This is a genomic window from Variovorax sp. KBS0712, assembly GCF_006323185.2.
Classification (GTDB): domain Bacteria; phylum Pseudomonadota; class Gammaproteobacteria; order Burkholderiales; family Burkholderiaceae_C; genus Variovorax; species Variovorax boronicumulans.
This window is the reverse complement of the sequence record NZ_VCCD02000001.1, coordinates 1,016,604-1,128,570: the sequence shown is the minus strand read 5'-3', so window position 1 is coordinate 1,128,570 and position 111,967 is coordinate 1,016,604. Positions and strand designations below refer to the sequence as shown.

Here is a 111,967-nt window from a genome sequence, read left to right as displayed (position 1 = left end):
ACCGGCGTGCGCACCGAGGAAACGGTGGCGGTCTGGCGCGAGCTGTTCGCCAATTCGCCGGACACGCGCGGCCTCACCCGCGTCTTCGTGACGCACATGCACCCCGACCACGTCGGCATGGCCGGCTGGCTCACGCGCAAGTTCGGCGTGCGGCTGTGGATGACCCGCTCCGAATACCTCATGTGCCGCGTGATGGTGTCCGACACCGGCCGCGAAGCGCCCGACGACGCCATCGCCTTCTACCGGCGCGCCGGTTGGGGCGAGGCGGCCATCGAGACCTACCGCACGCGCTTCGGCAACTTCGGCAAGCACATCCATCCGCTGCCCGACAGCTTCCGGCGCCTACGCGACGGCGAGGTGCTGCGCATCGGCGCGCACGACTGGCGCGTCGTCACCGGCAACGGCCACTCGCCCGAGCATGCGTGCCTGTACTGCCCCGACCTCAAGGTGCTGATCTCGGGCGACCAGATCCTGCCGCGCATCTCGTCCAACGTGTCGGTCTCGCCCGTCGAACCCGATGCCGACCCGATGGCCGACTGGCTCGCGTCGCTCGCCAAGCTCAAGCGCGAAGTGCCCGACGACGTGCTGGTGCTGCCCTCGCACAACGAGTGCTTCCGCGGCCTGCATGCGCGCATCGACCGGCTGCAGCACGGACAGGAGCGCTCGCTCGACCGCTTGCGCAACGCATTGAAGACGCCGAAGCGCGCCGTCGATGTGTTCACGAGCCTGTTCGCGCGCAGCATCGCCGAATCCGACGTGCCGTTGCTGGGCATGGCGACCGGTGAAAGCCTGGCCTGCCTCAACTACCTGCGCCACCGTGGCGAGATCGCGTGCGACATCGCCGACGACGGCGTGGCCTGGTACCGGTTGACCTCCGCCGCCTGAGCGCCGATCAGACCTCGAGCACGACCTTGCCGATGTGCCCGGCGCGCTCGAGGTAGCGATGGGCCTGCACCACGTCGTCGAGCGCGAAGCTCCGGTCGATGCGCACATGCAGCGAGCCATCGGCAAGGCCCGCATCGATGAAAGCCAGCGCGCGGCCCAATGCAGCCTCGTCGCGTGGCAACCCCATGGTGGCGGCACCCGTGTGCTCCAGCACCTTGTAGACGTGGAAGCGCCAGCTCTTGCGGAACTGCGCCACCACCGGAAATTTGAATTCGGCGCCACCCGACAGGCCGTACAGCACGTACCACCCGCGATGCGCGACCACATCGCCGAGCCGCTCGACCTGCGCGCCGCCCACGCCGTCGTACACCAGGTCGACACCGCAGCCCTCGGTGAGCCTCAACACGCGCTCGACCACGTCTTCGTCGTCCGTCACGACCACATGCGCAGCGCCCGCTTCCCGCAGCGCGTCGCGCTTGGCGACCGTGCGCGTGACCGCGATGGCGGCGATGCCCGCCGCGCGCGCCATCTGCAACGCCGCGATGCCGGTGCCCGATGACGCCCCGGTGACCAGCATGACCTGGCCGCGCTGCAGCCGTGCGATCTCGAACATCGGGAAGTAGCCCGTGAGATACGCCATGTAGGCGCCCGCAGCCTGCGCGGCCGACAGGTTGTCGGGATACCGCACCACGTGCGCGGCCGGAAAGAGGATGCGGTCGCCGTAGGTCGGATACAAGCCCTGGCTCGCCCCCGGCAGCACCGCGACCCGGTCGCCCACGCCCAGCCCTTCGACGCCCTCGCCCACGGCCTCGATGACGCCAGCGGCTTCGTTGCCCAGCCCTGCCGGCAACGTCGCGTCTTCGATGTACAGGTTCTCGCGCCACAAGGCGTCGGCCCGGTTCAGGCCGATGGCCTGCACCGCGATGCGCACTTCGCCAATGCCCGGCGCCGGCACTGCGACCTCTTCGAGCTTCAGCACCTCGGCACCGCCGAATGCGTGGAAGCGAACCATCCTGCTCATGACAACTCTCCTTCTTTTCTTGAATGACCGATGGCTTCAATCTAGAGGCCGCGGCGTCATCAAGGAAATCGATTCGCGGGATAGTCGCTATGCGCGCCATCGATAACGCCAGGACCCCGATGAAACCCATCGAACTCAACCGCATCGACCTGAACCTGCTCACCGTGCTGGCCGCGCTCATGCGCGAGCGCCACGTCAGCCGCGCTGCCGAGCGGCTGAACCTCGGCCAGCCCGCGGTGAGTCATGCGCTCGCGCGACTGCGCGAACTCACCGGCGATCCGCTGCTGGTGCGCCAGGGCCGCGTGATGGAACCGACCGCGCGGGCGCTCGCCCTGATGCAGGGCCTGGGCCCCGCGCTCGCGCAGATCGAGGCCACGTTCCGCGCGCAGGCCGACTTCGAACCGGCGCGCGCCGCGCCGGTGTTCCGCATCGGCCTGACCGACGACCTGCAGATCGCGATGCTGCCCCGCCTGCTGCGCGCCCTGAGCACCGAAGTGCCCGGCGCCAAGCTGGTAACGCTCACCGTCTGCTACCGCAACGCCATGCGCACCCTCGACCAGGGCCGTGTCAGCGCGGTGATGTCCTTCCTGAAAGACCTGCCCGCCGATGCGAAGGTGCGCAAGGTCCGCACCGCGCGCTTTGCCGTGCTGCGCGCCGACACCGCGCCCGGCAGGCTGTCGCTCGACGACTACTGCCGCCGACGCCACCTGCTCGTGACCTATGCCGGCGATCTGTGCGGCACCGTCGACGAAACGCTGGGCGAACTCGGACGCCAGCGCGACGTGCTCTTCTCGGTGCCGCAGTTCGGCAGCCTGCCCGCCGTGCTCGCCGGCACCGACCTGCTGGCCACGGTGCCCGAGCACGTGGCGCTGGCGCTGTCGGCGCAAAGCGGCCTGCGCTGCGAGCCCCTGCCCTTCGACAGCCCGAGCTACCAGTTGCGGATGGCCTGGCGCGCAGTGACCGACAAGGACCCGGCGCAGGCGTGGCTGCGCAAGGCCATGCTGCGCGCCGTCAACGATTAGGATGCAAGTCCACTTCCCTGGAGGACCCCGCATGCCGAGCACCGAGACCCACTTCGAACTGACTGCCAACGACGGCCATCCGGTGGAGGCCCACCGCTGGCAGGGCACCGCGCCGCGCGCCATCGTGCAACTGGCGCATGGCATGGGCGAGCATTCGCTGCGCTACCGGCCGCTGGCCGACGCGCTCACGCAGGCCGGCTACGTCGTCTACGCGAACGAGCACCGCGGCCACGGCCCGGGCGCCGCCGCGCGCGACGAACTCGGCGAGTTCGGCCCGCGCGGATTCGCCGGCCTCGTGGACGACATGGCGCTGCTCAGCCGCCACGCGCGCGCCGAGCACCCCGGGCTGCCGCTGGTCCTCGTCGGCCACAGCATGGGCTCGTTCGCCACGCAGTACTACCTGGTGCGACACAGCGAACTGCTGTCGGGCGCGGTGCTGTCGGGCACCACGGCGCTCGACCTGCTGGGCGGTGCACTGCAAAGCGGCTTCCGGCTCGAAGACATGAACGCCGCGCTGCCCGACGTGCGCACGCCCTTCGACTGGCTCAGCCGCGATCCGGCCCAGGTCGATGCCTACATCGCCGACCCGCTGTGCGGCTTCACCGTGTCGGCCGAAGGCATGGGCTCCATGTTCGCGAACCTCGACGAACTCACGCCCGCCGCGATGCAGACGCGCATCCGGCCCGAGCTGCCGCTGTACCTGTTCACCGGCGACCAGGACCCGGTCAGCAACAAGGCCGAGTGGTTCTATCCACTGGTGCAGCGCTACCGAGACGCCGGCCTGCGCGACGTGTCGTGCCATGTGTTCGGCGGCGCACGCCACGAGACGCTCAACGAGACCAACCGCGACGAAGTCGTGGCCGTGCTGCTGGCCTGGCTCGCGCGCATCGTGCGATGAAGCTCCTCGCCTTCGACGAGAGCCTGGACCAGCGCCACATCCTGCCTTACGACCCGGCGTACGCCGAGGTGTTCGCGCAGGTGCAGCGCCACGTGCAGGCGCAGCTCGAGGGCGTGGAACTCGTGCACATCGGGAGCACGGCCATCGTCGGCTTGCGGGGCAAGCCGATGGTCGACGTCGCGGCGATCACGCTTCATGACGACCTGCGCATGGCTCAGGCGGAATTCGAAGCCCTCGGGTTTCACCGCCGCCCCGTGTGGGTCGACACGGACGAGAAGCCCTACGTCTGCGCATCCGTGCTGCACGGCGGGCGCAGGTTCAACCTCAATCTGCACATCTGCCATCGCGGCGACCCGGTGCACGTGGACTCGCTGGCCTTCATGGAAGTGCTCGACCGGCGCCCGGACCTGCGCCAGAAGTACGAAGAAGCCAAGGACCGCGCCCACGGCATCGACCCGGCCAACCCGCAGGTCTACAACCGGGAAAAGGAAGCGGTGATCCGCGAGATACAGGCCCAGGTCGGGCAGGCGTAGCTTTAGAGGCTCGCCAGTATTCCGGTCGATGTGGCCTCGGCGGCCAGCTTCCCATCGGGGTTGTAGAGCGCCGCTTCGAGGAACGCCACGCGCTTCCCGCGCCGGATCACGCGCCCCTCCACCCGGCCTTCGCCAGGACCGACCTTCTCGTAGAAGCTCACCTTGATCTCCAGGCTGAAGACCGTCTGCGCCTGCTCGGTGTCGTGCATGACCGCATGGGCCATGGCGGCGTCGAGCCAGGCGGTGATGAAGCCGCCCTGGGCGATCGTGCCGTTCGTGTGGCAGTACTCGCGCCGCACGGTGAAGGCGGCCTTCAGCGTCTTGTGCGCGGCGTCCCAGCCGGTCACGTGGAAGTTGCCCATCGATTCGGACAGCGCCTGGCCCGAGCGGATGCGGGCTTCGAGTTCGTCGTTCATTGGTTTCGTTCGCAGCGGGTGAAGCAACGGGCATTCTCAGCCGAAAGCGTGGGGCCATCGGTCATCTCAGAGATAGCGCACCTCCGCCGGCACCTCGAACCAGTTGTTGTGGCGCCCGTCCATGTAGCGCACCGGCGCGGTGGACAGCTCTTCGAGCGTCGCGTCGTCCAGGCAGGAGACGTTCACGCTGACGTATGCGCCGCCGATCTCCGGCACGTTGCCGCGCCCGAAGGACTTGACGCCGCAATGGCGGCAGAACAGGTGCTCGGCGCTGAACGAGCCGAACTGGTAGCTCGACAGGTCGTTCTCGCCCGACAGCAGCGTGAAGTCGTCCGGCTTGACGATGGCGCCCCAGCCGCGCGACTTCATGCAGATCGAGCAGTTGCACTTGCCGGTGCCCGCGGCGAGATCGATGAGCGCCTGGAAGCGCACCTTGCCGCAGTGGCAGCTGCCGTGATAGGTCTTCTTCATGGTCGGTGTCCGTGGAAACGAGTGGAGGAAATCCAAGGCTACGACCCATTACGGACAGATCCTGTCCTCGATCGCAGGCATGATGCAGCCCATGCTGTCCGCTTCCGCCCGCCTGCTTCGCCTGCTCGCGCTGTTCCAGGCCCAGCGCGCCTGGACCGGTGCCGCCCTGGCCGAGCGCCTGGAGATCACCGAGCGCACGCTGCGCCGCGACGTCGACCGGCTGCGCAGCCTCGGCTACACGGTCGACTCCACCTCGGGCGTGGCCGGCGGCTACCGGCTGGGTGCGGGCAGCGCCCTGCCGCCGCTGCTGCTGGAAGACGAGGAAGCCATTGCCGTGGCGCTGGCGCTCGGCCATGCCGGCACGGGCGAAGGCGACATCGGCAACGCCTCGATGCGCGCCCTCGCCAAGCTCGACCAGCTGATGCCGCCGCGCCTGCAGCGCCGCCTGGGCAGCGTGCGCGCCTCGGTGGTGCCGGTGATGCGCAGCAAGTCGGGCGTGCGCGTGAAGGCGGTGTCGATGTTCGCCGAGGCCTGCACCGAGCGGCGCGAACTGCGCTTCGGCTACCAGGACCACCATCAGACCGCCACGGCGCGCACCGTGGAGCCGCATCGCGTGGTGCAGACCGGCCAGCGCTGGTACCTGCTGGCCTGGGACACGGCGCGCCAGGACTGGCGCACCTTCCGTCTCGACCGCATCGTCGATGCCGAACCGACGGGCGCGCGCTTCACCGCGCGCCGCCTGCCGCTGGGCGACGTCGAGGCCTACATGGAACACGCGCTCAAGGTGTCGCCCTACCTGCACCACGCGCGCGTGATCGTGCATGCCCCGCTCGCGACGCTGGAACCGCACCTGGGCTGGGTGGGCGGCGTGCCCGAGGCCCTCGACGCGGACCGCACGCGCGTCGTGACCGGCGCCAGCTCGCTCGATGCGCTGGCCGTGTGGCTGGGCTGCCTGGGCCACGCCATCGAGATCGAGTCGCCTCCCGAACTGGTGCAGCACGTGGCGCGCGTCGCGACACGGCTGGACACCATCGCGCGCCGGCAGGGTACCTCCATCCCCCGTCTATAGGATGGGCTCGCCAGATACCGGCCGATAGGCTTGCGGCACCTGCAACCTCCGAACGGAAACGGATCTGCCCATGCGCCTCGGCCCCGGTCTCGCCTGCGGAAGCCCGCCATGCCCCTGACCGCCACCCAGGTCGCAGTGGTCGAGGACGACAGCGGCATGCGCGAGCGCATCGCCCGCGTGATCGGCGCCGACCCGGCGCTGGCGCTGGCCTTCAGCGCCTCGAACGCGGTCGACATCCTGAACTGGCTCACGGACAACCCGGTCGACGTGCTGCTGGTCGACCTCGGCCTGCCCGACCACCCCGGCCTGCAGGTGATCCGCCAGTGCCGCCGCATGCAGCCGGCCTGCGCGGTGATGGTGCTGACGATCTTCGGCGACGAGACCCACATGGTGCAGGCCTTCGAGGCCGGCGCGCGCGGCTACCTGCTCAAGGACGGCACCGAGGCCGACCTGGCGGCGCACCTGCGCCACCTGGGCGCTGGCGGCTCGCCGCTGCCGCCGGGCATCGCGCGGCAGCTTCTGCGCCGCTGGCAGGCCTCCGACGGCGCGCCCGGGCACCTCTCGTCGCGCGAGGCCGAAGTACTCGACCGGGTGTCTCGTGGTTTCACCTATGCCGAAATCGGCGCGCAGATGGGAGTCTCCGCATCGACGGTTCAAACCCATATCAGAAACATCTACGGCAAGCTGGATGCGCCCCCACCCTCGGAAGCCGTGTTGGCGACCCGTCCTCCAGGCCGGCTTTCCTAGCCGCGTGAGCCGCCCCTTCTTTTCCCGCATGCAAGCCGTGCTGCAACTGCTGCTGTGGCTGGTGCTCGCCGCCCCTTTCGCCCACGCCGCCACCCCGCCGGGCAGCACCGACGTGGACTGGGCCGAAGCCAGCCTCGAACCCGACGGCCTGCCGATGCAGGTGCGGCAGGTGGCGCTGCCCTTTCGCTGGGACCACGAGTTTCCGGGGCGCGGCGGCAAGGCCAGCTACCGCATCGTGCTGCCCCCGGACGCCGCCCGCGCGGACGACGCCCAGGCGCTCCTGATGTCGGGCCTGGGCAACCAGGCCGCCGTGTGGTTCAACGGCGCGCTGGTCGCCAACTACGGCGTGCTCGGCGACCCGGCCTACGACGCCGGCAAGGCCAACCTGCTGATCCCGCTGGCCGCCGCGCTGCGACGCGGCGACGGCCAGCCGCAGGAACTGCTCATCCAGGCCACCATCCAGCGCCAGCGCGGCGGCGGGCTGGCCAGCGTGCTCTACGGCCCCGAGGCCTCCCTGGCCCCGCTGCACCGCTCGCAGCAGAACTGGCGCAACACCTCGGCCATCGTCTACGCCGTGAGCCTGCTGCTGATGGGCGGCCTGGCCGCCGGGCTGTGGCTGCGCCAGCGCGATGCGCTCTACGGCTGCTTCGCGCTGGCCGCGCTCTCGGGCGTGGCCCGCAACCTCGACCGCGTGCTGACCGAAGGGCCCGTGCCCTGGCCGCTGTGGGGCGCCGTGGTGGCGGTCTGCTATGCCTGCCACATCGGGCTGATCGCGCGCTTCGTGCTGCTGGTGCTCGACCGCAACCCGCCCTGGCTGGTGCGCTCCATCTACGGGGCGCTGGCGCTGTCGGTGGTGCTGGCCTGTGCCTCCTTCGCCTTCGCGCTGCCGGCGCTGTGGACCACGGGGCTGGCGATCTTGCAGGTCACGAGCACCATCTGCTTGCCCTACGTGGTGCACGGCGCGCTGGTGGCGCGGCGGCGCATCGCGGGCGTGCTGATGGCGGCGGGCACGCTGGCCATCCTGGCGGGCGCGCACGACCTCCTGCTGGTGCGCATGGGCCTGTTCGGCGGCGCCTACTACACGCTCACCTCGCACGCGATCTTCTTCTTCGTGATGATCCTGGCCGGCCTCGTGGTGGAGCGCTACAGCCGCACCGTGGCCGACTACCGCTCGCTCAACGCCAACCTCGCCGCGCGCGTGGCCGAGCGCGAAGAGCAGCTGCGCGGCGCCTTCGAAACCGTGCGCAAGCAGCAGGAAGAACAGGCCGTGCTGCTGGAGCGCCAGCGCATCATGCGGGAGATCCACGACGGCGTCGGCTCGCAGCTCGTGGGCCTGCTCAACGTGGTGAACCAGCCCGCGCCCGACCGCGACGTGGTCGAGGAGCACGTGAAGCTGGCGCTCGACGAGATGCGCATGGCCGTCGATTCGCTGCAGCCCATGCACGACGACCTGACGACCGTGCTGGCCACGCTGCGCTACCGCCTGCAGCCCCGGCTGGACGCGGCCGGCATCGAGCTGGTGTGGGACGTGGCGCTCATCCCCACGCTCGCGCCCTTTGCCGCACAGGCCGCGCTGCAGCTGCAGCGCATCCTGCTCGAGGCTTTCACCAATGTGCTCAAGCATGCGGGCGCCACGCGCATCGTGATGCATGTGGGTTGGCACGGCGAGCAGACGCCGCCACTGGTGCGCATCGTGCTCACCGACAACGGCCGCGGGCTGCCGGCGAACGAACGCCCCGGTGGCCACGGCCTGGCGAACATGCGTTCGCGGGCGCAGGCCATCGGGGCGCGGCTACAGATCGAGCGGGCCGACGCGCAGGCCGGCGGCACGCGCGTGTCGCTCGACTGGCCCTGCGCGCTGCCCTGAGCGCGCACGCGTCGGTCAGCCCAGGCGCACCGGCACGAAGATCTTGTCCTCGCCGCGCTGGATCAGCAGCGCCACCGACTTGTCGGCCTTGGCCACCGCTTGGCGCACCTGCTCCAGGCTCTTGGCCGGCGTGCCGTTGATGGCCAGCAGCACGTCGCCGGCCTGCACCCCGGCCATCGCCGACGGGCCCGCCACGTCCTCGATCAGCAGACCGCCGTCGACCGAGGCCGCGCGCTGTTCCTGCGGCTGCAGCGGGCGCAGCGCCAGGCCGAGCTTGCCCTGCCCCGCCGTGCTCTCGGCCTTGGCGACCTGGGCCGGCTTGTCGCTGGCATCGCCCAGCTTGGCCTGCAGCTCCTGGCGCTCGCCCTGGCGCCACACTTCGAGCGTGACCTTCTTGCCCGGCGCCTGCTGGCCGATGACCGCCGGCAGGTCACCCGAGGACACGATGGCCTGGCCGTCGACCTTGCGGATCACGTCGCCCGCCTTCAGGCCGGCATGGTCGCCGGGGCCGCCCTTCTCGATGTTCGAGACCAGCGCGCCCTCGGGCTTGTCGAGCTTGAACGAATCGGCGAAGGCCTGGTTCACCTCCTGCACCGCCACGCCCAGGCGCGCATGCGTGGCCTTGCCGGTGGCGACGATCTGGTCCTTCACCTGCACGGCCACGTCGATCGGAATGGCGAACGACACGCCCTGGTAGCCGCCGCTGCGGCTGTAGATTTGCGAGTTGATGCCGACCACCTCGCCGCGCGCATTGAGCAGCGGCCCGCCCGAGTTGCCGGGGTTCACGGCCACGTCGGTCTGGATGAAGGGCACGTAGCTGTCGTCGGGCAGCGAGCGGCCCTTGGCGCTCACCACGCCGGCCGTCACGGTGTTCTCGAAACCGAAGGGCGAGCCGATGGCCAGCACCCATTCACCGACCTTCAGGTCCTTGGTGTTGCCCAGCGCGAGCACCGGCAGGTTCTTGGCGTCGATCTTGAGCACCGCGATGTCGGTCTTGGCATCGGCGCCCAGCACCTTGGCGCGGTACTCGCGGCGGTCGGTCAGCTTGACGGTGACTTCCTTGGCGTCCTTCACCACGTGGGCGTTGGTCATGATGATGCCGCTCGGGTCCACGATGAAGCCCGAGCCCTGCGAGCGCACCGGCACGGCGCGCTGCGGTTGTTGCTGTTGCTGCCCGCGCTGGCCCATCGGCCCCTGGAAGAAGCGGAAGAACTGGAACATCGGATCGTCCGGGTCCATGCCCTGCAGCTGCGACACGGACTCCTCGTCCGAAGCCTTCTCGGTGCCGGTCACGCTGATGTTGACCACGGCCGGGCCGTCGCGCGAGGTGATGGTCGAGAAGTCGGGCAAGGTGACCATCGCGGCCGGTGCGGCCACGGCGGCGGTGGTGGCCGGTGCGCCCACGGCGCGGGCGCTGGTGTAGGCCCCGGCGCCGACGGCACCGATCACGCCGGCGCTGGCCAGCGCGATCACGAGGGCACGGGGGGAAATCAGGGCGGCTTTCATTCTTCGATTCCTTTCAATCCTGCGCCGGAGCGCAAACACGATGAAAGGAATGTCGCGGCCTTGACTTAGGCGTCGCTTAAGCGGAGTTCACTCTTTGGCGGGAGCGAACGTCACCCGCACGCACAGCCCACCGAGGCTCGCGGACTCTTCGAGCGCCACCGTGGCGCCATGCAGATCGGCGATCGACTTCACGATGGCCAGCCCCAGCCCGCTGCCCGGCGCCTGCGGCTCGCCCGAGCGGTAGAAGCGATCGAGCACGCGCGCGCGCTCGGCCTCGAGCAAGCCCGGGCCGCTGTCGTCCACGCGCAGTTCCACCGTGTCGGGGCGCTTCACGAGGCCGACGTCGACCCGCCCGCCCTCGGGCGTGTATTTCACGGCGTTGTCGATCAGGTTGCGCAGCAGCATGCGCAGCGCCTCGGGCTGGCCGCTCACGGTCGCGCCCGCGTCGGCCTGCGCCACGCCGATGTCGATGCGGCGCGCCTGCGCAGCCGCCACCGCATCGGAGATCGCCAGGCGCGCCACCTCGGCCAGGTCGACCGTCTCGGGCCTCGCGCCCGCGGCCACGCTGGCCTCGTGACGGGCCAGCGCCAGCATCTGCTCGACGAGGCGCGTGGCGCGGTCGATGCCGGCCGACAGCCGGCTCACGGCCAGCGTGCGCGCCGCGTCGTCGGGCGCGCGCTGCAGGCCCTGCACCTGCAGCTTCAACGCCGCCAGCGGCGATCGCAGTTCATGCGCGGCATCGGCCACGAAGTGCTTCTGCGCATCGAAGGCATGGCGAACGCGGCCGAAGAGCAGGTTGAGTTCCTGCACCAACGGGCGCACTTCTTCGGGCAGGTTCTCTTCGCTCACGGGCGAGAGGTCGTCGGCCTGCCGCGAGGCCACCTGCCGGCGCACGCGCGCCACGGGCGCCAGCGACAGGCTCACCACCCACCACACGACCAGCATCAGAAGCGGCGCCATCAGCGCCACGGGCACGATGGTGCGCAGCGCAAGCGAGCCCGCCATGTGGCGCCGCGCCGCCATGTCCTGCGCCACCTGGATCACCAGCCCGCGCGTCTGCATCGAGAACACGCGGTAGGTCGTGCCGCGGGCGCGCACGTCGGCAAAGCCCAGCACCGCGAGCTGCGGCAGCGCGGCTTCTTCGGCTGATTCGAAGATTCGCACGCCGTCGACCGTCCACACCTGCACCACGAAATCGAAGTTCTGCTCCGCGCCGCCGAGTCCGCCCACGGCCGCGCTCGGCGGCAGGCCCGCGCGCAGCGACAGCGCCATCTGCTGCATGTGGTAGTCGAAGATGTCGTCAGCCTCCTTCAGCACCGTGCGGTAGGCCACCAGCGCCTGCGCGCCGGCCGCGAGCACGATGGCCGCGAGCAAAAACACCAGCAGCCGCGCGCGCAGCGATCCGGTCCATCGCATTACGCGGCGCATCATGCCTTGGGCACCATGTAGCCGACGCCGCGCACGTTGCGGATCAACTCCGCGCCCAGCTTCTTGCGCAGGCCGTGCACGTAGACCTCGACCGCGTTGCTGCTGATCTCGTCCTTCCAGCCGTAGAGCTTTTCTTCGAGCTGGGCGCGCGAGAGCACCATGCCCGGGCGGGCCAGCAGCGGCTCGAGCACGGCCCATTCACGCGCCGACAGCACCACGGGCTCGCCGCTCACCGCGACCTCGCGCGTGGCGGGGTTGATGCTCACGCCCATGTGCTCGTACACCGGTTCCGCGCGTCCGGATGCGCGCCGCAGCAAGGCGCGGATGCGGGCCAGCAGCTCGTCGAGGTCGTAGGGCTTGAGCACGTAGTCGTCGGCACCGGCGTCGAGGCCTTCGATGCGCTGCTGCACCGAGTCGCGCGCGGTGGCGATCAGCACCGGCATGCGCTGCTTGCGCGCACGCAGGGCGCGCAGCACTTCCAGGCCGTCGCGGCGGGGCACGCCCAGGTCGAGCAGCACGAGGTCGTACTGCTGGGTGCGCAATGCGGATTCGGCGGCGTCGCCGTCCTTCACCCAATCGACGGCGTACTGCTCGGCCCGCAACAGGTCGAGCACGGCCTCGCCGATCATCACGTCGTCTTCGAGAAGCAGGAGTCGCATGGTGGTGTCCGTTTCGGGGATTCGAGGCCGTGCCGGTGCCGAAAGTTCAGCGCGCCTTCGTTCACAGGAGGGAGCGCACCTCGCGCGCCGCCTCGAACAGCAGCGGCAGCATCTCGCGCTGCAGGGTCTCTTCCTGGTAGCGCGTGCCCGACAGCACCACGTTGAGCGCCGCCACCGTGTGGCCCTGCATGTCGCGCAGCGGCACCGCCAGCGCCTGCACGCCGAGCTCGTGCTCCTCGCTGGCGAAGCAGTAGTCGTCCTTGCGCACCTGCGCGATGCGCTGGCGCAGCGCGCGCGCCTGGGTGAGGGTGTGCGGCGTGAGCCGCGCCAGGTGCCGGCCCTTGAGCCACTGCGTGAGCTGCGTGGCGGCCATGGCGGCCAGCAGCACGCGCCCGGTCGAGGTGGCATGGGCCGGCAGGCGCGCACCCAGGTGCAGGCCGTAGGCCAGCACGCGTGTCGGCGTGCCGTAGCTGCCGCTGCGCGCGACGATGACCACCTCTTCGCCGTCGAGCACCACGGCCGAGAACGACTCGCCCGTCTGCGCCGCGAGCCGGTTCAGCGTGGGCTGCAGCGCGCGCGGCAGGCGCGACGAGGCCAGGTAGCTGCCCGAGAAGCGCAGCACCTTCGGCGCCATCCAGAAGTAGCTGCCGTCGGTTTCCAGGTAGCCCAGGTGGGCCAGCGTGAGCAGGTGCCGCCGGGCGGCGGCGCGCGTGAGGCCGGCGCGCTCGGCCGCCAGCGTGGCGTTCAGGCGCTGGCGCTCGGTGTCGAAGCTTTCGAGCACCGCCATGCCCTTGGCGATGCCCTCGATGAAGTCGGCGCGCGCGATGGTCATTCGTCGTCGGGAGTTCGTCGTGGATCGGTCGGCTGAAGAAGTGTTGCGCGATGATCGCGCACGCGTTCGCATGATCGCACAGAGCCTCGCCAGCCGCCGCCCCAACCGGCCGGCCGCGCCCTACGCTTGGCAAAACCCTTTCGGAGACACGAACATGCGCACCCAGGTCGCCATCATCGGCGCAGGCCCCGCCGGCCTTCTGCTCGGCCAGCTGCTGCACAAGGCAGGCATCGACAACATCATCGTGGAGCGCCAGAGCGGCGACTACGTGCTGGGCCGCATCCGCGCCGGCGTGCTCGAACAGGTCACGATGGACCTGCTGGCGCGCGCCGGTGTCGACACCCGCGCCAAGGCCGAAGGCCTGCCGCACGACGGCATCGAGCTGCTGTTCAAGGGCGCACGCCACCGCATCGACATGCACGGCCTCACGGGTGGCAAGCAGGTCACGGTGTACGGCCAGACCGAGGTGACGCGCGACCTGATGGAAGCGCGCACGGCCGAAGGCCTCACGACGATCTACAGCGCAGCCAACGTCAGCCTGCACGACTTCGATTCGGCCAAGCCGCGCGTTCGCTACGACAAAGACGGCCAGACGCACGAGATCGAGTGCGACTTCATCGCCGGCTGCGACGGCTACCACGGCGTGAGCCGCGCCAGCGTGCCGGCCGACGCGGTCCAGACCTACGAGAAGGTCTACCCCTTCGGCTGGCTCGGCGTGCTGGCCGACGTGCCGCCGGTGTCGCACGAACTCATCTACGCCAACACCGAGCGCGGCTTTGCGCTGTGCAGCATGCGCAGCGCCACGCGCTCGCGCTACTACGTGCAGGTGCCGACCGAAGAGAAGGTGGAGAACTGGAGCGACGAGGCCTTCTGGAACGAGCTGCGTGCGCGCCTGGACCCCGAGGCACGCGAACGGCTGGTGACGGGCCCGTCGCTCGAAAAGAGCATTGCGCCGCTGCGCAGCTTCGTGGCCGAGCCGATGCGCTTCGGCTCGCTGTTTCTGGCCGGCGACGCCGCGCACATCGTGCCGCCGACCGGCGCCAAGGGGCTCAACCTTGCGACGGCCGACGTGGGGTACCTGTCGCGCGCCCTGGAGATCTTCTACAACGAAAAATCGGCCTCGGCGCTGGACCGCTACTCCGACCTGTGCCTGCGCCGCGTCTGGAAGGCCGAGCGCTTCTCGTGGTGGTTCACCTCGCTGATGCACCGCTTTCCCGAGACGGGCGCCTTCGGCCAGAAGATCCAGGAAGCCGAGCTCGACTACCTCGTGCATTCGCGCGCGGCGTCGACCGCGCTGGCGGAAAACTACGTGGGGCTGCCGCTCGAAGACTTCTGAGCGGCGGGCGACGTCAGCACCTCGTCGACCCATCGCTGGTCTTCGTCGTAGATCCAGCATTCGCTGAGCCTGCCGTCCTTCACGGCGTAGCGCAGCTGGCGCTCCAGTTCGACCGGGCGCCCCTGGTGCTCGAACTGCTCGACGGCGACGATCAGCCCGAAATGCTCACCGGCCAGCACGTCGCGGATCGCAACCAGCCGGCGGTTCGTGCGCTCCTTCACCTGCTTGAGCACCGCGAGGCAGGCCGCCTTGCCCCGGTGCGTGCCCGCGAGGGGGCTGCGGCCGAAGTAGTGAAAGACGACCTCGTCGTGGTAGCAGTCGACAATGGCCTTGAGGTCGTTGGCGGCCCAGGCCTGCGCGTAGCGCTGCACGACCGTCAGGATCTCGCTCGAAGCCGGTGTTGTCGGCGTGCTCATCGTTCGTCGGCTTTCTCCAGCGTCTTCTTCATCGCGGCGCCGCCCTGCGCCATCATGGGTTCGACGTAGGCCGCAAGCCCGTCGGGCAGCACGTCGGTGATCCAGACGAAGCGCGACCGGCCTTCACCGTGCGCGAACACCTGGGCCGATGCGTGGTGGTGCGTGGCCTTGCCGTCGGTCACGGTGTAGGCCAGCCGGCGGTTCTCTTCGTCGAGGGCCACGAGCAGCTCGCGCGCCACGAGGCCGTTGGCGAAGTGGACGATGCGGGCGCCCTGCCCGTCGAGTTCGCAGCCGGTGAGAAAGCCCGGCGCGAGGCGCGTGTGGACGGCGCCGAAGTCGCGCAGCGCGTCCCACACCTGCGCGGCATCGGCCTCGACGATGAATTCCTTGTAGACGGTGGCCATGGGGTCGATGCCTTTCGTGTCAGGGACAGACGGCCTCGACGTTGTTGCCGTCGGGGTCGATGAGGAAGGCCGCGTAGTAGGTCGGGCTGTAGTCGGCGCGCGGCCCTGCGCCGCCGTTGTCGGTGCCGCCGGCTTTCAAGCCGGCCTTGTGGAAGGCGGCGACGGCCGCGTGGTCGGGCGCGCGGAACGCGATGTGCGTGCCCGGGCCCTTGGCATCTTTCGCGGCATAGAGCCACAGCGTCGGTTCTCCGGCCGGCCCGATGCCGGCGTAGCTTTCGTCGTCGTGGGAGCCCAGCACATGGCCGAGCGGCGCGAGCGCGGCTTCGTAGAAGCGCCGGCTCGCGGCGAGGTCTTTGACTTTCAGTCCGATGTGGTCGTACATGGCGATGACTTCCTGCTTGAAGGGTGGATCAAGCGGTCATCGTGAAGCAGCGCGGCCAGGCGGTCTTGGAAAATCTTGCGGTCGCCCTTGGCAGCAAGCCGGAAACCGCGCGGCGACACGCCGGCCGCGCGGTGGAAGGTGCGCACGAAGTTGCTCAAGTCGGCAAAGCCGGCCTCGAGGGCGACGTCGGTCACGGCAAGGTCGCTGTCCGCCAGCAGGCGGGCCGCGCGGCGCAGCCGGGAGCGCACGAGGTACTGGTGCGGCGTGACGCCCAGCACCTGGGAGAACAGGCGCAGGAAATGGAAGGCGCTCAGGCCCGCCTGGGCGGCCGCGTCTTCCAGGCCGATCTCGCCGGCGGCGTGGGCCTCAATCCACGTCGCGGCCTCGACCGCGCGGCGGCGGTCGCGCGGCGTGGCTGATGGCGGCGGCGCCGCGGGTTTGCCACGCCCCTTCACCACGTCGAGGAAACGGCTGGCGAAGCCCATGCCCAGCTCGTCCAGGCCCACGTCGCTGCCGCCTTCGACCGCGACCTGCGCGAGTTCACCGAGCACCATGAGTTCGGGCAGCGGCGGCAACGCCGAGGCATGCCAGCTGCGCCGATCGGCGCCGATCAGGTCGACGAAGCCCGGCGAGAAGTGGAACGACAGGCACTCGTCGCCACAGGCGAAGTGCTCGTGGGTGCAGACGTAGTCGTCGCCCGGCGCACCGACCAGCACCGCGCCGGCCACCAGCTCGTAGTCGCGGCCGAGCGCGCGGCAGCCGAAGCTGCCCTTGCGCACGTACGAGACCGAGTGCGTCTCGTGCATTTCGGTGAACGGCGCCGCGCCGACGCCCGCGTCGCAGCGGTAGGTCGAGACGCGGATCGCGTCGGTCTGCAGTTCGGTGGTGACGCGCATGATGACTTTCGTCGCCCTTCGATCACCGGCCGGCGGCGCTCAGTCGATCGTCTGCATGGCCTGCCAGACCCGCGACGGGCTCAGCGGCATGTGCAGGCGGGGCGCGCGGGCGCCGAGGCCGTTGCGTGCGAAGGCGTCGGCCACCGCGTTGACGATGGCCGGCGTGGCGCCGATGGTGCCCAGCTCGCCCACGCCCTTCACGCCCAGCGGGTTGTTCTTGCAGGGCGTGGATTCGTCCATTTCCATCTGGAACATGGTGTCGACGATGTCGGCGCGCGGCGCGGCGTAGTCCATGAGGCTGCCGGTGACGGGCTGGCCGGTTTCGCTGTCGTACACCACCTGCTCGTACAGCGCCTGCCCGATGCCCTGCACCGCGCCGCCTTCGAGCTGGCCGCGCACGATCATCGGGTTGACCACGCGGCCCACGTCGTTGACCGAGCTGTAGGCCACGACGCTGATCTCGCCCGTGGGCGGGTCGAGCTCGATCTCGCAGATGTGGCAGCCGTTGGGCCAGCTCGGGCCGGCCACGGTGCTGGTGGAGTCGACGAAGATCTCGCGCCCCGGCTGCTTGGCGGCCAGGGTGAACAGGTCGAGTTCGAGGTCGGTGCCAGCCACGATGAAGGTGCCGCGGCTGTAGACGATGTCGTCGATGGACGCCTCGAACTCCTGCGCCGCGAGTTCGCGCGCCTTGTCGATGGTGCGTTCGGCGCCGATGCGCACGGCCGAACCGCCCGTGAACAGCGACCGCGAGCCGGCGCTGCCGAAGCCGTCGCCCCGGTCGGTGTCGCCGAGCACGACGCGCACCTTCTCGATGGGCACACCGAAGGCATCGACGGCCAGCTGCGCGAGCGAGGTCGCGATGCCCTGCCCCATGGCGTTGACGGCCGAGAACACCTCGATCACGCCGTCGGCCTGCACCGAGACGGTCACGCGCTCTTCGAACACGTTGCCGCCGGTCCATTCGAGAAAGGTGGCGATGCCCAGGCCGCGCTGCTTGCCGCGCGCCGCCGATTCGGCCGCGCGGGCCTCGAAGCCCTGCCAGTCGGCCAGCTGCAGCGCCTGGTCCATCACCGACTCGAACTGGCCGGTGTCGTAGGTCTGCGCCATCGGGTTTTTGTAGGGCATCTGCTCGGGGCGGATGAAGTTGCGCCGGCGCAGCGCGATGCGGTCGATGCCGGTCTGGCGCGCGGCCTCGTCCATCAGGCGCTCGATGGTGAAGATGGCCTCGGGCCGGCCCGCGCCGCGGTAGGCGCCGGTGGGCGCGGTGTTGGTGAGCACCGCCTTGAAATGGAAGTCGATGGTCTGGATGTCGTAGACGCTGGTCTGCACCCACGGGCCAATCAGCAGCTGGATCGCGACGCCGGTGCCGGTGGCGTAGGCGCCCACGTTGGCGAGCGTCTTGATGCGCAGGGCCAGGATCTTGCCGTCGGCGTCGAGCGCCATTTCGGCGCGCGCCTCGATGTCGCGGCCGTGCGCGCTCGAGAGGAACTCTTCGCTGCGGTCGGCCACCCACTTCACGGGCCGGCCCACCTGCAGCGCGGCGTAGGCGACCGCGATGTCCTCGGGGTAGGCGCCGGTCTTCATGCCGAAGCCGCCGCCGACGTCGCCCACGACCACGCGCACTTTTTTTCCTTGGCCAGGCCAATGGCCGCGCAGACCGAATCGCGCACGCCGGAGGGCATCTGGGTGCTCATGCGGATGGTGAGGCGGTCGGTCTTGCTGTCGTGCGTGGCGAGCACGGCGCGCGGCTCGATGGTGAGCGCGACCACGCGCTGGTTGTTCACGTCCAGGGCGATCACGTGGGCGGCGCGCTCGAACGCGGCGGTGGCGGCTTCGCTGCTGCCGTGGCGCATCTCGGCGGCGATGTTGCCCGTGGCCTCCTCGCACAGGAGCGGCGCACCGTCGGCGGTCGCGCCCGGCAGGTCGACCACCATCGGCAGCTCTTCGTAGTCGACCATGACGGCCTCGGCCGCATCGCGCGCCTGCTGCACGGTGTCGGCAATGACGGCCGCCACCGGCTCGCCGACGAAGCGCGCGCGCTCGTGCGCCAGGGCGCGACGCGGCGGGCTGGCGCTGTCGCTGCCGTCCGCGCGCTTGAAGCCGGCGGCGCCGGGCATCGGCTTGACGCCGGCCTCGGCCAGGTCGGCCCCGGTGATCACGCGCAGCACGCCGGGCATGCCGACGGCCGCGGACGTGTCGATGGACACGATGCGCGCATGTGGGTACGGAGAGCGAAGGAAGACGAGGTGCGCCTGCTCGGAGAGCGTGACGTCATCGGTGTAACGGCCGGCGCCTGCGAGCAGGCTTTCGTCCTCGAGGCGGCGCACCGCCTGGCCGCTGCCGAAGCGCGTGGGATTGGGTTCAGTGGTCAACGTGGTCCTCTTGTGCTGATCCCCGGCGCCCTGCACATGCCTGCCGGATCCGCTGTGGTACTGCGAAAGCAAGCTGTGCACTATAGGTTTTTCGACGGGTCTTGTGGGGTTGTCTCGCGTGCCATCGGCGGTGGCACCAGGGCCGCAGCCTTGTGGACTGTTCCCGTGTGAGCGGGATTTTCCCTCAACTGGCTTGCGTTTTCGAGAAGCCGTGTATACCTGCATCCATGCGACAACTGCCTTGGCTCGAACCCGGAGATGCACTGCCCGACCCCGCTTCGGCGTGGGACGAACGGGACCCGGTGCCCGGCCTGCTGGCGGCCGGCGGCTCCCTCGATGTCGATACTCTGATGCAGGCCTACAGCCGCTGCGTCTTCCCCTGGTTCAGCGACGACCAGCCCATCCTGTGGTGGAGCCCCGACCCGCGCATGGTGCTGCGGGTGAACGACTTCCGGCTGCATCGCTCGCTGCGCAAGACCCTGAGCCGCTTTGCCGCGACGCCGGGCTGCGAGCTGCGCATCGATCACGATTTTGGAACGGTGATCCAGGCCTGTTCGCAGTCGGCGCGGGCCGGCCAGTCGGGCACCTGGATCGTGCCGGACATGGTCAAGGCCTATACGCAATTGCACCGCGCGGGGCACGCCCACAGCGTCGAAACCTGGATCGACGGCGAGTTGGCGGGCGGGCTCTACTGCGTGGCGCTGGGCCGGGCCGTGTTCGGCGAGTCGATGTTCACGCGCCGCCCCGACGCCTCGAAGATCGCGCTGGCCGGCCTGGTCGCGCTGTGCCGCCGCGCCGGCATCGCGATGATCGACTGCCAGCAGAACACCGCGCACCTGGCCAGCCTCGGCGCCCGCGAAATGCCGCGCGCGCGCTTCGTCGCGCACGTGGCCCAGGCCCGAAAACAGGAGGGCCCGCAGTGGCAATTCGACCCCGTATACTGGTCCGAACTCCTTTCCGAGCGACCTCCTCTTTCGACGTGACGTGACGTGACGCACCTCAAGGATCTTCCGCTTCACACGCTGCAGTTCTACGCGACGGCGCCCTATCCCTGCAGCTACCTGCCGGATCGCCAGGCCCGCTCGCAGGTGGCCACGCCCAGCCACCTGATCCACAACGACGCCTACTCCGACCTGGTGCTCAGCGGCTTCCGGCGCAGCGGCATGTTCACCTACCGGCCCTATTGCGACGGCTGCCGCGCCTGCATCCCGCTGCGCGTGCTGGCGCACAGCTTCAAGCCGAACCGCAGCCAGCGCCGTACTGCCAAACAGCACGCCGACCTGCAGGCGCGCGTGCTCAAGCTGTGCTTCGTGCCCGAGCACTACCAGCTCTACCTGCGCTACCAGACCGGCCGCCACTCGGGCGGCGGCATGGACCACGACAGCATCGACCAGTACACGCAGTTCCTGCTGCAAAGCCGCGTCAACTCACGGCTGGTCGAGTTTCGCGAAACCCTGCCCGACGGCAGCCCCGGCGCACTGAAGATGGTGTCGATCCTCGACGTGCTGAGCGACGGCATCTCAGCCGTCTACACCTTCTACGAGCCCGAGGACGGTGCCGGCTACGGCACCTACAGCGTGCTGTGGCAGATCGAGCAGGCCCGCAAGCTGGGGCTGCCGCACGTCTACCTGGGCTACTGGATCGAGCGCAGCCCCAAGATGCACTACAAAGCGCGCTTTTCCCCGCACGAAGTGTTGGTGGACGGCCACTGGCAGGCACCGAGCGATTTCACAAGGTAAAATGGCGCACGGTCATCACCGCATTGCGCCATGAGAAAAAACCTATCCGACGTTCCCGCCACTCCCGTCATCCAGGTCATCGAGCGCATGTTCTCGCTGATCGACGTCCTGGCCTCGCGCGAAGAAGCGATCTCGCTGAAGGAAATCAGCGAAAAGACGGGGCTGCACCCGTCGACCACGCACCGCATCCTCAATGACCTCGCGGTCGGCCGTTTCGTCGACCGCCCCGAAGCCGGCAGCTACCGCCTCGGCATGCGCCTGCTGGAGCTGGGCAACCTGGTCAAGGGCCGCCTGAATGTGCGCGACGCGGCACTGGGCCCGATGCGCGAGCTGCACAAGCTCACGCAGCAGCCGGTCAACCTCAGCATGCGCCAGGGCGACGAGATCGTGTACATCGAGCGCGCCTACAGCGAGCGCTCGGGCATGCAGGTGGTGCGCGCCATCGGCGGCCGCGCCGCCCTGCACCTGACTTCGACTGGCAAGCTGTTCCTGGCCGCCGACGATCCGCAGCGCGTGCGCAGCTACGCCACGCGCACCGGCCTGGCCGGCCACACCCGCAACAGCATTACCCAGCTGCCCGCGCTCGAGCGCGAGCTGTCGAAGGCGCGCCAGTACGGCATCGCGCGCGACAACGAAGAACTGGAACTGGGCGTGCGGTGCATGGCCGCCGGCATCTACGACGACCAGGGCAAGCTGGTGGCGGGCCTGTCGATCTCGGCCCCGGCGGATCGCCTCGACGAAGGCTGGCTGCCCAAGCTGCAGGCGACCGCCAACGAAATCTCGGGCGCGCTGGGCTTCAAGGACGGCGTGGCCGCAACGCCTGCGTCGGGCGCGAACGTGACAACGGGCGCCTGAGCGCCCGTTTGCTTTCGACTCTTTCTTCTCTGGTCTTCCCGGCGAGTCAGCCGGTTAGCCCTCCACGAGGGCTGCAGGCAGGCCGCTGAACGGCCTCTCCGCTCAGGTTAGCCAGCGACCTGGAAGCCGCGCGGACCGGAGACAGCGTGCGTGGCCTCGACCCAGCGGCGAACCCGCTCGGCGTCGGCGATGCGGCTGAACTTGCCGGCCGAATCCAGGAACACCATGATCAGCTTGCGCCCGGCCACCTTGGCCTGCATCACGAGGCACTGGCCGGCTTCAGAGATGTAGCCGGTCTTCTGCAGGCCGATGTCCCACTCAGGGCTCTTCACGAGGCGGTTGGTGGTGTTGAACTGCAGCACGCGGTTGCCGACCTCGACCTGGTATTCCGGCGACGTGGACAGCGAACGCACCGTGGCGTCGGAATAGGCTGCGTTGACCAGCAGCGCCAGGTCTTGCGCGCTCGACTGGTTGCGGCTGGACAGGCCCGTGGGCTCCACGTAGCGCGTGTCCTTCATGCCGAGCATGCGGGCCTTGGCGTTCATGATGCTCACGAAGGTCGTGAGACCGCCCGGGTAGGTGCGGCCCAGTGCGTGCGCGGCACGGTTCTCGCTGGACATCAGCGCCAGGTGCAGCAGCTCGCCGCGCGACAGCGTGGTGCCGACGGTCAGGCGCGAACGGCTGCCCTTTTCGGTGTCGACGTCGTCTTGCGTGATGGTGATGAGCTCGTCGTTCGGCAGGTGGGCCTCGCTGATCAGCAGGCCGGTCATGAGCTTGGTGAGCGAAGCGATCGGCAGCACGGCGTGGTCGTTCTTGCTGAACAGCACTTCGTGGGTGTCCTGGTCGATCACCAGGGCGACGCTCGACTTCAGATCGAGCGCGTCGTCGGTGCTGTGCAGGCCGGCCATCTGGCCAAAGGACTGGCGGGCTGGCGTCTCGACGCGCACCACCGAGCGGCGCTGCACGGCGACGACCGTCTTGCCGTTCTTCTTGTGGATGGTGGCCACGACGTTGCGGCCGCCGCGCACGACCTTGTCGGCCTGCTCAGCGCGACCGCCCCGTGCCACCTTGGAAGCAGACGCATTGCGCTGCTTCGTTTCTGCGGGGGCCTTCGCCTTCTTGGCGACGGCGGACTTGGCGGCAGCGGGTTTTTCCTTCTTCGCAGCCTGGGCGCCAGGCAGCAAAAGCGCCGAGGCGCACAGCGCCACGGCGAGGAACTTGAAGGCGGGTAGGAACCGCTGGATGGAAACTCGACGTAGACGGGTTTCAGGCATCAATAAATCTCCAGCGGCAACAAACGAGGACCGCAGTGTATCGAAATCAAAAAAGGCACGCAATATCAGTTACTTGCATCCCCTTCTTCATTCGAATACCAAGGAACGCCTCAAAACCTAACCTTGTGCCGCCACTCTCTCAGCTTGGCTCTGTAACTTGTTGAGCGCACTCAAATAAGCCTTTGCCGAAGCGACCACGATGTCGGGGTCTGCACCCACACCGTTGACCACCCGCCCTGCGTTTTGTAACCGGACTGTAACTTCTCCCTGGCTTTCCGTCGAGCCGCTGATGGCGTTTACAGAGTAAAGAACCATCTCGGCGCCGCTCTTGACATGGGCCTCGATGGCCTTGAGGGACGCATCGACCGGCCCGTTGCCGTCGGATTCGCTGGTGACTTCCTTGCCCTGGATCGTGAACACGATCTTGGCCTGGGGCCGCTCGCCGGTTTCGCTGTGCTGGGAGAGAGAAACGAAAGCAAACTGTTCACCAACGTGCGACAGCTCTTCCGCGCTGACCAGTGCCAGGATGTCCTCGTCGAAAATTTCGGACTTGCGGTCGGCCAGCTCCTTGAAACGCGCGAACGCGGCGTTGACCTCGGTTTCGCTTTCCATCGTCACGCCCAGGTCCTGCAGGCGCTGCTTGAAGGCGTTGCGACCGCTGAGCTTGCCCAGCACGATCTTGTTGGCGGTCCAGCCCACGTCTTCGGCGCGCATGATCTCGTAGGTGTCGCGCGCCTTGAGCACGCCGTCCTGGTGGATGCCCGAGGCGTGTGCGAACGCGTTGGCGCCCACCACGGCCTTGTTGGGCTGCACCACGAAGCCGGTGGTCTGGCTGACCATGCGGCTGGCGGCCACGATGTGCTGGGTGTCGATGTTCAGATCGAGACCGAAGTAGTCCCTGCGCGTCTTCACGGCCATGACCACTTCTTCGAGCGAACAGTTGCCCGCGCGCTCGCCCAGGCCGTTGATCGTGCACTCGACCTGGCGCGCGCCGCCGATCTTCACACCGGCCAGCGAGTTCGCCACGGCCATGCCCAGGTCGTTGTGGCAATGCACCGACCAGATCGCCTTGTCGCTGTTGGGAATGCGCTCGCGCAGCATCTTGATGAAATTGCCGTACAGCTCGGGGATGGCGTAGCCGACGGTGTCGGGCACGTTGATGGTGGTCGCGCCCTCGTTGATCACGGTTTCGAGCACGCGGCACAGAAAGTCGGGGTCGCTGCGGTAGCCGTCTTCGGGGCTGAACTCGACGTCGGCGATCTGGTTGCGCGCGAAGCGCACGGCCAGCTTGGCCTGCTCATGCACCTCGTCGGGCGACATGCGCAGCTTCTTTTCCATGTGCAGCGGCGAGGTCGCGATGAAGGTGTGGATGCGCCCGCGCGCCGCGCCCTTCAGGGCCTCGGCTGCGCGCGCAATGTCGCGGTCGTTGGCACGCGACAGGCCGCACACCGTCGAGTCCTTGATCGCGTTGGCAATGGCCTTCACGGCCTCGAAGTCGCCGTTCGAACTGGCCGGAAAGCCGGCTTCGATGACGTCGACCTTGAGGCGCTCCAGCAGCTTGGCGATACGCAATTTTTCGTCGCGCGTCATCGAGGCGCCGGGCGACTGCTCGCCGTCGCGCAAGGTGGTGTCGAAAATAATGAGTTGGTCGGTCATCGTGGATCTCCTTGGTTCGTTCCCACCTTGCGCGTGCGGCTGGTGCCGGTGCGTCAGGCGACTTCAGCCACCGATTGTGCGCTGCGCGCGCCCCGGCCCCTGGCCCGCTGCACCCCCGATACGATCGCCTTCAGCGAGGCCGAGATCACGTTCGCGTCGATGCCGACGCCGAACAGCGTCTGCGACTCGTCGACGCGCAGCTCGAGGTAGGCCACCGACTTGGCGTCGGCGCCCGCACCGATGGCGTGCTGGTGGTAGTCCATGACGCGCACCGTGTGGCCGGTGGCCTGGCTCAGTGCCTGCGTGAAGGCGTCGATCGGGCCGTTGCCGCGGCCTTCGATGGCGCGCGTTTCACCGTCCCACGGCAGGTCGCCACGCAGCACCACCGTGGCCTCGGCGCCCTCGCCTTCTTCCTGGATCACGCGGTGCTGCAAGGCCTTGGCGGTCTCGATGCCGTATTCGTTCACGAAGATCTGCCAGAGGTCGGCGGCGGTGAGTTCCTTGCCGCCCACGTCCATCACGCGCTGCACGACCTGCATGAATTCCATCTGCAGGCGGCGCGGCATCTCGAGGCCGTACTCGCTCTCGAGCAGGTAGGCCATGCCGCCCTTGCCCGACTGGCTGTTCACGCGGATCACGGCTTCGTAGCTTCGGCCCACGTCCTTCGGATCGATGGGGAGGTACGGAATGTCCCAGATGTCGCCGTCCTTGCGCGCGGCGAACGCCTTCTTGATCGCGTCCTGGTGCGAGCCCGAGAACGAGGTGTAGACGAGGTCACCGACGTACGGATGGCGCGGGTGCACGGGAATCTGGTTGCAGTGCTCGACCGTGGCGCGGATCTCGTCGATGTTCGAGAAGTCGAGTTCGGGCGAGACGCCTTGCGTGTAGAGGTTGAGCGCGACGTTCACGAGGTCGAGGTTGCCGGTGCGCTCGCCGTTGCCGAAGAGGCAGCCTTCGATGCGCTCTGCACCCGCCATCAAAGCCAGTTCGCCGGCCGCCGTGCCGGTGCCGCGGTCGTTGTGCGGGTGCACGCACAGCACGATCGAGTCGCGGCGCGCGAGGTTGCGGTGCATCCACTCGATCATGTCAGCGAAGATGTTCGGCGTGGAATGCTCGACCGTGGTGGGCAGGTTGACGATGCACTTGCGCTCAGGCGTCGGCGCCCAGACTTCGGTGACCGCATCGACCACGCGCTTGGAGAAGACCACGTCGGTGCCCGAGAACATTTCGGGCGAGTACTGGAAGGTCCACTTCGTGTTCGGCTGCTTTGCGGCGAAGTCGTTGAACATGCGGGCGTGGCTGCTCGCGAGTTCGACGATCTGGTCTTCGTCCATGCCGAGCACCACGCGGCGCATCACCGGGGCCACCGCGTTGTAGAGGTGGACGATGGCGCGCGGTGCACCTTGCAAGGCTTCGAAGGTGCGTTCGATGAGGTGGTCGCGCGCCTGCGTGAGCACCTGGATCGTCACGTCGTCGGGAATGCGGTCTTCTTCGATGAGCTTGCGCACGAAGTCGAATTCGACCTGCGACGCCGAGGGAAAGCCGACTTCGATTTCCTTGAAGCCGATGGCCACGAGGGTTTCGAACATGCGCATCTTGCGCGCGATGTCCATGGGTTCGACCAAGGCCTGGTTGCCATCGCGCAGGTCCGTCGACAGCCAGATCGGGGCCTTGGTCAGCACGGCATCGGGCCAGGTGCGGTCCTTGAGACCGATCGGGGCGAATGCGCGGTATTTGGCTTGAGGTTGCTTGAGCATGTCGATTTCTCTGTGATGGTTGGAACTCAACCAGCAACCCCAAAAGACAAACGGCCCGTTGCTGGTGCGAACGGGCCGTGATGAGGGATTAGCGCGTGCGCTACCGTCTCCGCCCGTGAGGGAGGGCTAGTAGGGCCAGCAGCGAAATCTTGGTCATGAGGGTTGCGAATGTAGCACAGCCTTCGCGGGCCTGTGAAGGCCCGGGGCTTCTTCAGTTGTGCAGCCCCCGCTCGTCGGGCTCTTCGGTCGACGTGCTGATCACGCTCACCGGCTGGCCCTTGGCCTTGCGCCACGCGTACACCACGTAGCCGCTCAGGCCATAGGCCACGAAGAGGCTGAACAGCACCGTCGGCGGATGGATGTTGATGACCGCGATGCCCAGCGCAATCAGAACGATCACGACGAAGGGCACGCTCTTCTTCATCTGGATGTCCTTGAAGCTGTAGAACGGCGCGTTGGTCACCATGGTGAGGCCCGCGTACAGCGTGAAGGCGAAGGTGACCCAGGTGATCTGCGTCCACGAGAGGTACAGCACCTCGCCGCCGCGCTTGCCCCATTCGTTCACGAGCCAGATGAAGCCCGCCACCAATGCCGCGGCCGCCGGGGACGGCAGGCCCTGGAACCAGCGCTTGTCGACCACGCCCGTGTTGACGTTGAAGCGCGCGAGCCGCAGCGCGGCGCAGGCGCAGTACACGAAGGCGGCGATCCAGCCCCAGCGTCCGAGGCCCTTGAGCGACCACTCGTAGGCAATGAGCGCGGGCGCGGCGCCGAACGACACCATGTCGGACAGCGAGTCCATCTGCTCGCCGAACGCGCTTTGCGTATTGGTCATGCGGGCCACGCGCCCATCGAGGCTGTCGAGCACCATCGCGGCGAACACGCCGAGCGCGGCCAGGTCGAAGCGCGCGTTCATGGCCATCACGACCGAGTAGAAGCCGCCGAACAACGCCGCCAGCGTGAACAGGTTCGGCAGGATGTAGATGCCCTTGCGACGCTTGCGCGGCTGCGCGTCGTCGGGGACGGTGTCGTCATGCATTGAATTGGCCTCCGTCCCTCGTGGGAACTGCCCGGTCAGCTATCCATTCGATAGCATCTTGGTCTGTGAATCGCATGCTTCGCAGTGTAGTTCAGGGGACCCGTGCACTCCCCTTCAAACAAAAGGGCCACCGCGACGGGTGGCCCTCTGATTTGCGTGCTTCAAAGGCGGCCGAGGCGGCCGCCGCCGGGCCGCCCAAGGCGAGCCGCGCCTCCCCCCTCGGGGGTGGCAAATTACACGCAGCGAAGCGGAGTGAAAAGCCGGGGGCTTTAGTTCCGGGTCTGGTCGACCAGCTTGTTCTTCTTGATCCAGGGCATCATCGCGCGCAGCTTTTCGCCGACGACTTCGATCTGATGCTCAGCGTTCAGGCGACGGCGGCTGATCAGCACCGGCTGGCCGGCAGCGGCTTCGAGCACGAAGCTCTTGGCGTATTCGCCGGTCTGGATGTCCTGCAGGACCTTCTTCATGGCCTTCTTGGTCTCGTCGGTCACGATGCGCGGGCCCGTGACGTACTCGCCGTATTCGGCGTTGTTCGAGATCGAGTAGTTCATGTTGGCGATGCCGCCTTCGTAGATCAGGTCGACGATCAGCTTCAGCTCGTGCAGGCATTCGAAGTACGCCATTTCGGGCGCGTAGCCGGCTTCCACCAGCGTTTCGAAACCAGCCTTGATCAGCTCGACCGTGCCGCCGCACAGAACCGCTTGTTCGCCGAACAGGTCGGTCTCGGTTTCTTCGCGGAAGTTGGTCTCGATGATGCCGGCCTTGCCGCCGCCGTTGGCGGTGGCGTAGCTCAGCGCGAGGTCACGCGCCTTGCCGCTCTTGTCCTGGTGCACCGCGATCAGGTGCGGCACGCCGCCACCTTGCGTGTACGTGCCGCGCACGGTGTGACCCGGAGCCTTGGGAGCGACCATCCACACGTCGAGGTCGGCGCGCGGCTGCACGAAACCGTAGTGCACGTTGAAGCCGTGCGCGAAGACGAGCGAAGCGCCTTCCTTGATGTTCGGGGCCACGTCGTTCTTGTAGACGGCGGCGATCTGCTCGTCGGGCAGCAGGATCATGACGACGTCGGCCGACTTCACGGCGTCAGCGACTTCAGCGACCTGCAGGCCGGCCTTGCCGACCTTGTCCCACGAAGCGCCGCCCTTGCGCAGGCCGACCACGACCTTGACGCCGCTGTCGTTCAGGTTCTGCGCGTGCGCATGACCTTGCGAGCCGTAACCGATGATGGCAACCGTCTTGCCCTTGATGAGGCTCAGGTCCGCGTCCTTGTCGTAATAAACCTTCATGATGTTCTCCAGATAGATATGCGAGTTGCAGTGTGTTGTTGTGCCGTTCGTCCTGAGCCTGTCGAAGGGCTCAATGCAGTCCCCGCTTGCGCGGAGGCTTCGACAAGCTCAGCCCGAACGGGCAACGACTGAGCTCCGAATCATGGTGTCAGACCCGCAGGATGCGCTCGCCGCGCCCGATGCCGCTGGCGCCGGTGCGCACCGTCTCGAGGATGGCGCCGCGGTCGATCGCTTCCAGGAAAGCGTCGTTCTTGCCGTGATCGCCAGTCAGCTCGATGGTGTAGCTCTTGTCGGTCACGTCGATGATGCGGCCACGGAAGATTTCCGCCATGCGCATCATTTCCTCGCGTTCCTTGCCCACCGCGCGCACCTTCACCATCATGAGCTCGCGCTCGGTGTAGGCGCCTTCGGTCAGGTCGACCACCTTCACGACCTCGATGAGGCGGTTCAGGTGCTTGGTGATCTGCTCGATCACGTCGTCCGATCCGTTGGTGACGATGGTCATGCGCGAGAGGCTTGCGTCCTCGGTCGGCGCCACGGTCAGCGATTCGATGTTGTAGCCACGGGCCGAGAACAGGCCCACCACGCGGGAAAGAGCACCTGGCTCGTTTTCCAGCAGCACTGCAATGATGTGTTTCATGTTGGCGTGACTCCTCTTTTCGCCGCCCTCCCCCATGCACGGTAATGCATGGGCTTGGCGGGCAATAGATTCGTCAGTAAAAAGTTGAGCGAACGAACGTTCCGGATCAGAGATCTTCGGAACCCAGCAGCATCTCGGTGATGCCCATGCCGGCCTTGACCATCGGGAACACGTTCTCGGTGGGGTCGGTACGGAAATCCATGAACACCGTACGGTCCTTGAGCTTGCGCGCCTCGCGCAGCGCCGGCTCCACGTCTTGTGGACGCTCGATCAGCATGCCGACGTGGCCATAGGCCTCGGCGAGCTTCACGAAGTTGGGCAGCGCGTCCATGTAGCTGTGGCTGTAGCGGCCGGAGTATTCGATCTCCTGCCACTGGCGCACCATGCCCAGGTAGCGGTTGTTGAGCGAGCAGATCTTGATCGGCGTGTTGTACTGCAGGCAGGTCGACAGCTCCTGGATGCACATCTGCACCGAGCCTTCGCCGGTGATGGTGAACACTTCCGAATCGGGCTTGGCGAGCTTGATGCCCATGGCGTAGGGAATGCCCACGCCCATGGTGCCCAGGCCGCCCGAGTTGATCCAGCGGCGCGGCTCGTCGAAGCGGTAGTACTGGGCGGCCCACATCTGGTGCTGGCCGACGTCCGACGTGATGTACGTGTCGGCGTCCTTGGTCATGTTCCAAAGGGTCTCGACCACGAACTGCGGCTTGATCACGTCCTTGTTGTCGCGGTCGTACTTGAGGCAGTCGCGCGAGCGCCAGCTTTCGATGGTCTTCCACCAGTCGGCCAGCGCACCGGCGTCGGGCTTGGTGGTGCTCTCGCGGATCATCGAGATGAGCTCGGTGAGCACGTCCTTCACGTCGCCGACGATCGGAATGTCGACCTTCACGCGCTTGGAGATGCTCGACGGGTCGATGTCGACGTGGATGATCTTGCGTTCGTTCTGCGCGAAGTGCTTCGGGTTGCCGATCACGCGGTCGTCGAAGCGCGCGCCCACGGCCAGCAGCACGTCGCAGTTCTGCATCGCGTTGTTGGCTTCGATGGTGCCGTGCATGCCCAGCATGCCCAGGAACTTGCGGTCGCTCGCCGGATAGGCGCCCAGGCCCATCAGCGTGTTCGTGACGGGGTACCCCAGCATGTCGACCAGCGTGCGCAACTCGTTCGTGGCATTGCCCAGGAGCACGCCGCCGCCGGTGTAGATGTAGGGGCGCTTGGCCGCCAGCAGCAGTTGCAGCGCCTTGCGGATCTGCCCGCCGTGGCCCTTGCGCACCGGGTTGTACGAGCGCATCTCGACCTTGTCGGGATAGCCGCTGTACGGAATCTTCTTGAAGGACACGTCCTTCGGCACGTCCACCACCACGGGGCCGGGACGGCCGCTGCGTGCGATGTGGAAGGCCTTCTTCATCGTCATGGCCAGATCCTTCGGATCCTTGACGAGGAAGTTGTGCTTGACGATGGGACGCGTGATGCCGACCGTGTCGCATTCCTGGAAGGCGTCCAGGCCGATCGCGGCCGTCGGCACCTGGCCGGAAATGATCACCATCGGGATCGAGTCCATGTACGCCGTCGCGATGCCGGTGACCGCATTGGTCAGGCCGGGACCGGAAGTGACCAGTGCCACGCCGACTTCGCCGGTGGCGCGCGCATAGCCGTCGGCTGCGTGCACGGCGGCCTGTTCGTGGCGCACCAGCACGTGCTGGATGGTGTCCTGCTTGTAGAACGCGTCGTAGATGTAGAGAACCGCGCCGCCCGGGTAGCCCCAGATGTACTGGACGCCTTCGGCCTGCAGTGCCTTGACCAGCACTTCAGCGCCCATGAGTTCTTGCGTGGTGTTGCCGGCGCCAGAGGACGCGGCTGCTGCGGAAGCGAGTTCCGCCTTCGAGATTTCCATGATCAACCTTTGTGTTTTTTCGGGAACGAAAAACCTTGGGTGCCCCTTGCCAGCCCTTGTGGGGCCGCGCCAGGACTTGAGGCCAAAGCCATGAGCGGACTGATGTTCCGCCGGACCGTGACCCGTTTGCCTTTTGACTTGCAAGGCGGATTATGACACTACCGGCGCGTTCAGACTCGCTTCAGGTGCCCTGTCTTGGCACAAAGGCATAATCCGCGGCATAAAAACATGAGCGTTCGCCAAACATCCTCCCCACGCGGCGCGTCCCGCCGCCCCCTCTCATTTGGCTACTGAACACGAACTCTCCGACTTCCTGAAAAACGTCGAACGACGGGCCTTCAAGCGCTCGGTCTATCACGTGCGGGACGAAGAAGCGGCCTTGGACATCGTGCAGGACAGCATGATGAAGCTGGCCCAGCACTACGGCGACAAGCCTGCCGAGGAACTGCCGATGCTGTTCCAGCGCATCCTGTCGAACTGCACGCTCGACTGGTTCCGCCGCCAGAAGACCCGCCGCGCCCTTTTTTCCAACCTGAGTGACTTCGAACCGGCCGACAACGGCGAAGATTTCGACCTGCTGGAGAACTTCGTCTCGCCAACCGACTCCAGAGAATCGGAGAGCGCCGAAGACACCACCCGCCGCAGCCAGGTCTTTCACGAAATCGAAGAACAGATCGCGGCTTTGCCCGGCCGTCAACGCGAGGCTTTCCTGATGCGTTACTGGGAGGAAATGGACGTCGCAGAGACGGCCGCCGCAATGGGCTGCTCCGAGGGCAGCGTCAAAACCCATTGTTCGCGAGCTGTCCACGCTCTGAGCAAGGCGCTCAAGGCCAAGGGAATATCGCTATGAACACTAAGGTTCCAACCTCTCAATCCAACGCTGCAGAAGACCGCTTCGGCCAACGTCTGGCGGCCCGGCTGTCGGACGGCAATCAAGCGTTGCCGCACGACATCAGCGAGCGTCTGCGCGTTGCCCGTTCGCAGGCCGTGGCCGCGCGCAAGCAGGCGCCGCAGCTGCGCACGGCGCCCGTGGCAGTCCAGTCGGGCCACACGGTCACGTTGGGCGGCAGCTGGTGGACCCGCATCGGTTCCGTGGTACCTCTCATCGCCCTGGTGGCCGGCCTGATCACCATCAGCGTGATGCAGGACGACGACCGCGCCAGCGAACTCGCCGAGGTCGACTCGGCCCTGCTGACGGGCGACCTGCCGCCCGCCGCCTACACCGATCCCGGCTTCGCCCAATTCCTGAAGTCCGACAGCGCCTCCGACTGAACACCTTGCCCGACCGAATGCGACGCCGCTCCGTTTCCCGTGCGAAAGCCCTGCTTCCGTTGCGCCCGCTCCCGGCGGGCGCCGTCGTTTGGGCGGGTGCGCTGGCAGCCGCCGCCTTCGGCCTGACGCTGGCCGATGCACAGACGCTGCCCGAAGCCGCCAAGCCCGCCACGCACGCCGCAGCCACCAATGGCGCATCAAGCCCCAAGGCCGTCGCCACGACCAAGCCCCTGTGGAGCGACCTGAGCACCGAGCAGCAGCATGCCCTGAAGCCGCTGGCGTCGCACTGGAACACGCTGAACATCGGGCAAAAGCGCAAATGGCTGGCGCTGTCGCGCAACTACGCGAACATGCCCGCCGACGACCAGGTCACGCTGCACAGCCGCATGATCGAATGGGCAGCGCTGAGCAACCAGCAGCGCGCCCAGGCCCGCCTGAATTTCGCCGAGGTCAAGCGCATCCCCGCCGACGAGCGCAAGCTCAAGTGGGAGCAGTACCAGGCGCTGAGCGAAGAAGAAAAGCGCAAGCTCGCCGAACGCGCCCCGCCCAAGCCGCGGGGTGCCGCCCTGCCGGTGCGTCCGGTCTCTTCGCAGAAGCTCGTGCCCGTGCCGGCCGTCACCCCACCCGGGCAGCACACGCCCCGGATCGTGCCGGCCACGCCCCCCACGCCCGTGCTGCCGCCATCGGCCATCGTGGTGAGTTCGCCGGCGACGCCACCTGCCGCCGCGGAACGCACCGCCGTGCCGGCCAGCACCGTCGTCGCTCCGGCGGCGTCGGCACCGAGCAGCCTCACGCCGCCGCCGGTGCCCGCCGAGGCCCAGGTGCCCGCGCCGTCTGCGGCCACGGCGCCCGCGGCCTCGTCCTCCGCCCCCTGACCGAAGGTTTCGATGGTTTCCAGTTCTCCCGAGGCCTCGGGACCCGGTCAATCGGCCTCGCCCTCTTCATCCAGCCCCAACGCTCCCGCGGTGCCCGGCCTGTGGCGCCGCATGGCCTGCTGGCTCTATGAAGGCATGCTGCTGTTCGCGGTCGTGTTCGTGTCCGGCTGGCTGTTCAGCACGCTGGGCCAGATGCGCGACGCCATGGACGAACGGCGGCACCTGCTGCAGGCCTTCCTCTTCGTGGTGTTCGGCGTCTACTTCGTCTGGTTCTGGGCCAAGGGCCAGACGCTGGCCATGAAGACCTGGAACATCCGCATCGTCGACCGCCACGGCCGCCCCGTCACCCAGGGCCGCGCACTGGCGCGCTACCTGCTGAGCTGGGTCTGGTTCCTGCCGCCGCTGGCCGCCATCGCCCCGTTCAAGCTGTCGGGCGGCGAGTCGACCGTCCTGATCTTCGGCTGGGTCGCCATCTGGGCGCTGCTGGCCCGTTTTCACCCCGAGCGCCAGTTCTGGCACGACGCCTGGGCCGGTACGCGGCTCATCACCTCCAAGCCGATGAGCCGCCAATGAGTGCCCTGCCCGACCCCGCCGTGAACCCGCAGAAGGCCCGCAAGGGCTTCGAGCGCGTCTGGCATGCCACCCTGATCTCGCTGCACGGCCTGCGCGCCGGCTGGAGCGAGCCGGCGTTCCGCCAGGAAGCCATCCTGTCGATGCTGATGATCCCGGCCGCCTTCTGGCTCGGGCGCAGCTGGGTCGAGGTGGCGCTGCTCGCCGGCAGCGCCGTCCTGGTGATGATCGTGGAGCTGCTCAACACGGCGGTGGAAGCCGCCATCGACCGCATCGGCCCCGAATGGCACGACCTCTCCAAGCGCGCGAAGGACATGGGCAGCGCCGCCGTCCTGCTGTCGCTCACGCTGTGCGGAGGCATCTGGGCCGCGGCCCTGTGGCAACGCTTCGTGTCATGAACGGGTCCGCCGCCTGCGGCATGATCGCAGGATGACCCCTGAATTTTCGATTTGCGTGTATTGCGGCTCGCGCCCCGGCGAGCGCCCCGAGTTTTCCCAGGCCGCCCAGGCCGTGGGCCAATGGATCGGCAGCCACGGCGGCCAGCTCGTCTACGGCGGTGGCCGTACCGGCCTGATGGGCACGGTGGCCGAGGCCACCCGCCTGGCCGGCGGCCGCGTCGTCGGCATCATTCCCAAGGCCCTGGTCGACAAGGAACTGGCCAACCCCCTGTGCGACGAGCTGCACGTGGTCGACACCATGCACGAGCGCAAGGCCATGATGGGCGAGCGCGCCGACGCCTTCCTCGCGATGGCGGGCGGCATCGGCACCTTCGAAGAACTGTTCGAGATCTGGACCTGGCGCCAGCTCGGCTACCACGACAAGCCGACCGGCATTCTCAACACCGCCGGCTACTACGACGGCCTGCTGAGCTTCCTGGCGCACAGCGTGCGCGAGGGGTTCATGGGCGAATGGCAGATGGACCTGGTGCGCACCGGCACCGACGTGCCCGAGTTGCTGACCGCGCTGCGCGCCGAAGTCCCCCTGCACCCCCGCGACGACAAATTGTCAGAAAACCTCTGAGCCCCAAAGGCCGCTGGAGCCCCTTCCAGCGAACACCGCGGAACCGGCTTTGCCGGGCCGCAGGTGTTGCCCCCGGTAGGGGGTTGGCGAAGCGACACGAAGTGCGCGAAGCCTGGAGGCGAGCTCTAAACTGCGTTTTCGTTTTCTTCGCCGGTACGGATGCGCACGATGCGCTCCACCTCGGTCACGAAGATCTTGCCGTCGCCGATCTTGCCGGTGCGCGCCGAGCTCACGATGGCCTCGATGCAGCGCTCCACGTCGCTCTCGTTGACGACCACTTCGACCTTCATCTTGGGCAGGAAGTCGACCACGTACTCGGCGCCGCGGTACAGCTCGGTGTGGCCCTTCTGGCGGCCGAAGCCCTTGACCTCGGTCACCGTGAGGCCGGTGACACCCACCTCGGCGAGGGCTTCGCGCACGTCCTCGAGCTTGAAGGGTTTGACGATGGCGGTGATCTGCTTCATGGTTTTTGTGCTCCGGCGGTTTCGTTGAACTTGCTGGTGATAGGGTAACGCCAATCCTTGCCGAAGCTTCGGTGGGTGACCCGGATGCCTACGGGCGCCTGGCGCCGCTTGTATTCGTTGATCCTGATGAGCCGCGCAACCCGCTCGACCACCGCGCGGTCGTAGCCCGCGGCAATGATCTCGTCGATGCCTTCATCGTCCTGCATGTAGCGTGCCAGGATGCCGTCCAGCACGTCGTAGGGCGGCAGGCTGTCCTGGTCGGTCTGGTCGGGGCGCAACTCGGCGCTCGGGGGCCGCGTGATGATGCGCTCGGGAATCGGTGCCACCCCGGTGCCGTACGGATCATGGGCATTGCGCCAGCGCGCCAGCGCGAACACCGTGGTCTTGAGCAGGTCCTTGATGACCGCGAAACCGCCCGCCATGTCGCCGTAGAGCGTGCAGTAACCGGTGGCCATCTCGCTCTTGTTGCCGGTGGTCAGCACGATGGCGCCGAACTTGTTCGACAGCCCCATGAGCAGCGTGCCGCGGATGCGGGCCTGGATGTTCTCCTCGGCCGTGTCTTCCGGCCGGCCCGCGAACTCCCCGGCCAGCGCGGCCTTGAAGGACTCGAAGGTGTGTTTGATCGAAATTTCGTCGTAGCGCACGCCCAGCCGGCCAGCCATGTCGCGCGCGTCGATCCAGCTGATGTCGGCCGTGTAGGGCGACGGCATCATCACCGTGCGGACCTTGCCCTTGCCCAGCGCGTCGACTGCGATCGCGAGCACCAGCGCCGAGTCGATGCCGCCCGACAGCCCCAGGATCGCGCCCGGAAAACCGTTCTTGCCGACGTAGTCGCGCACGCCGAGCACCAGGGCGTCCCACAGCTGCGCCTCGGCGTCGCGCGGCGCGGCAATGGCCGACGGGTCGGCCACGACGGCGACGCCGCCCTGCGCCCCGCGCGCGAGCTCCATGAAGACCAGCTGCTCGCGAAAGCTCTCGGCCTGCGCGGCCAGCGCGCCATCGGCCTGCAGCGCGAACGAGGCGCCGTCGAACACCACCTCGTCCTGCCCGCCCACCAGGTGCGCGTAGACCAGCGGCAGCCCCACGGCGCGTGCACGGTCGGCCATGCGCGCCACGCGCTCGCCTTCCTTGCCCACGTGGTACGGCGAGGCGTTGATCACCGCCAGCACCTCGGCACCGCCGGCGCGCGCCAGCTCGGCCGGCGCGTCGAACCAGGCGTCCTCGCAGATCAGCAGGCCGACCGACACGCCGCCCGCCTCGAACACGCAGGTGCCCTGCCCCGGCGTGAAGTAGCGGCGCTCGTCGAACACCTGGTAGTTCGGCAGCTCGCGCTTGGCGTAGGTTTCGAGGATGCGGCCTTCCTTGATGACGCTGGCCGCGTTGTGGCGCAGCTGCACGGCCACAGATCGGCTGCGCAGACTGCCGCCGCTGGGATGCCCCACCACAACGACCATGTCTTTGAGGTCGGCCAGCGCGGCGGCGATGCCTTTCACGGCATCATCACAGGCTTCGGTGAAGGCGGGACGGAGGAACAGGTCCTCCGCCGCATAGCCGGCAATCGAGAGTTCGGGTGTCAGCAGAAGGCGCGCGCCTTGCGCGTAGGCCTCGCGTGCGGCGCCGACGATCTTCTGCGCATTGCCGACGAGGTCGCCCACCACAAAATTGAGTTGCGCGATGGCGAGCTTGAGCGTCATACAGAAGGAAGAAAAAGGCTTGAACGATTATGTCATTCGGGTTCTGGCGTCGCCGTCGGACATCGACCCGCAAGCCTGGAACGCCCTGCTCGCCGCGCAGCCCGAGCCCTCGCCCTTCATGCGCCACGAATACCTCGCGGCGATGCACGACAGCGGCAGCGCCTCGCCCGAGCGCGGATGGACGCCGCAGTTCATCACGCTGTGGCGCGGCGAGGTGCTCGAAGCCGCCTGCGCGCTCTACCTCAAGGACCATTCCTACGGCGAGTACGTGTTCGACTGGGCCTGGGCCAACGCCTACGAGCAGCACGGGCTGGCCTACTACCCGAAGGCGGTGGTGGCGGCGCCCTTCACGCCCGTGCCCGGCGCCCGGCTGCTGGCACGCGACGCGCCAAGCCGCACGCTGCTGGTGCAGGCGCTGGTGGCAGTCTGCAAGGAACAGGAACTTTCGTCTTTGCATCTGCTGTTCGGCGCCGACGCCGACATCGCCGCGTGCACCGAAGCCGGGCTCATGCGGCGCCATACGGTGCAGTTTCACTGGACGAACGTGGCCCCCACGCTCGGCACTGACGTGTCCTCGCCGCCCCCCGAGGGGGCGCGTTTCGCCTTGGGGCGGCCCGGCGGCGAAACCGAACCCGGCTACACCAACTTCGACGCCTTCCTCGCCAGCCTCTCGCACGACAAGCGCAAGAAGATCCGCCAGGAGCGCCGCAAGGTCGCCGAGGCTGGCGTCAGCTTCCGCTGGTCGCGCGGCACCGACATCGCCGCCGCCGACTGGGATGTCTTCTACCGCTGCTACGAGCGCACCTACCGCGAGCACGGCAACCCGCCCTACCTCACGCGCGATTTCTTCCAGCGCATGGCCGACACGTTGCCCGAGGCGTGGCTGCTGTTCGTGGCGGAGCGCGACGGGCACCCCATCGCGACCAGCCTGATCGCGCTCTCCACCGACGAAGCCCAGCCGCTGGTGGCCTACGGCCGCTACTGGGGCGCGCTGGAGCGCGTCGACTGCCTGCACTTCGAGGCCTGCTACTACCAGCCCATCGCCTGGTGCATCGCACACAACGCGGTGCGCTTCGAAGGCGGCGCGCAGGGCGAGCACAAGATGGCCCGCGCGCTGATGCCGGTGCGCACCACCAGCGCTCACTGGCTCGCGCACCCGTCGTTCGCCGATGCCGTCGAGCGCTTCCTCGAGCGCGAAGGTGCGGGCATCGAGAACTACATGGACCACCTCGGCGAACGCAGCCCGTTCAAGGCGACCTGAGCGGCGCGGGAGCGCCGGGGGCTGCTATAAAGCCGCCCGGCACTCAAACAACCACACACAACACACAGGGAGCACCGATGCCATTCGTCGGACTGGGACTGCACATCCTCATCGCGCTGTACTTCGCCGTGCATGCCATGCGCCACGGCAAGCAGATGTACTGGCTCATCATCCTCTTCAGCTTTCCGCTGCTCGGCAGCATCGTGTACTTCGTGGTCGAGTACCTGCCGGCCTCGCGCATGCAGCGCACCGCGGGCAAGGTGGCGAACGCGGCCATCGGCTTCATCGACCCCGAGCGCGAATACCGCGCCGCCGCCGAGGCCTACGACCTGGCGCCCACGGCGCAGAACAAGCTGCGCCTGGCCAAGGCGGCGCTGGACCGCGGCCAGGCGGCCGATGCCGTCGGGCACTACCGCGACGCGCTGAAAGGCCCCTTCGCTTCCGACCCCGAGCTGCAGTTCGGTCTGGCCAGTGCGCTGATCGCCGAAGGCAGCCCGGCCTCGGCCCGCGAAGCCTCGCAGGCACTGCGGAGCCTGCGTGCCACACGCGACGACTACCGCAAGGACGAGGTTGCCGTGCTGAACGCCCGCGCGCTCGCCGCCGAGGGCCGCACGCCGGAAGCGCGCGAGGCCTTCGAGGCGGCGCTGAGCAGCTACAACACGGTGGAAACGCGCGCCCGCTACATCGCATGGCTGGCGCAGCAAGGCGACACCGCCGGTGCGCAGCGCCATTGGAACGAGCTGCAGCAGGCGGCGCGCCACTGGAACGCGCATGCGCGGGGCGTCAACCGCGAATGGATGCGGCTGGCCGGGGATGCGGTCCGGGGCTGACGGCCCGGAGCATCCAGGCCGTCTTTCAAGCGAAAGAAAAAATTACTTCTTGTACGCGGCGATGCCGTCAAGAACTTCCTTCTTGGCGGCGTCGATGCCTTCCCAGCCCAGCACCTTGACCCACTTGCCGGCTTCCAGGTCCTTGTAGTGCTCGAAGAAGTGGCTGATGGCCTTCAGGCGCATCGGATTCACGTCGTCGACCGACTTCCAGTGGCTGTAAATGGGCAGCACCTTGTCGGTGGGCACGGCCAGCACCTTGCCGTCGACGCCGGCTTCGTCTTCCATCATCAGGATGCCCAGGGGGCGGCAGGGCACGACCACGCCCGGCAGCAGCGGGTACGGGGCGATCACCAGCACGTCGACCGGGTCGCCGTCGCCCGACAGGGTCTGCGGCACGTAGCCGTAGTTGGCCGGGTAGTACATGGCCGTCGTCATGAAGCGGTCCACGAAGATCGCGCCCGATTCCTTGTCGACTTCGTACTTGATCGGGTCGGCGTTCATCGGGATTTCGATCACGACATTGAAGGCGTCGGGGACGTTCTTGCCGGGGGAGACTTTGTCGAAGGACATGACGTTTTTCGAGTAGTTGAAAAGTATGAGACGGATGGGGACAAACCCGGAGTTTACTTTCCGTGTCACGGGCCGGTCGCACGCGTGTGTGTTTTTGCCTGTAAATTGCAAGCGTTGGCCAATCGGCTCCGCACCTTCGGTGCAGTGAGCTTCGAGGAAGCAACGCGGCGGAGAACATGGTCCCGTACGCGTTGCGCGCAGGGCCCAGGCTGTCCGTCTCCACAAGTCACAACGAACGAATGGAGAAGCAAAGCATGAGCGGCAACACCCCCCTGATTCTTGCCATCGTCTGCGGCCTGGTGGCCGTGGGCTACGGTTTCTGGGCCCGAAGTTGGATTCTCGCCAAGGACCCGGGCAACGCCCGGATGCAGGAAATCGCCGCGGCCATCCAGGCCGGCGCCTCGGCCTACCTCGCCAAGCAATACACCACCATCGCGGTGGTCGGCGCGGTGCTCGCGGTGCTCATCGCCCTCTTCCTCGACCTGACCACGGCCGTCGGCTTCGTGGTCGGCGCGGTGCTCTCGGGCGCCTGCGGCTTCATCGGCATGAACGTGTCGGTGCGCGCCAATGTGCGCACGGCACAGGCCGCGACCAAGGGCATCGGCCCGGCGCTCGACGTGGCGTTTCGCGGCGGCGCCATCACCGGCATGCTGGTGGTGGGCCTGGGCCTGCTGGGTGTGACGGGCTTCTACTGGTTCCTCGCCGGCAGCGCGCCGAAGGCGGACCACAGCCTGGCGGCCATCCTCAATCCGCTGATCGGCTTTGCCTTCGGCTCCTCGCTGATCTCGATCTTCGCGCGCCTGGGCGGCGGCATCTTCACCAAGGGCGCTGACGTCGGCGCCGACCTGGTGGGCAAGGTCGAAGCCGGCATTCCGGAAGACGACCCGCGCAACCCGGCCGTGATCGCCGACAACGTGGGCGACAACGTCGGCGACTGCGCCGGCATGGCGGCCGACCTGTTCGAGACCTACGCGGTGACGCTCATCGCCACCATGGTGCTGGGCGCGCTGATGGTCACGGCAGCGCCGCTGGACGCGGTGCTGTACCCGCTCGCGCTGGGCGGCGTGTCGATCATCGCGTCGATCATCGGCTGCTTCTTCGTGAAGGCGTCGCCGGGCATGGTCAACGTGATGCCGGCGCTCTACAAGGGCCTGGCGGTGGCGGGCATCCTGTCGCTGATCGCGTTCTGGTTCGTGACCAGCTGGATCATTCCCGACAACGCCATTGCCGCCAGCGGCAGCCAGCTGAAGCTGTTCGGCGCCTGCTTCGTGGGCCTGGCGCTCACGGCCGCGCTGGTGTGGGTCACCGAGTACTACACGGGCACGCAGTACAAGCCCGTGCAGCACATCGCGCAAGCGTCGACCACCGGCCATGGCACCAACATCATCGCGGGCCTGGGCGTGTCGATGCGTTCGACGGCCTGGCCGGTGATCTTCGTGTGCATCGCGATCCTGGCCTCGTACTCGCTGGCTGGCCTGTACGGCATTGCGGTGGCGGCCACGTCGATGCTGAGCATGGCCGGCATCGTGGTGGCGCTGGACGCCTACGGCCCCATCACCGACAACGCCGGCGGTATTGCCGAGATGAGCGAGCTGCCCGCCAGCGTGCGCGACATCACCGACCCGCTGGACGCGGTGGGCAACACCACCAAGGCCGTGACCAAGGGCTACGCCATCGGCTCGGCCGGCCTGGCCTCGCTGGTTCTCTTTGCCGACTACACCCACAAACTGGAGAGCTTCGGGCTGAACATCAGCTTCAACCTGAGCGACCCGATGGTGATCGTGGGCCTGTTCATCGGCGGCCTGATCCCCTACCTCTTCGGTGCGATGGCCATGGAGGCCGTGGGCCGCGCGGCCGGTGCGGTGGTGGAAGAAGTGCGCCGCCAGTTCCGCGAGATCCCCGGCATCATGGAAGGCACCGGCAAGCCCGAGTACGGCAAGGCCGTGGGCATGCTGACCGGCGCGGCCATCAAGGAAATGATGATCCCCTCGCTGCTGCCGGTGGTGGTGCCGATCCTGGTCGGCCTGGTACTGGGACCGAAGGCGCTGGGCGGCCTGCTGATGGGCACCATCGTCACCGGCCTGTTCGTCGCCATCAGCATGTGCACGGGCGGCGGTGCGTGGGACAACGCCAAGAAGTACATCGAAGACGGCCACCACGGCGGCAAGGGCTCCGAGGCGCACAAGGCGGCGGTCACCGGCGACACCGTGGGCGACCCCTACAAGGACACGGCCGGCCCGGCGGTGAACCCGCTGATCAAGATCATCAACATCGTGGCGCTGCTGATCGTGCCGCTGGTGGTCAAGTTCCACGCCGGTGATGCGGCCGCGGCCGTGCCGACCAAGGTCGAGACGCCGCCTGCAGCCACCGCACCCGCCGCGATGGCACCGGCAGCCACGCCGGCCGCCACCCTCGCCTCGGCGGCCGTCGGAGCCACCGAAGCCGCCGCGGTGAAGGTCGAGAACGGCATCGTGAAGTTCTACTTCGCGAGCGCCAGCGCCGAAGTCGCGCCCAACGCAAAGGAAGCGCTGTCCGATGTCATCAAGGCCGTGCAGAGCGGCAGCACCGTGCTGGTGAGCGGCTACCACGACGCCAGCGGCGACGCCGCCAAGAACGCCGAGCTGGCCAAGCAGCGCGCCATGGCCGTGCGCGACGCCATTAAGGCGGCGGGCGCGCCCGAAGACAAGATCGAACTCGCCAAGCCCGAGCAGTCGCAGGCCGACGGCCCGGCCTCGGAAGCGCGCCGCGTCGAAGTGAAAGTGAAGTCCTGACATGCCCACGCCCGCCCGGCTCGAAGCCTTCATTGCCGCCGTCGAAGGCGGCGCGCATGCGCAGGTCATCGAAGATTTCTACACCGAAGACGCCACCATGCGCGAGAACCAGGCCGAGCCGCGGCGCGGGCGCAGCACGCTGGTCGCGCAGGAAAGCGCCGTGCTCGCACGCACCGAGTCGGTGGCGTCGACCTGCGTGCGGCCGGTGCTGGTGAACGGCGACCACGTCGGCATTCACTGGATCTTCGAGTTCACGTTCAAAGGCGGCGGGCGCATGCGCATGGAAGAGATCGCCTGGCAGCGCTGGGACGGCGAGCGCATCGCCGAAGAACAGTTCTTCTACGACCCGGCGCAGCGCAAGCCGGGCTGAGGATGCCCCGCCTGGACCGCGCGATCCGGGCTGATTTTATGCAACATTTTCGATGTAACATTGAAACTGTCACATGAACGCATCCACCGCCACGTCCGATTCCACCGCTTTGCAGGACCTCTCCATCGAGGCCCTGGCGGCGCGCACGGGCGTCACGGTGCGCAACATCCGCGCCTACACCACGGGCGGCCTGCTGCCGCCGCCGCGGCTGCAGGGCCGGCTCGGCCTGTACGGCCCCGACCACGTCCAACGCCTGGCGCTGATCCGCGAACTGCGCGAACAGGGCTTCGGCATCGAGGCGATCCGCCGCATCTTCACGCGCGCGCCGGCCTCCACCTGGCCCGACCTGCTGGCCGTGGCCCGCTCGGTGTCGGGCAGCCTGTTCGCCGAAGAAACGCCCGTGGTGGTGTCGGCCCAGGCGCTGGCCACCAAGTGGCAGGGCCAGATGACGCCCGCCCTGCTCGGCCGCGCCACCCGCGCGGGCCTCATGCGCGAACTGCCCGACGGCCAGGTGCAGGTGCTGAGCCCGGCGCTGGGCCAGGTCGCCGAGCAGCTGGCCGCGCTCGGCATGCCGCTCGAAGCGGTCATCGGCATGCAGGAAACCATGGTGCGCACGCTGCGCACCGTGGCGCGGCGCTGGCTGCGCACGCTGGCCGACAGCCTGCTCTCCGGCGACACCCTCGATGCCGGCCGCGCCGCGCAGCTGCTCGAGAAAGCACGGCCGCTGGCCACCGGGGCGGTGCAGGCCGCCTTTCCCGTGATCCTGCAGCAGGAGCTCGACGCCCTGCTGCACAAGACCGCCTGATGCCGATGACACGACCTCGCCTCACCCTTCTTCCGTCCCTGCTGCTGTTGCCAGCCTTCCTCGGCGGCGCGGCTTTCGCGCAGCAGCAGGCCCGCGGCGACACCACCTCCACGCTGGCGCTGAGCTTCGACGCCGCGCGCCAGCGCATGGTCGAGCGCTCCGACAAGCTGGCCGCGGCGCGCATCGCCGTCGAGGCCAAGGAACTGCAGAGCGAGGGCGTCAAGCGCCTGGGCGGGCCGGTGGTCAGCATCTCGGGGCTGGCTTATGCGTACAACGCGAACCTGAACCTCGACCTCGACCCGCTCAACCAGAAGCTCGGCCAGATCGGCTCGTCGCTGCCGCCGTCGATCCAGAGCTTCGTCTCGCGCGTGCCGATTCCGCAGCTGCCCAACAGCTACACGCTGAACCGCCACGACACCGGCGCCAACGCCTCGGTGTCGGCCGTGTGGCCCCTCTACCTGGGCGGTGCGACCGACGCGGTGCGCGGCTTCGTCTCGGCGCAGGCGCGCGAGGCCCAGGCAGACGCCGAACAGGCCGGCCACGAGGTCGACACGCTGCTGGTGCAGCGCTACTTCGGCGCCCAGCTCGCGCAGCGCGCCGCCACGCTGCGCCTGCAGGCCGAGCGCACCATCGCCCAGCACGACGCGGCGGCGCAGAAGATGCTCGCCGCCGGCGTCATTTCGCGCGTCGAGCGGCTGCAGGCCAGCGCCGCGTACGAAGAAGCGCGCCGCAACGCCCGCAAGGCCGAGAACGACGCCGCGCTGGCGGGCGTGGCCCTGGCGCGCACGGTGCGCGCCGAAGGCAGCGTCACGCCGCAGACGCCGCTGTTTCTCATCAGCGCGCCGATCGAACCGCTCGGCCACTTCATCGATGCGGCCCTCACGCGGCATCCGGGCCTGGGCAAGGTCGCGGCCAAGAAGGCGCAGGCCGAGCAGCTGCACGAAGGCGAAGAAGCCCTGCGCCGTCCGCAGGTCATCGCCTTCGGCACGCGCGAGATCAAGAGCGGCAACGCCGACTGGGTGGCCGGCCTGGGCGTGCGCTGGACGCTGTACGACTCGGTCGACCGCAACGCGCTGTCGGCCGCCTCGCACAAGCAGGTCGAACAGGCCGAGCGCACCGACCTGCAGGCGCGCAGCGACATCTCGCTGCTGGTCGAACGCAACTGGCGCGCACTGGACAACGCGCGCCGCCAGTACCTCGAGATGAAGGTCTCGGTCGAGCTTGCCCAAGAGGTGGTCAAGCTGCGCACCGCCGGGCTGCGCGAAGGCACCAGCACCACGCTCGACCTGATCGACGCCGAGACCAACCAGGCCAAGGTGCTGACCGAACGCGCGCAGGCCGCCAACGACTACGTGCAGGCGCTCGCGCAGCTGCTCGAGAGCGCGGGCCTGTCCGAGACTTTTTCCGACTACATCGCGCGCGCCGACGTGAAGGTGAACTGACCATGATGAGTGCCAAGACCCGCCGACTGATCGCCATCGCCGCCGCACTGCTCGTGCTGGTGCTGCTCGCCTGGGGCTTCTGGCGCGCCGCGCAGCCGGCCCCCGAGGTGTTCCAGGGCCAGATGGAAGCGCGCGAGACCGACGTGGCCGGCAAGGTCACGGCCCGCATCGCCGAAGTGGCGGTGAAGGAAGGCGACCGCATCCAGGCTGGCGCCCTGCTGGTGCGCATGGACAGCCCCGAGGTGCGCGCCAAGCTGGCGCAGGCCACCGCCGCCGAACAGGCCGCGCAGGCCGTGGCCGACAAGGCGCAGAACGGCGCCCGTCCGCAGGAGATCGAAATGGCGCGCATGCAGTGGCAGCGCGCCGAGACCGCCGCCCAGCTCGCGCAGACGTCGTTCCGACGCGTCGACGGCCTGGCGCGCGACGGCCTCGTGGCCGACCAGAAGCGCGACGAAGCCGAAGCCAACTGGAAGGCCTCGCGCGACGCCGCCGTGGCGGCCAAGGCGCAGTACGACATGGCGCGCACCGGCGCCCGCCCCGAGGACAAGGCCGCTGCCAACGCACAGGCGCGGCAGGTGGCCGGCGTGGTCGCCGAGGTGGAAGCCGCCAAGGCCGAGACCGAGCTGCGCAGCCCGGTCGCCGGCGAAGTGGCCAAGGTGCTCGCCAAGGTCGGCGAACTCTCGCCGCAGGGCGTGGCCGTGGTCACGGTGGTCGACCTGAACGACCAGTGGGTGGTGCTCAACGTGCGCGAAGACCGGCTGGCCCGCTTCGCGCTCGACAAGGAATTCGACGCCCGCCTGCCCGCCCTGCCCGAGGACCGGCGCACCGCCCGCTTCAAGGTCTACTACAGCGGCGTGCTGCCCGACTTCGCCACCTGGCGCGCCACGCGCGGCGGTGCCGGCTTCGACGTGCGCACCTTCGAAGTCCGCGCCCGGCCGCTCAAGCCGATCGAAGGCGCGCGCCCCGGCATGAGCGTTCTGGTCGACTGACGCCGCACCCGCCATGAGCCTGCGCGGCTTTTCCACCGCCAGCGCCCGGCGCGAATTCGCGCTGCTGCGCACGCGTCCATGGGACCTGGCCATGATCTCGTGGGTGCCGCTGCTCGCGGTGTTCCTGATCTGGTGGATCTTCTCGGCCGGCCTGCCCGAGCGCCTGCCGATCGGCGTGCTCGACCAGGACCACTCCGCCCTCTCGCGCCAGCTGGTGCGCTTCCTGGACGCCACGCCGGGCCTGCGCGTGGCGCAGCAGTACGCCGACGAAGGCGAGATGCAGCGCGCGCTCACCAGCGGCGCCGTCGATGCGGCGGTGCAGTTGCCGCGCGAGTTGAGCCGCGACGTCAAGCAGGGCCGCGTCGGGCAGATCGTGTTGTTGCATAACGCGCAGCTGGGCACGCATTCGAGCCTGATCCAGCGCGACGTGCGCACCGCCGTCGCCACGGTGTCGGCCGGCGTCGAGCTCGCGGTGCGCAACAAGCGCGGCGAGTCGATGAAGGCCGCGCGCGTCAGCATGGACCCGGTCAAGGCCAGCATGGTGGCGCTGTTCAACACCTCGACCGACTACGAGCAGTTTCTCGGCGCCGCGCTCATTCCGGCGCTGCTGCACATCCTCGCGATGACGGCCGGCGCCTGGGCCGTGGGCCGCGAGCTGCGCGACCGCAGCCTGGGCGGCTGGCTCGGCGCCGCGCCGCGCTGGCCCGAGGCACTGGCCGCGCTGACGGGCAAGCTGGCGCTGCCGTTCGCGAGCCTGTCGGCGGTGGGCCTGGCCGCCATGCTGTGGATCACGGCCGGCCGCGGCTGGCACCCAGTCGGCTCGGTGGGATGGACGCTGTTCGCGCTGATGGTGTTCCTGGCCCTGTCGATCGCGCTCGGCGCCTTCGTGGCCAGCCTCACGCGCTCGCTGCGCACGGCGTTGTCGGCCACCGGCTTCATCACCGCGCCGGCCTTCGCGTTCGGCGGCGTGGGCTTTCCGCTGGTCGCCATGCCGGTGCTCGCGCAGCTGTGGGCCGGCCTGCTGCCCTACACGCACTACATCCGCGTGCAGATGGAGCAGCTGCAGATGGGCGCGCCCCTGGCCTACTCGGCCGCCACGCCGCTGTGGATGGTGGTGGGCACCGCGGTGCTGCTGGCCGTGTCGGCCACGCTGCTGGTGCGTGCGGCCGCGGCGCCCGAGACGTGGGGAGGCCGCTGATGAGCACGCGCACCCAGGGCTTCGCCGCCGCCTGGCGCGACACCGCCTTCGGCGTGCTGCGCGACAAGGGCGTGCTGCTGATCATGCTGCTCGCGCCCATCATCTACGGCTTCTTCTACCCGTGGCCCTACGGCACGCAGGCCGTCACGCGGGTGCCGGTGGCGGTGGTCGACCAGGACCACAGCGGGCTGTCGCGGCAGATCGCGCGCTTCGCGATGGCCAGCCCGCGGCTGGACGTGCGCATGGTCACGTCCGACGTGCACGAAGCGCAGCAGGCGCTGTGGCGCGGCGAGATCGAGGGCTACGCCCTGCTGCCGCAGGACCTCAAGCGCAACGTGCTGCGCGGTACGCCGGCGGTGGTGAGCATCGAGGGCAACGGCGCCTATGCGCTGCTGAACAAGGCGGTGCTGTACGGCTTCTCGGAGGCGGTGGGCACGGTGTCGGCCGGTGTGGAGATCCGCAAGCTGCAGGCCGGCGGCCAAAGCGCCATTCAGGCGGCACGCAGCCGCAGCCCGCTCAACACGCAGCTGGTGGCGCTGTTCAACCCGACCGAGGGCTACGGCAGCTACGTGGTGCCGGCGGTGGCGCTGCTGATCCTGCAGCAGACGCTGCTGATGGGCGCCGCGATGCTGGCCGGCACCTGGGCCGAGGCCGGCCGGCTGCGCGCGGGCATGGGCGCGTGGCTGGGGCGGCTGGGCGCGCTGTCGGGCTTCGGCGTGCTGAGCGGCCTGTTCTATTTCGGCTGGGTGTTCTTCCTGCAGGACTACCCGCGCGGCGGCAATCCGTTCGCCGCGCTGGTGCTGCTGCTGTTCTACGTGCCGGCGATCTGCGTGCTCGGCCTGCTGCTGGGCTGCTGGTTCCGCGACCGCGAGCGCGCGCTGCAGGTGCTGCTGTTCACTGCGCTGCCGATGGCCTTTCTCTCGGGCTTCTCGTGGCCCGTCGAGGCCCTGCCCGCGCCGCTGCAGGCGCTGCGCTGGCTGTTTCCGAGCACGGCGGGCATCCAGGCCTCGCTGCGGCTCAACCAGATGGGGGCGCCGCTGCACGACGTGCTGCCGTACCTCGGGGCGCTGGCGGCGATGGTGGTCGCGGGGCTGCTCGTGCTGTGGGTCGCGGCCACGCCGCGCAAGGCCGAGCAGGCCTAACGTCGACTGTCGGCCGCGACCGCGCGCACCAGCCGCGTGGCCGGCGCCACCAACTCGCGCAGGTCGCCCACGCGGTCCTGCTCGATGGCCTGCAGCACCAGTTCGTTGATGCCGCCCACCACCGTCATCGCCATCTGGCTGCTCATGTGCGCCGCGGGCACCTCGCCTGAATCGCTGCTGTTGATCGCCACCTGGATGAAGTTGGCGATCTCGCCGTTCACGCGGCGCCGCGCCGCCAGGCCCGGCAGGCCCAACCCGAGGATCTCGACGAACAGTGTACGCAGCAGCACCGGGTCTTGCGCGAGGTAGTCCATGTAGGCGGTCATCGCCTGCTCCACCTGCGTGTGCCAGGGCTGGGCCGGGTCGAAGGCCTCGCTCACGGCCTGCAGGCCGAGCCGGCTGGCCGTTTCGTACAGCGCGATCAGGCACTCGGTCTTGGTGCTGAAGTGCTCGTAGAACGTGCGCCGCGACACGGCCGCCTCGCGCACGATGTCGGCGATGGTGGTGTCGGCGTAGCCCTTGGCCGCCACGGCATGCGCCATGCCCTGGAGCAGCCGCGCGTAGTGCTCGCTGGGCGCGCCTTCGGCGGCGTCGGGCGTGGCGGTTTTGTCGATGGTGGCAGTCATGTGCGATTCATTTTCCTACGCCTTGGTACTTGACAGTACCAGCTCACAATTGCACCATGGCGGCACGCGGTACGGATCTGTACCAACCTTTGTGCCCACGACCTCTGGAATTGCCACCCCATGACCGAACTCGTAGTCCGCCGCCTGCTGATCGACCTGCAACCGCCCTTCTCGCACGACTGGTGCGGCGGCGATGCCTTCTCGACCGCCTTCTTCAACGCCTTGTCGATGAGCTTCCCCTTCGGCGAGCAGTTCTTCATCGACGCCGTACGTGACGCCATGGCCACGCTGCCGCCCGAAGTGCAGGAGCGCCATCGCGCCGACGTGCGCGGCTTCATCGGCCAGGAGGCGACGCACCGGCGCATCCATTCGCTGTTCAACGCGCACCTCGAGCAGCAGGGCCTGGTCGACCGCTGGACCGCGCGCGCCAGCCAGCGCATGGAACTGATGGACGGCGCCGATCCGCGTCACGCGCTGGCCGTGACGGCGGCCACCGAGCACTTCACGGCCATGTTCGCCGAGTGGCTGCTGGCCCGCCCCGAGATCCTCGACGGCGCCGAGCCCCGGCTGCGCACGATGTGGCTCTGGCACAGCGCCGAAGAGCTGGAGCACAAGAGCGTCGCCTTCGACATCTACAAGGCCGCGGGCGGCTCCGACGAATGGCGCACGCGCTGGTTCCGCCGCGTGACGGTGATGTTCCTCGGCGACCTGATGCGCCAGACGGTCGACAACCTGCGGCATGAAAAGCAATTGTGGAAGTGGGCCACCTGGAAGAGCGCCGCGCGCATCCTGCTGGGCCGCGGCGGCCTGCTGCGGGGCAATCTCGCGGGCTGGCGCCAGTACCTGCGCAGCGACTTCCACCCCGACCAGCAGGACAGCAGCCTCTCGGCGCGCTGGCTGGCCGACAACGGCGCGCAGTTCACGCCCGTGGGCGCGCCTGCGGCAACGTCGGCCTGAGTTCGTCAGTAGATGCTGGCGCGGTGCGGGCTCAGCGCGCCCGCCTGCGTCGGCTGCCCGTCGGCGCGCAGCGTGAGGTCGTGCAGCGTGTCGAAGTCCGACGGCGCATCGGGCACGCGCATCACCACTTCGAGTTCGTGCATGGAAGCCACCCAGCGGCCGGCCGGCGATTCGGCCGGTTCGTCGTTGGCGAACACACCGTCGCGGATGTAGAGCGTTTCGCCTTCGGGGCGTTCGCCGTGCAGCTCGATCAGGCGTGCGATCGAGAAGTTGTAGGTCACGAGCTTTTCGCGCGTGCGGCGGTCCTTGCCGCCGCAGTTGAACGAGCCCTCGGCCGCGATCACGATGCAGGAGCCGTCCACCCCACCGTCGATGGCGATCTCGTTGCCCGAGCGCCAGATGGCGTTGGGCAGGCGCACGCGCACCTTGTCGATCACGAGGTCGCGTTGCTTGTTGAGGGCGCCCAGCGGCGGCACCAGCGAGCGCAATTGGCGCAGGCGCTCGGCGAAGTTGTCGTCCATGAGGAATTCGACATGGTGCGTGGCGCTGCCGGACGAGCGCTTGACGACCTGCATGACGACGTGACGTGGCTTGTTCACAGCTCAGGCCCTCCACGCAGAGAAAAATCCACGCCCGCTGCGGGGCACCGATCGCCTTCTTGCTGGATTTGAGTGGTCATCGGCTACAAATTAGAACTTTAGATTAAATGCAATTACTTGCATCATTTGTGTCCAACTGTATATCGATTGCGACCGGGATGGAAGGCAATCGACGACATGCCGATGAGGCCATGTCGCCAACGCGACGCGGCGTCGTGCTAGGCGCTCAGCTCGACGATGCTTCGGCCTCGAGGGCCTCGTCGAGCGCCTTGCACGAAGGCGCGCAGACGGTCTGCGACTTGCCCAGCACCTGGCGCGTGCGCAGCTGCGAACGCACGCGGTGCTTGCCGCACATGAAGCAGGACATCGTGGCCCCGCTGAACGACGCCGAGGCGCGGAACGGCGAGCCCGGCGCCTTCGATTTGTAGCGCAGCCCGTCCGCCACCACTGCCGTTTTCACTTCACCCTTGGCCATGCATCTTGTCCTTGTTCGATTCGTCACCGCGCATGGCGCGGGCAATGGCTTCCCTGGCTGCGCCTTCGGCGGCCAGGGAAACGTCCAGCGCCGAGCGGCAAAGGCCGGCGTGCTGGTAATTCATATTTTCGTAGACCTCGGAGGCGGCCGGATAGGCATCGAGCAACTGCCCCAATTCGGCACCGGGCTCGACGTCTTCGAATTCATGCACCAGGTGCTCGACCACCGAGCGGTACTGCTCGGCACCAACCGGCACGGCGCTGTGCTCAAGCCTCTCCAGCAGTTGAGCCAGCACGTGGGTCACTGCCAGATCGGTCTTGGGAGACGGATTTCGGGTCGTGTTCATGGTTTGCATGTGGGGACAGCATACCCCTATGCAAGGGGCGGGTCGCGCGGAAGTGTCTCTGCCGACATGGCTTCCTGCGCCGCGCGCATGCGTTGGAGCAGGCTGTGAAGCATTTCGGTCGACAGGCCGTGGATCACCAGCCGGTGCCCGGCCCGCAGGGTCGACAGCGGCACCAGCGGATGCTTGTTGTTGACCAGGATCAGGTGCTCCGGCGCGTTCAGGATCGTCGCCGCGTAGATGCCGATGGTTTCGTCCAGTTGCAAGGAGTTGGCGGCACGCCAGAAATCGTTGTCGGTCAGCATCAGCTGGTACAGCGGCGTGAACAGCTCGATGGCGCTTTGCAGGTCGAGAAAATTGAGCTTGCCCTGGGGCATGTCTTCCAGCCGCAACGCCGGCGGCTGGATCATCGAGAAATCGACCTGCTCGGCCTTGCACAGCGCCAGCCCCTTGTCGCGCAGCGCCGTGTTCAGCCGGATCACGAAGTTGAACAGGTTCAGGTCGTGCTTCAGGAACATCTCGTCCTTCAGCGCGTCGATGTCGGCAGGTTCCAGCGGCGACGTGCCCACGGGCGCGGGCGAGTTGCGGCCGATGAAGGCCAGCACCTGCGAGCCCAGGTGAAAGTGCCGCAGGATCAGCCAGTTGGCCTCGGGCGACACGAAGCGCTTGAGCCCCCACGCCAGGAAACGGTGCAGCAGCATCGAGTGCGACCAATTGCGCGGCACGAACACCTTCACGATCTGGATCAGGATGATCGTCAGCCGCGCGATCGGGCGCAGGAACGGCAGCAGGTACTGGCGCGAGGCCGAGCTCGAGTCCGCCAGCCACGCGGCCTTCACGTCGTCGGGCAGCGGCGTGCTCTGGTCGAGGTACAGCGCCAGCCACGGGCTGGGGTCGCGCTCGTCGTGCGCCTGCTTCAGGAATTCAGGGGTTCGATCCATGGGGCATTCGTTCGGTGATGTGCTGGAACTGCATCAGGTACAGCGCCGCCGTATGGCGCGCGGTGTCGGCAATCTGGCGGGCGGCGCGGGCCTGCCCTTCCACGGCCATCACCATCTCGACGGCGGCGAGCCAGCGGTTCAGGTGGTGCTCGTCGTTATGGCCGTGGTACTCAAGGAATCGGAAGGCGTCGGGCGGCAGCTTCAGGCTGGCCTTGAGCAGCGGCAGCAGCGCCGGCACGATGCGCTGGCCCGTGCCTTCGATGATGTAGATCGCGCCCAAAAGGCCGATCGGGTCGCGCGTGGCGGCCAGGCCGTGCAGATAGGCGTTGAGTGCCTCGCCGCCGGGGTTGCGGCGCAGTTCGTCGATCGATTCGACCGTGCCGCCGGCCTTGCGGTAGTCGCTGAAGAGGATGTTGAAGTCGTTCTGCTCCTCGCCCGCGTGCACGTCGATCAGCGACGACAGCATGCGGTACGGCTCGCTCAGCGAGGCGGCGCCTTCGCGCATCCACAGGCTGCCTTCGCGCACCTGCGGCACCCACTGCTCCATCCAGTTCAGGTAGTCGGGCACGGCGAAACGGCGCTCGCGGATCTGGCGGATCAGCGGCGTGCGCCACACGCGCGAGCGGTAGTCGTGCCAGATGGCGGCCAGCTCGGTCAGCAAGGCGCCCAGGCCCTCGGGCGCGGCAGCCGGGTCGTGCGGGGGCGCAATGACGAGGTCGTCGTCGGGCACCACTGCCGCCGCCGCGCGGGGCGCGATCACGACGGGCGCCGCATCGACGGCCTCGACCTCGAGCAGCATGTACGCCGCCATGAAGCGCCCCGACTCCGGCACGTAGCAGAAGATCTGCTCGCCCGGCTTCAGTGCCTTGGTGTGCAGGAACTCCGCCAGCATCACGAGGATCGACGCTGCGCCCGTGTTGCCGCGCCAGGCCAGGTTGCTCCACCAGCGCTCGCGCGGAATCGCCAGGTCGGCCTTGGCCATCAGGTCTTCGACCACCGGGATGAATTTTTCCGACGAGTAGTGGCACAGGAAATGGTCGACCCGCTTCGGATCGACCCAGCCGTCGCGCACCAGGCCCGCGTACTCGTGGATGCCGATGTCGAACAGGTGCGGCAAGAGGCGAATGTCCTGGCGCAGCGACAGCGCGCCGGCCGCCTCGGCCTCGGCCCACGAGCCGAAATCGAGGTGCCCGCGCGCGCGGTCTTCGGTCAGGCCCAGCTGCATGCACACCGGGTAGTCGCCCGAAAAGGCGCGCTGGTGCACCCACTTCAGCTTCAGGCGCAGCCCCGGCTTGCCGGCCAGCGCAGGCGTGCCGTCGGACAGCAGCAGCGCACCCGCGCCATCGGACAGCATCCAGCGCAGGAAGTGCGAGTCGAAGTCGGTCTCGTAGCCGCGCGCGGCGAAGCGCGAGCGCTTGAACAGGCGCGACGGCATTTCGCTCGCCACCGCCAGCGCCGAGCGGTGTGCGCCCAGCTCGATGCCCTGCGCCGCCGTCTGGATCGCCGACACGCCGGCCGCGCAGATGCCGTGCACCGAATGCGTTTCCATCGGCTGCGCCGCCAGCTCGCCCTGGATCATGTTGGCGAAGCCGGGCATCAGCGTGTCACCGCCCGAGGAGCCGCTGGCCAGCAGCGACACGCGCGACAGCTCGGACCCGCCGCGCTGCAGGCAGTCGCGGATCGCGCCGGCCGCCAGCTGCGCGTTGGTGTGGCGCGTCACGCCTTCTTCGTCGATCGCGTAGTGCCGCGTGAGGATGCCGTTCTCGGCCAGGATGCGGCGCTTGATGCGCTCCGACATGCGGTTGAGCGGCGCGATGTACGCGTCCATGCGGTCGTTGGGAACAGGCTCGCCGGGCATGAAGTAGCCGGCGCTTTCGAGGTACACGCGTTGGAATGAAACGGGCATGGGTTCAGGAGATGGGTGAATCGGGAGGCATCAGCGAGCGGCTGCGAAAACGCGGCCACACGGTCCCCAGCACGAAGACGCGCACCATGTACGGCACCAGCCCGCCCTCGTTGAGCGCGGGTGCCACCTGCGCGCGGTAGCGCGTGTGATGCAGGTGCGTGAGCTCGGACCAATGGGCATGCGGGTTCTCGTGGTGTGCGGTGTGCAGGCCGATGTTGAACAGCAAGGGGTTCACCAGCCCCTCGAAATTGCGCGCGTAGTTCAGCTGGCTACCGCGGGTATCGCCGGGTGCCTCCTTGCGCGGCGTCTTGCGGCCGTCGGCGTGCGCGTGCTGCAGGTAGTTGGTGGCCAGCAGCCAGTGCAGGCCGTGCAGTTGCGGCACGATCACGAACAGCAATGCCTTGCGCCAGTCGATCGCCAGCAGCACGCTCCAGCTGGCCAGCCACAGCGCGTACTGCGCCATGCAGTAGCGCCAGGCGCCGCGGTGGTGCCGGTGCAGCCGCGCGAGCCAGCCGAAGAACAGCGGCATCAGCACCCACACGGCCTGGAACGGATGCAGCAGGTAGCCCCACAGATGGTTGGTGTCGCCGCCGAAGCGGTAGGTGCGCGCCACGTCCTTCGGTCCATGGCGATGGCGATGGTGGTTGGCCACATGCGCGGGCCAGAAGACGAAGGTCGGATGGCCCTGCAGCAGCGTGATCCAGAAGTCGGTGAACCGGTTCATGCGCCGCCCGCGCCACATGCGCAGGTGCACGTGGTTGTGGTGGATCACGCCGATGCCGAGCGTGAGGAACAGCATCAGCGCATACAGCACCACCTGGAGGCCGTGCACCCACTGCCACGCCGCCAGCGCGGGCAAGGCGACGAGGTACGCCAGGCTTTGCCAGTCGCGCCAGTGGCGCAGCCGCGGCAGCCGATGGCGCGCGTCAGGCCGTCGTGGCGCCATGCTTCTTTCGAAACGCCTGGAACAGCGGCTCGGCCGCGTCGGCCGCGATGCGCGTGCGGAACAACCGATCCATGAAGGTGAACTGGAAACCGTAGTTGCCGTTGTGCACGGCGTGATGCAGGTGGTGCCGACGGCTCGCGGCGAACCAGTGGCTGTACGACACGCCGGGCACGAAGTCGTAGTTCGAATGCCCGACGCAGTTGAAGAACAGGCTGAACACCGGCACCGACGCCAGCGACCAGAAGCTGAAGTCGTGCAGCACCATCGGCAGCAGGATCACGTTGCCGAGCATCAGCGCCTCGATCGGGTGGAAGCTGTAGGTGGCCCACGGCGTGGTCACGAACGAGCGGTGGTGCGGGCCGTGGAAGCGGCGCAGCCAGCGCGTGTGCAGCAGCCGGTGGTTGAGCCAGAAATGCACGTCGTTCCACACCGCGAGCACGAGGATCTCGATGCCGATGCGACGCCAGCCCGCGTCGGGCTCGAGCCGCGCCCAGCCCAGCTGCAGCAGCCCCCACGGAAACACCATGCCCAGCCCGAAGATCAGCACCGAGATGCCCGACTGCGTGAGCTCGCGCCGCAGCTGGCCGGGCTGCAGCGGCCGCGGATCGAGCGCGCGCCCGATGCCCAGCGCCGGCAGCACCCGCTTCGTGAGCAGCCAGGTGAGCGCGCCGAAACCCAGGTAGATGCCCCCGAAGAACAGCAGGCCCCACAGCATGACCTGCGGGGCCGAAAGAGAAGTGAAGGTCTGCGCCATCCCCCGAGGCTACAACAGCATCTCGGGCACCAGCGGGGAGATCAGGGTGTTGTACAGGCGCTGGAAGAAACCCGACTCGGGTTCCGAGGTGAGGATCACCTCTTTCTCGCCGTCGTTCGTGAGCCATTCGAGCGTGCCGCCCTCCTTCGACAGTCGCAGCCGGTACGAGTTCTGCAGCTTGCTCACATGGATGATGCGCAACATCTCGCGCGCCAGCTGCGGGTTGTCGACCACCACGCCCATCTCGGTGTTCTGGCTGGCCGAACGCGGGTCGAGGTTCATCGAGCCGATGAAGATGCGCGTCTTGTCGATGGCGGCGGTCTTGGCGTGCAGCCGGCCCAGCGAATTGCCGAAGCTGCCGAAGCGCATGCTCGCGGTGGTGCGCTGCGGGCTCAGCTCGTACAGGTCGGCACCGCCTTTCAGCAGGCGCTCGCGGTAGCGCGCGTAGCCGGTGTGCACCAGCGGCTCGTCGTTGGCGGCCAGCGAATTGGTCAGCAGCGTGAGCTTGACCTTGCGCTTGGCCAGGTCCTCGAAGGCCGCCATGCCGCGCTCGCCGGGCACGAGGTAGGGCGAGGTCAGGTCGACCTCGGTCTTGGCGTCGAGCAACAGCGCCCAGACCTTCATGGTCACGCTGGTGGCGATGGCGTCTTCGGCCGTCAGCGTCGTGGGCTTGGAGGGCGGGTCGGCGATGGCACGGGCCTCGCCCCACAGCAGGCCCATGCGGCCGCCGTCGAGCTCTTCGGCGATGGGGCCGTAGCCGAGGATGTCCGAGGGCGGCAGCACGACCTTCGGCGGCGGGCCCGACATGCCGATCTCGGCATCGAAGGTGGCGGCGCCGGCCTCTTTGCGCACGATCTCGGCAATGGGCCAGATCTGGTCGCTGTTCCAGTAGGCGTCGAAGATGCTCTCCAGCTGCGGCACCACCTTGCCGACCACCAGCGCATCCATGTCGATGAAGTTCTGCGCCTCGCTCAGCACGAAGTACTCGTCGGCGATGTTGCGCCCGCCCACCACCGCCATCGCGCCGTCGGCAATGAAAAGCTTGTTGTGCATGCGGTGGTTGAGGCGATGGATGTCGAAGATCGACACCACGAAGCGCGACAGAAACCCGTCGCGCGCACAGCAGAACGGGTTGAACAGGCGCACCGACACATTGGGCGTCTCGGACAGCGCCAGCAACAGCTGCTGGCTCTTCACCGTGTACAGGTCGTCCACCAGCACCCGCACCTTCACGCCGCGTGCCGCCGCCTCGCGCAGCGTGCGCAGCAGCAGCCGGCCGGTGGCGTCGTTCTCGAGCTGGTAGTACTGCACCACCAGCGAGCGCTCGGCGCGCTGCGCGAGCTGCAGGCGCGCGTCGAGCGAGTACACGCCCAGCGGCATCAGCCGGAAGCCCGAATGCTCGCCGGGCGGCGTGGAGGCCGCGGCGATCTTCGCGAGCGCGGTGCCCGGGTCGGCGGCGGCGGCGTGTTCGGCCGGGCGTTCGCGCGCCGGCGGCAGCGAGCCGCACGCGCCGAGCAATGCCAGCAGCACGCCGGCCAGCGCCGTGCGCAGAAGAGATCGGGCCCAGGCGTTCATGGTCGGGTTCCTCTTGTCGTTGTGGATGCCACTGCCCTGATGTACGCCGGTCCTCCCGCGGCGGTTTCAACGGGGCCCATTTGGCGAAGCGTCGTCCTAGAATTCGATTCACTTCGCTTCGGAGTTACATCATGGCCCGATCGCTCCTTTTGCGCACCGCTTTGTGGGCCGCGGCCCTCGCCACCGGGGTACCCCATGCCCACGCCGCACTCGACATCGGCGACCCGGTGCCCAAGTTCACGGCCACGGCCGCGCTCGGCGGCAAGACCTTCCGCTACTCGCTGGCCGAGGCGCTGGCCAAGGGGCCGGTAGTGCTGTACTTCTTTCCGGCGGCCGACTCCAACGACTGCTCCATCGAAGCCCACGCCTTCGCCGAGGCGGTCGACCAGTTCGCCGCGCTGGGCGCCTCGGTGATCGGCGTGTCGGCCGACGACATCGACACGCTGTCCAAGTTCTCGGTCAAGTCGTGCCAGAGCCGCTTTCCGGTGGCCTCCGACCAAGGCAAGACCGTGATCCAGGGTTTCGACGCGCTGATGCAGACCCGGCCCGACTTCGCCAACCGCCTGTCCTACGTGATCGCGACCGACGGCAAGGTCGCCTACTACTACCAGAACCTCAACCCCGAAAAGCATGTCGAGCGCATGCTGAACGCCGTGCGCGCGTTGCCCAAAGCCACCGCGGCGAAGTAAGGCGGGCCGGCCGGGGCGCCACGCACGGGGCGGGCTTCGCGCAAAATCTCGCCCCATGCAGCTCAACTACATCGCCAACGCGGACGTTCCCTCCGCCTCCGGCCGCACCCTCCCCGTCATCGACCCGTCGGACGGCCAGCCTTTCGACGAGATCCAGCGCAGCAACGCCGCCGACATCGACGCCGCCGTGCGCGCCGCGCGCGACTGCTTCGAGGGCGTGTGGCACAAGGTCAGCGCCGCCGACCGCGGCCGCCTGCTCTTCAGGCTCTCGCAGAAGATCGCCGAGCACGTCGACGAGCTCGCGCTCATCGAGCAGCGCGACTGCGGCAAGCCCGTGAAGCAAGCCCGCGCCGACGCGGTGGCGCTGGTGCGCTACTTCGAGTTCTATGCCGGCGCCTGCGACAAGCTGCACGGCGAGACCATTCCCTACCAGGACGGCTACAGCGTCTTCACCTGGCGCGAGCCGCACGGCGTCACGGGCCACATCATTCCGTGGAACTACCCGATGCAGATCTTCGGGCGCAGCGTGGGCGGCGCCCTGGCGGCCGGCAACGTGTGCGTGGTGAAGCCCGCCGAAGACGCCTGCCTCTCGCTGATCCGCGTGGCGCAGCTGGCGGCCGAGGTCGGCTTTCCGGCCGGCGCGCTCAACATCGTGACCGGCTACGGCCATGAGGTGGGCGACGCGCTCGCACGCCACGAAGGCATCGACCACATCAGCTTCACGGGCAGCCCGAAGATCGGCACGCTGATCCAGCAGGTGGCGGCCGAACGGCACTGCCCGGTCACGCTCGAGCTGGGCGGCAAGAGCCCGCAGATCGTGTTCGCCGACGCCGACCTGGACGCGGTGATTCCCGTGGTGATCAACGCCATCGTGCAGAACGCCGGCCAGACCTGCTCGGCAGGCTCGCGCGTGCTGATCCAGCGCGACATCTACGAGCCCCTGCTCGAGCGCCTGGGCCATGCCTTCGAAGCCCTGCGCGTGGGCCCCGCGGCGATGGACCTCGACGTCGGCCCGCTGATCCGCCAAACGCAGCAGCAGCGCGTGTGGGACTTTTTGAGCGACGCGCAGCACGCCGGCATCCCGATGGTGGCGCAGGGCGTGGTGGTCGAGGAAGCGCCCGAGACCGGCTTCTACCAGGCGCCGACCCTGCTGCGCGACGTGCCCGTGGGCCATCGCCTGGCGCAGGAAGAAGTGTTCGGCCCCGTGCTCGCCGCGATGCAGTTCGCCGACGAGGACGAAGCCGTGGCCCTCGCCAACGCCACCCAGTTCGGCCTCGTGGCCGGCGTCTGGACGGCCGACGGCGCGCGCCAGTTCCGCATGGCCCGGCGCGTGAAGAGCGGCCAGGTGTTCATCAACAACTACGGCGCGGGCGGCGGCGTCGAGCTGCCGTTCGGCGGCGTGAAGTCGTCGGGCTACGGGCGCGAAAAGGGCTTCGAGGCCCTGTACGGCTTCACGACCCTGAAGACCATCGCCGTCAAGCACGGCTGAAGCTGACGACGCCGCGCTCCGGGCGTCAGCCCAGCGCGGTGTCCAGCAGCATCATGAGCACGAAGCCGATCATCAGTCCGCTGGTTGCATAGGTTTCGTGCCCCTTGCGGTGCGATTCGGGAATGATCTCGTGGCTGATGACGAACAGCATCGCACCCGCCGCAAAGCCCAGCCCCCAGGGCAGCAGCATCGCCGAGTGCCCCACCACCGCCGCGCCGAGCACAGCGCCCAGCGGCTCCACCAGCCCTGACGCCATGCCGATCAGCACCGCGAACAGGCGGCTGTAGCCGGCCGCCAGCAGCGCCACGGCCACCACCAGCCCCTCGGGCACGTCCTGGATCGCGATGCCGGTGGCGAGCGCATCGGCGCGCACGCCGTTGTTGGCCGCGTAGCCGACGCCGATGGCCAGACCCTCGGGCACGTTGTGCAGCGCGATCGCGAACACGAAGAGCCAGGTGCGGCGCAGCTGCCGCCCGCTCTGCCCTTCGCGGCCCTTGATGAAATGCTCGTGCGGCAGCACGCGGTCCATGGTCATGAGCACCAGGCCGCCCAGCAGGATGGCCGTGCCGATCACGCCGCCGGCCGCCCAGTCGCCACCGCCGAAGACGCCCGTCGACTTGGCGGCGTCCAGCCCGGGAATGATCAGCGAGAAGGCACAGGCCGCGAGCATCACGCCCGCGCCGAAGCCGAACAGCGTGTCCTGCAACTTGTCGGGCAACCTCTGCGAGAACAGCACCGGCAGCGTGCCCAGCGCGGTCGCCAGCGCCGCCACCGAACCGCCGCGCAGCGCGTTCCACACCAGCGGGTCGGCGCGCACGAAAGACCAGAACTGCGACGCCAGCGCCAGCGCGCCGGCCGCGACGATGGCAAAGCCGATCCACTCGCGCAACGGGCGCGGCGACCTTGGCGGCGGCGCTGTGGCCACCGTGCCCTGCGGCGTGTCGTTCATGGGCGGGCTCCTCTTCGGCTCATCGGCCGCCGGTCGCGGCGGCATGGCGGCGGGCCACCTCGGCCCAGTTCACCACGTTGTAGAAGGCCGCGATGTATTCCGGGCGGCGGTTCTGGTACTTCAGGTAGTAGGCGTGCTCCCACACGTCCAGGCCCAGGATCGGGGTCTTGCCCGAGCCGATGCCGCGCATCAGCGGGCTGTCCTGGTTGCCGCTGCTTTCCACGGCGAGCTTGCCGTCGGCGCCGACGACCAGCCAGGCCCAGCCGCTGCCGAAGCGCGTGAGCGCGGCCTTGGTGAAGGCGTCCTTGAAGGCGTCGAAGCCGCCCAGGTCGGTATCGATGGCCTGCGCGAGCGCGCCCGAAGGCGCCCCGCCGCCACCCTCGCCCACCGGGGCCATGACGGTCCAGAACAGGCTGTGGTTGGCGTGGCCGCCGCCGTTGTTGCGCACGGGGGCGCGCAGCGCCTCGGGCAATTCCTCGACACCGGCGATGAGGGCTTCGACCGGCGTGTCCGCGTGCGGCGTGTCTTTCAACGCCGCATTCAGGTTGTTCACGTAGGTCTGGTGGTGCTTGCCGTGGTGGATCTCCATCGTCTGCGCGTCGATGTGGGGTTCGAGCGCGTCGAAGGCATAGGGCAAGGCTGGCAGGGTGTACGGCACGGTTCGGAAGCTCCTTGTTGGAAGAGAGCCCTTTGCGTGGTGCTTGTGCTGCGTACTCAGGCGTTCAAATGATAGTAATTCTCATTGTCTGCGTCAAGATATCGGCGCCATAGATGCCGCCAATCGGCCAGCTCGTCGCGTGCCGCCCCGTGGCCCATCCACCGATACACTGCCCCGCGACCGGTTCGCACGGACGGCGCCAAGACCGTCCTGCCGGTTGCATCCATCCACCACCGACGGAGACAACACGCATGACCTTCCTGAAGCGCCGCGCCCTGGTGCGCACGGCCCTGCTCGGCCTGAGCCTCGCCCTGCCGCTGCTCGCCACCGCCCAGTCGCTGCCCACCGCCCGGCCCGAGTCGGTGGGCCTGTCCACCGAACGCCTGCAGAAGCTCACCGACGTGCTCAAGGCCGACGTGGCCGCCGGCAAGATTCCCGGTGCGGTGCTGCTGGTCGCGCGCCAGGGCAAGGTCGCATGGTTCGAACCCGTCGGCAAGCTCGACGCCACCGCCGGCACGCCGATGCCGCGCGACGGTATCTTCCGCATCTACTCGATGAGCAAGCCCATCACCACGGTCGCCGCGATGATGCTGGTCGAAGACGGCCGCATGAAGCTGGACGACCCCGTCGCGATGTACCTGCCCGAGTACGCCCGCATGACGGTGGGCATCGAGAAGCCCGGCGCCGACGGCAAGCCGGTGCTCGAAACCGTGCCCGCGCGCCGCCCGATCACCGTGCAGGACCTGATGCGCCACACCTCGGGCCTGACCTACGGCTTCTTCGGGCCGGGGCTGGTGAAACAGGCCTACAACGCCGCCAACCTCGCGGACGGCGATCCGACCAGCGCCGAGTTCTCGCAGCGCCTGGCCAAGCTGCCGCTGGCCTACCAGCCCGGCACGACCTGGGACTACAGCTACTCCACCGACATCCTGGGCCGCGTGGTCGAGGTGGTGTCGGGCCAGTCGCTGTACCAGTTCGAAAAGGCGCGCCTGTTCGACCCGCTGGGCATGAAGGACACCACGTACTACGTGCCCGAGCCCGCGCGCCAGCCGCGCATCGCCGAGCCGCTGCCGAGCGATCGCAGCTTCGGCGTGGGCGCCGACCTGAACGACCCGCGCATCGCGCGCAAGTTCGAATCGGGCGGCGGCGGGCTGGTGTCGACCGCATCCGACTACGCGCGCTTCCTGCAGATGCTGCTCAACGGCGGCACGCTCGACGGCACGCGCTACCTCGGCCCGCGCACGCTGGCGCTGATGACGACCGACCATTCGAACGCCGGCGCCGGCATCGTGCCCGGCCCGCTGTACCTGCCGGGCCCGGGCTACGGCTTCGGCCTGGGCTTCGCGGTGCGCCGCAACGACGGCGAGGCGCCCTACCCGTCCGGCGGCGGCGAGTACAACTGGGGCGGCGCGGGCGGCACCTACATGTGGGTCGATCCGAAGAACGAGCTGTTCGTGGTGCTGATGCTGCAGTCGCCCAAGTACCGCACCCACTACCGAAGCCTCGCGCGCAACATGGTCTATGCGGCAGTGCTGAAGTAGCCCGCATGGCGCGCGGTCGCGGGCCATGGCGCAAAATCGGCATCGCCCCATGAAGAAAAGCAGCAGCACCGTCATTCCGATCGCTCAGGCCGGCCACGCCGTCGTGGCCGCGCCGGACATTGCCGTGCCCGCCACCGGCCTGCTGGCCGACCGGCTGGGCCGTCCGCTGACCGACCTGCGCATCAGCGTGACCGACCGCTGCAACTTCCGCTGCAGCTACTGCATGCCCAAGGACGTGTTCGACAAGGACTACCAGTACCTGCCGCACAGCGCGCTGCTGAGCTTCGAGGAAATCACGCGCCTGGCGCGCCTGTTCGCCTCGCACGGCGTGCACAAGATCCGCCTGACTGGCGGCGAGCCGCTGCTGCGCAAGCACATCGAGGGGCTCATCGCCCAGTTAGCCGAGCTGCGCACGCCCGACGGCGACCCGCTCGAGCTCACGCTCACCACCAACGGCTCGCTGCTGAAACGCAAGGCCGCCGCGCTGAAAGCCGCCGGCCTGCAGCGCGTGACCGTGAGCCTGGACAGCCTGGACGACGCCGTGTTCCGCCACATGAACGACGTCGACTTTCCGGTGGCCGACGTGCTGGCCGGCATCGACGCCGCCCTGGCCGCGGGCCTGGGCCCGATCAAGGTCAACATGGTGGTCAAGCGCGGCACCAACGAGCAGGAAATCTCGCCGATGGCGCGCTACTTCCGCGAGCACCACGGCGGCAAGGTCGTGCTGCGCTTCATCGAGTACATGGACGTGGGCGCCACCAACGGCTGGCGCATGGACGAAGTGCTGCCCTCGGCCGAGGTCATCGCCCGCATCGCGGCCGAGTTTCCGCTCGTGCCGCTCGAAGCCACCACGCCCGGCGAAACCGCCCAGCGCTGGGCCTATGCCGACGGCGGCGGCGAGATCGGCGTGATCAGCAGCGTGACCCAGGCCTTCTGCCACGACTGCAGCCGCGCGCGCCTGTCGACCGAGGGCAAGCTGTACCTGTGCCTGTTCGCAAGCCAGGGCCACGACCTGCGACCGATGCTGCGCGACGGCGCGAGCGACGGCGACATCGCCTCCGCCATCGGCCACATCTGGCAGGGTCGCACCGACCGTTATTCCGAGCTGCGCGCCCTGCGCGGCCCCGACGACAGCGCCCCCGACGCGGCAGCGCCCCGGCGCGTCGAGATGAGCTACATCGGCGGATGAGGCCGCCAGCCATGGGTACCGCACCGGCCATCGCAGCGGCCGACATCACGGGCCTCGTGCTCGCCGGCGGGCGCGGCACCCGCATGGGCGGGGTCGACAAGGGCCTGCAGTTGCTCCAGGGCGAAGTGCTCGCCGCGCATGCCGTGCGGCGGCTGCGCCCGCAGGTCGGCGGCGTACTGATCAATGCCAACCGGAACTTCGCCGCCTACGAAGCGCTGGGCGTGCCCGTGTTCGCCGACAGCGTGCCCGACCACCCCGGGCCGCTGGCCGGCATGCTGAGCGGGCTCGAGCACTGCCCCACGCCCTGGCTGCTCACCGTGCCCTGCGACACGCCGCGCTTTCCGCCCGACCTGGCGGCGCGGCTGGCCGAAGCCTTGGCCGCCGAGGGCGCCCACGCGCGCATCGCCATGGCCGCCGCGCCTGAAACCGAGGCCGACGGCCGCACGGTGCTGCGTCGCCAGCCGGTGTTCTGCCTGCTGCACATCGAACTGCGCGACAGCCTGCGCCGCTTTGTCGAGGAAGGCGGCCGCAAGGTCGGCGCCTGGACCGCGCAGCACAACGCCCTGACCGTTCCCTTCGACCGCCCCGGCGACGCGCCCGACGCCTTCTTCAACGCGAACACGCTGGCCGATCTGCAGACGCTCGAACAGCCATGAGCCGCATCGCCGCCATTGCCGCCGACCTCGCGGACTACGACGCGGGCGACCTCGACGTCGACACCGTCGCCGCCTTTCTCGCGCGCCTCGTCGCGCCACTGGCCGTGGCCGACGCCGAAGAGGTCGCGCTGCGCGACGCGCTCGGCCGCGTGCTGGCCGACGACCTCGTCTCGCCCGTGAGCGTGCCGCCGCACGACAACTCCGCCATGGACGGCTACGCCTTCGATGGCGCGCTGCTGCCGGCCGATGCGCCCATCGACCATTCGCTCACGCTGCGCGTGGCGGGCACGGCGCTGGCCGGCTCGGCCTGGCGTGGCGCGCTCGGGCCGCACGACGCGGTGCGCATCATGACCGGCGCGATGATGCCGGCCGGCCTGGACACCGTGATCCCGCAGGAGTTCTGCAAGGTCGACGGCGACCAGGTCTGCTTTCCGGCCCGCGTGCTGGGCCGTGGCGACAACCGCCGCCTGGCCGGCGAAGACCTGATGCAGGGCCAGCCGGCGCTGCGGCGCGGCGAGCGCCTGTCGCCGGCCGCGCTCGGCATGGTCGCCAGCCTCGGCCTGGCGCGCGTGACCGTGCGGCGCCGGCTGCGCGTGGCGTACTTCTCGACCGGCGACGAAATCCTCTGCCTGGGCGACACGCCGCGCGAAGGCGCCGTATACGACAGCAACCGCTACACCCTGTTCGGCCTGCTCACGCGGCTGGGCTGCGAGGTGGTCGACCTCGGCCTGGTGCACGACGACCCCGCCACGCTCGCGGCCACGCTGCAGCGCGCGGCGCACGAGGCCGATGCCATCGTCACCAGCGGTGGCGTGAGCGCAGGCGCGGCCGACCACACGCGCGACGTGATGCAGCAACTGGGCGACATGGCCTTCTGGCGGGTCGCGATGCGGCCCGGCCGGCCGCTGGCGGTGGGGCTGATTCCGCGTCCGCGCGAGGCCACGGCCACGTCGGCCGTGCTGTTCGGCCTGCCGGGCAATCCGGTGGCGGCGATGGTCGCCTTCCTGGCCTTCGTGCGGCCGGCGCTGCTGCGGCTGATGGGCTGCCACGACGAAGCCTGCGCCCCGCCGCCGCTGCTGCGCGCGCGCAGCGCCGGGCCCATCCGCAAGAAGCCGGGGCGCACCGAGTACCAGCGCGGCGTCGTCCGACAAGTGCCGGGTTCGCTGCCCGAGGTGCGGGTGGCGGCGCACCAGGGATCGGGTGTGCTGAGCTCGATGCTCGAGGCCAACGGGCTCGTGGTGCTGCCCCACGACCAGGGCCATGTCGACGCCGGACAGGAAGTCGACGTGATGGTCTTCGACGGGCTGATCTAGCCCCTGGCCCAGCCGCCGAGGGTCAGATCCGGCCCAGGGCCTTGTCCACGCCCTTGTTGGCCAGCATGTCGGCCCGCTCGTTGCCCGGGTCGCCCGAGTGGCCCTTCACCCAGCGCCACTCGATCTGGTGACCGCCTTCGGCCACCAGCTTGTCGAGCCGCTGCCAGAGTTCGACGTTCTTCACGGGCTGCTTGGTCGAGGTGAGCCAGCCCTTGGCCTTCCAGCCGCGAATCCACTCGGTGATGCCCATGCGCACGTACTGGCTGTCGAGGTACAGCAGCACCTTGCAGGGCCGCTTGAGCGCGGCGAGCCCTTCGATCACGGCCGTGAGTTCCATGCGGTTGTTCGTGGTGTTGAGTTCACCGCCGAACAGTTCCTTCTCGGTGGGGCCCGACTTGAGCCACGCGCCCCAGCCGCCCGGTCCCGGGTTGCCCTTGCACGCGCCATCGGTGTAGATCACGACTTCGTTCAAACTGACTGTTCCTTTTTTCTCTAGCGTCATGCGGGCGATGCCGCCCGCGTCCATGGATTCGTTCGTTCACTGCTTGCTGCGGTGCACCTTGCCCGCGATGGGCACCGGCGCCGTCGCCCGCGCGCCGCTGCGGCGCCAGTCGGTGCTCAGCAGGCGCATGCCGCGCACGCGCTTCACCGCCACCAGGAAGTAGGCGGCGCCGAAGATCGGCCACCAGCGCTCGCCGGCAGCGTCCATCCAGCGCGAGCGCTCCAGCCAGGCTTCGCTGCGCACCGCCGGCCGGTAGATGCCGAAACGGCCCGACTCCACCTCGAAGCTCAACAGGCGCAACCAGTCGCGCATGCGCCAGTAGCCGATGAACTCGCCGGCCTCGGGCAGGAAGGTCTCGCCCAGGCCCAGCCGGCGGTACAGGTGCCCGCGGCGCTGCCGCAGGCCCCACAGGCTGGTCGGGTTCAGGCCGCAGATCACCACCCGGCCCTCGGGCACCAGCACCCGCTCGACCTCGCGCAGCGTGGCGTGCGGATCGGGACTGAGTTCCAAAGCGTGCGGCAGCACCACGAGATCGAGGCTGTTGGCCGCGAACGGCAAGGCGGCGAAGTCGGTCACCAGCGTGGCCTTGCCGGCCCGCACCGGGTCGGTCAGGGCCAGCCAGCGGTGCGGCATGCGGTTGGTGCGCAGCCCGTTGACCTCGGCCGCGCCGAGCTGCAAGGCGTGGTAACCAAAAACATCGGCCACCGCCTCGTCGAACTGGGCCTGTTCCCAGGCCAGGAGGTAGCGACCGGGGGGGGTCGCGAACCAATCCTGCAAACCTATAATTTGACCGCTCATGACCCTTGTTCCGCTGCCCGCTTTTGCTGACAACTACATCTGGATGCTGCACGACGGGCACCACGCCATCGTGGTGGACCCGGGCGATGCCCAACCGGTGTTCGATGCGTTGGCGCACCACAAGCTGCAGCTGGCCGCGATTCTAGTCACGCACCACCACCCCGATCACACGGGCGGCGTGGCCGCGCTGCATGCGGCCACGGGCGCGAAGGTTTGGGGCCCGGCGCGCGAGCGCATCCCCGAGCCTTTCGCACCGCTGGTGCAGGGCGACATCGCCCAGGCCCTGGGCCTGCGCTTCGAGGTCATCGACGTGCCGGGCCACACGGCCGGGCACATCGCCTACTTCCTGCCGGCTGCGGCCGCGCAGGCCCCCGTGCTGTTCTGCGGCGACACCCTTTTTTCCGGCGGCTGCGGCCGCCTGTTCGAGGGCACGCCCGCGCAGATGCTCGCCTCGCTCGACGCCCTGGCGGCACTGCCCGGCGACACGCGCGTGTGCTGTGCGCACGAATACACACTTGCTAACCTGAAGTTCGCCCGCGCCGTGGAACCCGGCAACGACGAACTCACTCACTACAACGCGCGTTGCGAAAGCCTGCGCGCACAAGGGCAGCCCACGCTGCCGTCGCAACTGGCGATCGAACGCCGGATCAACCCCTTTCTTCGCAGCCGCGAAGCCACCGTCCTTCGAGCAGTGCGGGCCCATGCCGAGCTTTCCGCGGATGCCGCCGAAGCCGAGGTGTTCGCCGCCCTGCGCCAATGGAAAAACGACTTCCGATGAAATTTATCGTTGCCACCTGCCTTGCAGGCTCCCTGGTACTCGCGGGCTGCGCGGGCACGGACAACAGCGCTTCTTCCTCCACCTCCGCCAAGGCCGGCGCCTCCGCCGGCGGCACTGGCGCCCGCCCGTCGGGCAGCGCCACGCCGGTCTATCCGCGCGACAGCAACCTCAGCCCGCTCACCAGCGGCCAGGCGCGTTCGCAGAGCGTGGTCACGCTGGCACCGCCGGCCGACATGTGGGACCGCATCCGCCGCGGCTTCAAGATGCCCAACCTCGAGAGCGACCTGGTGCGCGACCGCGAGCAGTGGTACGCCAGCCGGCCCGACTACATCCAGCGCATGACCGAGCGCTCGAACAAGTACATCTTCCACATCGTCGAGGAGCTCGAGCGCCGCAACATGCCCACCGAGCTGGCGCTGCTGCCGTACATCGAGAGCGCCTTCAACCCGCAGGCCGTGTCCAGCGCGCGCGCCGCCGGCATGTGGCAGTTCATGCCCGCCACCGGCACCGACTTCGACCTGAAGCAGAACATCTTCCGCGACGACCGCCGCGACGTGGTGGCCTCCACCCGTGCCGCGCTCGACTACCTGCAAAAGCTCTACGGCATGTTCGGCGACTGGCAGCTCGCGCTCGCCGCCTACAACTGGGGCGAAGGCAGCGTGGGACGCGCCATCGCCAAGAACCAACGCCTGGGCCTGCCCACCACCTACAGCGATCTGTCGATGCCGGCCGAGACCCGGTTGTACGTGCCCAAGCTGCAGGCCGTGAAGAACATCGTGGCGAACCCGCAGGCCTTCAACGCCGAGCTGCCGCTGATCGCCAACCACCCCTACTTCCAGACCGTGCCGCTCACGCGCGATCTCGACGTGGAACTGGCGGCCAAGCTGGCCGACGTGCGCATCGAGGACTTCCGCGCGCTCAACCCCGCCGCCCACAAGCCCGTGCTGATCGCGGCCGGCACTTCCGAGATCCTGCTGCCCTGGGACAACGCGGCGGTCTTCAAGCGCAACTTCGACGCCTACACGCAGGGCCAGTACGCCAGCTGGACCGCCTGGGTCGTGCCCACCACCATGACGGTGGCCGACGCCGCCCAGCGCTCGGGCATGAGCGAGTCGGACCTGCGTGCGCTCAACAACGTGCCGCCGCGCATGCTCATCAAGGCCGGCTCCACGCTGATCGTGCCGCGCGGCGCGCGCGTGAAGGAAGACGTGGCGGCGGTCGTGGCCGATGGCGGCCACCTGAGCTTCCAACCCGAGATCATCACGCGCCGCACCACCGTCAAGGCCGGCCGCTCGGACAACGTGGCGAGCATCGCGCGCCGCTACAACCTCAAGCCCGCGGCCGTGGCCGACTGGAACGACGTCAATACGAACCACGCCTTCAAACGCGCTGGGCTACAGCGTGGTCGTGTACCTGCCGGTGCGTGCCACGCCCGCGGCGCGTGTCGGCTCGGGCGCAGCGCCTGCACGCGGCCGGGGCGCGGCGGTGGCCACCTCCAAGCGCGGCGGCGCGCCGGTGAAGGCCGCCGCACGCGGCAGCAGCAGCGCCAAGCAGGCGGTGGTGCGCCAGCCGCGCGGCGGCACGCCGTCCAAGCGCAAGCGCTGACCCCTGCCCTGCCGGCGGGCGGTGCCGGGCCCGGACCAAAAAAGCGACATCAGGAGGACAGGCCATGGCAGTCGAAGGAAGCGCGGGCGATCTCATCAAGGTCGTCACGCTGTTGGGGGCCGCCGTCGTGGCCGTGCCGCTGTTCAAGCGGCTCGGGCTGGGCTCCGTGCTCGGCTACCTGGCGGCGGGCCTGGCCATCGGGCCCTTCGGCTTCGGCCTCTTCACCGACCCGCAGACCATCCTTCACACGGCCGAACTCGGCGTCGTGATGTTCCTCTTCGTGATCGGGCTCGAGATGCGCCCGTCGCACCTGTGGAGCATGCGGCGGGACATCTTCGGACTGGGCAGCCTGCAGGTGGTGGTGTGCGGCATCCTGCTGACCGGCGTGGGCATGGCCTTCGGTTTCCCGCTCGCCGTCTCGTTCGTGTGTGCGATGGGCTTCGTGCTCACCTCCACGGCCATCGTGATGCAGCTGCTTGGCGAGCGTGGCGACATCGCCGCGCCGCGCGGCCAGAAGATCGTCGCCGTGCTGCTCTTCGAAGACCTGCTGATCGTGCCGCTGCTGGCTATCGTCGCCTTCATCGCACCGGTGGATGCGGCGCAGCAGGCCATTGCACCTTCACGCTGGATCGGCATCGGCATTGCCGTGGGTGCGCTCGCGGCGCTGGTGGCGGCCGGCATCTGGCTGCTCAATCCGCTGTTCCGCGTGCTCGCCAACTCCAAGGCGCGCGAGGTGATGACGGCCGCGGCACTGCTCGTGGTGCTGGGCGCGGCGCTGCTGATGCAGGTCGGCGGCCTGTCGATGGCCATGGGCGCCTTCCTGGCCGGCGTGCTGCTGTCCGAATCGACCTTCCGCCACCAGCTCGAAGCCGACATCGAACCCTTCCGCGGGCTTCTGCTGGGCCTGTTCTTCATCGGCGTGGGCATGTCGCTCGACCTCGCGGTGGTGGCGCAGAACTGGCAGCTCATCGTCGCGGGCGTGATCTCGATGATGGTGGTCAAGGCGCTGTGCATCTACGGCGTGGCGCGGCTCGCCAAGAGTTCGCCCGCCGATGCGCTCGACCGCGCCGTGCTGATGGCGCAGGGCGGCGAGTTCGCCTTCGTGCTGTTCTCGTCGGCGCTCGCCGCCAAGGTCATCAGCCCGACGGTCAACGCCAACATGACGGCGGTGGTGGTGCTGTCGATGGCGCTCACGCCGCTGGTGGTGCTGGTGCATCGCCGCTTCGCGCCCACCGCGCAGGCCTCGATGGAGGGCGTGGAGAAAGCCGAGGAACTGGCCGGCAACGTGCTCGTGATCGGCTTCGGTCGCTTCGGGCAGATCGCGATCCAGGGCGCGCTGGCGCGCGGTGCGTCGATCTCGATCATCGACAACGACACGCAGGTGATCCGCGACGCCGCCGACTTCGGCTTCAAGGTGTACTACGGCGACGGCGCACGCGCCGACGTGCTGCATGCGGCCGGCGCGCACAACGCCCGCGCGATCATGGTGTGCATCGACAACCGCGCCGTGGCCACGCGCATCGCGGAGCACGTGAAGGCCGAGTTCCCGCATGCGCACCTGATGGTGCGCGCCTTCGACCGCGAGCACGCGGTGGAGCTCGTGAAGCTCGACGTCGACTACCAGATCCGCGAGACCTTCGAATCGGCGATGGCCTTCGGCCGCCAGGGCGTGGTCGCGCTGGGCGCCACGCCCGAGGAAGCCGACGAAGTGATCGACGACCTGCGCCGCCGCGACAAGGAACGGCTGGTGCTCGAGATGTCCGGCGGCCTCTTCGCGGGACGCGCGCTGGTGCAGGTCAACACCGAGACACGCCAGACCCACTGAAGGCACTGGGCGCGTTGAACGCGCGGCTCAGAGCTTTTCAGTCTCTCCGCTGCGCGGCTGCCACTTCATGAGCCGCTTCTCGATCAGGCCCACGAGGCCGTCGAGCGCCAGCGCAAAGGCCGTGAGCACCACGATGCCGGCAAAGACCGTGTTCACGTCGAAGGTGCCCTCGGCCTGCAGGATCAGGTAGCCCACGCCGCGCGCCGAGCCCAGGTACTCCCCCACCACCGCGCCGACGAAGGCCAGGCCCACGGAGGTGTGCAGGCTGGAGAACACCCAGCTCGTGGCGCTGGGCAGGTACACCGTGCGCAGCAGCTGCCGCTGGTTGGCGCCCAGCATCTTCGCGTTGGCCAGCACCACCGGGCTCACTTCGCGCACGCCCTGGTAGACGTTGAAGAACACGATGAAGAACACCAGCGTGACGGCCAGCGCCACCTTGCTCCAGATGCCCAGGCCGAACCACAGCGCGAAGATCGGCGCGAGGATCACGCGCGGCATCGAGTTGGCGGCCTTGATGTACGGATCGAGGATCAGGCTCGCCGTGGGCGCCAGCGCCAGCCACAGGCCGCAGCCCAGCCCCAGCGCCGTGCCGATGCCGAAGGCCAGCACCGTTTCGAGCAGCGTCGTGCCCAGGTGGCGGTAGATGTCGGCGTTGCCCTTCAGGCCTTCGGGAAACAGCAGGTTCGGCGGCACCTCGAAGGGCAGGAACCAGCTCCAGATGCGCCCCGCCACCACGATCGGCTGGCCGAGGAAGAACGCGATCTGGTCGTTGCGCGAGGCCACGTGCCACAGCACCAGGATCACGGCCAGCAGCGCGAGCTGCCAGAAGCGCGCATGGCGTGCATCGAGGCGCGGCATCATGCGGCCTTCCTCAGTTGCTGCGCGTAGCCCTTGAGCACTTCGTCGCGCAGCACCTCCCAGATCTGGCGATGCAGCTCCACGAAGCGCGGCTGCGTGCGCACCTCGGCCACGTCGCGCGGACGCGGCAGATCGATCACGAACTCGCCGATCGGCCGCGTCGCCGGGCCGGCCGACAGCACCACCACGCGGTCGCTCATCGCGATCGCCTCGTCGAGGTCGTGCGTGATGAAGAGCACGGCCTTCTTCTTCGCGCTCCAGAGTTCGAGCACTTCGTTCTCCATCAGCTGCCGCGTCTGCACGTCGAGCGCGCTGAAGGGCTCGTCCATGAGGATGATGTCGGGGTCGAGCACCAGCGTCTGCGCCAGCGCCACGCGCTTGCGCATGCCGCCCGAGAGCTGGTGCGGGTAGCGGTCGCCGAAGCCCGAAAGGCCCACGCGCGAGAGCCAGGCCTCGGCCTGCGCGTGCGCCTCGGCGTCGGGCACGCCGCGGTACTGCAGCCCCACCTTCACGTTGTCGATGGCGCTGCGCCACGGCATCAGCGCCTCGGTCTGGAACATGTAGCCCGCACGCTTGTTCACGCCCGTGAGCGGCTGGCCGAACACCTTCACCCCGCCCGACGATGGTTCGAGCAGCCCCGCGCCCACGTTCAGCAGCGTCGACTTGCCGCAGCCCGTGGGCCCGACCACCGAGACGAACTCGCCCGCGCCGATGCGCAGCGTGGTGTCGTCCACCGCCGTGTAGCGCTGGCCCGGGTCGTCCTTCGAATGGAAGGTGCAGCGGATGGAAAGGAGTTCGAGGGCGTAGTCGGACATGGCGCTCCGGAAGAAAAAACCCGGCCGAAGCCGGGTTGCTGAACGTTCGCAATCAGGCTTTGAACCTGTCTTTCGCACGCTTTGCAAAATCGTTGGTGTAGGTCCTGGCGAGGTCGATCTTGTCGGCCTTGACCGAGGTGTCGAAGCTCGCGATGGCGTTGAGCGCCGTCTTCGGTCCCTCGGCCGGCACGAGGCCGTCGGTGGCGATGGACTCGCGCACCTTGTCGAACGACGCGAGGTACAACGCGCGGTCGCCGAGCAGATACGTCTCGGGCACGGTCTTGATGATGTCGCCCGGCCCCGCGGTCTGCAGCCACTTGAGGCCACGCACGATCGCGTTGGCCAGCGCCTGGCAGGTGTTGGGGTGCTTCTGGATGAAATCGATCGGCGCGTAGAGGCAGGCCGCGGGCATCGGCCCGCCGAACACCTGCTCGGTGCCCTTGAGCGTGCGCGTGTCGCTGATGATCTTCACGTCGCCCTTCTGCTCCAGCATGGTCATCACCGGGTCGGTGTTGCTGATGGCGTCGATCTGGCCCGAGCGCAGCGCGGTGAGCGCACCGGCCGCCACGCCCACGCCGATGAAGCTCACGTCGCTGGCCTTGAGGCCGCCGCGCGAGAGCACGAGGTTGGCCACCATGTTGGTCGACGAGCCCGGCGCCGAGACACCGATCTTCTTGCCCTTGAGGTCCTGGATGCCGGTGTAGCCCGCCATGTTCTTCGTCGACACGCCCACCGCGATCTGCGGTGCGCGGCCCTGCAGCACGAAGGCCTGGAAGAACTGGTTCTTGGCCTGCAGGTTGATCGTGTGTTCGTAGGCGCCCGAGCAGACATCGGCCGAGCCACCCACCACCGCTTGCAGTGCGCGCGCGCCACCGGCGAAGTCGGAGATTTCCACTTCGAGCCCTTCGGCCTTGAAGTAGCCCAGCTGCTCGGAGATGGTGAGCGGCAGGTAGTAGAACGCCGCCTTGCCGCCCACCGCGATCGAGACCTTGGTTTTCTCCAGCTTGGCCTGCTGCGCAAAGACCCGCGGCAATGCAATCGCTGCGGCAGCGACTGCGGAGGCGGAGATGAGGGTTCTGCGATGAAGCATGGCGCGGTCCTGCGGGCTCTGTGATTCTGGTGAACTGAATCGAGCTTAGGCGTGCGCCCTGTGGGCCTGCATCGGGGTCATCCCGTGCGGGTTTTCACGTAAGCACGAAGGCCTCCTGGAGAAGCCTTCGCCAAGGCGCTATCGCGCCAGAAAAAGTATCGCGATATTGACCAGGAACGCGAGTGCCCAGACCGCGCTGCGCGCGCTCGGCGCGCCGCGGATGTAGAGCGCGAGATAGATCACCCGCAGCACCACGTAGGCCACCGCGAGCATGTCGAGCCGCGCCTGCGCCACGCCGAGCTGGTGCGCGATGAGCACCGCGCCGATGAAGAACGGCAGGCCTTCGAAGCTGTTGGCCTGCGCGCTGTTGGCGCGTGCGCGCCAGCCGCTTTGCTTGGCGGCCCAGTCGCGCGGATGCATGTTGTCGCGCACGCCGAAGCTGCCCGCCTTCGCGATCCATGCCGCGAGGTACGGCAGGCCGCAGGCGATGAACACGCACCAGTAGGCGACGGTGAGCAAAGAGAAGGTCATGGTGACGACAACGAAGAGAAAGAACGAACGCGGCCTGCGTGAGGCCGCGCGTCAGCGGCGATCGACCAGCGCGTGCGCGATGGTGCCGAGGTCGACGTATTCGAGCTCGCTACCGGCCGGCACGCCGCGCGCCAGACGCGTCACGGTGAGCCCGTGCTGCTTGAGCGCCTCGCCGATCACGTGCGCCGTGGCCTCGCCTTCGGCGGTGAAGTTGGTCGCGAGGATGACCTCGCTCACCGTGCCGTCGCGTGCGCGGTCGAACAGCTTCTGCAGGCCGATGTCCTTCGGCCCGATGCCGTCGAGCGGGCTGAGCTTGCCCATGAGCACGAAGTAGTAGCCGCGAAAGGCGCCCGTGCGTTCGAGCGCGGCCTGGTCGGCCGGCGTCTCGACCACGCACAGCTTGGTGCCGTCGCGCCGCGAGTCCATGCAGACATGGCAGATCGGCGCTTCGGTGAAGGTGTTGCACAGCTCGCAGTGCCGCACCTGGCCCGCCGCCTGCTGCAACGCGCGCGCGAGCAGCTGCGCGCCCTCGCGGTCGTGCTGCAGCAGGTGGAAGGCCATGCGCGAGGCCGACTTGACGCCGACACCGGGCAACCGGCGCAGCGCATCGACCAGCGCATCGAGCGAACTGGCGTCTGCCATGCCTCGCTTAGAACGGCAGCTTCATGCCGGGCGGGAGGCCGGGCATGCCGGCCGTCAGCTTGCCCATCTTCTGCTCGCTGGTTTCCTCGGCCTTGCGCACGGCGGCGTTGAAGGCGGCAGCCACGAGGTCTTCGAGCATGTCCTTGTCGTCGGCCAGCAGGCTGGGGTCGATGGTGATGCGCTTGACGTCGTGCTTGCAGGTCATGACGACCTTGACGAGACCGGCGCCCGACTCGCCTTCGACCTCGATGTGCGCCAGTTCTTCCTGGGCCTTCTTGAGGTTGTCCTGCATTGCCTGCGCCTGCTTCATGAGGCCGGCCAGTTGTCCTTTGTTGAACATCGTTGGTCCTGTCTGTGATGGGTGGGTGATGGAAAGAATACGGGTCGAAAAATGCGGCGACTGCGGCGCCGGCTTCAGAGGGGCTTCAGCGATCCGGGAACAATCTTCGCATCGAAGTCGCGCATCAGCATCTGCACCTCGGGGTCGCTGCGGATGGCTTCCTCGGCCACCCGCTGGCGCTCGTCGGCGGCCTGCTTGTTGCGGCGCGCCGGGCTGTCGACCACGCCGCCGATCTCGATGGCCAGCCTCACATTGTGGCCGAGGCCCTGCAGCGCCGCCGTGAGCTTCTCGCGGCTGGACGGCTGGTTGAGGGTTTCGCGCTCGATGCGCAGCATCCACTGGTCGGTGTCGCGCGCCACCAGCTGCGACTGCAGCGCGAGCTCGCGCGCCAGTGCCGCGACGCTTTCGGCGGCGACGAGCTGCATGACCGTGGCATGCCAGAAGTCGCCCTCTTCGCTCGGCGGGATCGGGGTGTAGGTGCTGCGCTGTTCTTCTTCGCGCGGCACGTCGCGCTGGCCGGGCGGCGGCTGCACGCGGATCGGCACGCCGACGACATGGGCTGCGGGGGCGTCGGACGCCTCTTGCGGCGCAGGCCGGGGCATGGGCTGGCGCTGCGGGGCATCGACCACCGCGAGCCGCTGGCCCGCCGGCGCGGGTTGTGCGGGCGGTTGCGAAGGCGCGGCAGCCGGTGCCGGATCGGGCACCGAAGGCCGGGAAACCGGGGCGGCTTCGCGCGCGGGAGCCCGCGGCGCGGCGCCACCGGCGTCATTCAGAGTTTTTTTTTCCGTGGAGGCCGTCGAGGCGGCCGCGTGGGAAGGCTTGAAGGCCAGCAGCCGCAACAACACCATGGTCAGCGCCGCGTACTCGTCGGGCGCCAGGCCCAGCTCGCCGCGCCCATGCAGGCACAGGCTGTACAGCAGCTGCGTCTCGTCGGCGGGCATCAGCGACGCCAGGCGCGCCGTGTCTGCCGCATCGGGGTCGGTGGCCGCGTCGGCCGATTCGGCGCGCGAGGGCACGGCCTGCAGCACGGCCATGGCCTGCAGCACCGCCGTCATTTCTTCGAGCGTGGACGCGGCGGACATGCCGTCGCGGCGCAGCGCCTCGGAGGTGTCGACCACGGTCTTGCCGTCGCCTTGTGCGAGCGCCTCGATCAGGCGGAAGACATGGCCGCGATCGACGCTGCCGAGCATCTGGCGCACGCCGGTCTCGAGCAGCTCGCCGTTGCCGAAGGCGATGGCCTGGTCGGTGAGCGAGAGCGCGTCGCGCATCGAGCCGCGCGCGGCACGCGCCAGCAGGCGCAGGGCCTGCGGCTCGGCCGGCACCTGTTCGGTCTGCAGCACGCTGGTGAGGTGTTCGAGCACCGTCTCGGGCGCCATCGGCCGCAGGTTGAACTGCAGGCAGCGCGACAGCACCGTGACCGGCACCTTCTGCGGATCGGTCGTGGCCAGCACGAACTTGAGGTACTCGGGCGGCTCCTCGAGCGTCTTGAGCATCGCGTTGAACGCGGTGTTCGTGAGCATGTGCACTTCGTCGATCATGAAGACCTTGAAGCGCCCCTGCACCGGCTTGTAGACCGCCTGTTCGAGCAGCGACTGCACTTCGTCGACGCCGCGGTTGGAAGCCGCGTCGAGCTCGGTGTAGTCGACGAAGCGGCCCGAATCGATGTCCTGGCAGGCCTGGCACACGCCGCAGGGCGTGGCGGTGATGCCGCCCTGCCCGTCCGGGCCCTGGCAGTTGAGCGACTTGGCCAGGATGCGCGACACCGTGGTCTTGCCCACGCCCCGCGTCCCGGTGAACAGATAGGCGTGGTGCAGGCGCTGCGTCGTCAGCGCGTTTTCCAGCGCCTGGACCACATGCCCCTGACCGACCATCTCACCGAAGGTTTTCGGACGGAACTTGCGAGCGAGCACGAGATAAGACATTGCGGGCATTCTAAAAGGCGCGGCGGGGGTCACTTCACGCTTGTTTCCCGTCCCCCCTCGAAATGATTCACGCCCCGGCCAAGGGGGCAAATCCGCGCGGTTAGAATGCAGGCTGACGGGCCTCCCTGCATGGTGAAGTGGCCAACCGGGTCAGGTGGGGAACCAAGCAGCCCTAACTGCGTAGTCAGTGCCAGGGGTAAGGCTCGTCAACCTAACATCCAGAAGCCGTGAGTTCCTTTGCAGAGAACTTACGCGCCGTGTCCAGGGGTTACCAACCCCGGACACCTCAAATTCCCAGAACTTCGCGCAGCCATCCATGAACTTGGACATCCGGCCCGCCCGCCTCGGCGATCTTGAAGCGCTGGTGCGCCTCGACACCGTGGCCGCACACGATGCGCGCCGCGCCGTGCAGATCCAAGGCTGGATCGAGGATCGCTTCTGCCACGTGATCGAGATCGATGGCGAGATCGCCGCCTACGGCGTCCTGCACCACCACTTCTTCGACTGCGGCTTCATCGAGATGCTCATGGTCGGCGAAAGGTTTCGTCGCAGGCGACTCGGCCTGCGGCTCGTCGATCACTTCCAGTCGATCTGCGAACGCCCCAAGCTCTTCACCTCCACGAACCGCTCGAACACGGCGATGCACGCGCTGCTGAAAGAAGCCGGGTTCAGGGAGAGCGGCCACATCGAGAACCTCGATGCGGACGATCCCGAGCAGGTCTTTTTCTGGCTGTGCAAGCGCTGAGCAGCGCCTGCCGCTACAGCCCCAGCCGCTGGATTGCGCCGCGCGCCGCAGCCGCGCCGCTGGCCATCGCCGCCGTGAGCAGGTAGCCGCCGGTCGGCGCTTCCCAGTCGAGCATCTCCCCTGCCGCGAACACGCCGGGCAGCGCCGTCGCCATCAGGGCCGGATCGAGCGCATCGAAGCGCACGCCGCCCGCCGTGCTGATCGCCTCGTCGACCGGCCGCGTCGCGACCAGCTTCAGCGGCACCGCCTTGATGGTGGCCGCCAGTTGCGCCGGGTCCTGCATCGCTTCCTTGCTCAGCGCTTCGTGCAGCACGCCCGCCTTGATGCCCTCGATGCCGAGACGGCTCTTGAGGTGGCTGCTCAGCGAGCGTGCACCGCGCGGATGCTTCACCGCGGCGAGCACCTGCTCGGCGCTGCGGTCGGGCAGCAGGTCGAGCAGCAGCGTCGCACTGCCGTTCGCTGCAATCTCGTCGCGCAGCAGCGCCGACGCCGCGTAGACCAGGCTGCCTTCGATGCCGGTGGCCGTGACGACGAACTCGCCCTTGCGCGCGAAGTGCCGGCCCTGGCTGTCAGTGAAGGCGATCGCGACCGACTTGAAGGGCTGCCCCGCGAAGCGGCTTGAAAAATGCTCGCTCCAGCCTGCGCCGTCGAAGCCGCAATTGGCCGGCAGCAGCGGCGCCACCGCCACGCCCTGCGCCTGCAGCCACGGTGCCCACGCTCCGTCGGAGCCCAGGCGCGCCCAGCTCGCGCCGCCCAGGGCCAGCACCACGGCGTCGGCCTTGGCGATGACCTCGCCTGTCGGCGTCGCGAAGCGCAGCGCGTTCGCATCGAAGGCCCCGCTACCCATCCAGCGATGCCGCATGTGGAACTGCACGCCCGCGGCGCGCAGGCGATGCAGCCAGGCGCGCAGCAAGGGCGCGGCCTTCATGTCGGTCGGGAACACGCGGCCCGAGGTGCCGACGAAGGTCTCGATGCCCAGTCCGGCCGCCCACTCGCGCGCCTGTTGCGGACCGAATTTGGCGAGCAGCGGCTCGAGCTGCGCGCGGCGCTCGCCGAAGCGGGTTACGAACACGTCGAAGGGCTCGGAGTGCGTGAGGTTGAGGCCGCCGCGGCCGGCCAGCAAAAACTTGCGGCCCACCGAGGGCATCGCGTCGTACACATGCACCTGCGCGCCGGACGCGCTCAGCACTTCGGCCGCCATCAGGCCGGCAGGTCCGCCGCCGATGACGGCGACGGTAGAAGAAACAGTCATTCGAGATTCACCAGTTCGCCCTGCCCGGTCAGGAACGCGGCGCGCACCGTGGCACCGGGGTAGGCATGTTGCACGGCAGCGCGGTAGCGCTGCATCTGTGCGATCAGGGCCGCGTCCCGTTCGGGGCGCGCAGCCGATTTGTAGTCGAGGATCCACCATGCGCCGGTGGCGCGCTCGCGCACCAGCCGGTCGATGCGCAAGGTATCGCCCTCGTGGACCAGCGTGACTTCATTGCCATGCCAGTCGATGCTGCGATCGTCCCACACCCAGGCACCGGCGCCCGCGCGGATGCGCTGGGCCAGCGCCGCGGCGCCACGTGCCTGCTGCGGATCGAGCATGAATTCGCGCGCGGCCGCCCGCACATGGGCCGGTGGCAGCGCCTCGCCGGGCACCGCCCATTCGAGCAGCCGGTGCATGGCCTGACCGAACGCGGCGGCGCGCGCGTCGACCGTGGCGTCTTGTGCCTTTTTCTTTTCGGGCGGCGCACCGGTTGCAGCCACGAGCGGTGCGGGCAGGCGCTTCATCGCGAAGGTGCCCACCCCGCTCTCGCAGGCAGCAGAGGCTTCGACCAGCGGCTCGTCGGCCTCGGTCGGCTCGCACAGCGGCTCCAGCCGCGCCCACCAGCTGCCCTCGTTGGCGCGCGACGGCTTCACCGACGACAGCACCAGCCGCTCGCGGGCCCGCGTGGTCGCCACGTAGAGCCCGTTGAGTTCTTCGCGGTGACGCGCGCGCTGCTCCTCTTCGAGCAGCGCGGCGGCGCAGGCCGGCGGGGTCTTCTCGCTGGCCAGGAACACGAAGCGCGTCGGCGCGCTGTCGCTGCCCTTCCACTCGACCAGCACGCCCATGGTCTGCGCGCGCGGCGGCGGCGCGTCGCAGTCGAGCATCAGCACGGTGTCGGCCTCCAGGCCCTTGGCGCCGTGCACGGTCAGCAGCTGCACCGCCTCGGGCGCGGCCACGGTGGGCGCGCGCACGCTGCCCGCGCGCAAGGCGCGCACCAGGGCATAAGGCGTCGCGAAGCGCGCACCGTCGATGTCGAGCGAAGCGGCGACCAGCCCGCGCAGGTTCGCCAGCGCGCTCTGACGCAAGGCCGCCGGCACCGCGGCGCCGAACTTCGCGAGCACGTCGCCGTCGTGAAAGATCGCATCCAGCGCGTCGTGCGGCGGCATCGCCATCAACCAGCGCTGCCAGCGGCGCAGCTGCACGCCCGCCTCGATCAGCACGGGCGGCAGGCCTTCGCCCTTCTGGATCAGAGAGAACCAGCTGGCCACCGGCGTCTCGCGCTGGCAGCGCGCCAGCTGCACCAGCGTGTCGTCGTCGATGCCGAACAGCGGCGACTTGAGCGCGCGCGCCAGCGACAGGTCATGCGCGGGCGACACCAGCGCGTCGAGCAGCGCGACCACGTCCTGCACCTCGGGCGCGTCGTTCAGGTCGTTCTTCTCGGGCTGCTGTACGGGAATGTGGCGGCGGCGCAGCGCATCCTGCATGGCCGACAAGCGGCTGCGGCGGCGCGCCAGCACCATGATCTGGCGCGGCGGCGTGCCGTCGGCGATGCGCTGCGCGACCCAGCGCGCAGCCTGCTCGCATTCCTTCTGCAGCAGCTGTTCTTCGGGCAGCACGCGCGGCGTGACGAGGCTGTCGCGCCAGTGCAGCATGCCGTCGTCGGCGGGCGCGGCGGCCACGGCGGTGTCGAGCGCGTCGCGGTCGATGGCGGGCAGCTTCAGCAGCTCGCCGTCGTCGCCGCGCTCGGTGGTGTGGGCGCGGTAGCCGTCGAACTCGCCGACCGCCTGCGCGGCCAGCATCGCGCTGTTGACGAGGCCGACCACGGCGCGCGCGTTTCGGTGCGTGTGGTCGCAGTTGAGCAGTTCGCCGCCGAGCCCTTCGCGCACGAACTTCTTGGCGGCGATGAACACCTGCGGCTCGGCGCGGCGAAAACGGTAGATGCTCTGCTTCGGGTCGCCCACGATGAACACGCGCGGCGCACTGCCGCCCGCGCCGGTGTAGGCACTGAGCCAGCCGTAGAGCGCCTGCCACTGCAGCGGGTTGGTGTCCTGGAACTCGTCGATCAGCAGGTGCGCGACGCGCGCGTCGAGCCGCTCCTGAACCCAGCCCGACAGCGCCGACTGGCCCAAGAGCAGCTGCGCGGCCTGCTCGACGTCGTTCATGTCGACCCAGCCGTGCGCGCGCTTGACCTCGCCGAAGGCGGTGATCAGCAGGCGCGTGAGTCGCGTCATGCGCTGCTGGTAGAGCCAGGCCGCGTGCTGCGCCTGCGCGGCGCACAGCAGCTGCAGTTCGGTCTCGGCCTCTTGCGCGGCGGGGAATTTCTGCAGGTTCTTGGTGAGCCGGTCTTCGCTGGCGACGAAGAAGGTCTTGCGCAGCACGGCGAGCGCGTCGGCCAGCGCCTCAGGCGCGGGCTCGCCCGTGCCGAACACGTCGATGATGGCTTCGGCCGCCTTCTGCGGTGTCTTGTTGGCCTCGCAGCCGAGGGCGGCGGCGCGGTCGAGCCAGCGACGGCGCACGGCCTCGCCGCGCAGCGCGTCGGTCGGCACCTCCAGCCCCTGCAGGGCTGGGTACAGCACGTCGAACGGCGTCACTGCATCCTGGGGATCGGACAGCGAAAACTCGACCCGCTTCGACAGCGCCTCGCCCAGCGCCTTCGCCGTCTGAGAGCGGCCGTGCGTGGCGACGACCGCGTAGTAGTCGGCCAGCGCACGCGCATCGCCGGTCACCGCCTCGAAGAACGGACGCCAGGTGTGGTTGCGCGCCTCGGCATCGTCTTCGAGCAGTTCGTAGTTCGCGGGCAGCCCCAGCTCGCGCAGCACGGCGAGCGGCGCGTTGCGCAGCAGGCCCGCAAACCACGCGTGGAAGGTGCGGAACTGCACCGGGCGCCCGCCTTCGAGCAGGCGCCGGTAGAGCCCCTGCAGGCGCGGCACGGCCGCCTGCGCGGCCTCCGGTGTCATGCCGCGCATCACGAGCTCGCGTTGCGACGCGGCCGGATCGAGCTCGGCGAACAGCGCGAGCCACTGGTCGAGCCGCTCGCGCATCTCGCCGGCGGCTTTCTTGGTGAAGGTGATGGCCAGGATCTCGTGCGGCTCGCAGGCGGAATCGCCCTCTTCGAGCAGCGCGCGCACGATGCGCGACACCAGCATCCAGGTCTTGCCGGCGCCCGCGCAGGCTTCGACCGCGACCGAGCGCCGCGGATCGCAGGCGACGGTGTAGAAGGCCTCGCGCGCGACGTGCCGGCCGTTGTGTTCGTAGGCAGCGCCGTTCATGGCGTGACCTCCCAGAAATCCTTGCGACACAGGCCGCGTGCGGCGCAGAAATCGCAGACGCTGCCCTCGCCCAGTGGCGGCAGCGGCGCACCCTGCGCGATGCGCGCGAAGTCGTCGATGATGCCGGCGACCAGTGCATCGCGCGCCTCGACCACGGCGGGTTGCTCGACGGTCTGTGTGCCGGACGATTTCTCGCCCACGTTGACGTAGGCCGCGCGCAAGGTGTCGTCGGCGACCAGCGCGGCGTAGAAGGCGAGCTGCGTGTCTTCGGTCGGGTCCTTCACGCGCTCCTTGGTGACGGAGGCGGTCTCGGTCTTATAGTCGATCACGAAGGGCTGGCCGTCTGCCGTGCGATCGACGCGGTCGAGCCGGCCGACCAGCCGCAGGGTGCCCAGGGGCTGCTCTTTCCAGGGCTCGGCCTCGACGAAGACCGCTCCGTCCGCTTCATGTTTCGCGAGCCAGTCGAGGTAGCCGTCGCGCACCGTCGGCCACGCGGCGGCGAAGGGCAGGAACTCGGCGTCGGAATAGCCGAGCGTCTGCGTGACATCGCGCGCGGTGTCGGCCAGCAGCGTGGCGCGCGCTTGCGCATCGCTCGTCGGCGCGTCGCGCAGGGTCTCGTGGAACTGGCCGAGCACCGCGTGCAGCCAGTTGCCGAAGTCGCGCTTGTCGACCTCGGCATCGAGCTCGTCGGCGGTGCGCAGGCCCAGCTGGCGCAGCGCGAAGAAGCGATAGGGACAGCGGCGCAGGTCTTCGTAGACGCTGGTCGACACATTGGTGAGCGGCAGCAGCGCGCCCGAGGGCGTGGGCCGCAGGGTCGGCGAGACGGCGACGTCGCGCGGCGTGCGCGGATCGACGCCCGGCTGCAGTGCATGGGCGAGCTGCAGGGCCTGCACCAGCGGGCTCGGCCGCACGGGTTCGCCGCGGGCATCGGAATGGCGCCAGACCAGATCGCAGCTCGGGTTGCGCGTGGCCATGGCCCAGGCCGCGCGCTGCGCGGCCTCCAGCACCTCGCGCGAGGCCAGGCCCAGGTCGAGGCGCTGCGCCGCACTCCAGTTGCCCGGCGGCTCGGGCGACGCGGGCATGCGGCGGTCGTCGCAGCCGGGAATGACGGCGGCGCCGAAGACGCGGCCCAGCAGCTGGTACATCGGCAGCACGGACACCTTGGGCGCCTCGTCGCCGGCGGGCGGCACGAAGCTGGCGTCCTCGAGCACGTCGCGCGCCCAGGCGGTGAACTCGGCGAGGCTGTGGCGCCCGCCGGGGAACTCGTCTTCCTCGCCGTGCGCGTCGGCATCGAGCCAGAGGGCAGCGATCACCTTGGCGCCCGCGAAGTCGGCGACAAGCGCATCCCACTGCTCGCCGGCCGTCAGCAGCTCGCGCAGCGCGCGATGCCACTCGGCCAGGGAGCGCGCGCGCGCCATCGGGGCGCGGCGAGTTTCGATGGTGGCGGTGAACGTGCGCAGGCTTTCGTCCTGCGGCTTGTCGCTGCGCGCGATCAACGCGCACCACGCCTGCCAGTCGCGCACGCCTTCGCGTCGCAAGCGCATTTCGAGCGACTGCACGGCGAACCCATCGACTTCGGCGCCGCTCTTGAGCCATTCGAGCACCTGGTCGGTGGCCGCGTCGTGCGCGCAGGCGCGCAAGGCACTCATCAGCGTGGCGGCGGCGCGCGTGGTGGACAGCTTCCAGCCGGTTTCGTCGTGCGTGACGATGCCTTGCGTGCTCAGCTGGGCGCTGATGCGGCGGGTGAGCGCGCGATCGGTGGCGACGAGCGCGACCGGCGCGCGGCCCTCGGCCAGGTGCTGCAGCACGCAGGCGGCGGCCAGCTGGGCCTCGTCTTCGGGGTCGAGCGCCACGTGCGCGTGGGCCGCAGATGGCGGGGCATCGGCGGGCACGAGCGGAATGCGGATCGCGCGGTCGCCCCACAGCGCGCACAGGGCCTGCGTGAGCGGATCGGTCTGGAAGCCCTCGAGCACGATCAGCGCATCGACCTGGCTGCGCGCCGCGTCGCGCAGCAGCACGTCGGTCGCGTAGCCCGAGTTCGCGGCCCAGGCCACGGCGACACGGATCAGCGCGCTCTCGATGCGGAACCACTCCGACTCGCTGCCGGCATCGGCCACCTTGGACGCCCCTTGGGCCCAGTCGCTGCCGCGCACGTCAGGCGCCACGGCGGATGCCAGCGGCGCCAGCTGGTAGGCCAGCTCGACCACCCGCCCCGCGAGCGCGAAGCGTTCAGCCTGGAAGCCCGACTGCGCGAGCAGGCCCTGGGCCGTGACCAGGTCGCGCGCCATGTCGAAGGCGATGTCGTAGCCGGACGGCAGGAAGCCGCCCGCGCTGCGCGCCCAGTTGTGCGTGGTCTCGAAGCGCGGCACGAAGCCCGGGCTGCCGCAGCGCGCCCACATGCCGCGCGCGACCGCCATCAGCTGCGCGTACGGCACCAGCACCACGGTGCGCGCCGCATGCAGCTGGCGCTCGTCGAGCGCGCGCACGATCCGCGCGACGACGCCGTCGGCGGGATCGCACCACAGGGCCTGGACGGGGTGGCCTTCGTTCATGTTCTATCGAGGGGGTTGAGGGGGTCGGCGGCAGGGCCGCAAAGGGCTTTGGCTATCGCCGCCATAGCCGGGCCGCATGGCACGTCGCCCCTTGGTTTCTGTCACAATGACCCGCACTTTAGCTGCACCGAAACTCTCTCTGCGCACAAGGACACATCACATGGCCAGCGAACTGATCAAACACATCTCCGATTCTTCCTTCGAGGCCGACGTGCTCAAGTCCAGCCAGCCGGTTCTGGTCGACTACTGGGCCGAATGGTGCGGTCCCTGCAAGATGATCGCTCCGATCCTGGACGAAGTCTCGGCCACCTACGAAGGCAAGCTGCAGATCGCCAAGCTCAACGTCGACGAGAACCGCGACATCCCCGCCAAGTTCGGCATTCGCGGCATCCCCACGCTGATGCTGTTCAAGGACGGCCAACTGGCCGCCACCAAGGTCGGCGCCATGAGCAAGGCGCAACTCACGGCCTTCATCGACCAGCAACTCGCCTGATGCATTTCTTCCGGCCAGCGCGCAATGCGTTGGCCGGGGCGATTTTCCTGTCATAATCGCCCTCAGTTCACCGGGCCTTTCATCAGGCAACCGGTTCGAGTTCCCCGGTTCGTGAGGCAGTTCTTGCCCCACATCAAACCTCCCCCCGTTCCCGATTCGATTACCCCTCCAGGGGTCGTTCCATGCACTTAAACGAACTCAAGGCACTCCACGTGTCTGAAGTCTTCAAGCAGGCTGAGGCGCTTGAGATCGAAAACATCGGCCGCATGCGCAAGCAAGAGCTGATGTTCGCGATCATCAAGAAGCGCGCCAAGGCCGGCGAACAGGTCTTCGCCGACGGTGTGCTCGAAATCCTGCCCGACGGCTTCGGCTTCCTGCGCAGCCCGGACACCAGCTTCACGGCCAGCACCGACGACATCTACATCTCGCCCAGCCAGGTGCGGCGCTTCAACCTGCACACCGGCGACATGATCGAAGGTGAAGTGCGCACGCCCAAGGACGGCGAGCGCTACTTCGCACTGACCAAGCTGGACAAGGTCAACGACGGCGCACCCGAAGCCAACAAGCACAAGGTGATGTTCGAGAACCTGACGCCACTGTTCCCCAAGGAACAGATGAAGCTGGAACGCGAAGGCGTCAAGGGCGAAGAGAACCTCACCGGCCGCATCATCGACATCATCGCCCCCATCGGCAAAGGCCAGCGCGCCCTGCTCGTGGCACCGCCCAAGAGCGGCAAGACGGTGATGATGCAGCACATCGCCCACGCGATCAGCGCCAACTACCCCGACGTGCACATGATGGTGCTGCTCGTGGACGAGCGCCCTGAAGAAGTGACCGAAATGCAGCGCACGGTGAAGGGCGAAGTCATCGCTTCGACCTTCGACGAGCCCGCAGCGCGCCACGTGCACGTCGCCGAAATGGTGATCGAGCGCGCCAAGCGCCTGGTCGAACTCAAGAAGGACGTGGTGATCCTGCTGGACTCGATCACCCGCCTCGCCCGCGCCTACAACAACGTCGTGCCCTCGTCGGGCAAGGTGCTGACCGGTGGTGTCGATTCGAACGCACTGCAGCGTCCCAAGCGCTTCCTGGGCGCCGCGCGCAACGTGGAAGAAGGCGGCTCGCTGACCATCATCGGCACCGCGCTGATCGACACCGGCAGCCGCATGGACGAAGTGATCTTCGAAGAGTTCAAGGGCACCGGCAACTCCGAAATCCACCTGGACCGCCGCCTGTACGAAAAGCGCGTGTTCCCCTCGATCCAGCTCAATCGCAGCGGCACGCGCCGCGAAGAACTGCTGCTGGCCCCCGAGATCCTGCAGAAGACCCGCATCCTGCGTCAGCTCATGTACAACATGGACGAGATCGAGTCGATGGAGCTGATGCTCAAGAACATGAAGGCGACCAAGACCAATGTCGAGTTCTTCGACATGATGCGTCGCGGCGGCTGAGCTTCAAGCTTTTCCGCAAAAGCGCGTTGGCCCTCACGGGTCAACGCGCTTTTTTCATGGGCGCTCGATGCGGATGGCGCGGCCTTCGGCGGCGCTCTGGCGGCCGATGTCGAGCAGCTCCATCAGTGCAACGGCCTGCGCGGGCGGCACGGGATTGGGCCCCTTGCCGAGAATCGCATCGCGGACCGCGGCGTAGTAGTCGGCGTAGTTGCCGGCCTGCGTCGGCACCGCGCGAAAGTGCGGCGCGCCGTCGCCGCCGGTCAGCGTGAGTTCGCCATCGAGCGGATCGCCCCCCCACCCTTCGGCCGGCGGCCGCTGGCCGGCGCGCAGCGCGTCTTCCTGCGTGTCGACGCCGTGCTTGACGTAGCTCCCGCGCGTGCCGTGCACGATGTAGCGCGGCGCCGCATGGGCCGCGAGCGTCGTGGCGTGCAGCACCACGCGCAGGGGCGCATGCGGGCCGCCTTCGTAGCGCAGCACGGCATGGAAATAGTCTTCGACCAGCGCGCCATCGCGCAAAGCGGCCGTATCGAGCTGCAGCGTGTCGGGCCGGCCGAAAAGCTGCACGGCCTGATCGACCAGATGCGCGCCCAGGTCCACCCACAGGCCCGAACCCGGCACCGGCTGCTCTCGCCAGCGCTCACGAACCTCGGGCCTGAAGCGGTCGAAATGCGATTCCAGGTACACCGGGCGCCCCAGATCGCCAGACGCCAGGACCTGCTGGAGCGTCAGGAAATCGGCGTCGAAACGCCGGTTCTGGTAGACCGAGAGCACGCGCTTGTTGCGATTTGACAACAATTCGAGCTCCCGTGCTTCGGCCACGTCGAGCGTGAAGGGCTTGTCGACCACCACGTGCTTGCCCGCCTCCAGCGCCGCCTTGGCGACCGGATGGTGCTGGGCATTGGGCGTCGCCACCACCACGAGGTCGATGTCCGCCCGGGCGACCAACGCCGTCACGTCTGGCACCACGGCCACGCCGGGCCAGTCGGCATGCACCTTGTGCGGCTGCGAGCTCGCCACGGCCGCCAGTTCGAGTCCCGGAACGGCCGAGAGCACCGGCGCATGGAAGGTCTGGCCGGCGAAACCGTAGCCGACAAGGCCGGCGCGAAGGGGTGTGGAAGTCATGGGAGGGCCCGGTTTGCTCGCAATTGGGGCAGTATGCGATAATCATGGGCTCCGCGAAAAGTGCGGCTGGGCACGTCGCCCGGCTTCCTTGGCCTTCACTTCACGTCAAGACCTCAGGGCGGCGCGCCAGATTGCTGGCACGCTGGTGGCTCTCGCATCGACCGCGCATTGATTCCAACAGCGCAAAAGGAAACACCATGGCAAAAGAAGGCATCCACCCGAATTACCGCGAAGTTCTGTTCGTCGACATGTCGAACGGCTTCAAGTTCGTGACCCGTTCGTGCGCGAACACCAAGGAAATGGGCAAGACCGACGACGGCCGCGAGCTGCCCCTGTTCAAGCTCGACACCACCAGCGAATCGCACCCCTTCTACACCGGCACGCAAAAGTCGGTGGACAACATGGGTGGTCGCGTCGAGAAGTTCCGCAACCGCTTCGGCAAGACCGCTGCCAAGTAATCAGGCACGCGCTCTGGCGTCGAGGGCAGCCCGGTTTACCGCGCTGCCCTTTTTCTTTCCAATCACCCCTTCGCCTCTTCCGCCTCGCCCTTGAACCAGCCGACCCCCGCGATCGTTGCCCAGAATGCCGTACGCCGGCTGCCGCGCGTCGCGTTGCTGCTGCTGTGCGCGGCCTACCTGCTGCCGGGCCTGCTCGGCCGGGGCCCCTGGAAGAGCGCCGACATCACGGCCTTCGGCTACATGGCCGAGCTGGCCCGCAGCACCGAAGGCATCGCCCGCTGGTTCGATCCGCTGCTGCTGGGCATGCGACCCGAGACCCCCGCGCTGATTCCGTACTGGATCGGCGCCTGGGCGATCCAGCTCGCCCCGTCGTGGGTCAACCCCGATCTGGCGGTGCGCTTCGTGTTCGCGCTGATGCTGTGGGGCACCTTCACCGCGACCTGGTACGCCGTCCACTACCTCGCCCGCACGCCGCGCGCCCAGCCCGTGGCCTTTGCCTTCGGCGGCGAGGCGCGCCCCACCGACTACGCCCGCGCCATCGCGGACGGCGGCCTGCTGGCGCTGATCGCTTCGCTGGGCCTGGCGCAGCTGGGGCATGAAACCACCCCCGCGCTGGCGCAGCTGTACTTCGCCTCGCACCTCTTCTACGGCGTGGCCGCGCTGCCGTACCGCCGCGTCGGCCCGGTGATCGCACTCGTGGTCGGCACCCTCGGCATGACGCTGAGCGGCGGTCCGACCGTCGGCCTCGCGCTGGCGATCGGCAGCGCCGTGTACATGGCCTACGAACGCCACCAGCGTGCCATCCGTGCAGCGGAAGGCTACAGCGACGACGAGAGCCCCGGCTTCACCCTGGGCGCCCTGCTGACGATGGTCGGCATCACCGTGCTGGCCGCCGCGCTGGTCTTCGGCCTGGGCCTGGCGCAATGGAAGATCACGCTGGGCCACTCGCTGCTGTCCGACGTGCGCAGCCAGGCCAAGCTGTTGCTGTGGTTCACCTGGCCGGTCTGGCCGCTCGCCATCTGGACGCTCTGGCGCTGGCGCCGCCAGTGGCTCGAGCGCCACGTCGCGCTGCCGCTGTGGTTCGCGCTGGTGCCGCTGGCCGCCACCTGGACCACCGATTTCTCCGACCGCTCCCTGCTGCTGGCCCTGCCCGCCTTCGCCACGCTGGCGGCCTTCGCGCTGCCGACCTTCCGGCGCAGCGCGGCAGCGCTGATCGACTGGTTCAACGTGCTGTTCTTCAGCGGCCTGGCCGTGCTCGGCTGGATGTACTGGATCGCCATGCTGACCGGCGCGCCACGCAAGCCGGCCGCCAGCGTGGCGCGGCTGGTGCCGGGCTTCGTGGCCGAGTTCTCGCCGGTGGCCTTCGTGCTCGCCCTGGCCGCCACGCTGGCCTGGTGCTGGCTGGTGCGCTGGCGCACCGGGCGCCATCGCGCCGCGCTCTGGAAGACGCTGGTGCTGCCGGCCGGCGGCACCGCGCTGTGCTGGATGCTGCTGATGACGCTGTGGCTGCCGTCCATCGACTACGCGCGCAGCTACGTCCCGCAGGTGCGCGCCGTGACCGAGCGCATCGGCCACCCGCGCTGCGTCGCCGAGCTGGCGCTGAGCCGGCCGCACGTCGCGGCGCTGCGCCACCACGGCAACCTCAACCTGCAGCCGCTGCTGCTGGGCAACGACTGCCCGTGGCTGCTCGTGAGCCCCGACACCATCGAGCGGCTGCACACCATCATCCCGCTGGAACAGTGGCGCTTCAGCGGCACCCTGCGCCGTCCCAGCAGCCCCGCGGACGACCTGCTGCTCTACGAAAAGATCGTGCGCTGACCCGTGAGCAGCAGCACGCACGGGAACGAACGCGGACTCATCGCACGGCACGCCGGCACGGTGCTGATCGGCCAGTTGGCCGTGATGGCCTTCGGCGTGGCCGACACCATCATCGCGGGCCGCTATTCCGAAGGCGCGCTGGCCGCGCTGTCGGTGGGCGCCGCCATCTTCGTCAGCGTGTATGTCTCGCTGATGGGCGTGCTGCAGGCGCTGCTGCCGGTGTGGGCCGAACTGCACGGCGCCAACCGGGGCAGCGAGATCGGCCGCTCGGTGCGCCAATCGCTCTACCTCGCAGCCATCGCCGTCGTGGTCGGCATGACCGTGCTGCTGCTGCCCAGCGCCGCGCTGCGCTGGACCCAGGTGCCGGCCGACATGCGTGGCGAGGTCGAGGCCTACCTCGCGGTGCTGGCCTTTGCGCTGGCACCCGCCCTGCTCTTTCGCCTCTTCAGCACGCTGAACCAGAGCCTGGGCAAGCCCAAGCTCGTGACCTGGCTGCAGCTGGCCTCGCTGCTCGTGAAGCTGCCGCTGTCGGTCTGGTTCACTTTCGGTGGTGCCGGCCTGCCGGCGATGGGGCTGGTGGGTTGCGCCTGGGCCACGCTGTGCGTGAACTGGGCCATGCTGGGCTGCGCGGTCTGGCTGCTGCGCCACGGCGCGTTCTACCGCGGCTACCAGCTATGGGAGCGCATCGAGGCGCCCGACTGGCGCCAGATCCGACTGTTCGCGCGGCTGGGCGTGCCCGGCGGCCTCGCGGTGCTGGTGGAAGTGACCTCGTTCACGCTGATGGCGCTCTTCATCGCGCGCCTGGGCACCGCGGCAGCGGCCGCGCACCAGATCGCCTCCAACCTGCTGGCCGTGGCCTACATGACGCCGCTGTCGCTCGCCATCGCGACCAGCGCACGCGTGAGCTTCTGGCTCGGCGCCGGCGACACCGCCCGGGCGCGCCATGCCTGCCGGCTGGGCTTCGAGCTCACCGCCCTGTTTGCCCTGCTCTATGCCGGCGCGATGGCCGTGTTCCGCACGCAGCTCGCCAACGTGTACTCCGACAACCCGGCCGTGATCGCGATGGCAGCGGCGCTGCTGACCACGGTGGCGCTGTATCACATCGCCGATGCGTTCCAGACGCTGTGCGTCTTCGTGCTGCGCTGCTACCGCGTGACGCTGGCACCGCTGGTCATCTACTGCGCGATGCTCTGGGGCATGGGGCTGGGCGGCAGCTACCTGCTGGCCTACCGCGGCCTGGGGCCGTGGCCGGCCATGCAGTCGCCGCTGGCCTTCTGGCTGATGAGCGCCGCGGCGCTGGCGCTCACCGCGCTGTTGTTCGTCGCGCTGCTGCGCTGGACGATGAAGGCGCGGGCCCGCTGAAGGCCACGCGGCTTTCTTACTTGGTCATCACGCGCGCTTCGCGCACGCGCGTCGCCGGGAACAGCAGCGCGAAGCGGCTGCCCTTGCCCACCGTGCTTTCGATGCGCAGTTCGGTGCCGTGGCGCTGCGCGATGTGCTTCACGATCGCCAGCCCCAGACCCGTGCCGCCGGTCTCGCGCGAGCGGCTGCGGTCGATGCGATAGAAGCGCTCGGTGAGCCGCGGAATGTGCTCAGCGGCAATGCCCGGGCCCGTGTCGCGCACGGCGTATTCGCCGCGCCCGTCAGGCAGCACCCGCCAGGTCACGACCACCTCGCCGCCGCCCGGCGTGTAGCGGATGGCGTTGCTCACGAGGTTCGACATCGCACTTTGCAACTCGGTCGGCGCGCCCGACAGTTCAGACTCGGCTTCCGACGTGAACGTGAGCCGGTGCCCCTGCGGCGTGAGCCGGCCCGACAGGCCGCGCCCCTCGTCCTCGCACTGCGCCAGCAGCGCGCGCATGCGCACCCACTGGTTGCCCGACGGCGCCGCGCTGCCTTCGAGACGCGACAGCGTCAGCAGGTCGTTCACCAGCGTTTCCATGCGGTGCGACTGCTGCCCCATCAGCGACAGGTAGCGCGTGCGCTCGTCGGCATCCAGCGGCAGGTTCTGCAGCGTCTCGACAAAGCCCGCCAGCACCGTGAGCGGCGTGCGGATCTCGTGCGACACGTTGGCCACGAAGTCGCGCCGCATCGCCTCGGCCTGCTCGAGCGCCGTGATGTCGCGCGTGAGCAGCATGCGCCGATTGCCGGCGTAGGGATGCACCTGCACCGACAGCCGCACCGGATGGCCGCGATGCTGTGCATGCACGAGGCCGGGTGCATCGATGACGACGTCGCGGCTGTAGTTCCACGACGCGAGGTAGGCCACGAACGCCGGATCGCGCACGAGGTTCGCCAGGTGCTGCAGCAGGTCGCGCTCGGCATCGATGCCGAACTGGCCCGCCGCCGTCTGGTTGCACCACTCGATGCGGCCCTGCTCGTCGAGCAGCACCACACCGTTGGGCGAAGCCTGGATGGCGGCCAGGAACTCCTGCAGCCGGTCTTCGGCCTGCCGGGTCTGTTGTTCGCGGTCGCGCAGCAGCTTGCGGATGCGCTCCGAAAGCTCGCCCCACACGCCCGGCCCGCGCGACGGCAGACCGGCCGCGTCGTTGCGCAGCACGCGCAGCAGGCGTTCGGCGCGCCAGGCATCGAAGCCCAACCAGAGCACCGCGCCCAGCCAGGCACCCAGCCAGCCGTACTTCCAGCCGAAAAGGCCGACAGCGCCCGCCGCAATTACGAGGGACGCTATTAAAAAAGTAGCAATACGGAAAGGCATGGCGGGCGATTATCCGCGCCCGCCGCCGAGGCTCACGGCGCTGCTCACACCGTGACTTGGGCCGTCAGCCGGTAACCCGCTCCGCGAACGGTTTCCACCATCGGCGCGGCCACGCCCAGCGACTCGCGCAGGCGCTTGACGTGCACGTCGACCGTGCGTTCCTCGATGTAGACGTGGTCGCCCCACACCTTGTCCAGCAGCTGCGCGCGGCTGTGCACGCGCTCGGCATGCTGCATCAGGTAGGCCAGCAGCTTGAACTCGGTCGGGCCGACCTTCAGCGCCCCGCCCTGCCAGGTGACGCGGTGGGTGGAGGTGTCGAGGGCCAGTTCGCCGATCTCGACGCGCTCGGTCACCACCTCGGGCGCACGGCGGCGCAGCACGGCACGGATGCGCGCCAGCATTTCCTGGGTGGAGAACGGCTTGGTGATGTAGTCGTCGGCCCCGGCATCGAGGCCGGCGACCTTGTCGGGCTCGTCGCCGCGCGCCGTGAGCATCAGGATCGGGATGGCCTTGGTGCGCGGGTCTTTGCGCCACTGGCGCGCGAGCTGCAGGCCGCTCTGGCCCGGCAGCATCCAGTCGAGCAGGATCAGGTCCGGCAGGAAGGCGTCGATTTCACGCTGGGCGGCGGCACCGTCTTCGGACCAGATCGGCTCGAAGCCGTTGTGGCGCAGGTTGACGGCGATCAGCTCGGCGATCGAGGATTCGTCTTCGACGATCAGGACTCTTGGTTTCTTCATGCGTTATGGGGAATCTTTGCGGCGACGGTCGTCACTGCAATGCCGACTCGATTTCCTCCATCGAAGTGTGCCGCACATCGGCGCCCTTGACGATGTAGATGATGAACTCGGCGATGTTCTTGGCGTGGTCGCCGATGCGTTCGATGGCCTTGGCCAGGAACAGCAGGTCCAGGCTGGCGGAGATGGTGCGCGGGTCTTCCATCATGTAGGTGACCAGCTTGCGCACGAAGCCGTCGAACTCCTTGTCGATGAGGTCGTCGTCCTTGAGGATCGACAGCGCGGCGGCCGTGTCCAGGCGCGCGAAGGCGTCCAGCGCGGTGCGCAGCAGGTTCGAGGCCAGGTCGGCGGCAATGCGCAGCTCGGTGGTGGGCAGCTGGCGGGCCGATCCGCTTTCGATGATCGACTTGACCATGCGCGCGATCTTGTTGGCCTCGTCGCCCACGCGCTCCAGGTTGGCGGTGGTCTTACTGATGGCGATCAAGAGGCGCAGGTCGCGTGCCGTGGGCTGGCGACGGGCGATGATCGACGACAGCTCGCGGTCGATCTCGATCTCCATCGCGTTGACGCGATGCTCGGTCTCCATCACGCGGTCGGCGGCTTCGGCGTCGAACTGCAGCAGGGCGTACACGGCCTGGTGGATCTGCGACTCGACCATGCCGCCGAGCTCCATCACGCGCGACGAGACGCCATTGAGTTCGCTGTCGAACTGGCTGGAAAGGTGTTTCTCGGTCATGGTGTTTCCTTTGACTTCAACCGAAGCGGCCGGTGATGTAGTCCTCGGTCTCCTTGCGCTGCGGCTTGAAGAACATCTGTTCGGTGGCACCGAACTCGATCAGGTCGCCGAGGTACATGTAGGCGGTGTAGTCGCTGCAGCGGGCAGCTTGCTGCATGTTGTGGGTCACGATGACCACGGTGTACTCGTTTTTCAGCTCGGCGATCAACTCCTCGATCTTGGCGGTCGAGATCGGGTCGAGTGCGGAGCAGGGTTCGTCGAGCAGCAGCACTTCGGGCTTGATCGCGATACCGCGCGCAATGCACAGGCGCTGCTGCTGGCCGCCGGAGAGGCCCGAGCCGCTTTGCTGCAGCTTGTCGCGCACTTCGGTCCACAGCGCGGCCTTCTTCAGGGCCCACTCGACGCGGTCGTCCATTTCGCTGGCCGACAGATTTTCGAACAGCTTCACGCCGAAGGCGATGTTGTCGTAGATCGACATCGGGAACGGCGTGGGCTTCTGGAACACCATGCCGACCTTGGCGCGGATCAGCGCCACGTCCTGCTTGGACGTGAGCAGGTTCTCGCCGTCCAGCGCGATGGTGCCTTCGGCGCGCTGCTCGGGGTACAGCTCGAACATGCGGTTGAAGGTGCGCAGCAGGGTCGACTTGCCGCAGCCCGACGGGCCGATGAAGGCCGTGACCTTGTTCTCGGGGATCTCGAGGTTGATGCCCTTGAGCGCGTGGAACTTGCCGTAGTAGAAGTTCAGGTCCTTGACCGAGATCTTCGAGCGCGACGGTTGTTGTTGTGCGACGGTGTTTGGCATGTTGGCGCCTTCTTGATTTAGTGTTTGTTGCGCGTCAGCACGCGCGCCAGGATGTTGAGGGCAAGCACGGCGACAGTGATCAGGAACACACCGGCCCAGGCCAGTTGTTGCCAGTTCTCGTACGGGCTCATGGCGAACTTGAAGATCGTGACCGGCAGGCTGGCCATCGGCTGGCTCACGTCGGCGGTCCAGAACTGGTTGTTCAGCGCGGTGAAGAGCAGCGGCGCGGTTTCGCCGGCGATGCGGGCCACGGCCAGCAGCACGCCCGTGACCACACCCGCGCGCGCGGCGCGCAGCGTGATGCTGAGAATGACCTTCCACTTCGGCGTGCCCAGTGCGTAGGCCGCTTCGCGCAGGCCCGGCGGCACCAGCTGCAGCATGTTCTCGGTGGTGCGGATCACCACCGGAATCACGATGAGTGCCAGCGACAGTGCGCCGGCCAGGCCCGAGAAGGTCTTGAAGTAGGCCACCACCACGGCGTAGACGAACAGGCCGATCACGATCGAGGGTGCAGACAGCAGGATGTCGTTGACGAAGCGCGTGACCGATGCGAGCAAGCCCTTGGGGTTGTACTCGGCCAGGTAGATGCCGGCCATGATGCCGATGGGCGTGCCCACGAAGGTCGCCAGCATCACCATCACGAACGAGCCGAAGATGGCGTTGGCGATGCCGCCCGCCTCGTTCGGCGGCGGCGTCATCTCGGTGAAGGTGGCCAGCGCCAGGCCGCCCACGCCCTGGCGCAGCGTTTCCCACAGGATCCACACGAGCCAGAACACGCCGAACGCCATCGCGGCGAGCGACAGCGTGAGGGCGATCTTGTTGACGCGGTTGCGCGCGGCGAACTTCGCCTGGCGCGTCTCTGCCAGGGTCTTGGCGTTGATCAGGTTTTGCGCGGTGCTCACGACTTGGTTCCTTCGCTCTTCTTCATCTGGGCCAGCAGCATCTTCGAGAGCGACAGCACGACGAAGGTGATGAAGAACAGCACGAGGCCGAGGTACATCAGCGCGGCCTGGTGCAGGCCCGCGCCGGCTTCGGCGAATTCATTGGCGAGGGCCGAGGTGATGCTGTTGGCCGCCTCGAACACCGACAGGGAGTTGAGCTGGTTCATGTTGCCGATCACGAAGGTGACGGCCATGGTCTCGCCCAGTGCGCGGCCGAGGCCGAGCATGATGCCGCCGATCACGCCGGCCTTGGTATAGGGCAGCACGACCTTGGAGACGACTTCCCAGGTGGTGGAGCCCAGGCCGTAGGCCGACTCCTTGAGCAGCGCGGGCGTCACTTCGAACACGTCGCGCATCACCGAGGCGATGAACGGAATGATCATGATCGCCAGGATGATGCCGGCCGACAGAATGCCGATGCCCACGGGCGGGCCGGACACCAGGGCACCGAGGTACGGCACGCCGGCCAGCAGCTTTTGCAGCGGCTGCTGCACCCAGGTGGAAAGAATGGGGCCGAAGACGAGCAGGCCCCACATGCCGTACACGATGGACGGCACGGCAGCCAGCAGTTCAATGGCGGTGCCCAGCGGGCGTTTGAGCCAGTTGGGCGAGAGTTCGGTCAGGAACAGCGCGATGCCGAAGCTCACCGGCACGGCAATCACCAGTGCGATGAACGAGGTGGCCAGCGTGCCGTAGATCATCACGAGGCCGCCGTACTCGTCCTTCACCGGGTCCCACACGCTGCTCGTGAGGAAGCCGAGGCCGTACTTCGAAATGGCGGGCCAGGCGCCGGCAACCAGCGACAGCAGGATGCCGATCAGCATCGCGAGCGTCAGCAGCGCGGCGCCCTTGGCGGCCCAGCCGAAGAGGCGGTCGGCCATGGGGCCGGAACGTGCCGCCTTGACGGGCGGCGGAGGAGCGGCGGAGGTGCGCGCGCGCTCGGCCGCGAGGTCGAGGGAGGCGGCAGCAGCGGGGAAGGTGGATGACACGGGTCGCTCCGGCAAAGACGAAAGCGGCGCGTCCTGGAGCGAAGAGTTGCTCATGGGCGCGCCGTCCTGGAGGGTGGATGAAGGGTTGCTTCTTACTTGAACGCGACCGGCTTGCCCGATGCGTCCTTCACTTCACCCCATGCCTTGGCAATGGTGGCCTTCACGGCGTCGGGCATCGGCACGTAGTCCAGCTCGTCGGCCGTCTTGTCGCCACCCTTGTAGGCCCAGTCGAAGAACTTCAGCACGGTGGTGGCGCTGGCGGGCTTGTCCTGCACCTTGTGCATCAGGATGAAGGTGGCGCCGGTGATGGGCCACGAATCCTTGCCGGCCTGGTTGGTCAGCACCTGGTAGAAGCTCTTGTTCCAGTCGGCACCGGCGGCGGCGGCCTTGAAGGCGCTGTCGTCGGGCGAGACGAACGTGCCGGCGGCGTTCTGCAGCTGGGCGTAGGTCATCTTGTTCTGCTTGACGTAGGCGTACTCGACGTAGCCGATCGAGTTGGGCAGGCGGTTCACGAAAGCGGCGACGCCTTCGTTGCCCTTGCCACCCGCGCCGGTAGGCCAGTTCACGGCCGTGCCTTCGCCGACCTTCGACTTCCACTCGGCGTTGACCTTGCTCAGGTAATTGGTGAACAGGAAGCTGGTGCCCGAACCGTCGGCGCGGCGAACCGGGGCGATGGCGGCGTCAGGCAGGGCCAGCGACGCATTCAGTGCCTTGATGGCGGGGTCGTTCCACTTGGTGATCTTGCCCAGGTAGATGTCGCCCAGCACCTGGCCGTTGAGCTTCAGCTCGCCCGGCTTGATGCCGGGGATGTTCACCACGGGGATCACGCCGCCGATGACGGTGGGGAACTGCATCAGGCCCTTGGCTTGCAGTTCGTCGTCCTTCAGGGGAGCGTCCGAAGCGCCGAAGTCGACGGTCTTGGCTTCGATCTGCTTCAGGCCGGCACCCGAGCCGACCGACTGGTAGTTGATCTTGACGCCGGTGGCCTTGTTGAAGTCGGAAGCCCACTTGGCGTACAGCGGTGCGGGGAAGCTGGCGCCGGCGCCGGTCACGTCTTGTGCGAAGGCGGAAATGGAGAACAGCGCGGTCACGAGGCCGGCGGTTGCAAATTTGAACGTCGTTTTCATAAAGCTTCCTTGAGAAGTAAGAAGTAGTCCCTTTGGGGGCTCGAACGGACTCTAAAAAGCTTTTGTGACATCGATGTGACACCCCTTCTGTCGAGGGAAAATGCCGCTGCGCCACCCCTGCCGCGTGTGACGCTGTCACACAACCGTCATTCACCCCGCCTAACCTCCAGCCCTCGCCGTGACGCGATCCAGGGAGGCGGCGCCTGCTGTCACGGCGCTACGATCAGAGAACCGCCCTCTTCACTACAACATGCAAAACGGCACCCGCCTCGCAGCGGTCGATCTCGGCTCGAACAGCTTCAGGCTGGAAATCGGCCAGGTCGACCACGGACAGATCCACCGCACCGAGTACCTCAAGGAAACCGTGCGCCAGGGTAACGGCCTGGACAGCGCCCGCAACCTCACGACCGAAGCCATGCAGCGCGGCTGGGACGCCCTCGCCCGCTTCGGCGAGCGGCTGGCCGGCTTCAAGCGCTCGCAGGTGCGCGCCGTGGCCACCCAGACCCTGCGCGAAGCGCGCAACCGCGAAGAGTTCCTGTTGCGCGCGCGCACCATCCTGGGCTTCGGCATCGACGTGATCCCGGGCCGGGAAGAAGCCCGCCTGATCTACCAGGGCGTGGCACACCACCTGCCCCACACCGACGCCTCGGACCAGGAACGCCGCCTCGTCATCGACATCGGCGGGCGCTCCACCGAAATGATCATCGGCCACGCCCTCGAGGCCGAGCGCATGGAGTCGTACCGCGTGGGCAGCGTCGCCTGGTCGATGAAGCATTTCGGCGAAGGCCAGTTCACCGCCCCCGCCTTCCGCGCCGCCGAAGTGGCGGCCAAGGCCGTGCTGGACGACGCGCTCTCCAGCTACACCCGCGACCAGTGGGACGTGGCCTATGGCGCCTCCGGCACCATCGGTGCGGTGGGCGACGTGCTCGCGGCGGCCGGCGGCGAAGCCGGCCTTGTCACGCGCGACGGCCTCGACTGGTTGCTCGACCGCCTGCTCAAGGCCGGCAGCATCGACAAGCTGCGCATCGACGGCATGCGCGAAGACCGCAAGGCCGTGATCGGCGGCGGCCTGAGCGTGCTGCGCGCGGTGTTCGACCTGCTCGACATCCAGGAAATGAAGGTCGCCCAGGGCGCCCTGCGCCACGGCGTGCTGTACGAATTGCTCGAACGCGACGAGAGCGTGGCCGACATGCGCAGCGCCACGGTGGCGCGGCTCGCCACCCGCTTCGCGGTCGATCCGGCGCAGGCCAAGCGCGTGAGCGACACCGCCGCCGCGCTGTTCGTGCAGCTCGCCCCCCCGCCGCGCGCGGCGGCAGCACATCGAGCCGCGCCGGGCGCGCGCTGCGCAAGCTCGGCTGGGCCGCGCAGCTGCACGAGATCGGCGCGCTGGTCTCGCACAGCGACTACCACAAGCACGGCGCCTACATCCTCGACAACACCGACGCACCCGGCTTCGCAGTGAACGAACTGCACGCCCTCGGCCAGCTGGTGCTGGGCCAGCGCGGCAAGCTGCGCAAGCTCGAAGCCTCGCTGGACGACGAGACCTTCGTGATGCAGCTGCTGGCGCTGCGCCTGGCGGTGATCCTGTGCCACGCGCGCCGCGACCCCGAGCCGCAGGCGCTGAACCTCGCGGCACTCGGTGCCAGGGCCTTCACGATCGCCTGCGCGCCCGACTGGGCCGAGATGTATCCGCAGTCGGCGCACCTCCTGCGCGAGGAAGTGCTGGCCTGGCAAAAGACCGGCAACTGGCGCGTGGAACTCAGCGGCGCCTGAGCCGTTTCACTTCGTGTCGATGCCGGCCGTCTGCGTGACTGTCGCAGCGCCGGCCTTGCGCGGCTCGTCTTCCCCGAACAGGCTGACATAGGCCGGCTGCACGATCTGATCGAGCCCGCGCTTCAACCCTTCGCGAGCGCCTGCGGTGTCTTTGAGCAGGCCGTCGTACAGGAGATAGGTCGGCTCGCTCACGTCGGCGACCTGCAAGGTCTGGCCCACGACGGATTGCTTCTCGTCCCTGAGCAACTGCTCCACCCAGACGTACGGCTTGAAGCTCGATGTCGCATCGGCCGCGCCATAGGACGTCGTGATCCGCAAGATCAATGTGCTGTAGCCGGGCGTGGGCTGGAGTTCCTGCACCTGCATCTGCGCGTGCTCTCCGGTCGCGCGGAAGAAAGGCGTCAGCTTCACCTCGCGGCCACTGTCCCGCAGGCGCGCCGCCAGTCGCTCTGCGAACTGCCTGTTCAGCCCCATGGTCACTCCGCTGTTCTTCACTGCGGCCGTGAACTCCTTGCTGCGCTGGTCGGTCCGAGCGGCCATCGTCAATCGGCTGTTGGTGTCGACGGAGATGGCCACCAGTGCAGCGAGGGGTCCCAGAAACCCTGCGAAGCCCGTCAGCCCCGACCCGCCGCCATCCGTGACGATCAGTTGGTCTTCCTGGTTGTAGATGAGCTCGACCTTCTCGATCGACCGGGCGATATCGTGACGGGTCGGCGGCGCAGGCGCGGCGGTGTTCGTCGCACACCCCGACAGCAGGGCTGCGGCAACAAGCAGAAAAAACAGCGCCTTCAACCGCACGTCCGCGTCTGCACGCAGCATGTTCAAGAAGCTTCCTGGCAGTGTGTTGAGCGGTTTCATGCGTCTTCCCCAGTGATGTGGTCGACCGGCACCGCTTCTTTCCCGCATCGGCGTCAAAAGCACGCTGCCGTGGAGTCACACTGTAGAAATTGCGCCGCGCGCGCGCATGAGTGCTTCGCCCCTTTTTCCGGGAGACAAGCGCCCTGCCAGCTCTGCCCACAACCGTGACAAAGCGCCTGTCCGCAAGCGCCAGGCAGGGGTATTCGCAGCGGAGGACCGCTGCAGCAGCTAGAGAAGCTCGGGCGCCTGCACCGTCACCACGACGGTCTGCACGTCGCCGTCGCGCTCGCGGGTGCGGATCCACCACAGCGAGCCCTTGCGCACCGGGCAGCTGTCCTGCTTCAGGCCGAGCAGCATCGAGATGGCCTGGCCCAGCGAGGGCTGGTGGCCGATCACCAGCACCACCGACTTGCCGTTGGGCCAGCCCGTGGCGGCCAGCAGCGCGTCGGGGGTGGTGTCAGGCGACAGCTCGGAGCGCAGCTTGTACTTGCGGCCCAGTGCCAGCGCGGTCTGCTCGCAGCGGCGCGCCGGGCTGCACACGATGCGCGTGCCGTCGGGCAGTTGCCGGTCGAGCCAGGTGGCCATGCGCTTGGCCTGCTTTTCGCCGCGCGGGGTGAGCGAGCGCTGCATGTCGTCACACCCTTCGGTCCAGTCCTCGGCTTCGGCGTGACGCCAGAAGATCAAGTCCATGCTCATCGTCTTTCGAACTTCTTCTTCAATTTCAATTGCCGGACGCATCACGGTGGTTTCCTCGTGATGCATAGCGGCCCATCAAGGCGGCCTGGGCGCCATGCGCTTCGATCGCGGGGGACGCACCCGCCTCGCCGGGGTGGGTGTCATGGTCGACACGCCGGTAGATGCCGTCGCCGCCCAGGTCCCAGGCGTCGCGCCCATCGTGCAGGTAAGCCACCAGGCACTCGTCGATGAGGCGCTGGCGCAGGTTGGGGTCGGTCACGGGCCAGGCCAGCTCGATGCGCCGCATCATGTTGCGGTTCATCCAGTCGGCGCTCGACAGGTACAGCGACTCGTCCTCGCCATGGCGGAAATAGAACACCCGCGAATGCTCGAGGAAACGCCCGATCACCGAGCGCACGCGCACGTTGTCGGTGAGCCCCGGCACCTGCGCCGGCAGCGTGCAGGCGCCGCGCACGATGAGGTCGATCTTCACGCCCTTCTGCCCCGCGCGGATGAGTGCGCCGATGATCTCTTCGTCGGTCAGCGCGTTCATCTTGGCGACGATGCGCGTGGGCTCGCCGCTGGCGGCGGCCTGTCCGAGCGCATCGATGCGCGCGACCAGGTTCTTGTGCAGGTCGAAGGGCGCGAGCCACATGCGGTTGAGCTTGGGCAGGCGGCTCTGGCTGGCCATGTGGACGAACACGGCCTCCATGTCGGCGGTGAGCGCCGGGTCGGCCGTGAGGTGGCTGATGTCGGTGTACAGCCGCGCCGTGCGCGGGTTGTAGTTGCCGGTGGACAGATGGCCGTAGCGGCGCAGCTGCTTGCCCTCGCGGCGCGTCACCAGCAGCATCTTGGCGTGGGTCTTCAGGCCCACCACGCCGTACACCACCTGCGCACCGATCGACTCGAGCATCTCGGCCCAGTTGATGTTGGCCTCTTCGTCGAAGCGCGCCTTCAGCTCGACCACCACCGTCACTTCCTTGCCGCGGCGCACGGCTTCGCGCAGCAGGTCCATGAGCTCGGAGTCGGCGCCGGTGCGGTAGATGGTCTGCTTGATCGCCAGCACCTGCGGGTCGAGCACGGACTCGCGCAGGAACGCGAGCACGCCGTCGAAGCTCTCGAAGGGCTGGTGGATCAGCACGTCGCCGCGCTGCAGCCGCTCGAAGAACGACTGGACGGGCGACAGCGTGACGGGGAACGACGGCGCGTACGGAGGAAAGCGCAGCTGCGGCTCGCCAATCAGGTCGATGAGCTGCGTGAGCCGCGCCAGGTTCACCGGCCCGTGCACGCGGTACAGCGCCTGCGGTGGCAGGTTGAACTGCGCCAGCAGGAAGCTCGCGAGCGACTCGGCGCAGCTGGCCGACACCTCCAACCGCACGGCCTGGCCGTAGTGGCGGTGCTGCAGGCCCTGGCGCAGCGCGGTACGCAGGTTCTTGACGTCTTCCTCGTCGACCGCGAGGTCGGAATGGCGCGTGACACGGAACTGCGAGAAGTCGCCCACCTCGCGGCCCGGGAACATGCTGGCCAGGTGCGCGCGCACCACGCTCGACAGCGCCACGAACAGCGTCTTGCCATCCGACACCTTGGCCGGCATCTTGATCAGGCGCGGCAGCACGCGCGGCAGCTTGACGATCTGGATCGGGTTCTCGCGACCGAAGGCGTCCTTGCCGCCCAGTCGCACGATGAAGTTCAGCGACTTGTTCGCCACCTGCGGGAACGGGTGCGCCGGATCGAGCCCCACGGGGATCAGCAGCGGGCGCACTTCGCGCTCGAAATACTCGCTGACCCACTTGCGCTGGGCCGGGTTGCGTTCGCCGTGCGACACGATGTGGATGCCGTGCGTGGCAAAGGTCGGCATCAGCTCGTCGTTGTACAGCGCGTACTGGCGCGCCACGAGCGTGTGGGCCGCTTCGGACAGGCGCTCGAAGGATTCGACCGTGTAGGTGCCCTTGCGATCACCAGCGCTGCCCGCGCTCAGGTGCGGTGCGGCACGGACTTCGAAGAACTCGTCGAGGTTCGACGACACGATGCACAGATAGCGCAGCCGTTCGATCAGCGGCACTTCGGGCCGGTGGGCCCAGTCGAGCACGCGCTCGTTGAACGAGAGGATGCTGTGGTCGCGATCCAGCAACGCGAACGAAGACGCTTCGCCGGCGCGCGACGGGTCAGCGGAGAGGGAGGGCATGGGCACTGATTCTGGAGCAAGCGGCACGGGAGAACACGACGGCTGAAATATGACAGTGTCAACTTCGTCCGTGACAGTTCCATGACATTCGCGTGACGCACCCTGCCCCACAGAGAGCGAACCTGACACATTCGGCGACAGCGAAGCAGCGTGCGGCCCGGCGTCGGGCCGGATGGCCGCCGGCTTCATGCGCCGAGAAAGTGCTTGCGGTAGCGCGCCGGCAGGTCGTCGATGCGCATCAGCATCGGCAGGTCGGCGGTGTTGAAGTCCGGGTCCCAGGCCGGCGCGCCGAGCACCTTGGCGCCCAGGCGCAGGTAGCCCTTGATGAGCGCAGGCGGTTCCACGTCGAGCGCGCTGTCGAGCCGCTCGACCGGCAGCGGCAGGCGCGGCTGCACCTGGTACTGGATCGGCGCGAGGTGGCTGGCCGAGAGCTGGCGCCAGATGCTGGCCGCCGCGTCGCCGCTGGTCACGCCGTTGTGCGACATCGGAATGCTCGCGCAGCCGATCATCGTGTCGAGCTTGTTGCGGTGCATGAAGCCGGCCAGCGCGCCCCACAGCGCGAGGATCACGCCGCCCTGGCGGTGCTCGGCGTGCACGCAGCTGCGGCCCAGTTCGACCATGCGCTCGCGCAGGTCGCGCAGGCGGGTCAGGTCGAATTCGGTGTCGCTGTAGGTGCTGCCGACACGGCGCGCTTGCGCGGGGGTCAGCACGCGGTAGGTGCCGATGACCTGGCCGGTGAGTTCGTCGCGCACCAGCAGGTGTTCGCAGAAGTCGTCGAACAGGTCGATGTCGTGGCCGGCCAGCGGCGTGGTCAGACGTGCGCCCATCTCGCCGACGAACACATCGTGACGCAGGCGTTGCGCGGCGCGCACGTCATCCAGATGACGCGCCCAGCTCACCGTGATGCCCGGCTTGGCTTCGACGACCGGCGGCACGATGACGACCAGCGGCGCCTCGGGCACCGCCGTGCGGGTGGCCAGTGCGGCGACGGTGGCGGCGGCAGCAACAGCAACGGCGGGGGTTCCGGCAGCGGGTGCGGGCCACAAGGCTGCGCGCAGTCCGAGCTGCGAGAGCGGAAACGTCGGGTTCGGCAGTTCTTTCATGGGAAATCCCTTTCTGCTGACCGAGTCTGGACACGCGCAATGAAACCGGCATGTCAGCGGCGTGGCAGACACATGACGTTGTTACATCGCGCGTCAGCGTCGCTTTGGCGCCGCTTCGGCGTCTAATGCGGGGCATTCGCGACACGGAGTTCGACCCCATGGCCACCGACGCACCAGGCGCCAACAGCCGCCTGCACCAGACTTTCCCCATCCTCAGTGACGCTGAGATGGCACGCATTGCCAGCTTCGGCAGCGTGCAGCGCTTTGCGCGCGGCGAGCGCCTGTTCACCGCCGGCGAGACCGGCGCCGGCATGTTCGTTCTGCTCAAGGGCGTGGTCGCCGTCACGCAGCGCGACGGCCTGGGCCACGTGGTGCCGATCGCGCGCCAGGGGCCGGGCGAATTCCTCGCCGAGGTCGGCCAGCTGAGCGGGCGCCCTGCCCTGGTCGACGGGCATGCCGACGAAGAAGTCGAGGCGCTGGTCGTGCCGCCGGACCGCTTGCGCGCGCTGCTGGTGGCCGAGGCCGACCTGGGCGAGCGCATCACCCGCGCGCTGATCCTGCGGCGCGTGGCGCTGATCGAATCGGGCGCGGCCGGGCCGGTGCTGATCGGCCGGCCGGATTCACCCGAGATGGCGCGGCTGGAGAACTTCCTGCGCCGCAACGGCCATCCTTATCACCTGGTCGATGCAGCGGCTGACGCCGATGCCGCCGCGCTGCTCGCCCAATACGGCCCCGACCAGCTGCTGGCCGTGTGCCCCGACGGCTCGGTGCTGGTCAACCCGAGCGACGAGGGCCTGGCGCGCTGCCTCGGCATGGTCGACACCGCGGCGCGCGACGAGCTGTACGACGTGGCCGTGGTCGGCGCCGGGCCGGCCGGCCTCGCGACCGCCGTGTATGCGGCCTCCGAAGGGCTGCGCGTGATCGTGCTCGACTGCCGCGCCTTCGGCGGACAGGCCGGCGCCAGCGCGCGCATCGAGAACTACCTGGGTTTTCCGACCGGCATCTCGGGGCAGGCGCTGGCGGGCCGCGCGTTCGTGCAGGCGCAGAAGTTCGGCGTCGAGATGCTGATCCCGGCGCAGGTGGCAGCGCTCGACTGCTCGCGCGAGAACGCGCGGGACAGTCTCGCGCTGAAGCTCACCGACGGCCGCACGATCAGCGCACGCACGGTCGTCATTGCGAGCGGCGCGCGCTACCGCCGCCCCGGCGTGCCGCGCCTGGCCGAATTCGAAGGCCGCGGCATCTGGTACTGGGCCTCGGCGATCGAAGCGAAGATCTGCGCGCAGCAGGAAGTGGCGCTGGTGGGCGGCGGCAACTCGGCCGGTCAGGCGGCGGTGTTCCTGTCGCGCCATGCGGCCAAGGTCAACGTGCTGGTGCGCGGGCCGTCGCTGGCGGCCAGCATGTCGCGCTACCTCATCGACCGCATCGAGGCCACGCCCAACATCTCGCTGCAGCCGCACACCGAGCTCGTGCGGCTGCACGGCGCGCCCGAAGAAGGCCTGACCGGCGCCACCTGGCGCTGCCACACCTCGGGCCAGGAGCACGACTGCCCCGCGCGCAACATCTTCCTGTTCGTCGGCGCGGAGCCCGAGACCTCATGGCTCGAAGGCTGCGGCGTGTCGGTCGACAAGCACGGCTTCGTGCTGACCGGTGCGGCCGCGAGCAGCGGCTTTCCGGCACGTCCGGCCACGGCGCTCGAATCGAGCGTGTCGGGCGTGTTCGCGGTGGGCGATGTGCGCTCGGGCTCGGTCAAACGCGTGGGCGGCGCGATCGGCGAAGGCGCTGCGGTGGTGGCGCTCATTCACCAGCACCTGTCCTCGGCTTCGGCCGTGGCCTGAACCATTCTTCTTGTCCTGAGACACCCATGCCCATCCACGCCTGCGAACACGTTCCCGCCGACCTCGCCCCACCGCACACGCCCCGCGGCTGCGAAGACTGCCTGAAGACCGGCGACACCTGGGTGCACCTGCGCCTGTGCGTGCACTGCGGCCACGTCGGCTGCTGCGACTCGTCGAAGAACCGCCACGCCACGAAACATGCGCGGGCCGAAGGGCATCCGGTGATCCAGTCGATCGAGCCCGGCGAGCATTGGATGTGGTGCAACGCGCACGAGCGGCAGGTGGGGTAAGCGGTCGACCGTGCGGCCAATGCCCGCACCCGCACGCGACCGCAGGGGCGTGTATATGCTGCCGTTCTCCCGTCACAACCCTCTCACTCCGGAGCCCGCGACATGCCCGCATCGCCCATCGAGGTCTATTCCTGGCCCACGCCGAACGGCCACAAGATTCACATCATGCTCGAGGAGTGCGGCCTGCCGTACCACGCGCACCCAGTGAACATCGGTACCGGCGACCAGTTCGCACCCGAGTTCCTGAAGATCAGCCCGAACAACAAGATCCCCGCCATCACCGATCCCGACGGACCGGACGGCCAGCCGATCTCGCTGTTCGAATCGGGCGCCATCCTCGTGTACCTCGCGGGCAAGACCGGCAAGTTCCTGCCCACGGGCGACCGCGAGCGCTACGACGTGCTGCAGTGGCTCATGTTCCAGATGGGCGGCGTCGGTCCGATGCTCGGCCAGGCGCACCACTTCCGCATCTACGCGCCCGAGAAGATCGCCTATGCCGTCGACCGCTACACCAACGAGGCCCGGCGCCTGTACGGCGTGATCGACCGGCAGCTGTCCAAGCACAAGTTCATCGCCGGCACGAGCTATTCGATTGCCGACATCGCCATCTTCCCGTGGCTGCGCAGCTGGGAGAACCAGGGCATCACCCTCACCGACTACCCGCACCTGAAGGCCTGGTTCGACGGCATCGCCGCACGCCCCGCCGTGCAGCGCGGCGTGAAAGTACTGGCCGACCTGCGCCGTCCCATCACCGATGACAAGGCGCGCGAGATCCTTTTTGGCAAGACGCAGTACGAGAAGCGCTGAGCGGCCCCTTATTCGGGCTAGAATGGAAGGCTTGGCGGGGTGTAGCGCAGCCTGGTAGCGCATCTGGTTTGGGACCAGAGGGTCGAAGGTTCGAATCCTTTCGCCCCGACCAAAAGAAAAGTGAAAGCCTGCAACGATGAAAGTCGTTGCAGGCTTTTTTCTTTTCCGGGCCGGTCGCGATCACCGCGAATCTCACCGCCCTTTAGACGTTTCGTAGCACGACCCACGGCTTTCCGTACATCGGGCAACGCCGCTGCCTTGTTGTTACACCGTCAAGACAACCTTTTTCTTAAGGAACTACCCGCGAGGCCCTCGGCGCTCACGCAGAATCGAGCCAATCGTGATCGTGTTTACAAAGTAAGCGGAATCGCGTTTACAAAGCCGAAGAGCTGAGTCAGGGATGGACGTCGCAACAGAACCCTCACCCCTGGACCCTTTTCCGATGCTGAATTACTTTTCGCGCTGTTCTTGCGGCCTCAGGCATCTCGCACGCATCGAGCGCCGGCCATGGATGCGACTCTTCTCGAGCCTGCGCTTCTACCAATGCAGCGCCTGCGGAAAGAAGCAACTGGCGTCCGAACGCGCAGTGAACGACGCGGTCTGGAAGTACCGCTCGGAAAACGTCTGACGCCCCTTCGGCCCCAGCGATCCACAGAGGCATCGGGCGGGCGAAACGCCGTCCTTAGCAATCTGTTGCGCGTGCAGTCCTTTCGCTGCATGCCTTGCGCCCCCACAGAATCGAACGCGGGTGCTTCACGGTTGCGCAAACCGCGAAGCAGCGTCGGGGAAAGAGTGTCGACACCTTCCCGGTTTGAACTCTTCTGTGATGCTGCTGAATCTGTTTCTCCGATGTTCCTGCGGCCTGGCCGGCCTTCGCCGCATCGAGCGACGAGCCTGGATGAGGATGCTGCCGGCCCTCAGGTTCTACCGGTGCAGCACCTGCGGCAAGAAGCAGCTCGTGTCGAAGCAGGCCGCCGAGGCCGCCAGGGTGTCGTCCCGCGCCAGCCCCGCCCTTTCGCCCTCTCAACGACCGCCGCCGAAGGCGTCGTGCATGGAGGGATGTAGGTAGAATCCGCGCTTCCCCGGTCAGAGGCAGAAGCGTCCAGACCGTTGATTTTTCGGGTCTGTTGCCGCATCCCTTGCGGCCCGAGGACCGAAGGCTCCGGCCCTCGCTTCTCGACCTGAATCTGCCCGTAGCTCAGTTGGATAGAGCACCTGCCTTCTAAGCAGGTTGTCGGGGGTTCGATCCCCTCCGGGCAGGCCACTTGCGTCTCCAACCGCAACGGGTTTCTCCAACTTTTGCGCCGTTGCTCCGCCGGAAGGACGACCCACAGAGCACGCATGCGCGAGCTGCCGTCAAGTCGACGCGCTTGCTGCCCACGGATGCGGCGGTAGGTTCAACCCGCCCGTCGCCTGCTCGCTCCCTCGCGGTACAGCCCCCTCCGATCTTTCCCAAGACTGCCCAGCCATCCTCCGAAAGGTGATCGCTGCCGTGCTACCAGTATCCGTTGACTCCCACAAATGCGGTATTTGGTTTGCAAAATGGCATGGATAGATTCAGGTCTTCCACCACGAGGAGACGTCGATGAATTACAAGAACCCGCTATTGGCATTCGGCCTTTTTCTTTACGCCGCCCTTGCGGGCGCCAATGAAGCGCAGCGCGCATGCGGGGACTTCGACAGCGCCGTCATGACAACGCGCGCGCAATGCCAGCGCGAGCGAACACAGGACGACAGAGAGTACTGCGCAGCCACCAGGCTCAAACGCGCCCAAGACGCACACGCCTCGTGCCTTGTTCGATTCAACACCCGGGGAGCGGGATCCGTTCAAGAAGCCAGGGAGCGCTCAAATCGTATCCGGCGGGAACCCTGAGGCGAAATAACGCTTGCCATTCATCATTGACCAAACAGGGCTTTATAGGAGTTCACATGATTCGATTTTCTCTCGCTATCTTGCTGGCATTCGTCTCCTCTCATGCACTCGCCAGCAATTGGACGACATCCATGGACAACAAAAGAAAATGTGAAACTGCCGCTCATGAGGCTGAGAAGAATCGCCGACCGATGGCGGCCAACCATTACAAGCAATGCGCCAAGGACTTTCAGACTGCTGCCCAATATTTTCGGGAGAATGACCAGGCGTACAACGGGAAAACGGCTTTTCAGCGTGGGCTTGACCAATACAACCGGGGGAACATGCAATAGCCAATATGCCTCGGTGCGCTGATCGAGAAGATCGGCCACCAGACTGAGTTCAGTGGCCCAGTTTTTCTCTCCTCTCCTCAGGACCACCCTTGCCCGCCTTCGTGCGGGCTTTTTCTTGGCCAGCGCAGTCCCAGCCCACTGGTTGCCGTGGACTCCCACAAAAGAGGTATTTCGCTTGCAAATCGAGCGACTAGATTCGGCTGGTCTCACATCGAGGGGATGACGCCATGACGATAAAGACCACCGCGCAAGAACCTAACGCCACCTCCCACCGCCGAGGTCGGCATGGCCCCTTGTACGCGATCCGGATCCCCGCCCACTTCCTGTCGGTGCTCGTCCTCTCGGCCTGTGTACTGGCTGTTCCTGCGGACGCTCGGGCTCAGGTCAATCCCGAGATCTCCAACTGCGCCGAGCTCAAGGACGAGGCCACAGTCACCCAGGCCGATCTCTGCGCCGCGCATGTCGGCTGCCGCTTCGTGCTGAACGTGCAGAAGACCTGCGCACGCGCCAAGAGCTACCTGGAGCGGCTGCAGGCTGCCATTGGCGAAGGCACGCGCACGCTGCTGTTCGGCTATCGCAAGGAATTCACACCCGATGCCATCTTCACGGCAGAGCTGAACAGCGAGGAGCGCAGCAACGAGCGTGCGCTGGGCGCCCGACCCGACGTCCAGCCCCGTGCACAGGAGATCGGCAACCGCGTGCGCGATGCAGGCACCGGCGATACCCTGAGCGGCAACGGCAAGAACGGCACCACCTGGGTCTACTACGGCCAGACCCGGGACGGCCAGGAAGAAGGCTCCGGCACGACGATCTTCTCCAGCGGCGAGATCCAGCGCGGCCAGTACCGGCAAGGCGAGAAGCAGGGGGCATTCGACGTCCTGCACCCCACCGGCGACCGGTTCGTGGGCGAGTATGTGAACGGCAAGCGTGTCGGCGCGGGCGCGTACGGCTTCAAGAACGGCGCCACCCTGGTCGGCCGCTGGACCGACACAGGCGCCGTGCAGGGCACTTTCACGCGCGCCGACGGCTCCCGCTTCGAAGGCCTGCGCGTGGACGGCAAGCCCGCCCAGGGCCGCGAGTACCGCGCCGACGGGTCGCTATCCGAGGAAGGCCGCTACGACAAGGGCGTGCTGTCGGTAGGCGCGCGCATCGACA

The 111,967-nt window shown here is 68.2% G+C and carries 104 protein-coding genes, 2 tRNA genes, 1 other RNA gene and 3 pseudogenes (2 of these 110 only partly in view); 52 read left to right on the top strand and 58 right to left on the bottom strand.

The features are described 5' to 3' along the window. Positions 1-885, top strand: the 3' portion of a protein-coding gene (locus FFI97_RS05055; protein WP_139704164.1) for an MBL fold metallo-hydrolase. It extends 192 nt beyond the left edge of the window; only the last 885 of its 1,077 coding nucleotides appear in the window; the start codon falls outside the window, past its left edge; the stop codon is at positions 883-885. A gap of 7 nt (positions 886-892) precedes the next feature. Here FFI97_RS05055 and FFI97_RS05050 read toward each other — a convergent pair whose 3' ends face one another. Beyond that, a complete protein-coding gene (locus tag FFI97_RS05050; RefSeq protein ID WP_095950182.1) occupies positions 893-1,906 on the bottom strand; it encodes a zinc-dependent alcohol dehydrogenase family protein in 1,014 nt (337 codons plus the stop codon). A gap of 119 nt (positions 1,907-2,025) precedes the next feature. Here FFI97_RS05050 and FFI97_RS05045 point away from each other — a divergent pair, with 119 nt between their 5' ends. Genes FFI97_RS05045 through FFI97_RS05035 form a run of 3 tightly spaced genes read left to right on the top strand, consistent with a single transcriptional unit; the run spans position 2,026 to position 4,359 of the window. After that, positions 2,026-2,928: a LysR family transcriptional regulator gene (locus tag FFI97_RS05045; protein ID WP_139704161.1), complete on the top strand. Its 903-nt coding sequence runs from the start codon at positions 2,026-2,028 to the stop codon at positions 2,926-2,928. Between the two features lie 31 nt (positions 2,929-2,959). Further along, on the top strand, positions 2,960-3,826 hold the full coding sequence (locus FFI97_RS05040; RefSeq protein WP_139704159.1) for an alpha/beta fold hydrolase: 867 nt from the start codon (positions 2,960-2,962) through the stop codon (positions 3,824-3,826). After that, on the top strand, positions 3,823-4,359 hold the full coding sequence (locus FFI97_RS05035) for a GrpB family protein (protein WP_139704157.1): 537 nt from the start codon (positions 3,823-3,825) through the stop codon (positions 4,357-4,359). Before FFI97_RS05040 ends, FFI97_RS05035 begins: the two co-directional genes overlap by 4 nt. A gap of 2 nt (positions 4,360-4,361) precedes the next feature. Here FFI97_RS05035 and FFI97_RS05030 read toward each other — a convergent pair whose 3' ends face one another. After that, positions 4,362-4,775, bottom strand: a complete 414-nt coding sequence (locus FFI97_RS05030; protein WP_139704155.1) for a PaaI family thioesterase — start codon at positions 4,773-4,775, stop codon at positions 4,362-4,364. Between the two features lie 66 nt (positions 4,776-4,841). Beyond that, on the bottom strand, positions 4,842-5,246 hold the full coding sequence (locus FFI97_RS05025) for a GFA family protein (RefSeq protein ID WP_139704153.1): 405 nt from the start codon (positions 5,244-5,246) through the stop codon (positions 4,842-4,844). Positions 5,247-5,337: 91 nt separating this feature from the next. Here FFI97_RS05025 and FFI97_RS05020 point away from each other — a divergent pair, with 91 nt between their 5' ends. From FFI97_RS05020 to FFI97_RS05010, 3 genes are all read left to right on the top strand, one after another. Beyond that, positions 5,338-6,315 carry a YafY family protein gene (locus FFI97_RS05020; protein WP_185993560.1) on the top strand — a complete coding sequence of 326 codons (978 nt, stop codon included), beginning with the start codon at positions 5,338-5,340 and terminating at the stop codon, positions 6,313-6,315. Between the two features lie 108 nt (positions 6,316-6,423). Beyond that, positions 6,424-7,062: a response regulator gene (locus tag FFI97_RS05015; protein ID WP_095745514.1), complete on the top strand. Its 639-nt coding sequence runs from the start codon at positions 6,424-6,426 to the stop codon at positions 7,060-7,062. Between the two features lie 28 nt (positions 7,063-7,090). Continuing rightward, on the top strand, positions 7,091-8,929 hold the full coding sequence (locus FFI97_RS05010) for an ATP-binding protein (RefSeq protein WP_139704150.1): 1,839 nt from the start codon (positions 7,091-7,093) through the stop codon (positions 8,927-8,929). 15 nt (positions 8,930-8,944) lie between these two features. Here FFI97_RS05010 and FFI97_RS05005 read toward each other — a convergent pair whose 3' ends face one another. The 4 genes from FFI97_RS05005 to FFI97_RS04990 all read right to left on the bottom strand — a co-directional run bounded on the left by FFI97_RS05005 (position 8,945) and on the right by FFI97_RS04990 (position 13,354). Further along, complete coding sequence (locus FFI97_RS05005) at positions 8,945-10,435, bottom strand: Do family serine endopeptidase (protein ID WP_139704148.1); 1,491 nt, start codon at positions 10,433-10,435, stop codon at positions 8,945-8,947. Between the two features lie 87 nt (positions 10,436-10,522). Next, on the bottom strand, positions 10,523-11,866 hold the full coding sequence (locus FFI97_RS05000; RefSeq protein WP_409574614.1) for an ATP-binding protein: 1,344 nt from the start codon (positions 11,864-11,866) through the stop codon (positions 10,523-10,525). After that, positions 11,863-12,522: a response regulator transcription factor gene (locus tag FFI97_RS04995; RefSeq protein ID WP_139704145.1), complete on the bottom strand. Its 660-nt coding sequence runs from the start codon at positions 12,520-12,522 to the stop codon at positions 11,863-11,865. The genes FFI97_RS05000 and FFI97_RS04995 overlap by 4 nt, the downstream gene beginning before the upstream one ends. A gap of 61 nt (positions 12,523-12,583) precedes the next feature. Further along, positions 12,584-13,354, bottom strand: a complete 771-nt coding sequence (locus tag FFI97_RS04990; protein WP_139704142.1) for an IclR family transcriptional regulator C-terminal domain-containing protein — start codon at positions 13,352-13,354, stop codon at positions 12,584-12,586. A gap of 154 nt (positions 13,355-13,508) precedes the next feature. On the opposite strand from FFI97_RS04990, the gene pobA reads away from it, so the two are divergent. Then, entirely contained in the window at positions 13,509-14,690 is a 1,182-nt protein-coding gene (gene pobA / locus FFI97_RS04985) for a 4-hydroxybenzoate 3-monooxygenase (RefSeq protein ID WP_139704140.1), read from the top strand. Here pobA and FFI97_RS04980 read toward each other — a convergent pair. The 5 genes and pseudogenes from FFI97_RS04980 to FFI97_RS04960 form a co-directional block, all read right to left on the bottom strand. After that, a complete protein-coding gene (locus tag FFI97_RS04980) occupies positions 14,660-15,106 on the bottom strand; it encodes a nuclear transport factor 2 family protein (protein ID WP_139704137.1) in 447 nt (148 codons plus the stop codon). The genes pobA and FFI97_RS04980 overlap by 31 nt on opposite strands. Beyond that, complete coding sequence (locus tag FFI97_RS04975; RefSeq protein ID WP_139704135.1) at positions 15,103-15,510, bottom strand: SRPBCC family protein; 408 nt, start codon at positions 15,508-15,510, stop codon at positions 15,103-15,105. Before FFI97_RS04975 ends, FFI97_RS04980 begins: the two co-directional genes overlap by 4 nt. Positions 15,511-15,529: 19 nt before the next feature. Next, positions 15,530-15,892 (bottom strand): VOC family protein, encoded by a 363-nt coding sequence (locus FFI97_RS04970; RefSeq protein ID WP_139704132.1) that lies wholly within the window; start codon positions 15,890-15,892, stop codon positions 15,530-15,532. After that, positions 15,871-16,788, bottom strand: a complete 918-nt coding sequence (locus tag FFI97_RS04965) for a helix-turn-helix transcriptional regulator (protein ID WP_095745520.1) — start codon at positions 16,786-16,788, stop codon at positions 15,871-15,873. Before FFI97_RS04965 ends, FFI97_RS04970 begins: the two co-directional genes overlap by 22 nt. Before the next feature lie 39 nt (positions 16,789-16,827). After that, positions 16,828-19,160: pseudogene (locus tag FFI97_RS04960) on the bottom strand (xanthine dehydrogenase family protein molybdopterin-binding subunit). A gap of 227 nt (positions 19,161-19,387) precedes the next feature. On the opposite strand from FFI97_RS04960, the gene aat reads away from it, so the two are divergent. From aat to FFI97_RS04945, 3 genes are read left to right on the top strand one after another with little or no spacing between them, the layout of a single operon-like run. Further along, complete coding sequence (aat, locus tag FFI97_RS04955; protein ID WP_095745522.1) at positions 19,388-20,143, top strand: leucyl/phenylalanyl-tRNA--protein transferase; 756 nt, start codon at positions 19,388-19,390, stop codon at positions 20,141-20,143. 6 nt (positions 20,144-20,149) lie between these two features. Next, positions 20,150-20,899 carry an arginyltransferase gene (locus FFI97_RS04950; RefSeq protein WP_062478083.1) on the top strand — a complete coding sequence of 250 codons (750 nt, stop codon included), beginning with the start codon at positions 20,150-20,152 and terminating at the stop codon, positions 20,897-20,899. A gap of 30 nt (positions 20,900-20,929) precedes the next feature. Further along, positions 20,930-21,754 carry an IclR family transcriptional regulator gene (locus FFI97_RS04945; RefSeq protein WP_062478081.1) on the top strand — a complete coding sequence of 275 codons (825 nt, stop codon included), beginning with the start codon at positions 20,930-20,932 and terminating at the stop codon, positions 21,752-21,754. Between the two features lie 107 nt (positions 21,755-21,861). Here the strand turns inward: FFI97_RS04945 and FFI97_RS04940 are convergent, their stop codons facing one another. From FFI97_RS04940 to FFI97_RS04910, 7 genes are all read right to left on the bottom strand, one after another. Beyond that, positions 21,862-23,028: a serine hydrolase gene (locus FFI97_RS04940; RefSeq protein ID WP_139704130.1), complete on the bottom strand. Its 1,167-nt coding sequence runs from the start codon at positions 23,026-23,028 to the stop codon at positions 21,862-21,864. Positions 23,029-23,145: 117 nt separating this feature from the next. Further along, on the bottom strand, positions 23,146-24,684 hold the full coding sequence (locus FFI97_RS04935; RefSeq protein WP_062478075.1) for a 2-isopropylmalate synthase: 1,539 nt from the start codon (positions 24,682-24,684) through the stop codon (positions 23,146-23,148). Positions 24,685-24,737: 53 nt separating this feature from the next. Next, positions 24,738-26,441 carry a 2-isopropylmalate synthase gene (gene leuA / locus FFI97_RS04930; RefSeq protein WP_139704127.1) on the bottom strand — a complete coding sequence of 568 codons (1,704 nt, stop codon included), beginning with the start codon at positions 26,439-26,441 and terminating at the stop codon, positions 24,738-24,740. 211 nt (positions 26,442-26,652) lie between these two features. Further along, entirely contained in the window at positions 26,653-27,477 is an 825-nt protein-coding gene (pssA, locus tag FFI97_RS04925; RefSeq protein WP_062478071.1) for a CDP-diacylglycerol--serine O-phosphatidyltransferase, read from the bottom strand. Positions 27,478-27,746: 269 nt separating this feature from the next. Further along, positions 27,747-28,763, bottom strand: coding sequence for a ketol-acid reductoisomerase (gene ilvC, locus FFI97_RS04920; protein WP_062478069.1), 1,017 nt, complete (start codon positions 28,761-28,763; stop codon positions 27,747-27,749). 148 nt (positions 28,764-28,911) lie between these two features. Beyond that, a complete protein-coding gene (ilvN, locus tag FFI97_RS04915; protein ID WP_062478068.1) occupies positions 28,912-29,403 on the bottom strand; it encodes an acetolactate synthase small subunit in 492 nt (163 codons plus the stop codon). Between the two features lie 106 nt (positions 29,404-29,509). Further along, on the bottom strand, positions 29,510-31,294 hold the full coding sequence (locus FFI97_RS04910) for an acetolactate synthase 3 catalytic subunit (protein WP_062478065.1): 1,785 nt from the start codon (positions 31,292-31,294) through the stop codon (positions 29,510-29,512). 283 nt (positions 31,295-31,577) lie between these two features. Between FFI97_RS04910 and FFI97_RS04905 the strand changes: the two genes are divergently transcribed. The 6 genes from FFI97_RS04905 to FFI97_RS04880 are packed head-to-tail and all read left to right on the top strand — an operon-like array spanning position 31,578 to position 35,031. Continuing rightward, a complete protein-coding gene (locus tag FFI97_RS04905) occupies positions 31,578-32,144 on the top strand; it encodes an RNA polymerase sigma factor (RefSeq protein ID WP_062478063.1) in 567 nt (188 codons plus the stop codon). Beyond that, positions 32,141-32,566: a DUF3619 family protein gene (locus tag FFI97_RS04900; protein WP_139704124.1), complete on the top strand. Its 426-nt coding sequence runs from the start codon at positions 32,141-32,143 to the stop codon at positions 32,564-32,566. Before FFI97_RS04905 ends, FFI97_RS04900 begins: the two co-directional genes overlap by 4 nt. 59 nt (positions 32,567-32,625) lie before the next feature. Continuing rightward, positions 32,626-33,441: a DUF3106 domain-containing protein gene (locus FFI97_RS04895; protein WP_260684902.1), complete on the top strand. Its 816-nt coding sequence runs from the start codon at positions 32,626-32,628 to the stop codon at positions 33,439-33,441. 12 nt (positions 33,442-33,453) lie between these two features. Then, a complete protein-coding gene (locus FFI97_RS04890) occupies positions 33,454-34,014 on the top strand; it encodes an RDD family protein (protein ID WP_139704120.1) in 561 nt (186 codons plus the stop codon). Further along, positions 34,011-34,409 (top strand): diacylglycerol kinase, encoded by a 399-nt coding sequence (locus FFI97_RS04885; RefSeq protein ID WP_119552011.1) that lies wholly within the window; start codon positions 34,011-34,013, stop codon positions 34,407-34,409. The genes FFI97_RS04890 and FFI97_RS04885 overlap by 4 nt, the downstream gene beginning before the upstream one ends. A 31-nt stretch (positions 34,410-34,440) precedes the next feature. After that, the gene (locus tag FFI97_RS04880) at positions 34,441-35,031 is read left to right on the top strand and encodes a TIGR00730 family Rossman fold protein (RefSeq protein WP_139704118.1); all 591 of its coding nucleotides are present in this window, start codon (positions 34,441-34,443) and stop codon (positions 35,029-35,031) included. Between the two features lie 125 nt (positions 35,032-35,156). Here FFI97_RS04880 and FFI97_RS04875 read toward each other — a convergent pair whose 3' ends face one another. Then, positions 35,157-35,495, bottom strand: coding sequence for a P-II family nitrogen regulator (locus FFI97_RS04875; RefSeq protein WP_056580191.1), 339 nt, complete (start codon positions 35,493-35,495; stop codon positions 35,157-35,159). Continuing rightward, positions 35,492-37,189 carry an NAD+ synthase gene (locus FFI97_RS04870; protein ID WP_139704114.1) on the bottom strand — a complete coding sequence of 566 codons (1,698 nt, stop codon included), beginning with the start codon at positions 37,187-37,189 and terminating at the stop codon, positions 35,492-35,494. The genes FFI97_RS04875 and FFI97_RS04870 overlap by 4 nt, the downstream gene beginning before the upstream one ends. 19 nt (positions 37,190-37,208) lie before the next feature. On the opposite strand from FFI97_RS04870, the gene FFI97_RS04865 reads away from it, so the two are divergent. After that, positions 37,209-38,450, top strand: coding sequence for a GNAT family N-acetyltransferase (locus FFI97_RS04865; RefSeq protein WP_139704112.1), 1,242 nt, complete (start codon positions 37,209-37,211; stop codon positions 38,448-38,450). 77 nt (positions 38,451-38,527) lie between these two features. After that, positions 38,528-39,280: a hypothetical protein gene (locus FFI97_RS04860; RefSeq protein ID WP_070060922.1), complete on the top strand. Its 753-nt coding sequence runs from the start codon at positions 38,528-38,530 to the stop codon at positions 39,278-39,280. 42 nt (positions 39,281-39,322) lie between these two features. Here FFI97_RS04860 and ppa read toward each other — a convergent pair whose 3' ends face one another. Further along, on the bottom strand, positions 39,323-39,850 hold the full coding sequence (ppa, locus tag FFI97_RS04855; protein ID WP_007834256.1) for an inorganic diphosphatase: 528 nt from the start codon (positions 39,848-39,850) through the stop codon (positions 39,323-39,325). 254 nt (positions 39,851-40,104) lie between these two features. Between ppa and FFI97_RS04850 the strand changes: the two genes are divergently transcribed. From FFI97_RS04850 to FFI97_RS04820, 7 genes are all read left to right on the top strand, one after another. After that, a complete protein-coding gene (locus FFI97_RS04850; RefSeq protein ID WP_139704109.1) occupies positions 40,105-42,621 on the top strand; it encodes a sodium-translocating pyrophosphatase in 2,517 nt (838 codons plus the stop codon). Position 42,622: 1 nt separating this feature from the next. Beyond that, positions 42,623-42,991 (top strand): nuclear transport factor 2 family protein, encoded by a 369-nt coding sequence (locus tag FFI97_RS04845; RefSeq protein WP_062481424.1) that lies wholly within the window; start codon positions 42,623-42,625, stop codon positions 42,989-42,991. A gap of 73 nt (positions 42,992-43,064) precedes the next feature. Further along, complete coding sequence (locus FFI97_RS04840; RefSeq protein ID WP_139704107.1) at positions 43,065-43,796, top strand: MerR family transcriptional regulator; 732 nt, start codon at positions 43,065-43,067, stop codon at positions 43,794-43,796. A gap of 5 nt (positions 43,797-43,801) precedes the next feature. Continuing rightward, positions 43,802-45,238, top strand: coding sequence for a TolC family protein (locus tag FFI97_RS04835; RefSeq protein ID WP_260684901.1), 1,437 nt, complete (start codon positions 43,802-43,804; stop codon positions 45,236-45,238). Positions 45,239-45,240: 2 nt separating this feature from the next. Continuing rightward, entirely contained in the window at positions 45,241-46,227 is a 987-nt protein-coding gene (locus tag FFI97_RS04830; protein WP_139704104.1) for an HlyD family secretion protein, read from the top strand. A 13-nt stretch (positions 46,228-46,240) separates the two neighbouring features. Then, positions 46,241-47,425: an ABC transporter permease gene (locus tag FFI97_RS04825; protein WP_139704102.1), complete on the top strand. Its 1,185-nt coding sequence runs from the start codon at positions 46,241-46,243 to the stop codon at positions 47,423-47,425. After that, complete coding sequence (locus tag FFI97_RS04820) at positions 47,425-48,567, top strand: ABC transporter permease (RefSeq protein ID WP_260684900.1); 1,143 nt, start codon at positions 47,425-47,427, stop codon at positions 48,565-48,567. Before FFI97_RS04825 ends, FFI97_RS04820 begins: the two co-directional genes overlap by 1 nt. Here the strand turns inward: FFI97_RS04820 and FFI97_RS04815 are convergent. Further along, on the bottom strand, positions 48,564-49,193 hold the full coding sequence (locus tag FFI97_RS04815) for a TetR/AcrR family transcriptional regulator (protein WP_062473073.1): 630 nt from the start codon (positions 49,191-49,193) through the stop codon (positions 48,564-48,566). The two genes, FFI97_RS04820 and FFI97_RS04815, sit on opposite strands and share 4 nt — an antisense overlap. A gap of 120 nt (positions 49,194-49,313) precedes the next feature. Between FFI97_RS04815 and FFI97_RS04810 the strand changes: the two genes are divergently transcribed. Next, entirely contained in the window at positions 49,314-50,150 is an 837-nt protein-coding gene (locus FFI97_RS04810; RefSeq protein ID WP_062473075.1) for a metal-dependent hydrolase, read from the top strand. Positions 50,151-50,155: 5 nt separating this feature from the next. Here FFI97_RS04810 and FFI97_RS04805 read toward each other — a convergent pair whose 3' ends face one another. The 8 genes from FFI97_RS04805 to FFI97_RS04770 all read right to left on the bottom strand — a co-directional run bounded on the left by FFI97_RS04805 (position 50,156) and on the right by FFI97_RS04770 (position 57,689). Then, entirely contained in the window at positions 50,156-50,749 is a 594-nt protein-coding gene (locus FFI97_RS04805) for a hypothetical protein (protein ID WP_070060930.1), read from the bottom strand. Between the two features lie 226 nt (positions 50,750-50,975). After that, a complete protein-coding gene (locus FFI97_RS04800; RefSeq protein ID WP_056580179.1) occupies positions 50,976-51,224 on the bottom strand; it encodes a hypothetical protein in 249 nt (82 codons plus the stop codon). Further along, on the bottom strand, positions 51,211-51,570 hold the full coding sequence (locus tag FFI97_RS04795) for a hypothetical protein (RefSeq protein WP_370680636.1): 360 nt from the start codon (positions 51,568-51,570) through the stop codon (positions 51,211-51,213). The genes FFI97_RS04800 and FFI97_RS04795 overlap by 14 nt, the downstream gene beginning before the upstream one ends. Positions 51,571-51,596: 26 nt before the next feature. Continuing rightward, the gene (locus FFI97_RS04790) at positions 51,597-52,508 is read right to left on the bottom strand and encodes a DUF6999 family protein (RefSeq protein WP_095745535.1); all 912 of its coding nucleotides are present in this window, start codon (positions 52,506-52,508) and stop codon (positions 51,597-51,599) included. Continuing rightward, complete coding sequence (locus FFI97_RS04785; protein ID WP_139704100.1) at positions 52,492-54,414, bottom strand: iron-containing redox enzyme family protein; 1,923 nt, start codon at positions 54,412-54,414, stop codon at positions 52,492-52,494. Before FFI97_RS04785 ends, FFI97_RS04790 begins: the two co-directional genes overlap by 17 nt. A 4-nt stretch (positions 54,415-54,418) precedes the next feature. Beyond that, the gene (locus FFI97_RS04780; protein ID WP_139704098.1) at positions 54,419-55,360 is read right to left on the bottom strand and encodes a fatty acid desaturase family protein; all 942 of its coding nucleotides are present in this window, start codon (positions 55,358-55,360) and stop codon (positions 54,419-54,421) included. Then, on the bottom strand, positions 55,341-56,114 hold the full coding sequence (locus FFI97_RS04775) for a sterol desaturase family protein (protein ID WP_095950217.1): 774 nt from the start codon (positions 56,112-56,114) through the stop codon (positions 55,341-55,343). The genes FFI97_RS04780 and FFI97_RS04775 overlap by 20 nt, the downstream gene beginning before the upstream one ends. 9 nt (positions 56,115-56,123) lie before the next feature. Continuing rightward, positions 56,124-57,689 (bottom strand): phospholipase D family protein, encoded by a 1,566-nt coding sequence (locus FFI97_RS04770; protein WP_139704095.1) that lies wholly within the window; start codon positions 57,687-57,689, stop codon positions 56,124-56,126. A 131-nt stretch (positions 57,690-57,820) separates the two neighbouring features. Between FFI97_RS04770 and FFI97_RS04765 the strand changes: the two genes are divergently transcribed. Then, positions 57,821-58,378: a peroxiredoxin gene (locus tag FFI97_RS04765; RefSeq protein WP_139704093.1), complete on the top strand. Its 558-nt coding sequence runs from the start codon at positions 57,821-57,823 to the stop codon at positions 58,376-58,378. A gap of 55 nt (positions 58,379-58,433) precedes the next feature. Beyond that, the gene (locus FFI97_RS04760) at positions 58,434-59,867 is read left to right on the top strand and encodes an aldehyde dehydrogenase family protein (protein WP_139704090.1); all 1,434 of its coding nucleotides are present in this window, start codon (positions 58,434-58,436) and stop codon (positions 59,865-59,867) included. A gap of 25 nt (positions 59,868-59,892) precedes the next feature. Here FFI97_RS04760 and FFI97_RS04755 read toward each other — a convergent pair whose 3' ends face one another. Both FFI97_RS04755 and FFI97_RS04750 read right to left on the bottom strand, forming a co-directional pair. Further along, positions 59,893-60,816, bottom strand: coding sequence for a ZIP family metal transporter (locus FFI97_RS04755; RefSeq protein WP_139704088.1), 924 nt, complete (start codon positions 60,814-60,816; stop codon positions 59,893-59,895). A gap of 19 nt (positions 60,817-60,835) precedes the next feature. Then, positions 60,836-61,474, bottom strand: a complete 639-nt coding sequence (locus tag FFI97_RS04750; protein WP_139704085.1) for a superoxide dismutase — start codon at positions 61,472-61,474, stop codon at positions 60,836-60,838. Between the two features lie 251 nt (positions 61,475-61,725). Here FFI97_RS04750 and FFI97_RS04745 point away from each other — a divergent pair, with 251 nt between their 5' ends. From FFI97_RS04745 to glp, 4 genes are read left to right on the top strand one after another with little or no spacing between them, the layout of a single operon-like run. Further along, the gene (locus tag FFI97_RS04745) at positions 61,726-63,015 is read left to right on the top strand and encodes a serine hydrolase domain-containing protein (protein WP_139704083.1); all 1,290 of its coding nucleotides are present in this window, start codon (positions 61,726-61,728) and stop codon (positions 63,013-63,015) included. Between the two features lie 49 nt (positions 63,016-63,064). Beyond that, positions 63,065-64,204, top strand: coding sequence for a GTP 3',8-cyclase MoaA (moaA, locus tag FFI97_RS04740; RefSeq protein ID WP_139704080.1), 1,140 nt, complete (start codon positions 63,065-63,067; stop codon positions 64,202-64,204). Between the two features lie 11 nt (positions 64,205-64,215). Further along, positions 64,216-64,860 carry a molybdenum cofactor guanylyltransferase MobA gene (mobA, locus tag FFI97_RS04735; protein ID WP_139704078.1) on the top strand — a complete coding sequence of 215 codons (645 nt, stop codon included), beginning with the start codon at positions 64,216-64,218 and terminating at the stop codon, positions 64,858-64,860. Next, the gene (glp, locus tag FFI97_RS04730; RefSeq protein WP_139704075.1) at positions 64,857-66,173 is read left to right on the top strand and encodes a gephyrin-like molybdotransferase Glp; all 1,317 of its coding nucleotides are present in this window, start codon (positions 64,857-64,859) and stop codon (positions 66,171-66,173) included. Before mobA ends, glp begins: the two co-directional genes overlap by 4 nt. Before the next feature lie 22 nt (positions 66,174-66,195). Here the strand turns inward: glp and rnhA are convergent, their stop codons facing one another. Together rnhA and FFI97_RS04720 are read right to left on the bottom strand one after the other, a co-directional pair. After that, positions 66,196-66,645, bottom strand: coding sequence for a ribonuclease HI (gene rnhA, locus FFI97_RS04725; protein ID WP_139704073.1), 450 nt, complete (start codon positions 66,643-66,645; stop codon positions 66,196-66,198). A gap of 66 nt (positions 66,646-66,711) precedes the next feature. Continuing rightward, on the bottom strand, positions 66,712-67,473 hold the full coding sequence (locus tag FFI97_RS04720; protein ID WP_260684899.1) for a class I SAM-dependent methyltransferase: 762 nt from the start codon (positions 67,471-67,473) through the stop codon (positions 66,712-66,714). On the opposite strand from FFI97_RS04720, the gene gloB reads away from it, so the two are divergent. From gloB to FFI97_RS04705, 3 genes and pseudogenes are all read left to right on the top strand, one after another. Next, positions 67,472-68,251, top strand: a complete 780-nt coding sequence (gloB, locus tag FFI97_RS04715) for a hydroxyacylglutathione hydrolase (RefSeq protein ID WP_070060944.1) — start codon at positions 67,472-67,474, stop codon at positions 68,249-68,251. The two genes, FFI97_RS04720 and gloB, sit on opposite strands and share 2 nt — an antisense overlap. Beyond that, positions 68,248-69,856: pseudogene (locus FFI97_RS04710) on the top strand (transglycosylase SLT domain-containing protein). Before gloB ends, FFI97_RS04710 begins: the two are co-directional and overlap by 4 nt. Before the next feature lie 64 nt (positions 69,857-69,920). After that, positions 69,921-71,681 carry a monovalent cation:proton antiporter-2 (CPA2) family protein gene (locus FFI97_RS04705; protein ID WP_062473110.1) on the top strand — a complete coding sequence of 587 codons (1,761 nt, stop codon included), beginning with the start codon at positions 69,921-69,923 and terminating at the stop codon, positions 71,679-71,681. A 27-nt stretch (positions 71,682-71,708) separates the two neighbouring features. On the opposite strand, the gene FFI97_RS04700 is transcribed toward FFI97_RS04705, so the two are convergent. The 7 genes from FFI97_RS04700 to dnaX all read right to left on the bottom strand — a co-directional run bounded on the left by FFI97_RS04700 (position 71,709) and on the right by dnaX (position 77,879). Further along, positions 71,709-72,542 (bottom strand): ABC transporter permease, encoded by an 834-nt coding sequence (locus tag FFI97_RS04700; protein ID WP_062473112.1) that lies wholly within the window; start codon positions 72,540-72,542, stop codon positions 71,709-71,711. Beyond that, complete coding sequence (locus FFI97_RS04695; RefSeq protein ID WP_139704596.1) at positions 72,539-73,354, bottom strand: ABC transporter ATP-binding protein; 816 nt, start codon at positions 73,352-73,354, stop codon at positions 72,539-72,541. The genes FFI97_RS04700 and FFI97_RS04695 overlap by 4 nt, the downstream gene beginning before the upstream one ends. A gap of 52 nt (positions 73,355-73,406) precedes the next feature. Further along, positions 73,407-74,444: an ABC transporter substrate-binding protein gene (locus tag FFI97_RS04690; protein ID WP_062473116.1), complete on the bottom strand. Its 1,038-nt coding sequence runs from the start codon at positions 74,442-74,444 to the stop codon at positions 73,407-73,409. Positions 74,445-74,582: 138 nt separating this feature from the next. Next, a complete protein-coding gene (locus FFI97_RS04685) occupies positions 74,583-74,975 on the bottom strand; it encodes an MAPEG family protein (protein WP_062473118.1) in 393 nt (130 codons plus the stop codon). Between the two features lie 51 nt (positions 74,976-75,026). Next, complete coding sequence (gene recR, locus FFI97_RS04680; RefSeq protein WP_062473120.1) at positions 75,027-75,617, bottom strand: recombination mediator RecR; 591 nt, start codon at positions 75,615-75,617, stop codon at positions 75,027-75,029. Between the two features lie 7 nt (positions 75,618-75,624). Further along, positions 75,625-75,957, bottom strand: coding sequence for a YbaB/EbfC family nucleoid-associated protein (locus FFI97_RS04675; protein WP_007836669.1), 333 nt, complete (start codon positions 75,955-75,957; stop codon positions 75,625-75,627). 74 nt (positions 75,958-76,031) lie between these two features. Continuing rightward, positions 76,032-77,879 carry a DNA polymerase III subunit gamma/tau gene (dnaX, locus tag FFI97_RS04670; protein ID WP_139704594.1) on the bottom strand — a complete coding sequence of 616 codons (1,848 nt, stop codon included), beginning with the start codon at positions 77,877-77,879 and terminating at the stop codon, positions 76,032-76,034. A 114-nt stretch (positions 77,880-77,993) separates the two neighbouring features. Between dnaX and ffs the strand changes: the two genes are divergently transcribed. Both ffs and FFI97_RS04660 read left to right on the top strand, forming a co-directional pair. After that, positions 77,994-78,090, top strand: an RNA gene (ffs, locus tag FFI97_RS04665) — signal recognition particle sRNA small type. 105 nt (positions 78,091-78,195) lie between these two features. Then, positions 78,196-78,624 carry a GNAT family N-acetyltransferase gene (locus tag FFI97_RS04660; RefSeq protein WP_139704592.1) on the top strand — a complete coding sequence of 143 codons (429 nt, stop codon included), beginning with the start codon at positions 78,196-78,198 and terminating at the stop codon, positions 78,622-78,624. 13 nt (positions 78,625-78,637) lie between these two features. Here the strand turns inward: FFI97_RS04660 and FFI97_RS04655 are convergent, their stop codons facing one another. Genes FFI97_RS04655 through FFI97_RS04645 form a run of 3 tightly spaced genes read right to left on the bottom strand, consistent with a single transcriptional unit; the run spans position 78,638 to position 85,697 of the window. Further along, entirely contained in the window at positions 78,638-79,876 is a 1,239-nt protein-coding gene (locus FFI97_RS04655) for a TIGR03862 family flavoprotein (RefSeq protein ID WP_144004373.1), read from the bottom strand. After that, complete coding sequence (locus FFI97_RS04650; RefSeq protein WP_144004372.1) at positions 79,873-83,145, bottom strand: UvrD-helicase domain-containing protein; 3,273 nt, start codon at positions 83,143-83,145, stop codon at positions 79,873-79,875. The genes FFI97_RS04655 and FFI97_RS04650 overlap by 4 nt, the downstream gene beginning before the upstream one ends. Further along, positions 83,142-85,697 (bottom strand): PD-(D/E)XK nuclease family protein, encoded by a 2,556-nt coding sequence (locus FFI97_RS04645; RefSeq protein ID WP_139704590.1) that lies wholly within the window; start codon positions 85,695-85,697, stop codon positions 83,142-83,144. The genes FFI97_RS04650 and FFI97_RS04645 overlap by 4 nt, the downstream gene beginning before the upstream one ends. Positions 85,698-85,857: 160 nt before the next feature. Here FFI97_RS04645 and trxA point away from each other — a divergent pair, with 160 nt between their 5' ends. After that, positions 85,858-86,190: a thioredoxin TrxA gene (gene trxA / locus FFI97_RS04640; RefSeq protein WP_042578306.1), complete on the top strand. Its 333-nt coding sequence runs from the start codon at positions 85,858-85,860 to the stop codon at positions 86,188-86,190. 182 nt (positions 86,191-86,372) lie between these two features. Next, positions 86,373-87,638, top strand: a complete 1,266-nt coding sequence (gene rho, locus FFI97_RS04635) for a transcription termination factor Rho (RefSeq protein WP_062473130.1) — start codon at positions 86,373-86,375, stop codon at positions 87,636-87,638. Positions 87,639-87,692: 54 nt separating this feature from the next. On the opposite strand, the gene FFI97_RS04630 is transcribed toward rho, so the two are convergent. Further along, positions 87,693-88,760 carry an oxidoreductase gene (locus tag FFI97_RS04630; protein ID WP_139704588.1) on the bottom strand — a complete coding sequence of 356 codons (1,068 nt, stop codon included), beginning with the start codon at positions 88,758-88,760 and terminating at the stop codon, positions 87,693-87,695. Between the two features lie 197 nt (positions 88,761-88,957). On the opposite strand from FFI97_RS04630, the gene FFI97_RS04625 reads away from it, so the two are divergent. The 3 genes from FFI97_RS04625 (at position 88,958) to FFI97_RS04615 (ending at position 92,398) form a co-directional block, all read left to right on the top strand. Continuing rightward, positions 88,958-89,218 carry a type B 50S ribosomal protein L31 gene (locus FFI97_RS04625; protein WP_056580149.1) on the top strand — a complete coding sequence of 87 codons (261 nt, stop codon included), beginning with the start codon at positions 88,958-88,960 and terminating at the stop codon, positions 89,216-89,218. Between the two features lie 90 nt (positions 89,219-89,308). Continuing rightward, positions 89,309-91,036, top strand: coding sequence for a hypothetical protein (locus FFI97_RS04620; protein ID WP_139704586.1), 1,728 nt, complete (start codon positions 89,309-89,311; stop codon positions 91,034-91,036). Positions 91,037-91,039: 3 nt separating this feature from the next. After that, positions 91,040-92,398 (top strand): MATE family efflux transporter, encoded by a 1,359-nt coding sequence (locus tag FFI97_RS04615; protein WP_260684898.1) that lies wholly within the window; start codon positions 91,040-91,042, stop codon positions 92,396-92,398. 16 nt (positions 92,399-92,414) lie between these two features. On the opposite strand, the gene phoR is transcribed toward FFI97_RS04615, so the two are convergent. From phoR to pstS, 7 genes are read right to left on the bottom strand one after another with little or no spacing between them, the layout of a single operon-like run. Beyond that, on the bottom strand, positions 92,415-93,752 hold the full coding sequence (phoR, locus tag FFI97_RS04610; RefSeq protein WP_185993558.1) for a phosphate regulon sensor histidine kinase PhoR: 1,338 nt from the start codon (positions 93,750-93,752) through the stop codon (positions 92,415-92,417). A 44-nt stretch (positions 93,753-93,796) separates the two neighbouring features. Beyond that, positions 93,797-94,489, bottom strand: a complete 693-nt coding sequence (phoB, locus tag FFI97_RS04605) for a phosphate regulon transcriptional regulator PhoB (RefSeq protein WP_062473140.1) — start codon at positions 94,487-94,489, stop codon at positions 93,797-93,799. 31 nt (positions 94,490-94,520) lie between these two features. Continuing rightward, positions 94,521-95,222 (bottom strand): phosphate signaling complex protein PhoU, encoded by a 702-nt coding sequence (gene phoU, locus FFI97_RS04600; protein WP_062473142.1) that lies wholly within the window; start codon positions 95,220-95,222, stop codon positions 94,521-94,523. Positions 95,223-95,238: 16 nt separating this feature from the next. Beyond that, on the bottom strand, positions 95,239-96,024 hold the full coding sequence (gene pstB, locus FFI97_RS04595; RefSeq protein WP_056580144.1) for a phosphate ABC transporter ATP-binding protein PstB: 786 nt from the start codon (positions 96,022-96,024) through the stop codon (positions 95,239-95,241). A gap of 17 nt (positions 96,025-96,041) precedes the next feature. Next, positions 96,042-96,926 carry a phosphate ABC transporter permease PstA gene (pstA, locus tag FFI97_RS04590; RefSeq protein ID WP_082818044.1) on the bottom strand — a complete coding sequence of 295 codons (885 nt, stop codon included), beginning with the start codon at positions 96,924-96,926 and terminating at the stop codon, positions 96,042-96,044. Next, the gene (gene pstC / locus FFI97_RS04585) at positions 96,923-98,008 is read right to left on the bottom strand and encodes a phosphate ABC transporter permease subunit PstC (protein WP_095745556.1); all 1,086 of its coding nucleotides are present in this window, start codon (positions 98,006-98,008) and stop codon (positions 96,923-96,925) included. The genes pstA and pstC overlap by 4 nt, the downstream gene beginning before the upstream one ends. Before the next feature lie 38 nt (positions 98,009-98,046). Further along, a complete protein-coding gene (gene pstS, locus FFI97_RS04580; RefSeq protein WP_062473144.1) occupies positions 98,047-99,081 on the bottom strand; it encodes a phosphate ABC transporter substrate-binding protein PstS in 1,035 nt (344 codons plus the stop codon). A gap of 250 nt (positions 99,082-99,331) precedes the next feature. Here pstS and FFI97_RS04575 point away from each other — a divergent pair. After that, a pseudogene (locus FFI97_RS04575) lies at positions 99,332-100,854 on the top strand (exopolyphosphatase). Between the two features lie 6 nt (positions 100,855-100,860). Here FFI97_RS04575 and FFI97_RS04570 read toward each other — a convergent pair. The 4 genes from FFI97_RS04570 to FFI97_RS04555 all read right to left on the bottom strand — a co-directional run bounded on the left by FFI97_RS04570 (position 100,861) and on the right by FFI97_RS04555 (position 105,675). Beyond that, complete coding sequence (locus FFI97_RS04570) at positions 100,861-101,712, bottom strand: hypothetical protein (RefSeq protein WP_139704584.1); 852 nt, start codon at positions 101,710-101,712, stop codon at positions 100,861-100,863. A 228-nt stretch (positions 101,713-101,940) separates the two neighbouring features. Beyond that, positions 101,941-102,402: a SixA phosphatase family protein gene (locus FFI97_RS04565; protein WP_062473174.1), complete on the bottom strand. Its 462-nt coding sequence runs from the start codon at positions 102,400-102,402 to the stop codon at positions 101,941-101,943. A 31-nt stretch (positions 102,403-102,433) separates the two neighbouring features. Beyond that, positions 102,434-104,761, bottom strand: coding sequence for a polyphosphate kinase 1 (gene ppk1 / locus FFI97_RS04560; RefSeq protein WP_139704582.1), 2,328 nt, complete (start codon positions 104,759-104,761; stop codon positions 102,434-102,436). Beyond that, the gene (locus FFI97_RS04555) at positions 104,758-105,675 is read right to left on the bottom strand and encodes a GNAT family N-acetyltransferase (protein ID WP_139704580.1); all 918 of its coding nucleotides are present in this window, start codon (positions 105,673-105,675) and stop codon (positions 104,758-104,760) included. The genes ppk1 and FFI97_RS04555 overlap by 4 nt, the downstream gene beginning before the upstream one ends. 158 nt (positions 105,676-105,833) lie before the next feature. Here FFI97_RS04555 and FFI97_RS04550 point away from each other — a divergent pair, with 158 nt between their 5' ends. From FFI97_RS04550 to FFI97_RS04520, 7 genes are all read left to right on the top strand, one after another. Beyond that, positions 105,834-107,510, top strand: coding sequence for an FAD-dependent oxidoreductase (locus tag FFI97_RS04550; RefSeq protein ID WP_185993557.1), 1,677 nt, complete (start codon positions 105,834-105,836; stop codon positions 107,508-107,510). A 26-nt stretch (positions 107,511-107,536) separates the two neighbouring features. After that, positions 107,537-107,800, top strand: coding sequence for a UBP-type zinc finger domain-containing protein (locus FFI97_RS04545; protein WP_139704574.1), 264 nt, complete (start codon positions 107,537-107,539; stop codon positions 107,798-107,800). A gap of 102 nt (positions 107,801-107,902) precedes the next feature. Then, positions 107,903-108,607, top strand: a complete 705-nt coding sequence (locus FFI97_RS04540) for a glutathione binding-like protein (protein ID WP_095745562.1) — start codon at positions 107,903-107,905, stop codon at positions 108,605-108,607. A gap of 35 nt (positions 108,608-108,642) precedes the next feature. Then, positions 108,643-108,719: transfer RNA gene (locus FFI97_RS04535), tRNA-Pro, on the top strand. Positions 108,720-109,007: 288 nt separating this feature from the next. Further along, positions 109,008-109,235 carry a hypothetical protein gene (locus FFI97_RS04530; RefSeq protein WP_139140219.1) on the top strand — a complete coding sequence of 76 codons (228 nt, stop codon included), beginning with the start codon at positions 109,008-109,010 and terminating at the stop codon, positions 109,233-109,235. A gap of 559 nt (positions 109,236-109,794) precedes the next feature. After that, positions 109,795-109,871: transfer RNA gene (locus FFI97_RS04525), tRNA-Arg, on the top strand. Between the two features lie 321 nt (positions 109,872-110,192). Then, complete coding sequence (locus FFI97_RS04520; protein WP_139704572.1) at positions 110,193-110,480, top strand: hypothetical protein; 288 nt, start codon at positions 110,193-110,195, stop codon at positions 110,478-110,480. Between the two features lie 23 nt (positions 110,481-110,503). Here the strand turns inward: FFI97_RS04520 and FFI97_RS04515 are convergent, their stop codons facing one another. After that, a complete protein-coding gene (locus FFI97_RS04515) occupies positions 110,504-110,851 on the bottom strand; it encodes a hypothetical protein (RefSeq protein WP_139704570.1) in 348 nt (115 codons plus the stop codon). Between the two features lie 188 nt (positions 110,852-111,039). Here FFI97_RS04515 and FFI97_RS04510 point away from each other — a divergent pair, with 188 nt between their 5' ends. After that, positions 111,040-111,967, top strand: the 5' portion of a protein-coding gene (locus FFI97_RS04510) for a hypothetical protein (RefSeq protein WP_139704568.1). It continues 674 nt past the right edge of the window; only the first 928 of its 1,602 coding nucleotides appear in the window; its start codon is at positions 111,040-111,042; the stop codon falls past the right edge of the window.

Bases quoted from the DNA above. Each gene is read 5' to 3' on its own strand.
- FFI97_RS05050 (WP_095950182.1), bottom strand. From the start codon at position 1,906: ATGAGCAGGATGGTTCGCTTCCACGCATTCGGCGGTGCCGAGGTGCTG.
- FFI97_RS05045 (WP_139704161.1), top strand. From the start codon at position 2,026: ATGAAACCCATCGAACTCAACCGCATCGACCTGAACCTGCTCACCGTG.
- FFI97_RS05040 (WP_139704159.1), top strand. From the start codon at position 2,960: ATGCCGAGCACCGAGACCCACTTCGAACTGACTGCCAACGACGGCCAT.
- FFI97_RS05035 (WP_139704157.1), top strand. From the start codon at position 3,823: ATGAAGCTCCTCGCCTTCGACGAGAGCCTGGACCAGCGCCACATCCTG.
- FFI97_RS05030 (WP_139704155.1), bottom strand. From the start codon at position 4,775: ATGAACGACGAACTCGAAGCCCGCATCCGCTCGGGCCAGGCGCTGTCC.
- FFI97_RS05025 (WP_139704153.1), bottom strand. From the start codon at position 5,246: ATGAAGAAGACCTATCACGGCAGCTGCCACTGCGGCAAGGTGCGCTTC.
- FFI97_RS05020 (WP_185993560.1), top strand. From the start codon at position 5,338: ATGCTGTCCGCTTCCGCCCGCCTGCTTCGCCTGCTCGCGCTGTTCCAG.
- FFI97_RS05015 (WP_095745514.1), top strand. From the start codon at position 6,424: ATGCCCCTGACCGCCACCCAGGTCGCAGTGGTCGAGGACGACAGCGGC.
- FFI97_RS05010 (WP_139704150.1), top strand. From the start codon at position 7,091: ATGCAAGCCGTGCTGCAACTGCTGCTGTGGCTGGTGCTCGCCGCCCCT.
- FFI97_RS05005 (WP_139704148.1), bottom strand. From the start codon at position 10,435: ATGAAAGCCGCCCTGATTTCCCCCCGTGCCCTCGTGATCGCGCTGGCC.
- FFI97_RS05000 (WP_409574614.1), bottom strand. From the start codon at position 11,866: ATGATGCGCCGCGTAATGCGATGGACCGGATCGCTGCGCGCGCGGCTG.
- FFI97_RS04995 (WP_139704145.1), bottom strand. From the start codon at position 12,522: ATGCGACTCCTGCTTCTCGAAGACGACGTGATGATCGGCGAGGCCGTG.
- FFI97_RS04990 (WP_139704142.1), bottom strand. From the start codon at position 13,354: ATGACCATCGCGCGCGCCGACTTCATCGAGGGCATCGCCAAGGGCATG.
- pobA (WP_139704140.1), top strand. From the start codon at position 13,509: ATGCGCACCCAGGTCGCCATCATCGGCGCAGGCCCCGCCGGCCTTCTG.
- FFI97_RS04980 (WP_139704137.1), bottom strand. From the start codon at position 15,106: ATGAGCACGCCGACAACACCGGCTTCGAGCGAGATCCTGACGGTCGTG.
- FFI97_RS04975 (WP_139704135.1), bottom strand. From the start codon at position 15,510: ATGGCCACCGTCTACAAGGAATTCATCGTCGAGGCCGATGCCGCGCAG.
- FFI97_RS04970 (WP_139704132.1), bottom strand. From the start codon at position 15,892: ATGTACGACCACATCGGACTGAAAGTCAAAGACCTCGCCGCGAGCCGG.
- FFI97_RS04965 (WP_095745520.1), bottom strand. From the start codon at position 16,788: ATGCGCGTCACCACCGAACTGCAGACCGACGCGATCCGCGTCTCGACC.
- aat (WP_095745522.1), top strand. From the start codon at position 19,388: ATGCGACAACTGCCTTGGCTCGAACCCGGAGATGCACTGCCCGACCCC.
- FFI97_RS04945 (WP_062478081.1), top strand. From the start codon at position 20,930: ATGAGAAAAAACCTATCCGACGTTCCCGCCACTCCCGTCATCCAGGTC.
- FFI97_RS04940 (WP_139704130.1), bottom strand. From the start codon at position 23,028: ATGCCTGAAACCCGTCTACGTCGAGTTTCCATCCAGCGGTTCCTACCC.
- FFI97_RS04935 (WP_062478075.1), bottom strand. From the start codon at position 24,684: ATGACCGACCAACTCATTATTTTCGACACCACCTTGCGCGACGGCGAG.
- leuA (WP_139704127.1), bottom strand. From the start codon at position 26,441: ATGCTCAAGCAACCTCAAGCCAAATACCGCGCATTCGCCCCGATCGGT.
- pssA (WP_062478071.1), bottom strand. From the start codon at position 27,477: ATGCATGACGACACCGTCCCCGACGACGCGCAGCCGCGCAAGCGTCGC.
- ilvC (WP_062478069.1), bottom strand. From the start codon at position 28,763: ATGAAGGTTTATTACGACAAGGACGCGGACCTGAGCCTCATCAAGGGC.
- ilvN (WP_062478068.1), bottom strand. From the start codon at position 29,403: ATGAAACACATCATTGCAGTGCTGCTGGAAAACGAGCCAGGTGCTCTT.
- FFI97_RS04910 (WP_062478065.1), bottom strand. From the start codon at position 31,294: ATGGAAATCTCGAAGGCGGAACTCGCTTCCGCAGCAGCCGCGTCCTCT.
- FFI97_RS04900 (WP_139704124.1), top strand. From the start codon at position 32,141: ATGAACACTAAGGTTCCAACCTCTCAATCCAACGCTGCAGAAGACCGC.
- FFI97_RS04890 (WP_139704120.1), top strand. From the start codon at position 33,454: ATGGTTTCCAGTTCTCCCGAGGCCTCGGGACCCGGTCAATCGGCCTCG.
- FFI97_RS04885 (WP_119552011.1), top strand. From the start codon at position 34,011: ATGAGTGCCCTGCCCGACCCCGCCGTGAACCCGCAGAAGGCCCGCAAG.
- FFI97_RS04880 (WP_139704118.1), top strand. From the start codon at position 34,441: ATGACCCCTGAATTTTCGATTTGCGTGTATTGCGGCTCGCGCCCCGGC.
- FFI97_RS04875 (WP_056580191.1), bottom strand. From the start codon at position 35,495: ATGAAGCAGATCACCGCCATCGTCAAACCCTTCAAGCTCGAGGACGTG.
- FFI97_RS04870 (WP_139704114.1), bottom strand. From the start codon at position 37,189: ATGACGCTCAAGCTCGCCATCGCGCAACTCAATTTTGTGGTGGGCGAC.
- FFI97_RS04860 (WP_070060922.1), top strand. From the start codon at position 38,528: ATGCCATTCGTCGGACTGGGACTGCACATCCTCATCGCGCTGTACTTC.
- ppa (WP_007834256.1), bottom strand. From the start codon at position 39,850: ATGTCCTTCGACAAAGTCTCCCCCGGCAAGAACGTCCCCGACGCCTTC.
- FFI97_RS04850 (WP_139704109.1), top strand. From the start codon at position 40,105: ATGAGCGGCAACACCCCCCTGATTCTTGCCATCGTCTGCGGCCTGGTG.
- FFI97_RS04845 (WP_062481424.1), top strand. From the start codon at position 42,623: ATGCCCACGCCCGCCCGGCTCGAAGCCTTCATTGCCGCCGTCGAAGGC.
- FFI97_RS04840 (WP_139704107.1), top strand. From the start codon at position 43,065: ATGAACGCATCCACCGCCACGTCCGATTCCACCGCTTTGCAGGACCTC.
- FFI97_RS04835 (WP_260684901.1), top strand. From the start codon at position 43,802: ATGACACGACCTCGCCTCACCCTTCTTCCGTCCCTGCTGCTGTTGCCA.
- FFI97_RS04830 (WP_139704104.1), top strand. From the start codon at position 45,241: ATGATGAGTGCCAAGACCCGCCGACTGATCGCCATCGCCGCCGCACTG.
- FFI97_RS04825 (WP_139704102.1), top strand. From the start codon at position 46,241: ATGAGCCTGCGCGGCTTTTCCACCGCCAGCGCCCGGCGCGAATTCGCG.
- FFI97_RS04820 (WP_260684900.1), top strand. From the start codon at position 47,425: ATGAGCACGCGCACCCAGGGCTTCGCCGCCGCCTGGCGCGACACCGCC.
- FFI97_RS04815 (WP_062473073.1), bottom strand. From the start codon at position 49,193: ATGACTGCCACCATCGACAAAACCGCCACGCCCGACGCCGCCGAAGGC.
- FFI97_RS04810 (WP_062473075.1), top strand. From the start codon at position 49,314: ATGACCGAACTCGTAGTCCGCCGCCTGCTGATCGACCTGCAACCGCCC.
- FFI97_RS04800 (WP_056580179.1), bottom strand. From the start codon at position 51,224: ATGGCCAAGGGTGAAGTGAAAACGGCAGTGGTGGCGGACGGGCTGCGC.
- FFI97_RS04795 (WP_370680636.1), bottom strand. From the start codon at position 51,570: ATGAACACGACCCGAAATCCGTCTCCCAAGACCGATCTGGCAGTGACC.
- FFI97_RS04790 (WP_095745535.1), bottom strand. From the start codon at position 52,508: ATGGATCGAACCCCTGAATTCCTGAAGCAGGCGCACGACGAGCGCGAC.
- FFI97_RS04785 (WP_139704100.1), bottom strand. From the start codon at position 54,414: ATGCCCGTTTCATTCCAACGCGTGTACCTCGAAAGCGCCGGCTACTTC.
- FFI97_RS04780 (WP_139704098.1), bottom strand. From the start codon at position 55,360: ATGGCGCCACGACGGCCTGACGCGCGCCATCGGCTGCCGCGGCTGCGC.
- FFI97_RS04775 (WP_095950217.1), bottom strand. From the start codon at position 56,114: ATGGCGCAGACCTTCACTTCTCTTTCGGCCCCGCAGGTCATGCTGTGG.
- FFI97_RS04770 (WP_139704095.1), bottom strand. From the start codon at position 57,689: ATGAACGCCTGGGCCCGATCTCTTCTGCGCACGGCGCTGGCCGGCGTG.
- FFI97_RS04765 (WP_139704093.1), top strand. From the start codon at position 57,821: ATGGCCCGATCGCTCCTTTTGCGCACCGCTTTGTGGGCCGCGGCCCTC.
- FFI97_RS04760 (WP_139704090.1), top strand. From the start codon at position 58,434: ATGCAGCTCAACTACATCGCCAACGCGGACGTTCCCTCCGCCTCCGGC.
- FFI97_RS04755 (WP_139704088.1), bottom strand. From the start codon at position 60,816: ATGAACGACACGCCGCAGGGCACGGTGGCCACAGCGCCGCCGCCAAGG.
- FFI97_RS04745 (WP_139704083.1), top strand. From the start codon at position 61,726: ATGACCTTCCTGAAGCGCCGCGCCCTGGTGCGCACGGCCCTGCTCGGC.
- moaA (WP_139704080.1), top strand. From the start codon at position 63,065: ATGAAGAAAAGCAGCAGCACCGTCATTCCGATCGCTCAGGCCGGCCAC.
- mobA (WP_139704078.1), top strand. From the start codon at position 64,216: ATGGGTACCGCACCGGCCATCGCAGCGGCCGACATCACGGGCCTCGTG.
- glp (WP_139704075.1), top strand. From the start codon at position 64,857: ATGAGCCGCATCGCCGCCATTGCCGCCGACCTCGCGGACTACGACGCG.
- gloB (WP_070060944.1), top strand. From the start codon at position 67,472: ATGACCCTTGTTCCGCTGCCCGCTTTTGCTGACAACTACATCTGGATG.
- FFI97_RS04720 (WP_260684899.1), bottom strand. From the start codon at position 67,473: ATGAGCGGTCAAATTATAGGTTTGCAGGATTGGTTCGCGACCCCCCCC.
- FFI97_RS04705 (WP_062473110.1), top strand. From the start codon at position 69,921: ATGGCAGTCGAAGGAAGCGCGGGCGATCTCATCAAGGTCGTCACGCTG.
- FFI97_RS04700 (WP_062473112.1), bottom strand. From the start codon at position 72,542: ATGATGCCGCGCCTCGATGCACGCCATGCGCGCTTCTGGCAGCTCGCG.
- FFI97_RS04695 (WP_139704596.1), bottom strand. From the start codon at position 73,354: ATGTCCGACTACGCCCTCGAACTCCTTTCCATCCGCTGCACCTTCCAT.
- FFI97_RS04690 (WP_062473116.1), bottom strand. From the start codon at position 74,444: ATGCTTCATCGCAGAACCCTCATCTCCGCCTCCGCAGTCGCTGCCGCA.
- FFI97_RS04685 (WP_062473118.1), bottom strand. From the start codon at position 74,975: ATGACCTTCTCTTTGCTCACCGTCGCCTACTGGTGCGTGTTCATCGCC.
- recR (WP_062473120.1), bottom strand. From the start codon at position 75,617: ATGGCAGACGCCAGTTCGCTCGATGCGCTGGTCGATGCGCTGCGCCGG.
- FFI97_RS04675 (WP_007836669.1), bottom strand. From the start codon at position 75,957: ATGTTCAACAAAGGACAACTGGCCGGCCTCATGAAGCAGGCGCAGGCA.
- dnaX (WP_139704594.1), bottom strand. From the start codon at position 77,879: ATGTCTTATCTCGTGCTCGCTCGCAAGTTCCGTCCGAAAACCTTCGGT.
- FFI97_RS04660 (WP_139704592.1), top strand. From the start codon at position 78,196: ATGAACTTGGACATCCGGCCCGCCCGCCTCGGCGATCTTGAAGCGCTG.
- FFI97_RS04655 (WP_144004373.1), bottom strand. From the start codon at position 79,876: ATGACTGTTTCTTCTACCGTCGCCGTCATCGGCGGCGGACCTGCCGGC.
- FFI97_RS04650 (WP_144004372.1), bottom strand. From the start codon at position 83,145: ATGAACGGCGCTGCCTACGAACACAACGGCCGGCACGTCGCGCGCGAG.
- FFI97_RS04645 (WP_139704590.1), bottom strand. From the start codon at position 85,697: ATGAACGAAGGCCACCCCGTCCAGGCCCTGTGGTGCGATCCCGCCGAC.
- trxA (WP_042578306.1), top strand. From the start codon at position 85,858: ATGGCCAGCGAACTGATCAAACACATCTCCGATTCTTCCTTCGAGGCC.
- rho (WP_062473130.1), top strand. From the start codon at position 86,373: ATGCACTTAAACGAACTCAAGGCACTCCACGTGTCTGAAGTCTTCAAG.
- FFI97_RS04630 (WP_139704588.1), bottom strand. From the start codon at position 88,760: ATGACTTCCACACCCCTTCGCGCCGGCCTTGTCGGCTACGGTTTCGCC.
- FFI97_RS04625 (WP_056580149.1), top strand. From the start codon at position 88,958: ATGGCAAAAGAAGGCATCCACCCGAATTACCGCGAAGTTCTGTTCGTC.
- phoR (WP_185993558.1), bottom strand. From the start codon at position 93,752: ATGCCTTTCCGTATTGCTACTTTTTTAATAGCGTCCCTCGTAATTGCG.
- phoB (WP_062473140.1), bottom strand. From the start codon at position 94,489: ATGAAGAAACCAAGAGTCCTGATCGTCGAAGACGAATCCTCGATCGCC.
- phoU (WP_062473142.1), bottom strand. From the start codon at position 95,222: ATGACCGAGAAACACCTTTCCAGCCAGTTCGACAGCGAACTCAATGGC.
- pstB (WP_056580144.1), bottom strand. From the start codon at position 96,024: ATGCCAAACACCGTCGCACAACAACAACCGTCGCGCTCGAAGATCTCG.
- pstC (WP_095745556.1), bottom strand. From the start codon at position 98,008: ATGAGCAACTCTTCGCTCCAGGACGCGCCGCTTTCGTCTTTGCCGGAG.
- pstS (WP_062473144.1), bottom strand. From the start codon at position 99,081: ATGAAAACGACGTTCAAATTTGCAACCGCCGGCCTCGTGACCGCGCTG.
- FFI97_RS04570 (WP_139704584.1), bottom strand. From the start codon at position 101,712: ATGAAACCGCTCAACACACTGCCAGGAAGCTTCTTGAACATGCTGCGT.
- FFI97_RS04565 (WP_062473174.1), bottom strand. From the start codon at position 102,402: ATGGACTTGATCTTCTGGCGTCACGCCGAAGCCGAGGACTGGACCGAA.
- ppk1 (WP_139704582.1), bottom strand. From the start codon at position 104,761: ATGAAGCCGGCGGCCATCCGGCCCGACGCCGGGCCGCACGCTGCTTCG.
- FFI97_RS04555 (WP_139704580.1), bottom strand. From the start codon at position 105,675: ATGAAAGAACTGCCGAACCCGACGTTTCCGCTCTCGCAGCTCGGACTG.
- FFI97_RS04550 (WP_185993557.1), top strand. From the start codon at position 105,834: ATGGCCACCGACGCACCAGGCGCCAACAGCCGCCTGCACCAGACTTTC.
- FFI97_RS04545 (WP_139704574.1), top strand. From the start codon at position 107,537: ATGCCCATCCACGCCTGCGAACACGTTCCCGCCGACCTCGCCCCACCG.
- FFI97_RS04540 (WP_095745562.1), top strand. From the start codon at position 107,903: ATGCCCGCATCGCCCATCGAGGTCTATTCCTGGCCCACGCCGAACGGC.
- FFI97_RS04530 (WP_139140219.1), top strand. From the start codon at position 109,008: ATGGACGTCGCAACAGAACCCTCACCCCTGGACCCTTTTCCGATGCTG.
- FFI97_RS04520 (WP_139704572.1), top strand. From the start codon at position 110,193: ATGAATTACAAGAACCCGCTATTGGCATTCGGCCTTTTTCTTTACGCC.